The sequence below is a fragment of the Chthoniobacterales bacterium genome (assembly GCA_039930045.1).
GTDB lineage: Bacteria > Verrucomicrobiota > Verrucomicrobiia > Chthoniobacterales > DASVRZ01 > DASVRZ01.
Map to the genome: position 1 here is coordinate 115,344 of JBDSQB010000005.1, position 107,549 is coordinate 222,892.

Genomic DNA, 107,549 nt, shown 5'->3' on the forward strand with positions numbered 1-107,549 from the left:
CGGTAGTGCGAATCGTAACGGAAGCGGTGGAGGCGGAAAACGTATAGCAGCCGAGAAGATTCCAAGCAGAGCCGTTGAGTTGCTGGTTGACCGTGACGGTAGAGGTCCCGGAGGCGGTAACGATGTCGATCGGCACGTTAGTTGCGCGATTAGGCGCAGCTACCCAGTGTGCATAGACGTAGTAATCACCATCCGACGGAAGTGTCGGAGTGAATGTGGCACCCTTTGTCCCCTTGCCGGTATTATTGTCGTGGATATAGCTGTTTAGGTAGGCGTCAGGGTTGGTGCTCGAGTTCCAAGCTCCCGTGAATGTGACGCCGCTCGCGTCTGCGTTGTCCTTGATCAGCGTCAGGTCGGAAGCGGTTACCAGCTCCGTGGAATTCCACGAGGAGCCGGTGTCGTTCTTAGCCGTAATGAGATAATAATAAATCGTGCCAGCGACGACGGTCGAGTCGGTGTAGCTGCATGTCACCGGGCTGGCCAAGGTCGTGTAAGGGCCGCCGCTTCGGGTGGCGCGTTTTACCTCAAACCGGGTCGTGCCCACGGGGAAGTTCCAGGTCAGTGAGACCAGCCCGGGAGTGGGCGTGGCACTCAGGGCGAAATTAACAGGGCCCAAGACCGGCGGCTCCATTCGGAAGGGCAGGACGGGCAGCGGTTGGCTCTCGGCATTAAAGAGATTGCCGGTGAATAGATTGCTCATTGCATAGCGCACATAGAGCGGGGCAGGCACCGATGTGCTGGCCACTCGGATCGAGGACGACGACTCCAGCACCGTTGTAGTGGCTGGGTAATACACTCCATCGCTACCGGCGACTTCGAGCCCGGTGGGAGCGGCGTTGCCGGTGGTAGTCAGGGCGGCGGAGCCCTTCATATCGAAGGAGACGCGAAGCACTCCGGGCGAAGCCAACTCGACGCCGAGCGGCGCGGGGCCTTCGGAGACCAGACCTGTTGCGCCGTCGAACTTCGCCCGGACAAGCGTGGCAAGACGCCGACCCAGCTCGACCTTCGTGCGCGGGTGCAATTCCCGATCGGCGTCGCCGAGATCCGTCAGACTGGAACCCAAGTCGATGGAGCCGAGGACGGCGGTGGAGGGCTCTTGCAGAGTAGTAGTCTGGGCATCGCGCAGCCACGGCCAGTAGATCGGTTCGCCAGTATGAGCGAAGCCGGGCAATTGCACAGTAACCCACGGGCGGGCGGTACCACCCCAGAGTGTGCGCCAGCTCTGGATAAGGAGTCGCTGGGTGATCGGATAAGTGAGCACACCGGCCGCGTTGGCGTTGCTCTCGCCTTGATACCAAAGGAAGCCGCGGAGAGCGAAACGACGCAGCGGATAGATCATGCCGTTGTAGCAGACAGCGGGCTGACGCTGGCGTGTGCCCTGCACGTCGGGAGCGTTGGCGGGATCAGCCGCGATGACGGCAGCGCGCGCGGCGAGGTCGGGGCGCGAGGCCTGCGTTTCGGCGCTTAACCACGATTCGATCAGAGTCGAGCCCCAGGCGGCCTTGATGATGCCGATCGGCACGCCCGGGTTGGCGGCGCGATAGCTTCGCGCGAAGAAAAACCCAGATGCTGTGAATCCATCTACGGCGGGGACGGCGGTGCTTTGCCACTGGTTGCCCGTTTCGTCTGCGCGGTCGCCGAGCGTCTCCTGTGGCGCGGCGTTGTAGAGATGCTCGACGGAAAAATGCCGGATGAGGTCGTCGGTGGCGGGGTTAAGAGCAGTGAAGGCCGTGTTCGCGTTATTTTCCTTCACTGTCAGATCCATGTTGGACTGGCCACTGCACAGCCAGACATCGCCTACGAGCACGTTGTCATGGGTAATCGTTTGCGTGCCGCTCGCGATGGAGAGCACAAAGGGACCTCCAAAGGTGTTGACCGCCGGCAAGGTGACGATCCATTGGCCGGTGCCGTTGACTTGCCCGGTGCCGGAGGTGAGCGTGGTCGCTCCATTGCGGAGAGCCACTGTCACGGTCGCTCCCGGGGCACCGGTGCCCCAGACATTAATCGGCTGCGAGCGCTGCAAAACCATGTTTGGGCCGAAAATTTTGTCGACCGTAAACGAAAACGCCGGACCGAGCAGGGACTGGATGGCGGCGAAATATACGGTCGCGAGATGCTCCTCGCCCACCAGATTAGGATGGATGCCGTCGTAGCGCGCGTTGGTCGGCAGGTTGGTGTTGATGTCCGCCAACACGATGGGCGATGCGGCTGTGCTGAGTGAAGGTGCGAGTTGCGCGAGCGCCGCGTTGAAATCGATGCACGCTGTCTCGTGGTTGAGGAACACCATGATGTTCGAAAGGACGATTTTCACGGACGGGTTGGCGGCCCGTAGTTTGGCGATGACGCTGGTCAGCTGCGAGATAAAGGTGGAAGTAGGGATGTTGTTGGCGTCGTTGGTGCCGATGTTCAGAACGACTAAATCCGGTTTGTCGGCGGCGGGCAGGCCAGCCAGCCAGGTGGTGATGTTTGAATTCGGGTTCGAATTCAAATAGGCGGTGGTTTTGCCGAAATGTCCCTCGTGGTCGCGGTCGAAACTGGTGGCGTAGAGCGGATAATTCGTCGCGCTTGGCGTCGGGGTGGTCGGGCTGGTGACGTTGAGGGAACCGACCATGTTCACGGCGTAGCCGGCGCTCTGGAGTTTGAAATAAAGCGCGTAGCGGTAGGACGCGTAATAGACACTGCCGATGCCGCTTTTTCCACCTTGGGTAATTGAGTCGCCCAACGGCATAATATTGATAGCTGCCTGCGCTGGCGCTGGGACGAGAACGGCTAAAAGGAGGCCAAACAGAGCCGCTAGAGATCGAATGAACGCGGGCGTCAGGGGGCGCAACATAAAAGGGGTTTAATGGAAAGAATGTCCTTTGGCGGAAACTAGGCCTTTTTTCTCCTAAAGTAGAAAGATGCGGCAATGCCCGAACAAAAAATGCCCATGATCACAGTGGATGGCTCGGGAACCACAGCCACATAAATATCTCCCGCTTGGGCTCCAAAACTTACCCCATCGCCCACAAAGAGGGTGCCGGTCAATCCAGCGCCGAGGTTCGTCACAGTGAGTCCGCTAGTAATTTCTCGCCCGGATGCTCCACCCAAGACCAGACCCTGCCAAGTGTCTGCAGCTTCGGTAGAAGTCGCTAACCCATCGAAGAGCCGATAGACACCCGCAGCACCGGTGCCTAGGAAGTTAATCGCATTACCGTTGAAGGCCACATCATCAACCGCAGAGTTGCTAATCACCAAAAGATCGCTGGCTCCGGGTATCAGGAACGTTCCGGCCGCACCGAGGGCGAACAGAAAGTCTGAGCCGGAAGCCATTGAGAGAATGTTAGCAGCCGTGCTCCCTCCACTATCTAGCGTCAGAGTGCCGATGCCAGCCCCCGGAGTGCCTGCGACAACTCCCGGAGCGAGGTGACCGCCGCTGGATACTGAGACAAATTGCTGGGTAGATCCGAGAACAGTCGGCCGAATTTGACCGGTGCCGCCGAGCGTCGCTCCGACCGTAATACTCCCGGTGCCTGTCGCTGAATTGGTACCACTTACCGCAGTGTTAGCCTCCAACGTGCCTGCGTTGATGAAGGTTCCGCCGGAGTAGGTATTGACGCCGCTTAATTTAACCACGCCGTTACCGACTTTCTTAATGAACTGATTGGTGTTCCCCGCTGAGCTGGAGATCACGTTGGTGAACGACACAGTGCCTCCAGAGGCGGAGGTGAGATTTAGACCGTTGTTCGCAGCCCCAATATTCGCGAGGTTAACGGTGCCGGAGTAAATCGAGGTCCCGGTCGTTTGTGAGCCTCCCACGGTGTATGAGCTGTTTGCACCAGCGTTGAAAGCGATGTTGGCAGGGGTCGAGAAGGCTCCGGTGGTGAACAGGCTTGCCTGAGTACTCACAGCACTACTACCCAAAGTTATATTCTGGCCACCCAAGGCTCCATTGTTGGCAATCTCAAGCGTTCCACCCCTCCAAACTGTAGTCGCTGAAAATGCATTGCTCCCCTCGAGTCTCAAAGTGCCGGTGTAAGGCGTAGTTGATGATTCAAGTTTGACGACAGCGAACCCGGACCCTGAGGCAATGCTGCCCGTGACAGTCATGCTACCGGTGCCCTGAATGGAAAGCACATCCGTAGTGGCACCAGTTCCGTTGGTCGTGTTTACACTACTGACGACAACAGGGGTGCTATTGGTAAGCGTCAACAAAGGACCCGTGGCATTAAGACTAATGCCTCCATTTAAATTCAAAACAGTCGTGCCGTTGTTAATGGTGCGCGCACTACTTGAAGAAAAAACAATTCGGGGAGCGATGTTGGTTGTCCCGCCGCCCGTCGTGATGATCGAAGTATCAATGGTAAAGACGGAAGAGGTCGCTGTGGTTATATTATAGTCGGCTTGGCTGTTGTCGATGTTAAGCGTCGCGATCTGAATATTGACATCTAGATTGGGATTCACGGCGGTGGCGACCGCCGCGAGGGTCGCATTGTCACCACCTGCGGATCCTGGATAGGGGGAAGCGCTCCAATTAGCATTGGTGTTCCAGTCAGAACCGGTGTTTAGCCAAGTGCCGGTAGCTGCCTGGGCCAGCGGAGAAAATGCGGTGATGAAAAGCCCGAGGCTGAGGGCGACGCATTTGGCGAGGGACGAGGTGGAATATTTGTTTTTCATAGGGAGGGAAGACAAAGCGGATAAGTATTGAGGCTTGGGTTCAGATGAAACTGAGCCAGTTTCCATCGACGCTGCGGCAGAAGTTGATCTAGGGAACGAATGTGTAACGACCATAGCAACCGCTTGGTTGGCAACCAAGAGATGGAGGTATCCCTATTTCGACATTGTATGATCTGTTTTTAAACATCCAGGAAGCTCAACGGAGTGAAGTAAACCTAAAATCCAAGAAGGACTTTCGACTTTGGAGAACTTGTTAACATTCCTGGGACGAAGAGGATAAACACAGTCTGCGCGGATTAGAGCGCGCGCATTGTGTCGTCAGAATCCAACCGTAGCTTACGGTGCCAAAAGACTTCCCTTCATCACTGCTAAAGCGACAGTTATAACAACCGCTACAATTCCATAGTTCCAGTTGGTTAGTAGCCGTCTAAAGAAAAGCGCCTCCCCACGCGAATGGAGAAGCGTTTTCGATTTAGCCTTTATGTTTTAGAGGCTGCGACGGCGGGCGCGCTGCACGCCGATTAAAATCCCGAATCCGCCGATTATCATCGCATAGGTGGATGGCTCGGGGACCGCAACGACATTGAGATAAATATCTCCAGCTTGAGTTCCAAAACTTCCCCCATCGCCCACAAAGAGGGTGCCGGTCAATCCCGCAGCGAGATTCGTCACAGTAAGTCCGCTAGTGATTTGACGAGTGGATACTCCACCCAGAGTCAAACCCGCCCAAGTATCTGAAGCTTCAGTAGAAGTCGCTAGCCCATCGAAGAGCCGATAGACACCCACCGCTCCAGTGCCTAGGAAATCAATCGCGTTCCCATTGAAAGCCACATCGCTAGCCGCAGAGTTGCTAATCACTAGAAGATCGTTGGTTCCATCTACTGCAAACGTTCCGGCAACACCGAGGGCAAACTGAAAGTCTGAGCCGGAAGCCATTGAGAGAATGTTAGTAGCCGTGCTCCCTCCACTATCTAGCGTCAGAGTGCCGATGCCAGCCCCCGGAGTGCCCGCGACAACTCCAGGAGCGAGATGACCGCCGTTCGATACCGAGACAAATTGCTGATTCACGCCTAGAACACCTGGCCGAATCTGGCCAGTGCCGCCGAGCGTCCCCCCAATGAAAACCGTTACATTCCCCGTGCCTGTCGACGAGTTAGTGCCGCCTACTACAGTATTAGCCTCCAACGTGCCTGCATTGATGAGGGTCCCGCCGCCGTAGGTATTTACGCCGCTTAACTTGACCACGCCGTTACCAATTTTCGTGATGAAGTGAGCGGAATTTGCCAGGCTGGATATCACGTTGGTGAACGATACTGTGCCTCCAGTGGCGGCGGTGACATTTAGACCGTTGTTCACAGCTTGAAGAGCCGTGAGGTTAACGGTGCCGGAGTAAGTCGATGTCCCGCTTGTCTGCGAACCTCCAAGAGTAAATGAAGTGTTTGCACCGCTGAAAGTGATGTTGGCAGGGGTCGAGAAGGCTCCAGTTGTGAGCAGGCTTGCCTGAGTACTTACAGCGCTACTACCCACAGTTATATTTTGGCCACCCAAGGCTCCATTGTTGGCAACCTCGATCGTTCCACCCCTCCACAATGTAGTCGTCGAAAATGTATTGCTCCCCTCGAGTCTCAGAGTGCCGGTGTAACCCGCAATTGGTACAGCAAGACTGATGGTATTGAACCCAGCCCCTGGGGCAATGCTGCCCGTGACCGTCATGCTGCCGGTGCCCTGAATGGAAAGGACATCGTCCGCTCCGGGGCCGTTGCCCGTGGTTATACTACTCACGACAATAGGCGTGCTATTGGTGAGCGTCACCACAGGCCCTTGGCCAATAAGACTAATGCCACCATTCAAGTTTAGAGTAGTCGTACCGTTGTTAATTGTACGTGCACCAGATCCAAAAAGGATTTGGGGAGCGATGTTGGTCGTCCCGCCGCCAGTCGTGACGATCGAAGTGGCAATGGTAAAGACGGAGGAGGTCGCCGTGGTAATATCATAATCGGCCTGGGTGTTATCGATGTTAAGTGTATTGATCAAAATACTAACATCGAGATTGGGATTCACGGCGGTGGCGGCCGAAGGGAGCGTAGCAGTCTCACCACCAGCGGTTCCAGGATAGCTGGCACCACTCCAATTCGCATTGGTGTTCCAGTCAGAACCTATATTGAGCCAATTGCCGGTAGCTGCCTGCGCCAGCGGAGAAAATGCTGTGATGGAAAGCCCGAGGCTGATGGCGACGCATTTGGCAAGGTCCAAGGTGGAATTATTTTTCATAAGGGGGAAACGGGGGGAAGTGGTTAATGTGTACGATCAATAGCGACCTTTTGTTTGAAAACAAGGTATGGAGGTTTCCTATCTTCGACATTGTATGATCTCTTTTTCTACATTCTCGAAACTCAAGGGCGGCAAATCACTAGATCCGATGGGCAATTGGGCCTAAAAGAACTGCAAAGGAGTGCGCACCTAATGGACGCCAAATTTCCAAAAATTCTCCAAAGCCGCACGCAATCCAGTTTGCGGATTATGTCGACATCAGATAACCAAAAGGGTAAGTTTGTCGCACCCCCCCCATGAATTCGTTTCGCCCCCCCGATTATTCTACCCCTGCTCTGCGTTGGAGCTGCCTCCGCACAGATATACTCTGGATCTACGACGGCCCTGTGGCGGCAGAGTCATTATACGTAGCAGCAGATCATCGTTTTGCGGAATGGGTCTGGCTCATTAGAGCTGGCAGCGTGAGTTTGAAGATGGGCAACCAGACCACTGTCGCTCACGCCAATCAATGGCTGGTGTCTCCCCATGGCTCGACGCTTCAAGAATTTTCTTCCGATGCCCACATCCTCTCTGTTCATTTCCGATGCCAATGGCCTTCCGGAGAGAATTTGTTCACGGAAAACAATGCGGTCGTCCTTGATGCCGAGAAGTTTCCTCGTCTGGAGAGAAGCGCTTACCGATTGGAAAGGCTGGTTCGCAAACACTTTCCCGGGGTACGCCTGGAGTTTCTTCAGCAGACGACGGAATATCCGGTGTTTCTGAAAATCCAGCAAAGATTCCTGCAATGGATGATCGATTATTACGATGCCATGTCACACGAAGGGAAGATTCTTTCTCGTGCGGGTGGGGGAGATGAACGTCTTTGGCGCGCTGCAGAATGCCTGCACACCGTGCCTCTCGACAGCTCGTTTCCCGCCGCTCATCTCCAGCGCGAGACCTCGTTGGGAAGAGCCCAACTGGATCGTCTATTCCTCAAGGAATTCAACACCACACCCTACGAATACTGGGAACAATTGAGGCACGAATCAGCGGTCAGGAGCCTCGAGGCAACGACCATGTCCATTAAGGAAATCGGCTATCGGCTGGGATTCAAACAACCCTCCCACTTTACCAAATGGTTTTCCCGACGCATGGGGTCCGCACCGCAAGATTATCGCCTGCACGCAGCAAAATCGCCTCACCATAAAATAGAGACCAGACCTCCAGCCTTTCTCGTCGAGAAATTTCCAAAAATACCTGTTTAGCCATTGTCTGCCCTTTAGCCCCTGTTCTTGGACCCTCCAAGGATCTGGGATGGCTTTATTCTTGAGTGCATATTTGGGTGCACGAGGCTGAAGATGCTACCCGCCGCTTGAAGGAGTCACTGACAGACTGACTCTCATCTAGAGACCGTAACGGCTTGATTGCATCGGAAGATGTTAGCTTTGAGTGTCACGGCCATTCAAGCTATCCGGTCTTCGCACCAGAAATCTTTCGGCTCGACTGGTCCGGAAGGACAGGAGGAGGCTACGGGCACTGGTGCTGAAACAGGCCGAGGCGCTGGCAGACTCGTGGACCCTTGGCTTGAGCCATAGAACACCGCTGCCCGAAAATCGATTATGGTAGCGCGGCTCATCGAGCAGTCACGAGATACAAGCTGGCTTGAGGTTTCAAGAAAACATGACATGCTCCGATTCATTGAAGGACAAAATTAAGACTGATCCTACCCGCAATATGTCTGCGCACATGGCCGAACGTCAGTGAATATGCCTTAACTATTGCCTTAAGATAAGCATTCAAAACGCTGATAATCGACGCAGGTCGTTCAAATCACTGTCTCCATAGTTCAACGGATAGAACGAGGGTTTCCTAAACTCTAGATCTGGGTTCGATTCCCGGTGGAGACACTCTTTTGGATTGTTTTCCACTCATTCGTGAGAAAGATCAGCCATTTTTCCAAAAAAACATTTGTCACAAACGAGAATCGGTGGTTTATAGCTCGAACTCCCCAGTTACTTCATATTCTCCCCGACTATGTTCATCATGTTTTCCCTCATCGGAGCTGTCTTTTTGACCGGCTCCCTAATGCTCTTGTGGGCCAATTTCAATGCTGTCGAAGGCTACGAAGACGAAGAGGGTTTTCATACTGGCCGCCGTTCCAAGCGCTAGGCACTTTTTCTCGCCTGATAAAGGCTAACGATGCCGCCCGCCAGTTGCCGTGATTCGGATGCAACTCCGCCCACTTGCTCCATGAGACCGGTCATTTGCCTGCCGCTCGGAAAAGCCTCGATGGATTCGCCCAGATAATCGTAGGCGCACTTTTCTCCAGTTAGCAGGCCAGCGAGACGCGGGAGAAAATGCCGCAGATAGAGGCGATAGGGGAGCCTGAGAAAATTGCACGGCATCGAGAAATCCAGAACGAGTAAGAGTCCGTTGGGCTGGAGGACGCGCAGGAATTCACGCAGCGCCGTCTCGTAGGACGCCATGTTGCGGAGCCCAAAGGCCACGGTGAGCACGTCGAATGTGTCATTGGCAAAAGGCAGCCGCGTGCCATCGGCACCTGTGAGATTCGGCACGTTTTTCAACTTGGCTTCGGCGAGCATGGGCAGGCAAAAATCGGCCGCGACGACTTCCGCTTCCGGGCAATATTTTGCCAGGGTCAATGCCAGATCGCCGCTGCCTGTGGCCAGATCGAGGATCAGACGGGGCCGGTGGGCCGCTGCGATTTTGCCAATCCGCCGACGCCAGCCGTAGTCGAGGCCGAGACTAAGAACATGATTCGCCAGGTCGTAGCGCCGGGCGATTTTCCCGAACATCGTCTGAATGAAGACCGGATTCTGCGGGTGGGCTTCCATTCAATTCGAGGGCTGGGAAAGAAGCGTGTCGGCTTGCGGCGTGCGCCAGTCGGCGAGACCGAAGACGCGCACGCGCTGGTTTTTGCCTTTGAGTTGACGCTCCCCGAGGTCGTTCAGGGCGGGTTGCGGACGAAGTTCATTCGCAAAATCTTCGGAGAGAACGATGTCCTGGTTTAGCTCCTTCATCACCGATTCGAGCCGGAAAGCCGTGTTCACCGCATCGCCGATAATCGTGGCATCGCGCTGGGCCACGAGTCCGATATTTCCACAAGTGACCGGGCCAAAGTGCAATGCGACTCCCACGCGAAACCGTGCATCCGTCTCCAGCCAGGTGCGCTTCTCGGTTGCCGCGAGAAACTTCTGCCCCACAGCCAGCGCGGCGGCGCATTCGACCCCTGAGATCGTGCCCTGACTCGGCTTCGGCCAGTAGGCGAGAATGGCGTCGCCGATAAATTTATCAATCGTGCCGCCGGAGAGATTGACGATATTTCCCGCCTCCGCAAACCAGCTCCCGAGGCCGCGCGCCAGCAGATCGGGAGTCGTCGTTTCCGCCACGGTGCTGAACCCCCGGATGTCGCAGACGAGGATCGCCACGTGCTGGATCGACGAATCCGTGCCCGCTCCAGTCGTGCCAATGGTCACATCGACGACGCCATCGCCATCTGAGTCGCCTTCTTCAAAGGTCTCGAAACGCAGCTCGTGATTGGAAATGCGGATCACGGCATTTTGCTCGAGCGTCACCGGAGTAACAACGCGATGGCCGTTGACATAGGTCCCGTTGCGACTGCCGAGATCCATCAATTGATATTGAACTCCGTTGAAGCAGCGAATGAGCGAATGCTGCCGCGAGACGCGCGGATCGGACGACAGACAGACCGTGTTGTCCGGCGTGCGGCCGATGGTGGCGGTGTTGCCGATAATGATTTCAAAAGGTTCCCCGGAAGGCGGCGAAACGTGGACGCGGGCTGGCATGGGGCAGACATTGCACGATTTCGCCAGTGGTGTCCATCGGTGCGACTTGCGAAGCGACGTTGCATTTCTCCCCGTGAGCGGATTACATCACGGGCACCAATGGCCGAGGCGCAGCGATTCCAGCATTACGAAGTCGAGATGAAGCCCGATGGCGCTCCCTTCGAGTTGGGTCGGGGCGCGATGGGGATCACTTACAAAGCCTTCGACACCAACTTGCGCTGTCCCGTCGCGTTGAAAGTCATCACGCATAGCTACCTCGGCAGCGAGGTGGCGCAGCAACGTTTCTTTCGCGAGGCACGGGCAGCGGCGGCGTTGCGGCACCCAAATGTCGCGTCGGTCTTCCACCTCGGGCAGGAGGGCGAAAATTTCTTCTACGCGATGGAGTTCGTCGAGGGCGAAACCGTGGACGCGCTCCTGCGGCGCGAAGGTCCGATCCCGGTAGCGAAAGCTCTGCAGATCGCACTGCAAGTCAACCGCGCGCTGGGCGCCGCCGACAAACAAGGCCTCGTCCATCGCGACCTCAAGCCAGCCAACATCATGATCCAGGCCGACTCGGAGAACGAGCTGCTGGTGAAATTGATCGACTTCGGCCTGGCCAAATCCGCCGTGCGCGACGCCAGCGAAGCGACGATCACGATGCAGGGTTTCCTCGGCACGCCGCACTTTGCCAGCCCGGAGCAACTCGAGGAAAAAGACGTCGATATTCGGTCCGACATTTACTCTTTGGGCGTCACGCTCTGGTGCATGTTGCTGGGGAAAACGCCCTACTCCGGCTCGCTCGCGCAAGTCATGAGCCAGCATCTTTACAAGCCGGTGCCGCTCGATCAACTCGTGGGTTTCAGCCCGAGCGTCGCCGCCTTGTTGCGTCACATGCTGGAAAAAGACCCGGCCCGGCGTCCGCAGAATCCCATGGAACTCCGCCGGGAAATCGAGGACTGCCTGGAGACGCCGCAACTGCAAGCTCCGTTGGCGGCCGCGAGCATGGAAAACTTCGAGACACTCGCAGAAACCATCGCCGAACCACTTCAAACACCCGCCGGAGCACTTCAAACACCTGCCGGAGTGGTTCAAACGCCTGCCGGAGCGGTTCAAACACCTGTCGGAGCGGTTCAAACACCTGTCGGAGCACTTCAAACACCTGCCGGAGTGGTTCAAACATCCGCCGGAGTGCGCCAAACGGGAAAAGGAGTCGTCTTGATCCTCCTCGCGTTGCTCTTTTTCGGGGCTCTCGGTGGTGGAGCCTGGTTGGTCTTGCAGAAAATCCTCCAGCCACATTCGACTCCGACTCCCATCGCGGAGGCGACGCCCACGGCGACTCCCGTAGTTGCCAGCCCGACGGCGACTCCGATCGTTGCCACGCCTCTGCCGACGCCGGACCCGGAGGCGGTGTTTCAGGAGGCATTCGCTCGGGCGCAATCGCTCAATTCCGATGGAACTCAAGCGGCGGCCCAGATGCAGGCTTATCTCGATTTGCTCCAAAAATACCCCGGTCGGAGTGAGATTCGCACGCGGCTCGAAGGCATGACGGCGCGTCTCATTCGCGACGAATCGCCCTTGGCGCCCGGCGAGTTTGAGAAACTCCACAGTGCATTGGAACTCGCCGCCAAGTCGGGCATCGTTCGCGCCGAATTGTTGCTCGCGCAAAACATCCGCGCCAACGAACCGGATCGTGCGCTGGATTTATACGAAGCCGTCGCCCGCACCGGCGATGTCTCGGCCATGCGCCAAGGCGGGCTGCTTTACTCCAATCGCAATCGACCCGGCGACATGCTGCGAGCCGTGGGGTTGTTTGAGCAAGGGGCCGCGCTGGGCGATGCCGGTTGCAAACTGGCCGCCGGCGAGACGTATCTGCTGGGCAAAGGCGTGCCGCGCGACGTCTCCAAGGGACTCGCCTACCTGCAGGAAGCCGCTGCCAGCGACGAGCCGCGCGCCTGGGATAAATTGGGCGATTACTACAATCGCGAGAAGGATTTCCCGAAGGCGCTGGAGGCATTTACGCGGGCTCGCGCCCTCGGCTGGACTCCGGCGCTGGCGAATCTCGGTGCGCTTTATATCAATGGCAGCGGGGTGCCGTCCGATCCAAAGCAGGCCGACGCGCTCTTCGCCGAAGGGGCCGCGAAAGGCGATGCGCGGGCGATGTTTTTTCATGCCCAATGTCTGCAATCGGGCTTGGGCACGACGAAAAATCTGGAGGACGCCCGCTCTTGGTATCGCAAGGCGGCGGCTGCCGGAGACAAGCGCGCGGCGGATTGGCTGGAGAAAAACGGCGGATAAGGTTCTCACTCGACTGACGTTTTTTCGCTGGCAAACCGGTCTTTTTCCCGCCTAATCTGCGCTCAACTATGAAAAACCCCACCATCAAGGCTTCTGCCTGCGTCGCCACACTCGCCCTCTTCGTCACCGGTTGCGAAAATCTCTCGCCCGGTGCCAATGCCGCCCTGTTCGGGGGTTTGAGCGGAGTCGGAGCCGGGACCATCGCCCGCAGCGCCGGAGCCAGCACGAACGAATCCCTCGCCATCGGAGCCGCCACCGGCATCGCGACGGCCATCGTCGTTTACATCGTCGCCAAGCATCAGGCCACGGAGCGTCAGCATCAGATCGCCGAGGAGCGCGCCCGCATCGCGGCAGCTCGTTTGGAACGTCAAAGAGCCGCGCAGGCTTCCGCCAAAAAGAAACGCAAGAGCCGTTACATCGCGGTGGATACGGAGCGCAATTCCGAGAGCACCGGCAAAAAATCGGTGATGATTTTCGACACAGAATCGAAGGAAATCGTGGGCAACAATGTCTATGACGTGCAATCGACTCCGGCCAAGGGCGAGGTGGCGAAGTTTGATACGTATTCCGCCGAATACGTCGGCACGGGTGCTTAGAATCGACTCAAACTGAAACGAAAACACCGGCTGTGAGCGAACTCATGCAGCCGGTGTTTTTGCGTTTGGGAGTGATCCGAGTGGGATCGGAATATTACTCGAATGCCGTCGCGACGAGCGTGGCGTTGTGACCGCCGAAGCCGAAGGAATTGTTGACGACGACTTTGACTTTGGCCTCGCGGGCTACATTAGGAACGTAGTCGAGATCGCAGGCAGGATCCTGGTTTTCCAGATTGATCGTCGGCGGGAGAATGCCGTCGCGCATGGCCATGATGCAGGCAGCCATTTCGATGGCACCGGCGGCACCGAGGGTGTGGCCGGTCATGGATTTGGTGCTGCTGACGGCGATTTTTCCACCGTTTGCAGGGATGGCTGCGTCGCCAAATGCGAGCTTGATCGCCTGAGTTTCCGCAATGTCGCCGAGTCCGGTGGAAGTCGCGTGGGCGTTGATGTAATCGACCTCGTCGGGATTCACCCCGGCGTGTTTCAGCGCCAGAGTCATGCAACGTGCGACGGATGATCCATCGGGGCGCGGACTGCTCATGTGGTAGGCGTCGGCGGTGACGCCGTAGCCGGCGAGTTCGCAATAAATCCGGGCTCCGCGAGCCTTGGCGTGTTCCATTTCCTCGAGGACGAGAACGCCCGCGCCTTCGCTGAGAACGAAGCCATCGCGCCCCAAGTCAAATGGACGGCTGGCGCGCTCTGGGTCGTCGTTGCGCGTGCTCATCGCCTTCATGTTGTCGAAACCGGAGATGCCGAGCGGAACGCAAGCCGCCTCGCTGCCACCGGCGAGAAAACCGTCGGCGTCGCCAAACTTGATGATGCGCCAGGCTTCGCCGAGTGCGTTGTTTGCGGTCGCGCAAGCCGAGACGACGCTGAGGTTCGGGCCCTGGAAATTGAACTCCATGGAAATGATGCCGCTCGCCATGTTGGAGATCATCATCGGGATCATGAACGGACTGACGCGACCCGGACCTTTTAGAATGAGGTTGGTGTGCTGCGCCTCCAGCGTGCCGAGGCCGCCGATGCCGCTGCCGACGATCACTCCGAAACGGGTGACATCGATTTTTTCGAGATCGAGCCCGCTGTCAGCGACTGCCATCTTGCTCGCCGCCATGCCAAGCTGGGTGAAACGATCCGCGCGCCGCGAGTCCTTCGGGTTGGCGAAGAAGGGAACTGGATCGAAGTTTTTAACCTCGCCCGCGATCTTGCAGCCGTAGCCCGTGGTGTCGAAAGCCTGGATGAGACCGACGCCGCTGCGGCCGTGTTTCAAGCTGTCCCAAAACGTGGGAAGATCATTTCCAACGGGGGAAATGACGCCGATGCCAGTGATGACGACTCTGCGAGTATTCATGGGAGTGTGGGCGAGATGAGGGATTAGCGGGTGCCCATTCCGACGCTTTGGACGGTCTGGAAGAGCTTGCCCTCGGTCTTGATCGACGGGGCAATGATGATTTCGGTTTCCTGAAACTCGCGAATGCTGGCCGCGCCGACGTTGCCCATGCAAGTCGTGATGGCACCAACGAGATTTTGTGAGCCGTCATCGACTTCCGCCGGGCCGAAGAGGATTTGTTTGAGCGAGCCGGTGGTGCCGACTTTGATACGGGTGCCGCGAGGCAGATTCGCGTGCGGCGTGGCCATGCCCCAGTGGTTGCCTTTGCCGGGAGCTTCCTGCGCTTTGGCGAAGGCGCTGCCGACCATGACGGCGTCGGAACCGCAGGCGAGCGCCTTGCAAACGTCGCCGCCCTTGCTCATGCCGCCGTCGGTGATGATCGGGACGTAGCGTCCGGTTTGCTTGAAATATTGGTCGCGAGCCGCTGCGCAATCGACGGTGGCGGTGACCTGTGGCACGCCGAGTCCGAGGACGCCACGCGAGGTGCAGGCCGCTCCGGGTCCGACTCCGATGAGGACGCCAGCGACGCCGCATTGCATGATTTCGAGAGTCACGTCGTAGCCGACAGTGTTGCCGATGATGACGGGGATTTTCAGTCCTGCGCAGAATTTCGCCAGTTCTAGCGACTGGTATTCGGTGGAAATGTGGCGAACCGTCGAGACGGTGCTTTGGACGACGAAAAGATCGGCTCCCGCTTCCTGGGCGATGGCGGCGTAACGGTCCGCTTTTTGCGGAATGGAACTAACCGCTGCAAAACCACCACCTGCCTTGATTTCCTGCACGCGCTTCGCAATGAGGTCTTCGCGGATGGGTTCGAGATAAATCTTTTGGAGCAGTCCGGTGACGTGATCTTTGTCGGCCTCGACCACTTGCTGAAGGACTTCGTCGGGGTTTTCGTAGCGAGTTTGGACGCCTTCGAGGTTCAGAACAGCGAGACCGCCAAGCTTGCCCATGGCGATGGCGAAACGCACGTCGACGACGCCGTCCATGGCGCTGGCGAGAATGGGAATGCTGAGTTTGAGGGGTTCCGAATCGCGCCGCGGGACTTGGAATGAGATGTCCACCTCATTGGGGTTGATGGTGATGGCACCGGGGACGAGGGCGATCTCGTCGAAGCCATAAGTGACCCGTGCCTTGCGATTACGTCCGATCCACATTCCCATAAATAATTGGTTTTGAAAAAGTTAAGTTGCGTTGTTTTAGCTGTTGCCTCGTTCATTGAGGCTGCCACATTTCGGACAGCGCGGCAGGGGGTTGTCGCTCCGGTCTTCAAAGGGGAGTGCGCAAATTATACATTGCAGCCGGTAACGCAAGACTTCGCTTTCTCTTCTTTTGCGGATCCAATTGGCCCAAAGCCAGAGCGTCATGATAAAAATCAGGCCGAAAACGACATAGGCTGGCAGGAGCAAATGCAGCGGGATGCGAATCATGGCGCGGCTTTTTTCCAGATTTCACCGCCCCAATGGATTTGAACCCAGCCGCTGGTCTGGCTGTTTTTCAGCGCGACTTGCGAAGCCATCAGCCACTGGCGCGCATAACTATCCAACTCGTCGTGCCCCGATGACTGGAGCAGGAAAAAGGCTTTTTCGCCATATGGCCCGGCACTGGTGATGAGAAATTGCGCAGGCGTGGGGAGTTCGCCGTTGATCGCGGGTGGGGAAAATGGCCTTGAAAAATCGAGTTCGATGGAGGGTGACGGGACGACTTTGGAAGTGAGGATCGCCACTTTTTTCGTCACGGTTCCCACATTCGACTGGAAGTCCGGCACCGGTCCCGGCGGAAAAAACGACTGGTGATGCAGCGAATTGGTTTCTCGAAGGACAGGCAGCGGCTCGGGCAGGACTTTTTCGTAACTTGGCTGATAAGGCGGGGTGTCGAAAAGGTGCGGCGGCTGCGGCGACTCGCTTTGAAAAGCGATGGCGGCGGGATCGTGGTTTTCGATCCACTCGAGCACAGGCAGATCGCGAGAGTTATTGGGATCGAGAACGGTCAGCCGCGCACTGGCAATGAGCTTTTTTTCCGGCTCGGGGACGGAGGCTTGGACGAGGTAGAAAGCCATTCCGTGGATAAAAACCGCACCCAGAATCATGCTGGGCAGCACCCAGTCTTGCGCGCGCAGCCGGGGAGTGGAAAAAATGGGCTGCCACTTCATGGCGTTGCGTCGATCAATGCGTGGCTGGCTTCATCATTCCACCAGCCATGACGACGCGATAGCCGCGCTCCAGAGCCAGATTGGTGACGGTCATGACTCGTTCGTAGGGCACCGCGCGATCCGCTTTCACGATCAGGGTGGCGGAGGGAGTGTCTTTTTTGTTGCTGAGCAAGGTGTCCAATTGAGCTTGGGAAACGAGTTGATCGCGGAAGAAGATGTTGTTTCCGACGATGCTGATGATCTGGTTGTGGAGGGCCGGTTCGACCGTGAAATTCGAGGTCGGGAGTTCCACAGTTATCCCGGGTTGCGAGACGAAGGTGGCCGTGAGGACGAAAAAAACGAGGACCGCAAACAAGATGTCGAGCAGCGGAATGATCTGGAAGAGGAACGGCGAAGTCCTGTGGGTGCGAGTGAGGCGCATAAACTAAGGCCCGGCAGCGGAGTTTAGAGACCGAGTTTTTTTGTCTGCTCTTCGAAGCTGATAATGTCCGTTTTCAGATGCGTCGGGTCGGTGAGCAGATTCACGATTTCGATGCCAGCGCGTTCCATGTCGTGCATCAGACGGTCCACTCGAGCGGACAAATATTGGTGTCCGACAAAGGCCGGGATGGCGACGGCGATTCCGGCTGCCGTGGTGAGCAGGCTTTGATAAATCGCTCCCGAAATATCGATCGCGGAGGCGTAGCCGTTGTTCGAAGAAATCGTGGAAAAAGCTTGGAGCAATCCGGTGACTGTTCCCAAAAAACCGATCATTGGCGTGATGAAGGTGATCGTGGAAAGCGCGGGCAGATGTTTCTCCAGCAGAGGCACTTCCAACTGGCCTGCTTCCTGGACGATCTCCTTGAGGTCGGCGCGCGAACTGTTGTGACGCAGGATGGCGGCATGCAGGACACGCGCGACGGGGACGTGAGTCACGGCGCATTCATGACGCGCTTCGGCGAAGTTTTTGCGTCGGATCAGGCTGGCGAGGCCATTAAGAAATTCCGAGACTTCAATGAAACTCCGATGGAAAAAAAAGAAGCGCTCCAGAAAAATGCCTGTGGCCAGAACACTGCAAAATACGATCACCCACATCAACACGCCACCTCTTTGCATCAACTCGATCATGGCTCTTTAATTACGCCAAGTCAGATGCGGTGTAAAAACAAAAAAGGCACCGGATTTCTCCGGTGCCTTGTTGAGAATATTATCAGTTAGGGTGCCAGCGGATTAACTGGTAATTGAGTGGCCGATAGCCAAGTCGATGATGTGGCGAAAATGTCGCCTGTCGCTCCGCCTGCTGTTCCTACCGGACCATACACCTTGAAATCGGTAGAGCGCACGGTTTCTACTTTGCCGCTTTGGTCGACACGAATAACAATCGCCTTTTTGCCTTCCCATACGCCGCCTTTTTCAGTTTGTTGAGCAGAATATATTCCAACAGCATCAGAAAAACCGTCTGCCACTAAAGGAAAAGAACCGTTGGATGTATCTGTCAGATTTGTGACGTAAGCCATGCTGTTTTCGCCCTTTGCCAGGCGGGCTGCGTCACCGGGAGTCGTGCCAATATTTTCATCAGGACTATTGGGTGACCAAGCTGATTTCTTGACTGCAAAAATCTTTTCAGACGGCACATACTGCGGGATCAATTGCTTAAAGGCAGCATTTGAATCAATGATTTCGCCTGTATCAAAGGCACCACTCGTGGCCGTGTAGGTGCTAAATTTGGGAAAAGTTCCATCAAAGTCACCGGCATACAGCTTTAAGCCGAGACCGATTTGCTTGGCATTGGAAAGCACTTTGGTTTGTTCAGCATTGACCTGAACTTTCTGGAAAACGGGCAGGGCGATGCCGGCAAGAATTCCAATGATGGTGATAACAACAAGCAATTCCACGAGGGTAAATGCGTTTCTGGATAGGGTCTTTTTCATGGTTGGTAGATAGGGAACAGGGTGACGCTATTATTCTGCGGTCCAGATGTCAAAGAAAGATTGGCCGTAAACTGTTCTTGGCTACTGCTTTGGCACTTACTTCTTCAGCCGGAAGCCAACAGTGGCGAGCGGCGGCAGGTTGATTTGCAAGCTGTGTTCCCGGCCCTGCCATGGCCAGAGATGGCTCGGGACTCCGCCGTAGTTGCCGATGTTGCTGCCGCCGTAAGTCTCGGCGTCGGTATTGAGAATTTCCTCATAGAAGCCAGCTTGGGGCACGCCTACTCGGTAGCCCTCGCGGGGAACCGGTGTTGCATTGATCACGAAAATGAGCAGCCCGCCAGTGCGATCGCGGCGGAGGAAAGCGATGACACTGTTGTCAGCGTCATGGAAGTCGATCCAGTCGAAGCCCTCGTAGCTGTCGTCGATTTCTGACAGCGCGGGCTCGGTTTTGTAGAGATGATTCAGATGCTGCACGAGCCGCTTCAAGCCGTCGTGCAATGGGAACTCGCAAAGATGCCAGTCGAGGCTTTTTGCGTAATTCCATTCACCCCACTGTCCGAATTCCTGGCCTTGGAAGAGCAGTTTCTTTCCCGGATGCGCATACATCCAGCCGTAAAAGAGGCGCAGGTTGGCAAATTTCTGCCACATGTCGCCCGGCATTTTTTGAATGAGCGATCCTTTCCCGTGCACCACTTCGTCATGGCTCAGCACCAGCACGAAATGCTCGTGAAACGCATAGATCATCGAGAATGTGATGTCGCCCTGATGATGCCGCCGATAAACGGGTTCCTTTTCCATGTAGGAGAGGAAATCGTGCATCCAGCCCATGTTCCATTTGAAGCCGAAACCGAGGCCGCCGAGGTAAGTCGGACGCGACACACCGGGCCAGGAAGTCGATTCCTCGGCCATGGTCATGATGCCGGGATGCTGCGCGTAGCAGACCTCGTTGAAGCGCTTCAGAAAATGGATTGCCTCCAGATTTTCGCGACCGCCGTGGACATTCGGCACCCATTCGTTAGCTTCTCGGGAGTAATCCAGATACAGCATCGACGCCACGGCATCGACTCGCAGGCCATCGATATGGTACTCCTCCAGCAGGAATAACGCGTTGCCGATGAGGAAATTTCTCACCTCATTGCGTCCGTAGTTAAAAATCAAAGTCCCCCAGTCGCGGTGCTCGCCCTGGCGCGGATCGGAGTGCTCGAAGAGCGCAGTTCCATCGAAATTGGCCAGTCCATGCGCATCTTTCGGGAAATGCCCTGGCACCCAGTCGAGGATGATGCCCACGCCGGCTTGGTGGCAGCGATCCACGAAATAACGGAACTCATCCGGGTTCCCAAAGCGGCTGGTGATCGCGTAATAACCCGTGACCTGATACCCCCACGATCCGTCGAAGGGATGTTCCGCCACGGGCATGAGCTCGATATGAGTGTAACCCATTTCGAGCACGTAACCGAGCAGGCGATCCGCCAGTTCGCGATAGCTCAGAGGCCGGTTGTCCTCCTCCCAGACGCGCTGCCAGGAGCCGAGATGCACCTCGTAAATGCTTACCGGCTTGTTCTGCCAATTCGTCTGCGCACGAGCGGTCATCCAATCCGCATCGGCCCAAGTGTAACGATTGAGATCGAACACCATCGACGCCGTTTTTTCACTGTGCTGGCCATAAAAGGCAAACGGATCGCTCTTCAACTGGATGGTGCCGTGGGCGCCGCGCACCTCAAATTTGTAATGACAGCCCTCGCCAACATTCGGGATGAAAATTTCCCAGATTCCGGCCTCGAGCAATTTCCGCATCGGATGCACGCGCCCGTCCCAGCCGTTAAATTCCCCGACGACGCTCACGCGCTGCGCGTTGGGTGCCCAGACGGCGAAGGCGACGCCCTCGACGCCGTCGATGGTGCGAAGATGCGCCCCGAGTTTTTTGTAGATCTGATAATGATTCCCCTCGGCGAAGAGATGCGTATCCAACTCGCCCAGGACGCGACCGAAGGAAAATGGATCGTCGATTACGAAAACGTCGCCGTGCCAGGGAGTGATTTGCAGCCGGTAGCGAACTGGTTTCGCGCCCACGCTGGCCTCGAAGAAGCCCTGATCGTTCACCTGCGGAGCCTCGGCAATGACTGCACCCGTTACGTCGAGAATTGAGACGGCTTTTGCATCGGGCCGGAAGACGCGGATCACATTCTGACTCCCGACTTTTTGCGGCCCCAGCGCCGAAAACGGGTCTTGGTGGGTAGCGGAGAGGAGCAAACGAAGGTCGTGATCAGCGAGTGTGGAATTCATGGGGTTTGGGGACGATGCAATAGTGGTAGAATGTGCTTTTGATGGATGGCCTGCCAATCGAAATCGCGCCGGATGAGCTGCCGGACGTGCGAACTTGGGGAGCTGGAGAAAAAATGGCTGATTTTCCGCGTAATTTCAATGGGCGATGTAGCGAGATCGAAGACAATGCCGTTTTCTGTGGCGAGATGCGCCAGCGGCTGGGTGGCGGAGGCGAAAATGGGGAGCCCGCGCAAGCCCGCCTCCAGCATGGGCAGGCCGAAACCCTCCTGTTCGCTGGGGAAAAACAAGGCGTCGGCGATGGCATAGAGCGGAGTGAGATCGGACTCAGCGACGGGCCTTTCGTCGGCAAGAAAGTGGATTTCCTCATTCAAATCTAACTCGGCCACGAGCGCGTCGAGTTCTTTGCGATACGCCGCCTGATCCCCGGAAAATGACTCCGCCGCGCCGGAAATGAGCAGGCGGGGGGTGAATCCGAGCCGCTTCAATTCGGATGCAACTTGAATGCCGAGCCCGATGTTTTTGCGGCGCAGCAATCGCGTCGGATGAAACAAAACTGGGAACGCGCCCGGCAATGCAGCCCGCAGTTTTGGTCGATTCTCCAGAAGCGCGCCCGCGAGTTCGCCGACGTTGTCGATGCCGTTGGGAACCACCGTTACGGACGCGTGGCCGGTGAGTTTCTGGTAAGCGATGGCGCGTTCCGGGGAAATGGCGACGACGTGGGCTCCCGTCGGATGCTGGCGCAGGAGGTCGTTTTCCGGGACGACGTAATAAGGATTCACCGCCGCCAGATCGTGAACCCAGGAAATGACGGGCAACGCGCTCGCGGCCAGCACGTGACACGCCGCTGTCGCCGCCGGGCAGAACGGCATGGTGAGGACGTTGTGGACGATGAGAAAACCGAGTTTTTGGAGTTGAATGAAACTCACAAAAGCGTCCCGATTCGAATGGAACTCGCCTGTGTTTTGAAACCCCGGCACCGCGAGCCACGGGAACTCGGCTGCCATTTCGCCCTGACTCCCATCGCAAAGCAGGATGACCTCGTGTCCGTCAATGCGGAAGAGTCTCGTGTGCGCCGCAACGATGCGCTCGACGCCGCCAATCGCCGGGGGCATCGAATAATGCAGCAGGCCAATTTTCATCCGTCCATCGAGTCTGGCACAAATCACCGTGCGCCGACAACCCACTTGATTCTGCGGAATCTTTGGTTATTATCGCACTCCGCTTTTCAGCCCAACGCCAGGGTAGCTCAGTGGTAGAGCAGGGGACTCATAAGCCCTTGGTCGGGAGTTCAATTCTCCCCCCTGGCACCAGCGGGTTTTCGGCAGTCGCGGTCGCGTAATTCTGCTAACCTGCCGCGACTATTGAGCTTTGTAATGGACGCTGACGTTGCGAAAGACATCCGCGCCGCGCTCGGCTGAGAAATAGAAGAGCTGCATCGAGCCGCTGTCGAGTTTCCATTGGTAGCCAACGACCGTCTCCGTGACGTCGCCCGTGGGGGCTTTCTGGCGCGCGATGAGCGTGCCAGGACCGTAGAGCTGCTCGATCTTCGTCCGCACCTCGCCGAGAAATGTATCGTAATGGGCCACGTCCCAAGTGGCGTCCTCGTATTGCAATTCCACCTCCGCGAGCGTGGCCGACTGGAAATAAAACAGCGTCCGCTTCAGTCGTGGCTGGAGCAAGCCCTCCACCGTCCAGACATCGCGCTCGCCGGATTTGCCCTTGCTCACAATCTTCGCGCCGGCACCCTGGAGCAGCGTCGAGAGATGATCGGGCGTCTCGCCCCAGGCGAGTCCAAAGGGAGGACGCACCTCCGCAGCCGGGAGATTTACGATCCCGCCCAGCATTGCCAGCCAACAAAAAAACAGGACCCGTCGCCACATCGATGTTCGCAGTAAAGAGGAGAAGACTGGCGGCGTCAATCGGTGGATTCCTTCTTAAAAGGATTTGGTCGAGCCTCTCGCTTCCGGTGCGAAAATGGATTAGCCGGGCCAGTTTTTACACTAGCCCGACCGGCTTGAATTCGTGTCCAGGAAGAACCGTCTTCAAGCGGGCATTGCCGAGATGTGCGGTGACCACTTCGCCGAGCACATCGCGGAAATCCGTCGTGTGCAAAAGGTCCCGCCCTTGGTGGAGCTGGTCCTTCGCGAGCCCCGGCCATTGGGAAAGAACCGGGCTGGATTTGCCTGCTCGATTGGAGAGATCGCCACCCACGGCCAACATGCAATTGGCCCAGCCGTGGTCGGTGCCGGCAGTGCCGTTTTCAGCGGCGGTGCGGCCAAAGTCGCTGATCGTGAGGAGCAATGTGTCGTTCATTTTCGAGCCGAGATCCTTCGTAAATGCCGCGATGGCGTCGGACAATCCGCCGACGAGATTGCCAAACGCGCCCTCGACGTTTCCCTGATTTTGATGCGTGTCCCAGCCGCCGTAATCGATCTCGACGACTTCGACTCCGAGTCCGCATTTGATCAGCCGCGCGGCTTCTGCGAGACGTTTGCCAATGGTCGTTTTCGGGTATTCAGCGCCTGGCGTATAAACGCCAGCAGTGGCGCGCTGGATCTGATGCATCCCGTCGAGCGTCGTCTGCGCGGTCTCGGCGAGAAGGTCGCGGGCGGCGTTTTTTTCCTGGCGCGGCTCGACGCAATACGCGTGTTCCAAGGCGGCGGAAATAGAGGCGTCGTCACTCTGTTTCGAGGACGGAAACGATAGATCAGAAATCCCTTCCAGCGCAAACGCCGGAGCTTTGCCGCGAAGAATCCTTGGGAGATTATCGCCGATGGAAACCGCCCGCACCGGGCCATGTCCCGTCGAGGTGAGCAAGTGGCGATTCAGCCAGCCATCGGAACTGACTGTGTTGCCGATGACCCCCGTTTCCCAGACGTCCTGCTCCTCGAAATGCGAGCGCGTATTCAGCGCATAACCGACCGCGTGGAGTCCCATCGCCGTGCCGTCTTTGAAGAATGGCAGCAGCGCCGCCGCCTTCGGATGCAGCCCAAAAAATCCGTCGATGTCGAGCGCGCCACCCTCGGTTCCGGGAGCTTTGATCCCGATGCTTTTGCGAATGGCGGCGTAACCAGGATCGGCAAACGGCACGAGAAAATTCAGCCCGTCCATGCCGCCGCGCAGAAAAATGACGACCAAAGTTTTTCCCTGGGTCACGATAGCTGGCGCGTTGCTGCCGAGAATGTTGCCCGGTGAAATGCCGCAGTAAAGGGCGAGAGCACCAGTGGATTTCAGGAAAAAACGGCGTGAGATATTCATGGTAGTTAGCGGAGTCCGGCTTCGGGGGTTTGGCAGAGAAAATTAACGATCAAGCGGGAACGCGCGTCGCCGGTCGGTTCGGTTTTGGCGAGCAGCTCTATGGCGGCTTGGTTGGAGGTTTCGCTGAGGCAGGCACCGAGAAGCCGGGTGGCGGTGAAATCGAGCATTCGCTGGGTTTGCTCGGGGGTGAGTTTCTTTTCATCGCGCCACGTTTTTGGAATCACGGAAAGGAGTGGACCCTCGATTTTTTGACCCAATCTCCAACGCTGCATCAATGCATTGGAACTCACGTAATCCGAGTCGGCCGCCGAATAGCCGTCCGGTGTCGAGTGATCGAAAAGCCCCATCCCGCTGCGGCGCAAAAAGTCAGCAATCGGGCTCGTTTCCTCCAGCCGAACGGCTCGGGCCATGCGCAATGAAAAATCCAGCGGAGTTGCAATCCGCCGGGGCGCAGCGGCAAATTCCGGGCTCTGCACCATCGCAGTCATCAGCGCCTTCATGTCGCCGCCGGTCTTCAAATAGACCAGTCCCATTTTCTGAACGAGTGAGGCGGGAGCCGGATCGGAAACATAATGCTCGGCCAGTTTGCGCGAGATAAATTCACCGGTGCTCGGATACGAAGCCAGCATGTCGAGCGCCATCTCGACGCGGGCAAAACGCTCCTCGGGCGCGGCCTTGGGAAACTCTAGACCGAGAATCTGCGTGGGAGCCCCGGCATTCAAATCCGGGTCGTATCGAAACTCACCGACGAGGTCGCCGCCGGTGCCTTCGAGGTCGCCTTGCTCGGCCATGCTCCAGCCGGTGAGCAGGCCCGCAAGCGCCGTGACATCGGATTGGGTGTAGCCACCTTTAACCCCGAGCGTGTGAAGTTCCATGATTTCGCGGGCATAATTTTCATTGAGCCGACCGGCAAAACTCCGCTGCTGATCGAGATAGAGCAGCATCGCCGGGCTCATCGCCGAAGTGAGCAGCAAATCAGAAAACGATGCGACTCCGATGCGAGCAAAGGCCTCGTGCTCGCGACGTTTTTTCTCACGCCCAGTCTTCTCGATCCAGGTGGAAAAATGGTTCTCCGTCCAGAGAACGAATCGGTCGCGGACCGGATTTGGATCGACCACTGCTTCGTAGAGAACCTGGCGCACGAGATTGTTGCTGGCGTCTTCACCCGCGAAACGTTGATTGATCGCGGAACGCACGATGGCGCGCTGATTGGCGTCGGGAGCGAGGGCGGAAGCGAGCCATTGGGCCGGACCTTGAGTGAGCAACGGCAGCAGATCGGCAGGCGATGCTCCGAAGCCCAGACGATCCAAGAGCGCGACGGCTTTGGCATAATTTCCAGTGGCGGGTTCGCGTTTGGCGCTGACGAAAATTTCCTTCGTTGTGGAGGCCGTCTTTTTGCCATCCGCATCGAAGGCGACGACCTGCAAACGATGGCTCCCCGGCTTCAGCGAACGCGTCAGTAAAGGGAGTAAGACCGGATTCAGGCCATCGGAAATATCGGTCGCCAGATTCTGCGGAATGTCGTCGATCACGAGGTCCGCCGTGGCCAATCCATCGGGCGCGGAGAACTGCGCGACGACCGCGTCGGAGAGGCCGGCAGCCTGATTTTGCGGCCAGTATTTGAGGGCGACGCTGGCTTTTTGCGGAGTGGTTGACTCTGTGAGTTTGATGGCGCGCAGCCAGAAATTGCGGTCATTTTTGCGGCCATCGGATTCGTCGTTTATGAAGCGCACGACGAGTTCCTTGGGACCGGTAGGCAGCGAGAAATTGCCCGCGCGCACCTCGCTCCATTCGGGTTTGATTTCACTCTGGAGGACGGCGGTTTCCTTTCCATTGACTCGCAGCGCGACCTCGGCCATCGGCAGAACTTTGTAAAACTGGCCCTTCGCCAGCAACGAGAGTTGGAAATTTCCCGTCAGCGTTTCCGGCAGGCGCAGGACGGATTCGCCATTCGTAAACCATGCCGCCGAATCGGCGAGACGCTTGCCCTCTTTCTCGTAGCGTTTCGCCATTTCGCCATCCCAACCAGGATCGAACATCGTAAAATATTCCACCCGCCGCGTGGTCGGCGGTTTTGGGCCATCGAGAACGAGAGTCTGCGGGGCCGATTCGACCCAGGCTCCGACGGCGTCCTGTGAGCGGAGTTGCACTGTATTCTGGCCCGGATTCAGCATTCCGGGATCGATTGTGTAAACCAGCGACGGCCCACTTTCCGAGGCGACTTTCGTTTTATTCACCCAAAGCCCAATCTCCGGGAAACGCGTGGCTGCGGGATCGTCCATGCGGCATTGCGCCTTCAACGTCACCGGACCCGCCACGCTGCGTCCGTCGAAAATACTTGAGAAATTCACCTTGAATCCACTCGCGCCCACGCGAACTGGCGTCGCTGCATCGGACATCATTGGGGCCATCATCATCATTGGCGCATCGCCTTCCCCGGCAACGGCGGGACCTGCGCTGACTTTGGCAAATTCGTAGCGATCCAGATACAGGTTGCGATCCACTTTGCCGTTGCTGAAATCATTCTGAAAACGCACGCCGACGATGTGCGAACCCACGTCCAGATGCACCGGCAATCCGAGCGGCGCACGACGCCAGATGTGATCGCTCACGCGTCCGTTGGTGACCGGTTTCGGGAGGTCGTCGAGTCGCAACGTCATCGTCGGATATGCACCGACCGCCGCATCGCCACGGGCAACGACCATCATCTGATATTCGCCCGCTTCCTTGATATCGATGGAAGTCAGCCAGACTGGCTCGGGACTGGTATTGCGCACACACGCGCCACTGGAAGCGGAGTCGTCCTTGCCGACGACAGGAGTTTTCAAACCGTATTTTTCCGTGCGCGGTGTGTTGATCGTATCCTCGCATTCGCCGGCGATTAGTTCCTCGACTTTGGGTGCAATCACCCGCACGCGCACCGGCTCCGCAGCGATGGGAGCGGAACCTTTCACCACCACTTCGAGATTCAGATCGGTCTCGCCGGAACTCATGCGAGTGGTATCGACTGAGAAAACAAAATGCCGCCCCGGTCCTTTCGGCACGGCGGCCAGTGGCTCGGGAAATACCTCCGTGCCATTTGCCAGCCGCAACACGGCGGTCGCTTCCGTTCCATCGGGCACGAAACAATCCGCCGTCACCGCGACCTGACCCCACACGGCCGCTCCCGCGAGCGGCGCGACGATCCGGGGTTCCAGGACGAGTTTGGGCGTGGTCTCCGGGGTGATTTCCAAGGCCAGCGATGCGCCGCCCATTTTCAGGGTGGCGCGGCCCGGCTTGAGCGCGCGAATGCGGAGATAGCCGACGGGCTGTTGATCGAGAATTTTCCCTGGCAGGACGACTTCAACCTGATCGGCGGGCGTGACAATCGGTTGCAACTCGGCTGGGGCGAGGTCGGTGCCGGAGCGTTGAAAGGCGATCATCTTGGTCCGCCCGGCCTCGACTTGAATCGTGGGTGAGGGGAATCGAACTCGCATGGCCGGAGCCACCGCGCGCGCTTCGCTGGCCAGCAAAAGCAGCAGAAGAAAATGGCAAAAGCCTTTCATGACGGGCGAGAGGAGGGGAAGGAAACAGGGCAATTTACAATGTTAGCAATCCGCGTCCAACCTGTAAAAACACGACCGCGCCGGAAGCCGGGGTCTGGCTGAAATATGCACGCAATTTGCCCCGTCTTTCCGAAAAATATAAAATCATTCCCACTCTTTTAGCCGCATCAAATCCATGCCTGCATCATCGACTGAAGTCAAAAATGCCAACGTCTGCTCCACCGGAATCGAGGGGCTCGACCAAATCCTCCGGGGCGGACTGCCGCTCCACCGCTTTTACCTCGTGCAGGGCGATCCCGGTGTGGGCAAAACCACGCTCGGGCTCAACTTCCTTCTGGAGGGCGTCAAGGGCGGGGACAAGGGACTCTACATCACGCTTTCCGAGACGCACGACGAACTGGTCGAAGTCGCCAAATCGCATGAATGGGATCTAACTCAAATCTCGATTTTGGAGTTGTCGGCACTTGAGGAAACGCTCTTCGCGGAGGCGCAGAACACGCTTTTTTATCCGGCGGAAGTCGAGTTGAACCAGCTAGCGCAGATCCTCATGGAGCGCGTGGTGGAGGTCAATCCGGGGCGCGTGATCTTCGACTCGCTCTCCGAGTTGCGGCTGCTCGCGCAAAATCCGTTGCGCTACCGCCGGCAGTTGCTGGCCTTGAAGCAATTCTTTAGTGGCCGCAAATGCACCGTGCTCGTGATGGACGACCGCACCAGCGAAACCTCCGATCGCGAGGTGCAAAGCATCGCCCACGGTGTGATCAAACTCGAGCAGATGGCCCCCGAATACGGCGAGTCGCGCCGGCGCATTTCCGTCGTGAAAGTGCGCGGGGCCGTCTTCAGCGGCGGCTACCACGATTACGTCATCAGGCAGGGCGGACTTGTGGTCTATCCTCGGCTCACAGCGGCGGAAAAACAGGGAGTCTTCCCCAGCGGCGCAGCCTCGGGCGGCATCCCGGAGCTCGATCAGCTCCTCGGCGGCGGCCTCGATCGCGGCACGAGCACCCTCTTTATGGGACCGCCCGGAACCGGCAAATCGACCCTCGGCGCGCAGTTTGCCGTGGCGGCTGCGGAGCGCGGGGAAAACTCCATCGTCTTCACTTTCGACGAAAAAGTGGAGACCTACATCCACCGGGGCGACTCCATCGGACTTGGGGTTAGCCGTCAGATCGACGCTGGCCGGATCAACGCCATACAGATCAACCCCGCCGAGCTGTCTCCGGGGGAATTTGCCAACTGCATTCGCGCCGCCGTCGAGGAAAAGCAGGCCCGCGTAGTCATCATCGACAGCCTCAACGGCTACCTCAATTCCATGCCCGAGGAATCTTTCCTCGCCGTGCAGATGCACGAGTTGCTCAGTTATCTGGCGCAGCGGGGGATCGTCACCATTCTCATCCTCGCGCAAAACGGCCTCATCGGCGCCGCCATGCAATCGCCCGTGGACATCACCTACCTGGCCGACACCGTTGTCATCCTGCGCTACTTCGAGGCCGAGGGCACGGTGAAAAAAGCCATTTCCGTGATCAAGAAACGCAGCGGCGACCACGAGCGAACGATCCGCGAGTTTGCGATCACCCCCGACGGCATTCAGGTCGGCGCACCGCTCAATGCATTCCATGGCGTCCTCTCCGGCATCCCCACTTTCCAGGGGCAGGGCGATGCCCCGACGCCAAGCCAGCACCCGCATGGACCTCTCTAACGCGAGCGACCGTGGCGGGCATCTGTCCCCAGATGCCTCGGCCGGGCCACCCGGCGACGAATGCATCTTCGTCCTCGCCCCGCTGGGACGCGATGCGGAGCTGGCCAGCGCCGCACTGGCTCAAGCCGGGTTCAGCACCCGCATCTGCCGCGATCTGCCCGACATCATCGACCGCCTGTCGAACGCCGGCGACGACTGCGGCGCGGTGCTCATTGCCGAGGAATCGCTCCTCACCAGCGAGGTTGCGCGCTTCACCGGGTATCTCGAAAGCCAGCCCGCGTGGTCCGATCTGCCCGTCGTCATTCTCACCCAGGGCCGCATCACCAGTGAGTTGAGTCCGAGCCTGCTCCAGCGGTTCGCCCCGCATGGAAATATCACCCTGCTCGAGCGCCCCCTGCGCGTCATCACCCTGCGCAGCATTATGGAAGTCGCCTTGCGCGCCCGCCGCCGCCAATACGAAGTGCGCGACCTCATTCGCGAGCGCGAGGCCGTCCTTTCCAGCGAACGCGCCGCGCGCACCGAGGCCGAAAAGGCCAATCGCATGAAGGACGAGTTTCTCGCCACCCTCAGCCACGAATTGCGCACCCCGCTCAACGCCATCCTCGGCTGGACCTCCATCCTGCGCGGCGTCCCCGAGGATCGCATGGAACTCGAGCAGGGCCTGGAAATCATCGAGCGCAACGCCCGCGCGCAAGCCGTCATCATCGACGACCTGCTCGACATGAGCCGGATCATTTCGGGCAAGATCAACCTCGAAGTCGTCGGCATCCACCTCGGCGCGCTCATCGAGTCGGCGGTGAAAACCGTGCGACCCGGAGCCGACGCCCGCGAGATTGCACTCGAAGTCGCCATTGATCCCTCGCTCGGCGCATTCTGCGGCGACCCGAATCGATTGCAGCAGGTCTTTTACAACCTGCTCACCAACGCCATCAAATTCACCCCGCCCGGCGGCTCCGTCCGCGTGAACCTGCGGCAACTCGAGGCTGCGGTGGAAGTCAGCATCCGCGACTCCGGCATGGGAATCGAACCCGAGTTTTTGCCCCTCGTCTTCGACCGCTTCCGCCAGGCCAACGCCAGCAGCACCCGCAAACACGGCGGCCTCGGCCTCGGCCTCGCCATTGTCAAAAACCTCATCGAACTCCACGGCGGCCAGGTGCGGGCCGAGAGCGCCGGCCTCGGCTGCGGCTCCACCTTCATCGTCACCCTGCCCGTCAGCCACAAGTCGAGTCAGACCCCGCTCACCACGCCCGAACTCCTGCCCACCCTCGATCCCGCCGGCGTCCCACCCGACGCCCGGGAGCCATGGAAGTCCGCCCCGCGCCTCGACGGCATCCACGTTTTGGTCGTCGATGATGAACCCGACACACTCTCTATGATGCGCCGGTTCCTCCAGGAAAGCGGCGCGCAAGTCACCACCGCCTCCTCAGCGGCGGATGCCTTTGCCGCGTTTCAATCCGGCCCGCCCGACATCCTCGTCAGCGACATCGGCATGCCTGGGGAAAACGGCTACTCGCTCATCCGCCGGGTGCGCGCCCTGCCCGTCGAACACGGCGGCGTCGTCCCGGCGGTGGCCGTCACCGCCTACGCCCGCGCCGAGGACCGGGAGCAAGCCGAGCAAGCCGGTTTCAACGACCACCTCACCAAACCCATCGACGCCGCCCGCCTCCTCGACCTCCTCGCCAGCCTCACCTGTGCTGCGGATTAACGGGTGATATGGCAGTCCCGTCCCGAGTTACGGCGGAACGTATGCCCGGCAGCGCAAAGTGGTTTAGCGCGAGCAAAAAGATGTTTCCCCGAGCCGGAGACATGGTTCCTGAGGGCGAATCCACGGTGCTCCAGCTCCCGGACACGTTACCCGGCGGCCAAGACAGGTTTCCCGAGCCGATGGACACGGTGCTCAAGCCCGTAGACACGTTGCGCATGGGCAAAGACACAGTCCCTGATGGCACGGACACGTTTTTCCGGCCCCTCCACACGTTCCCCGACCCCGCAGACACGTTCCTCACCCCCCAAAACACGTTTTCCGTTCGGATGACCAATTTGGCGCAAGTGCTTGGGAAGAGGGGAGTTGCAACGAAATCACCGTCCGGGGTGCACTCGCCTAGCGCATCGACCACCGGTGAGCCAGCGGCCCAGCACCCAGGCGGCCCAGCCGATGGGGAAAAGGGTTCCCCATTGTTGAAAAAAGGTCGGGGCCGGGTGGGCGCGGAAGGCGATTTTGCCGGTGAGGATGCCGGGGTGGCCGGGCTCGAGTTGTTGCAGGACGCGGCCCTGGCGGTCGATGAAGGCGGTGACTCCGGTGTGCGCGCAACGGATGAGGGGCAGGCCGGTCTCGGGGGCGCGAAAGAGGGCGTTCTGGAAGTGCTGGCGCTCGACCACGGGGTCGGCGAAGAGGCTGTCGTCGGTGAGATTGAGCAGGATGTTGGCTCCGGCGGCTGCGTTGTCGCGGGCGAGCGAGGGGAGGGTGTCCTCGACGCAAATGAGCGAGCCGAGCCGGGTGTCGCTGCCGATCAGCCAGAGCGGCGCGGAGGAGGTTCCTCGGGAGAAATCGCTCTCGTAGAAGGGGAGCAAGTGGCGTTTCCGATAGGTCTGCATCCCCCGCCAGCCGGGCGGGAAGGCAAAGGCGCTGTTGTAGGAGCCGTCGGGCGAATGTTCCTGACTGCCGGTGATGAACCACACAGGGACGTTTTCCAGATCGAGATCGAACTCGACTGCGAGCTTTTTCAGGACCGGGAGCGAGTCGAGGAGGGGAGCGCCGGGGGCGGATTCGGGCCAGACGATGAGGTCGGGATTTTGCAGAAGCGCGAGGGTGCTGAGGTGCATGTATTCGCGGAGTGGGTCCTTGGCCGTCGCCGCCTGGACGAGGGAAACTTTGATCTCGCGGTCGTTGGTGTGATCGAAGGAAAGGCTCACGCCATAGCCAAACGACCCGAGGACGAGCGCGAGGCCGAAGGTGAAATCAGAGCGCGAGGCGAAGGTCAGCCGGCCCGCCTCGGCGATGAGGCGCGAGATGGTGGTGACGACGATGACGTTGCTAAAAACGATGAGCCACGAGAGGAATGGAACTCCGCCCACGGAGGCGAGCTGGAGAAACGGGATATTGGTATGGAGCGCGACTCCGAGGCCGTTCCAGGTCATGCCGCCAAAGAGGCAGCCGCGCAGCCATTCCAACAAAGCCCAAGCCGAGGCGAGGGTGATCGCGACGGCGAGACTGGTGATAGATCGACGCCACGGGGATTGGCCGGGCACGAGCTTCGAGAGCGGAATGCGGCACGCTGGCAACCCCGCCAGCCAGGTCCAGATCGCGGGGTAGATGGCAAGGTAAACGGTGAGGCCGAACCAGCCCGCTGCGGTGACTTTTCCCAGCCAGAAGAAGGTCATGCCGAAGAAGAAGACGCCGCCGAGCCAGCCGACCAGGAAGCGTTTGGAGCCAGATAATTTCCCAAACCACGCCGCGCAAAGCAGGGGAATGAGTGCCAGCCATACCAGCCAGTCCTGCTCATACGGCGCGAAGCTGAAGGTGAGCATGATCCCGCTGAAAATCGCCGCCAGCCACGGCCAGGAGTTGCGGAGGAAAAGTTTCATGGGAGTTCGATGCTAATGGCCGCTTCCCAATTTGCAATTGCCGGTCATTCGCCGGAAGATCGGCTCCCCATGCTGCCCATTTACGAAATCTCCGCCGCCATCGCCGCTGCTGCCCGGCGGCCCAAGGCGCGCTTGCTCGTGCAGGCTCCGACAGGCTCGGGAAAATCGACCCAGATTCCGCAGATTCTGCACCAGTCGGGTCTCACTCAAACCGGTCAGATCGTGCTCCTGCAACCGCGCCGTCTCGCCGCCCGGATGCTGGCGGATCGTGTCGCGCACGAGATGGGCGAAAAAACCGGCGGGCTGGTGGGTTATCAAATCCGGCTGGAAAATCGCACGTCCGCCGCGACGAAGATCCGTTTCGTGACGGAGGGGATTCTTCTGCGGCAAATGATCCATGATCCGAGTTTGAGCGGAGTGCAGGTGGTGGTTTTCGACGAATTTCACGAGCGCCATCTTTACGGCGACATCACGCTGGCGCGCGCGCTCGATTTGCAGGACACGACGCGGCCCGACCTCGTCATCGTCGTGATGTCGGCGACTTTGGACACAGTTAAGTTAGAGGATTATCTGGCTCCCTGCACCGTGCTAACATCGGAGGGTAGAATGCATCCGGTGGAGATCGAATACCTCGACAAACCGGTCGGCCCCGAATACCCGATCTGGGATCTGGCCGCCGATGAGCTGGATCGATTGTTAGGAAAAACACCGGGCGATGCGCTCGTTTTCATGCCCGGTGCTTACGAGATTCAGCGCACGATCGAGGCGATCCGGCGGACGAGCCGGGGAGTGTTAGTCTTGCCGCTGCATGGCGAGCTGCCCGCGGCGGATCAGGACGCGGCGGTGAGCAAGCACGATGTTAGGAAAGTCGTCGTCTCTACTAACGTCGCGGAGACTTCCCTAACCATCGACGGCATCACCATCGTGGTGGATTCGGGTCTGGCTCGTGTCGCGAAATTCGATCCGCAGCGTGGGATCAACACGTTGTTAGTCGAAAAAATTTCCCGCTCCTCCGCCGACCAGCGCGCCGGTCGTGCTGGTCGCACCGCCCCCGGACGCTGCCTGCGTTTGTGGACGGCGCACGAGCACTCGCTGCGCGCGCCGCAAGATTTGCCAGAGGTGAAAAGGCTTGATCTCAGCGAGGTCGTTCTAACACTCAAGGCGGGCGATGTTAGAAATGTCCACGACTTCCGCTGGCTGGAAAAACCCGAGGCGAAAGGGTTGCAGCGCGCGGAGAATTTGCTGGTCGATCTCGGCGCGGTGGACCACGAAATGATCACGCCACTCGGCCGCCGGATGCTGGCGTTTCCGGTGCATCCGCGTTACGCCCGGATGTTTTTGATGGCGCAGGAACTCGGCTGTGTGCGCGGTTGCGCGTTGTTAGCAGCAATGACGCAGGGCAGGGGAATCTTGCTGCGCAGCCAGGGCCGCAAGATGGATGATTTGCGCGATGACATTCTCGGCTCTGAGGCGGAGTCGGATTTCTTTCTAGCCATTCGCGCCTGGCGTTACGCGGTGAAGGCAGGGCCGGATCGCAGCAAGCAGCTCGGCATTCATTACGCGACTGCGCGTCAGATTCAGCAACTCTTCGATCAGTTTCTGCGCATCGCAGCGGATGAGAAGTTAGATATTACTGAAACTCCGATGAACGGCGAGGCACTGGCGAAATGTTTGTTAGCAGGCTTCTCCGATCAAGTCGCGCGGCGGATGGATAGCGGCACACTCCAGTGCGAACTGGTTCACGCGCGTCGCGGAGTACTAGCACGAGACAGCGTGGTGCAAAAACATCCGTTGTTAGTCATCGGCGAAATTCGCGAAATCGAAGGCCGCGACAAGGAGTTGAACACGCTCCTAACCTTGGCGACGGCAATTCAGGAAGACTGGTTGCGCGAGATGTTTCCTGCGGATTTTTCAGAATCGACTTCGGTTCGATTCGACCCTACTCAACGCCGCGTGATCGCCGAGACGAGCCGCCGTTTTCGCGATCTCACCTTGGAAAAACCCAAGGCCAGTCCACCGCCTCCGGGTGAGGCTGCGCGGGTGCTGGCCGAGGAAGTCGTCGCTGGCCGGCTCGTGCTGGAAAACTGGGATCACACCGTCGAGCAATGGATCATTCGCCTGAATCGCCTTGCCGAATGGGCTCCGGAATTGGCTTTGCCGGCGCTGACTTTGGAAGATCGCACGACGTTGATCGAGCAACTCTGCCTCGGCGCGGTGGGTTACAAGGAGATCAAGGAAAAGTCGGTTTGGCCGACGGTGAAAAGCTGGCTGAGTCGAGTTCAACTCGACTGGCTCGACACCCACGCGCCGGAAAAAATTGAGCTACCGGGTCTGGCCAAGCCACGTGCGATCAAGCTGGTGTATGCAGAAACAGGGCCGCCGACTTTGGCAGCGCGCATCCAGGATTTGTTTGGTGTGGAGCGCGATCTAACCATTTGCATGGGACGCGTTCCGGTGTTGATCCAGGTGTTGGCTCCGAACCATCGACCGGTGCAGGTGACACAGAGCCTGACGACGTTTTGGAAGGAAAGTTATCCTCTGCTGAAGCAGCAGTTGCAGCGGAAATATCCACGTCACGAATGGCGCTAGAGCGGAGTTAGATAGCTATCCAACTCCGAGTGAAAATAAAAAAAGCCGGGTCTGCATGGAAGCAGCCCGGCTTTTTTATTGAACTTAACTAGCGGAAGTTAGAATGCGAAACGAACGCCCGTGCGAACCGACGGGAAGTTGTTTTTGCCACCGTCAACCACAGTCCAGCGACCGTCGGTGAAAACACCGAAGTTGCGGGTGATGCGATATTCGACTCCAGCGCCAGCGTGACCTTCGATGAGAGTGTCATCGTTGTTGTTGCCGTTGTCGTTGTTGTCGAGGACATCATCAATCACGTCGCCAGCGTCGTTGTGAGAGGTGAAATCACCGTTGCTGCCGTCTGCGTTGAAGATGGCGCCGCCACCAACGTAAACGTAAGGAGCCCAACCGGACTCACCGATTGGCATGCGATAGAACACATTCAAGGCTGCGGAGCCCACAGTGTCGTTATCGTTGCGCTGGGTGCGAAGAGCCTGGCCTTCGAGTCCGATGCCGATGTTCTTGGTGAAGAAGCGGTTTACTGCGAGACCACCGCCAAAAGCGTGATCGCCGAGGATGCGCTCGTTGGTGGATTCGGTGAATGCGTAGGTGCCGAACAGATCGATGGTCCATTCAGGGCCATAGAGAGACACTGCTGTCTGTTGTTCGACTACGTTTTTGCTGCTAGGAGCAACATAGGTGCTGCCCGCGATAGCGGAAGCGCCCATAGCTGCAACGGCTGCCAGAGTAAGGAGGTTTGTTTTCATTGGTTTCTTTTTTTGGGTTAATGTAGGGATCGCATTGGGGGATGCGAGTGGTTACACTAAGCCAAACGATTCAGAGCAGCAAGCGGCCTTATTTTTTTGGACTTTAATCAGGCGGCTACCTGACCCCCGGTCTGGAGCGTGCCGATGAATGTCTCCATGCGGTCCATGGCGATCTTGATTTGATCGAGATTGGTCGCAAAACAGCAGCGCACAAAACCCTCGCCGCTGGGGCCGAAAGCCGGGCCGGGAACGACGGCGACATTCTGCGTTTGCAGGAGGCCGAGCGAGAAATCCTTGCTGCTGATCCCGAGATGGTCGATGCGCGGGAAAATATAGAAGCTGCCCTTCGGAGAATGACATGGAAGTCCGAGGTCGTGGCAGCGGCTGACGATGAAATTGCGGCGCAACTCGTATTGGTCGCGCATCATTTTCACCGATGCCGCGCCGTTTTCCAGGGCCTCGATGGCCGCTTCCTGGGCGATAATGCTGGCGCACATGATGGCGTATTGGTGGACCTTCATCATGGCTTCGATCAAGGCCGCCGGGGCGCAGGCGTAGCCGATGCGGAAGCCGGTCATGGCGAAGGATTTCGAGCAGCCGTGAATGAAAATCGTCCGTTCGCGCATCCCGGGCAGGCTGACGATGGAGTGATGCTGCGCGCCGTCGAAGGTGAGTTCGCTGTAAATCTCGTCCGTGATGACGACCAGATTGTGCTGCTCACAAAGGGCGGCGATTTTCACGAGTTCCTCGCGAGTCTGGGTCGCGCCAGTCGGATTAGTCGGGAAATTGAGCATCAGCACCTTCGAGCGCGGGGTGATTTTCTCCGCGAGCGATGCAGCGGTGAGGCTGAAATTATCCTCGGGCTTGGTCGAAACCGCCACCGGCACGCCGTAAGCCAGCGCGATGCTCGGGCTGTAGGAAACGTAGCAGGGCTCGTGATAAATGACCTCGTCGCCGGGGTTGAGCAAAGCGCGGAGAGCAAGATCGATCGCCTCGGATGCTCCCACAGAAATGAGCACCTCGGTGATCGGGCTGTATTCGACTCCGAACCGCTCGGAGGTCCATTTGCTGACGGCCTGGCGTAGCTTGGGCAACCCGAGATTCGATGTGTAAGTCGTGCGGCCTTTTTCCAAGGCAAAAATGGCGGCCTCGCGGATGTGCCAGGGCGTGACGAAATCCGGCTCGCCGACTCCCAGCGAGATGACGTCTTTCATGGATTGCACTAACTCGAAGAAGTCACGGATGCCGGACTTCGGAATGTCGCGGACGTGGTCGGCGATATGTGAGGAAATGGACATAGATGCGAGTTAGGGCGCAACGGAGAGTCGGCCATTGGCCACCTCTGCGTGGGCCAGAATGCCATTCGACTTGTAGGTTTTGAGGCGGAAACTTGTGGCCGTGCTCAGCACGCCCTCGATGGTAGCCAGTTTCTCGGTGACGAACATCGCGATCTCGCGCAAGTCGGTGCCCTCGACCACCACGGCCAGATCGTAGCCGCCGCTCATCAAATAGCAGCTTTTCACCTGGTCAAATTGCGAGATGCGTCCCGCCAATCGATTGAAACCGCCGCCGCGCTCGGGCGTAATGCGGACCTCGATCATCGCGGTCACATTCTTCGAGTTGGCGCGCTCCTCGTCGAGAATCGCCTGGTAGCCCAGAATAATGCCGTCCGCTTCGAGCGCGGCGATGCGTTCTGAGACGACTTCCACAGTGGTCTGGAGTTGGCGCGCGATGTCCTCTTTCGAGGCATGAGCGTCGGTGGAGAGGATGGAGAGTAGTTTGGAGTCCATAAAGTGCGTTCTAATCGCCAAAGGCAATGTCCACGGAGCGGGCGGTTTCGACCATCTGATGATCGGGTGGCACGGTGCGCAGCCGATGCACGGCGTCGGCGATCGGCACATCCATCACGATGTAATTCTGGTAGCTGACCATCCGGCCAAACTTCTCTTCCTCGATCATTTTCACCGCGTGAACGCCGAAACGCGTCCCCAGGATGCGGTCGAGGCAGGTCGGCGCACCGCCACGCTGGAGGTGACCCAGCACGCAGGTGCGCGTCTCCTTACCCGTGCGGGCCACGATTTCATGAGTCACCTGCTCGCCAATGCCGCCCAAGCGATATTCCCCGGCGCGTTGCTCGGCAACGACCAGCGAGCCGTCCCGTGGACACGCCCCTTCCGCAACGACGACCATGGTGCTCTTGTAGCCCTCGGCCTCGCGGCGGCGGACGACCTCGGCCACTTTCTCATAATCAAACGGAATCTCTGGCAGCAAAATAATGTCCGCCCCGCCGGCGAGTCCGCCGTAGAGCGCGATCCAACCCGCATGGCGGCCCATTACTTCGAGCACCATCACGCGTTTGTGGCTGGAGGCCGTCGTGTGCAAACGATCCAGAGCATCGGCCACGCAGGCCACAGCGGAATCAAATCCAAACGTCATCGCCGTCGCCTCGAGGTCGTTGTCGATCGTCTTCGGCACGCCGATCATCGGGAAACCCTCCTCGTAAAGTTGCAGCGCGGTCGTCAGCGAACCGTCCCCGCCGATGGCGATCACGGCGTCCAGCTTCAAATCTTCAATCGTCTTCCGCGCCTTCGCCACTACCTCGGGCGGCGCGGCCATCTTCTTCCCGTCGCCGACCTTGGCGATGAAGTTTCCCTTGTTCGTCGTGCCGATCATCGTGCCGCCCAGCTGCATGATGCCCGCCGTGTTCGCACGGGTGAGTTGCATCGTTCTCACGGGAGGCAGGATGCCCTCGTATCCGTCAATAAACCCGAGCACTTCCCAGTCGAGATGCTCCGAGGCCCGGACGACACCGCGCAAGACTGCATTCAATCCGGGACAATCCCCGCCGCTGGTTAAAACTCCGATTTTCTTGCTCATGATGATTCTATTTCAGCTTGCGACCGCCGGCAGCCCATTGCTCCTCCAAGGCCCAGCCCCGGTTGAGCAGCGTCACCCCGGCGGAAAAACGATCCTGCGCACCCAACAACACCACCGTCACCCGGCGCGGAGTCACATACGTCTTGCCACCCTCCTCGCGCGTCTCCGGATCTTTCACCGCCGACACGATTAGGCATTCGCCCGCCGCCGTCGTCTTGCCCGTCTTCACCCCGTCGATGCCATCCTGGCCGAGGAGTTCATTGGTATTCTTCAGCAGATAACTCTCCGGCTTGAGCGCGCGCATGATCGAGATTTTGCGCTCCTTTTGCGAAACGTAGAACCGAAATCCCTTGTCCTGCATCGCGTAACGGGCCAGCACCGCCATGTCAGCCGAAGTCGAGTAGGGGAGCACCCCGCGAGCCGGCTCCAGCCCGTGCGGATTCAGAAACAACGTCCGCTCCAGACCCAGCGAACGCGACAGGGCATTCATCTGCGCCACAAACGTATCCACCGGGCCCAGATCACTCGGCTTCTCCGCCTTTAACGAACGCCCCACATGCGCGGCCAGCGTGTAAGCGGCGGCATTGTCGGATTGCAGCAACGCGCAATAAAGCAGATCGCGCACCGAGACGAAATCCCCGGGCGTCAACCCCACCGGATTCGACCCCTCCATGCGGGCGATCTCCTCGGGCACCGGCACGAGTTCCGCCACATCGTGCTTCGTGGCCCGGCACCAATCCAGCACCACCATCGCCGTGCAAATCTTCGTCAGACTGGCCACCTGACGCTTCTTCGAGCCATTCGAGGACTCCAGGACGTGCCCCGTTTCATTGTCGAGAATCGTGTAAGCCTCCACGCCATAAGGATTGGAAGCCGCGCGGGAAACAGTGGGCAGAGCCGAGAGAAAAAGGGATGCCAGAACGATGGAACAGAGACGGGAAAGCATGGACCGCACAGTCTATGGAAGAAGCCCCGCTTGGCAATAACGAACCGCGCCCCGTGCGTTATTCTGGCGCAATCACGCAGGCCCCGCATCGGCAGCGATGCGCAGCCTTGGCCACGGAGGGAATCGGGACCTTACTGCGCTCTTCCAAACTCCGTTTATCGGCGCGAGGAAACAGAGTTTCCTAGGCAAGTTCATTTCCAAACAGGAGTTTGGAAATGAGGGAAAGAGCAGACTGCAGCCTCTCTTCGCTGAAGCGCATTGTTAGCTGCGCCTAACCCTTGGGATTGATTCCAATGCAGCGTGCAGCCGGGCGGTCAGTGCTGACGAGCGATCGGTGTTGTTTTTGGAAATACGCGGTTGCACTGGCACTCGAATTGTTCGTTAGTTCTCGAATGAGTTGGGCGGGTGATTCGTTCGGCACAACCTCTTTCCCGCTGTGAATTCTTACCAACCCAAGACCGTTCTCTCCGAGCGGATGCTGCTCATTCTGCTGGCCGGGGTGCAGTTTACCCACATCATGGATTTCATGATCATGATGCCGCTCGGGCCGCAGCTCATGCGCCAGCTCTCGATCTCGGCGGCGCAATTTAGCGGGTTGATCTCGGCTTACACGATCACGGCGGGCGTGATCGGACTGCTGGCCGCGCCGTTCATGGATCGCTTTGACCGGCGGCGCGTGCTGGTGGTGAGTTACATCGGATTCATCCTCGGCACCTACGCCTGTGCGACGGCGCATACGGTCGGCGGTTTGCTCATGGCGCGTGCGGTTTGCGGGGCCTTTGGCGGTGTGTCGAACGCCACGATCATGGCCATCGTCGGCGACATCGTGCCGCCGCAACGACGCGGGACCGCCATGGGAATCATTATGACCTCGTTTTCGGCGGCGGCCGCGCTGGGAGTTCCATTTGGCTTGTACCTGGCGCAAAATTACCGGTGGGAAACCCCGTTCATGCTCCTCGTGGGCCTCTCCACGGTAGTCGAAGTCTTGCTCCTGGTTTTCCTGCCGAGTGTGCGCGAACACCTCGTGGGCGGAACCCCGGCTTCGCTGAAAAACTTCTTTGCGCTGCTCGGCAACGCCAACGCCTGGCGCGCGCTGATCTTCATGGCCGCGCTGGTTTTCGGCCACTTCTCGATCATCCCATTTCTCTCGCCGCACCTCGTTTTCAATGTCGGCCTGCCCGAGAACGATCTGATTTATGTCTATCTCGTCGGCGGTTTGCTGACGATTGTCACGTCGCCCATCGTGGGAAAAATGACGGATCACTATGGTCGCCACGAGGTTTTTACCGTGCTGATCGTCGTGGCCTCGTGCGTTATTTACCTCATCGCCAACGCGCATCATCAGTCGGTCGCGACGATTCTGGTGCTGGCGGGGTTGTTCTTTGTCTTCGCCAGCGGACGCTTCGTGCCGGGTCAGGCAACGATGACGCTGGCCGTGGAATCGAAGCAGCGCGGGGCGTTTATGAGTCTCAGCTCATGCACGCGGGACTTGTGCTCGGGATTTTCCGCGATGATCGGCGGAGTGATCGTGACGCGTTCGGCGGACGGGGGCCTGCTCCATTTCAATTGGCTGGGCTGGATCGCCATCGCGATGAGCGTCGTCAGCGTCGGGCTGATCCGCTGGGTGAAAGTGGTCGATCACACCCCGCACGTCGCCGATTCGGTGAACGAGCCGGAGTTTATCGAAGTCGGCTGACGGTTTGGGAGCGCACGCGCCTCGCGAAGGGCGCTTTTCCGGAAGAGACTTTGAGGCGGGACACCTCAAAGAACACGCGAGACGCGTGCGCTCCCGAAGCAACTTCTAGTGCGCGCCTGATTTCTGGCCGTAGTAGGCGGTCGGGCCGTGTTTGCGCAGGTAATGTTTGTCGAGCACGTGCTGCGGCAAACCGTTGGCCTGTGGAAAAATGGAGAGTGTTTTCAGCGCCATCTCGGCGACGATTTCGAGGGCTTGGGCGACTTCGACCGCGTGCAGCCCACTCGTGCTCCAGGCGAAAGGACCGTGGCCCTGGACGAGCACGGCGCGAATGGCGAGCGGATCGAGCCCGGCAAAACGCTCGATGATGACGTTCGCCGTTTCCAACTCGTAAGCGCGGCTCACTTCCTCGGGCGTCATGATGCGGGTGACCGGCACCGGGCCGTGAAAATAGTCCGCGTGAGTTGTTCCAAAACAGGGAATGGGCCGTCCCGCCTGCGCGAAGGCGACCGCTGTGCGCGAGTGCGTGTGGACGACCGAGCGAATGCCGTCAAACGCCTGGATCAGCCGCAAATGTGTCGGCGTGTCGGACGACGGACGCAGCGTTCCCGAGACGGTGGTGCCTTCAAAATCGAGGACCACGATGTCGTGCGCAGTGAGTTTTTTGTAATCCACCCCGCTGGGTTTGATCGCAAACAAACCCGCCTGACGGTCGGCGACGCTGACGTTTCCAAAGGTGAGATCGACCAGGCCCGTGGTGGGCAAAAGCAGATTGGCTTCGAGGCATTCCTCGCGGAGATCGGCGTGGTCCATGGGAGTTAGAACCGGCTCGGGGCGGTCTTCAGTTGGTGGTAAACCTCATTGTTCCGCAAGTCCTGCTGGAAGCTGCGGATCGTGGTGTCGGCGTCAATCGGCACAAACTCGATTCCAGCGATCTTCGCGAAATCTTCCAAATGCTCGCTCGTAACGGCGTAGCTGTAGCCGGTGTGATGCGCTCCGCCAGCATAAATCCAAGCGGCGCAGGCAGTTTTGAAATCGGGCAGGCATTTCCAGACGGCGCGGGCGACGGGCAGTTTCGGGAGCGGCTTGGGTGGCTTGATCGCGGTGACTTCGTTGACGATGAGCCGGAAACGGTTGCCGAGATCGACCAGGCTGGCGTTGAGCGCTGGACCCGCCGGAGCGTCGAAAACCATGCGGACGGGGTCTTCTTTTCCACCGATGCCGAGCGGATGAATCTCCAGAGTCGGCTTGGTGGCGGCGATGGTCGGGCAGACTTCGAGCATGTGCGAGCCGAGGACGAGATGGTTTTTCGGATCGAGATGATAGGTGTAATCCTCCATGAACGACGTGCCGCCGGGCAGATCCTCGCCCATGACTTTCATGGCGCGGAGCAGCGCGGCGGTCTTCCAGTCGCCCTCGGCGCCAAAGCCGTAGCCGTCGGCCATGAGGCGTTGCACGGCGAGCCCGGGAAGCTGGGTGAGCCCGTGCAAATCCTCGAAGGTGGTGGTAAAGCCCTTGAAATTTCCCGCGGTCAAAAAGGCGCGGAGTCCGAGTTCGATCTTGGCCGCGTCGCGCAGTGAGTCGTGTCTGGCTCCGCCCTTTTTCAAGGCCGCCGAGAGCGTGTAAAACTTGGAATATTGCGCGCAAAGATCGGTGACGTCCGCTCCGGGAATGGCGTTGATGCTGGCCGCGAGATCGCCGATACCGTAGCCGTTGACGGAGAAACCGAAGTTGGCCTCAGCCGCGACTTTATCGCCTTCCGTGACGGCGACGTAGCGCATGTTGTCGCCGAAACGGGCAAATTTTGCGCCCTGCCAGTCGTGCCAGGCGCGGGTGGCGCGCATCCAGGCAGCGATGCGATCCTGCACCTCGCGGTCCGACCAATGGCCGACGACGACTTTGCGCTGCAACCGGAGTCGCGTGTGAATGAACCCCGCCTCGCGGTCACCGTGCGCCGACTGGTTGAGGTTCATGAAATCCATGTCGATTGTGCCCCAAGGCAGATCGCGATTGAACTGCGTATGCAAATGCAGGAACGGCTTGTCGAGTTTGGTGAGTCCGCCGATCCACATTTTCGAGGGCGAAAAGGTGTGCATCCAGAGAACGAGACCCGCGCAATTCGCCGTGCTGTTGGCGTCGAGACAGAGCTGCCGGATTTCCTCGGGCGTCTTCAGGACGGGCTTGAAAACGAGGTTGAGCGGGAGCTTTTTGCTGAGGATCAGTTTCTCGACGATAGACTGCGAGTTCTCGGCGACTTGCGCGAGAACGGCCTCGCCGTAGAGGTGCTGACTGCCGGTGACGAACCAAATTTCTGGAGCGGACATAATGTGTTAGTGGGTGCGGAGTTGGATGAGAGTGGACATGACCTCGCTGAGGTCGGCGTGTTTGTTGGTGCCGCCAAAGGCATCGTGAATCTGGCGGTAAAGAACGTAAAGCTGATCGTAGATTTTCTGGTTGGCGGGAATCGGCTCGTAACTGACGGATTTGAGCGAGGTCATTTTCGCCTGGGCAGTGGGGAAATCGGGTTGCGCCCCGGCCAGCACCGCGGCGACCACGGCCGAGCCGAGCGCGCAGGCTTGCGACGAGCCTGCGACCTGCAACGTGCAGCCGGTAATGTCGGCGTAGATCTGCATGAGAAAGGCATTTTTCTCCGCGATGCCGCCGCAGCAAACGACGCGCTCCACGGGCACGCCGTATTCGCGAATCCGCTCGATAATCGCCCGTGCGCCAAACGCCGTCGCCTCGATGTAAGCCCGGTAAAGTTCCGCCGCCGTCGTGTGCAGCGTCTGGCCGAGGACGAGTCCGGTCAGCATCGGATTCACCAAAATCGTGCGGTTGCCATTGTGCCAATCGAGCGCGAGCAAACCGGAGCGACCGGGCGGCTGCGAAGCGACTTCGGCGATGAGTTCGGCGTGCGATTTTTTGTTTTCGAGGACGTATTCCACCCACCATTTGAAGATGTCGCCGACGGCGGATTGACCCGCCTCGATGCCGTAGAAACCGGGAAGAATCGCCCCGGGGACGATGCCGCAGATGCCGGGGATGTCGGCCACGGTTTTCTCCATGGAAACGACGCAGCAATCGCACGTCGAAGTGCCGATCGCCTTCACCAATGTGCCCTCGCTCACCCCGCTGCCGATCGCGCCGTAGTGAACGTCAAACGCGCCCATCGCGATGGGGATTCCAGCGGGGAGGCCGAGCTTTTTCGCCCATTCCTCGCAAAGCGTTCCGGCGGCGGTGCTGGCGTCGTGGGCTTTGTCGTAGAGCCGGCTGCGCAACGCGGCCAGTTTCGGGTCGAGCATGGCGAGAAATTCCTCGTCGGGCAGGCCATTCCAGTCGTCGGAGTAGAGCGCCTTGTGGCCCGCCGCGCAGATGCCGCGTTTGACTTGCAATGGATTCTGCACCCCGGCCAGAACGGCGGGAATAAAGTCGCAAAGTTCGACCCAACTGTGAGCCGCCTCGAAGACCTCGGGCGCGACGTTCAGACAATGCCAGATCTTCGACCAAAACCACTCCGACGAATAGGTGTTGCCGCATTTCGCGATGTATTGCGGGCGATGCGCGGCGGCGATTTTCGTAATGCTGGCCGCCTCGGCGTGGCTGGTGTGATCCTTCCAAAGCCAGCATTGCGCGGCAAGGGTGTCGGTAAATCGTGAGTCGAGTGCGAGTGGAATGTTCTTCGCATCGACCGGGATCGGACTCGAACCCGTGGTATCGACGCCAATGCCGACGATCCGAGTGGCATCGAAATCTGGGTCTTTCTGCGCGTCGGCAATCGCGCCGAGGACGGATTTTTCCAATCCAAAAAGATAGTCCGCCGGGCTTTGGCGGGCGAGATGGTGATCGTTCGCATCCAACAAAATACCTTCGCGACCGCTGGGATAATGGACAATGCAGGTGGCGATTTCGCGTCCGTTGGCGGTGTCCACGATGAGCGCGCGGACGGAGTTGGTGCCGTAATCGATTCCGAGGGTGAACTTCATGTGGGGCAGGTTAGAGGCTGGCGTCGAATGGTAAAGCCAGAGTTGACTTTACAGTAAAGTTTTTCTCTCCTGACTCATGGCCAAACCCAGCATGTCCGACATCGCGAAGCTCGCCGGAGTCTCGAAGAATGCGGTCTCGCTCGCCTTGCGCAACGACGCGCAAATTTCGGAAAAAACGCGCGAGAAAATCGCCGCCATCGCGGAGAAACTCGGCTACGCCAAAAACCCGGTCGTCTCGCATTTGATGACCCAGCTTCGGCAAAGCCGCAGCCCGCGGTTTCAGGCGTCGCTCGGGCTGATCAACGCCCACTCGGACCCGAAGGCGTTTGCGCAGCACCCCACGATTCCGACCTATGTCGCGGGCTGTCGGCGGCGGGCGGCGCAACTCGGTTATGTGCTCGACGAGTTCTGGCTGCACGACCCTGATTTGGATGGAACTCGACTCAACCGCATCCTCCAGGCGCGCGGCATTCGCGGGCTGGTGATCACCGGCTTGATGAAAGAAAACCGGTTGCCGAAACGATTTGCCAGCACGTGGGAGGCGTTTCCCTGCGTCGTTACCGGAGTGAGAACGCGCCAGCCCGCGCTGTCGTTTGCGGCGACGGATCATCACATGCTGACGATGCGGGCCTTTGAAAAAGCCCTCGAGCTGGGTTACCAACGACCCGCGCTCGTCCTCGATCGCGAGATCGATTTGCTGATCGACGGACGTTTCAGTGCGGGCATTTACACCGCGCAGCTCGCCCTGCCGGAGAAGCAGCGGCTGAAGCCATTTTACGAGGTGAATCGCGCCCGGAACGACCCCGATATTTTCTGGAAATGGTTCGACCGGGAGAAGCCCGACGCGATTCTCACGCTCTACAACGTCGTGCGGCACTGGCTGGAAAAACGCGGCCTCCAGATAGGAATGGAAGTCGGCTTGATCCAGATGGAATGGCGTGCGGACCGCCCCGATTGGGCCGGGATGAACCAGCACAACGACATCGTCGGCGAGGCGGCGGTGGAGATGCTCGTGGGCATGTTGCATAACGGCGAAAAAGGCGTGCCAGTCTTCCCGAGGGCGACGCTCGTCGGCAGTTCCTGGATGGACGGTGCGACGGCGCTGCGGAGTTAGGGCGTGTCCTCACTCGGCGGAAATTCTCCAGTCCAAATTGGACGTTCCCCGCCGCGGACGGTATAATCGCTCATGTCTGAAAACGAAACTCCCGTTCCTCCCGATGGCACCGAGGTCCGCACCTATTTCGTCCGCGAACGCAACGCCATGCTTGCCCGCTCCGATGTCAGCGGACTCTTCGTCGATTACTACCTCCATCTGCACGACGAGGGCCTGCGCCACGAACCCACTGCCGACCGCATGCTCAAGGACGCCCTCGTCGCTCTCCTGCTCCACTCCGCCTCCCGTCCCTGGAGCGAATCCGTCGCCTGGACGATCAATTTCCAGCACCCGCTCCTGAATGTTTTCGTGGCCGCCGACAACCGGCTCGCCACCATTGCGGGCAACGTCTTCACCAAAAACGTGAAGGAAAATCAGAGCAACCTTTTCTACAGCGACCTCGTTCGCAACACCGACCTCCCGCGCCGCAGCGTCGTCACCTTCGAGGGCTCCGAAGTCTTCCCTGCCGTCGAGGAATACTACACCCAAAGCGAGCAACGCCCCGCGCGCTACTTCCTGCTTGACGACGAGGATTACGTCTTCATCACCGCGCAACCCGGCTGCGACCTCGAGTGGTTTGCCGCCCTGGACATCGAGGCCGTCCGCGCGATTGATAAAACCGAGACCCTCAGCCTGCTGGAGACGCGCCATTACAAATGGTTCTGCGGCTGCTCCGAGGAAGTGCTTCTGCCCATGCTCGCCACCGCCATGAAAGTGGACCGCGAAGGCCTCTTCGGCGAAGACGACAGCATCCGCGTGACGTGCCCCCGCTGCGGTGCGGGTTATACCATCACCCGCGAAATGCTGGAGAAAAAACTCGGGGATGCGGCTGGGTAACTGGCGGGCTAGATAGGAATCGAAGTGGCAGTCAAGAGTTAGCTAAGTCGCGAGGTTTGGGTCACAGCTGAGTTAGCAGGTCTTGAAACCCAGCGCTAATAAGCTGGGACTCTATCGTCTTGGATGCATGGATGACGACATACTTGGGATAGTCGGAGATAGTATGCTCAATGCGGACCCCGGTAAAAAACCAACCGCGTCGAATGGTAAGCCGCGTCACTGACGAAATGGGAAAGACTAGTTCGCGGCTGATACAGCTCAGAACCAATTGCCCTAAGGAAATAGTGATTCTGCCAAATGGCCGAGACGCATTGATGGCAAATATCTGATTCCTTCCCACCGTGTAGCCACAAGTCTGCGTGATGATTTCTCCGGGCATATTGTTAGTTGTTTCTTTTCGTTCCCAAACTCCGTTTGGCAACGCACTTGCCGGTCAAACTCTGTTTGAAGGCGAGGAAACGGAGTTTCCAAGGCCAAGGCATTCCCAAACCGGAGTTTGGGAACGAGGGTCGAGGAGAAGCTTCACGCGGCGGCGTTAAAGAGCTTGCGTTCCCGGTCGGCGGCGAAAGCCCGACACGCCTTGGATGTCCTCACGAGTTAGCTCAGAGAAATCGGCCAAAATCTCTTCCTCAGACATGCCCGAAACCAGATACTTCAGCACGTCGTAAACCGTGATCCGCATCCCCGAATACACGGCTTGCCACTGCTCTTGCCCGGCTCAACCGTGATCAGGTGCTCATAGTTCATGTCGGAAACCTATGCGTCCAGCGAAGATTGAGCAAGCGCGCGTCCATGTCTCACTAGAAGGGTAATAGTTATCCATGGAAGCTAGTTTGAATCGAATCCTGGGGATCTGTAAAAAAGAAGAACCGTCAGACCCGTTTCCTGCAAATCTGAGTGCAGTTCGCGAGAAAAATGAGCCCGCTGCCCTTAATTTCATGGAAACGGACGAAAATCAGCATCAGACGGACGGATTTTGGCTACGGGCGGACGAAAAAGCAGGCAGGGCGGACGAATTTGCGACTTCCGCCAACTAAACAGGAACCTCCGCGAACCAATTTTGAGAGCGCGCGACCGAATTACGGCATCGGACAGACCAATTCGCAACCCAGACGGACCAATTTGCACCCCGCGCGGACGAATCCGCAAGGCGGACGGACGAATTACGGAGGCTCGCGAACGAATTCGCAGGCGGGACGGACGAGTTGCCGGTGCGGACGGACCCGTTTGTTGGCCCTTCGCCCTAGTTCCAGAGGAACGACTGATTCAGCGCGACGATTTGGCCGTTTTCGATCAGGATCGCGCGCCAGGCGGTGACGCGGCCGTCGTCCGAGTAATCGTCGCCGATGACGGCGAAGTCGGTCCGGTGCGCGCCTTTCGCCTGCAGGTAGGTGATCTCGCGGGCTTGCACGTAGTTGCCGAGCTTCTCGGTGCGATACTCGAGGCGCAGGGTGAGGTCGGCCTGGCGGTGGGCGCGCCAGTAGAAGGTGAAATAATTTCCCCGGCGCGCGAGCACGTCGGTGTTGTCCACGGCTCCGAAGTTGATCTTTCGCAGGCGGGCGTTGAGCATTTCGTTGCTAGTTCGCTGGCGCACGTCGCTGTTGAGAAAGAGGCTGGTCTTGCGAAACTCGAAGTCGTCGCTCAGGGCGAGCGGCAGGACGTTGACCTTGGCGAGGGACACGGGCCGAAGCTGGGTGGTGGTGGTGCAACCCGCCAGCCAGACAAGCGCAAACAAGAGGGCGATCCGTATCATTTGTGGACGATGAAAGCGATTTCCCCCGACGGTGACAACTGGAATTTCCACCTGCCGGGGGCGCGATTTTCGTGGCATGTTTTTCCCATGACCGGCTGCCCATGATTGATGTGCGTTATCACAACGGGGTCTATCTCCCGGCGCACGACCTCTGGCTCGACCCGCAGCGGGATCAGGATTTTGCGTTCGTCAGCCACGCTCATGCCGACCATATCGGGCGTCATCGGGAGGTGATTTTTTCCGCGAACACAGCCCGACTGATGCGCGCGCGGCTGCCGGGGGAACGCATCGAGCACGTCCTGGAGTACGACACGCCGGTGGAGTTTCGCGGGGGCACGGTGCGCCTGCTTCCGGCGGGTCACATCTACGGCTCGGCGCAATTCCACTACGAGACCGAAGCCGGGTCGCTCCTTTACACAGGCGACTTTAAGCTGCGTCAGGGCAAATCCGCCGAGCCCGCAGAGTGGCGTTCGGCGGACATCCTCATCATGGAGACGACATTTGGCCTGCCGCGCTACGTGTTTCCGCCTGCGGAGGGGATATTGGAGGACATCCGGAAGTTTTGCATCGAGGCGCTGGAGGAGGGCTACGTGCCCATTTTGCTGGGCTATTCGCTGGGCAAGGCGCAGGAAATCCTCGCCGCGCTCCAGCCGCTCGGCGTGCCGGTAATGCTCCACGGCGCGGTCTGGCGAATGACGAAGCTCTACGGCGAAATGACGGTCCGGTTCCCGGAGTTGGAGCTCTATCAAGCTGGTGCGGTGCAGGGGAAAATCCTCATTTGCCCGCCGAGCGCGAACCGCTCGATCATGCTGAAGAAGATCAAAAACCGGCGCGTCGCCATGCTCTCGGGCTGGGCGCTCACGCCGGGGGCGATCCATCGCTACCAATGCGACGCGGTGTTTCCGCTTTCCGACCACGCCGATTACCCGGATTTGTTGCGCTACGTGGAACTCGTCCGACCGAAACGCGTGCTGACGTTGCACGGCTTCGCCGAGGAATTTGCCGCCGATCTGCGGGCGAGGGGAGTGGAAGCGTGGTCGCTCACGGGTCACAATCAATTGGAACTCAGTATCGCCCTCGGCGGCATCGCGGAGATTCCAATGGAACTCGAATCGAAAAAAAGTGAGGGGAGTTTCAGTCGATTCTGCGCTGTCTGCGACCGCATCGCCGCCGTCACGGGCAAAAAGGAAAAAATCCGGCTGCTCGCGGAATTGCTGCAAAGCCTGCCGCCGGGGGAAGCTCCGCTCGCTGCCGTGTTTCTCACCGGACGCGCCTTTGCCCAGAGCGATCCGCGCGTCCTGCAAGTCGGCTGGGCGCTGATCCGCCGCGCCGTGATGCTGGCCGCGGGCGTGTCCGAAGGGGAATTTCGCGCGAAAACCAGCGGGCTGGGGGACATCGGCAAGGCCGTTCTCATCGCGCTCGCCGGTCGCGCGGGCACGGGTGATTTCTCCCTGACTCAAGTCGCCGACGCCTTTGCTCGGCTGGAACAAACCCGCGGCCCGACTGCGAAATCCGCCGTGCTGCGCGAGATATTGATGGAACTCGACGCCACCGAGGCCGCGTATTTCGTTCGCATCCTCACGAGCGACTTGCGCATCGGACTCAAGGAAGGCCTCGTCGAGGAAAGCATCGCGGAGGCATTTGGAGTCGCGGCGGACGACGTTCGCGAGGCGAATATGCTCACCGGAGATTTGAGTCAGGTCGTTATCTTGACCCAAGAAAACCGCCTTGCCGACGCGGGCATCCAGCTTTTTCACCCGGTAAAAGTGATGCTCGCCTCGCCCGAACCGACTGCCGAGGCGATCTGGGAACGCTTCGGTCCCGCCGCTGCCGACGGCGTGCTGGTCGAGGATAAATACGACGGCATCCGCGCCCAGATTCATCTCGATGGCACTCGCACGGAGCTGTTTTCGCGCGATCTGCGCCCGATCACGAATCAGTTTCCCGAGCTGGCGGTGGCGTTTGCGACGTCAGCGATTTTCGATGGGGAAATTCTGGCGTTTGCCGAGGGCAAGGCGCTGACGTTTTTCGATTTGCAGAAACGGCTCGGGCGCAAAAGCCACGCCGATCTGTTTATCGACTCGGATATTCCGGTCGTTTTCACCGCGTTCGACTTGCTCTATCTGGACGGAAATTCCTTGCTGAAGACGCCGCTTGCCGAACGTCGTTCCCTCCTGAAAACACTGCAACTCCCGTCACCTTTTCGGCTGGCCGAAGCGACGCTGGTGCGTTCTGCCGATGAAATGGAGGCCGCCTTCATAGCCGCCCGCGCCCGCAGAAACGAGGGCTTGATCGTGAAGGACGCGACAAGTTTTTATCTCCCGGGACGGCGCGGCGGAGCCTGGTATAAATTGAAAAAGGAGCTCGCGACCCTCGATGTCGTGGTCACTGCCGTCGAGCAAGGCCACGGGAAACGCAGCCATGTTTTGAGCGATTACACGTTCGCCGTTCGCCGCGACGGGACGGAGGAATTGCTCACCATCGGCAAGGCGTATTCGGGCCTCACCGACGTTGAAATCGAGGAACTGACGGCGCACTTTGAGTCGAATGTGATCGGTCACTGGGGTCACGCGCGCCTCGTGCAGCCGGACATTATATTGGAAGTCGCCTTTGACTCGATCCAGCCGAGCAAGCGCCACCCAAGCGGACTCGCCATGCGTTTCCCCCGGATCAAGGCCATCCGCCGCGACAAAACCCTGCGGGACATCGACACCCTGAGCTTTGCAAAAAGCTTGGTGGGATAAAGAAAAGGCTTGTGGAGTATGGCAACGATGCCATACTCCTAACATGAAAATGACCATGCACATCGATGAAGAGCTTCTCGACAGAGTCATCAAAGTCACCGGCGCCGCCAGCAAGACCGAAGCTGTTAACATCGCCCTCCGGGAGATGGACCGGAAAATCCGGCTCGCGGAGTTTGGCAAAAAAGGACTCGGCCTCACCAAGGCAGAGATCCGGGCCGCGGTCGCCGAGGACGACACGATGTTTTTGCGGGTGGCGGAAGAGCCTGCGACGCCTTCTCCCATCAGAAGAGCCAAGAAATCCTAACATTGTGATCCTGGTCGATTCGTGTGTTTACATCCGGTTGCTGCGGGCCGATCTGGACCCGGCACGCGAATTGGCCGGGCTCGCGATGGAGGACGAACTGGCGACTTGCGGCGTGATTCGCTGTGAAGTCCTGCGAGGCATGCGCACGGCGAAAGCGCGCAAGGCTTTGGCGGCTTATCTCGATTGCATGCTCTACATTCCGACTTTGAACACAATCTGGGAAAAGGCGGAAGACCTGCTCTGGGAGATCGATCGCACCGGGTTTCACATCCCGCTGCCGGATGCGGTCATCGCCGCGAGCGCGCTGCATGTGGGAGCCACGGTGCTAACATTCGACGGCCACTTTCAGCACGTGCCGAAACTGGCAGTTCGCAGCGACTACGAGACTTAGGACTAACTTAAACCAGATTCTCCGGGTTTAGCGGGAGCAACGTCGGCTCGACAAAAATGCCGTCCTTGCGAATGAGTTTGCCGTCAAACCAAACCTCGCCGCCGCCGTAATCCTCGCGCTGGATATTCACCAAATCCCAGTGAACTTGCGAGCGATTGCCGTTGTCGGCCTGCTCGTAGGCCTGGCCCGGCGTGAAATGGAAGCTGCCGCTGATTTTCTCGTCGAAAAGAATGTCGCGCATCGGCTCGAGAATGTGTGGATTGAAGGCCAGCGAAAACTCCCCGATGTAGCGCGCACCCTCGTCGGAATCGAGGATTTGGTTGATCTTTTTCGTGTTGTTGCCCGTGGCGTTGACGATTTTTCCCTTGGAAAACTCCAGGCGCACGTCGTCAAAACCGCCGCCTTGATAAACCGTCGGCGCGTTGAAATGCACGTAGCCCTCGACGGAATCGCGGATCGGACAGGAAAAAACCTCGCCGTCGGGAATGTTGTGCGTGCCGCCGCAAATGATCGCGCCGATGCCGCGAATGCTGAAACGCAGATCGGTTTTTGGACCCTTGATGTGGACCGCATCCGTCTTGTCCATGAGGACTTTGAGCGCATTCATGCTCGCCGCCATTTTTCCGTAATCCAGTGTGCAGACGCGGAAATAAAAATCCTCAAACGCCTCTGTGCTCATGCTCGCTTGCTGCGCCATCGAGGCGGTCGGCCAGCGCAGAACGCACCATTTCGTCTTCTGCACACGATGATCGAGCACGGGCTTGAGCAGCTTCATGGCGAGTTTCATTCGATCCGTCGGAACGTCGGAAAGCTCATTGATGTTGTGGCTGCCACGGAGCGCAATGTAGGCATCCATCTTGCGCATCCGGGCGAGTTCCAAAGTGGAGAGAATCTCATATTGCGCCTCGTTCGCCTCGCGCATCAGCTCACGCGTGACCGACGCCCGGTGAATCTGCACAAACGGCAGCGCGCCCACACTGCGAACCGCACGAACTAGGGCGACCAGCATTTCCTCGGGAATGTCGAAGGCGTCGAGCAGGACTTTTTCTCCAGGCTGCAATCTCGTAGAGTGCCGGACGAGAATATCGGAAAGTCGCGCGTAACGAGGATCTTGCATGTTGCGTGGGAAATTATAGACGAACCGAACGGCGGGAAAGTGCAAATTCTAGGGCCGCACCCGCAAGACGACTACGAGCGGGCGGTGGTCGCTGGCCTCATACCAATTTGCCGGGCGGGGAATGTGTGATTTTTCAGCGATCACATCCTGAGTCGCGGCCCGGCTAGTGAGGACGTAGTCGATGCGGGAATAAATGTCGGCTGTCTTCCAGTAATGCGTCCATTTGTCGCCGTTTACGTCGCGCAGATCGACGGGCCGGAGGGCGTCGTCGGAGTTTTTGCGGCCCATGATTTCGCGGATCGACGCCTCATTGATCGTATCATTGAAATCGCCATAAACTAACATTCGCGCGTCAGGCGTTTTTTCCAGAATCGACTTGCAGTGCAATCGCAGCAAATGCGCCTCGCCGCGTCGCACCAGCGACTCGTCCTCCGGCACATCGCGCTTACTTTTCAGGTGAGTTCCAATGAAATGGAGCTGGCATGTGGCCGTGACGTCGATGGTGACGTCGAGAATACCGCGTTTGTAATACTGCTTTTTGCCTATGAGATCGAAGGAGAGATTCGTCTGCGAATGACGGGCGGAAATCGGAAACCGGCTGGCCAGTGCGACATGGCGCTCCAAGTCCGCCGCCTGGACGTATTCGGTGTGGGGGAAATCGAGCCCGGCGGCTTTGAGCCGAGTTAGAAAGTCCTCAAACTCGGCCGGTGCGCCCATTTCGCAGACGCCGATAATGTCGGGTTTTTCCGAGGCAATGACGGCGATAAGCGCGGCAATGCTTTTCTCCGACTTCGGTTCGACTGGCCGGCTGCCTTCCGGGACGGAGCGGATGTAGTTTTCGAGGTTGTAGGCGAGAAAACGAACCTCCGCCGGACCTTCCGCCAAGACGCTCAGGCTGCAGGTGAGAAGAAAAAAAAGAAGAACTCGGATCATAAAAAAAGGCCCGTTGGATTAACGGGCCTTTTCAAAAATTGAATCGGAAGGTTAGGAAGGCTTGACCGCAGTTTCCTGATCCTTGGCGGGCTGGACGGCGACCGGCTCGGCGGGGTTGTGCAGTTCGCGATGAAATTCATCCTTGGCCTTTTTGAATTCGTGCATGCTCTGGCCGAGGCTGCGGGCGAGTTCGGGAAGTTTCTTGGCTCCAAAGAAAATGAGAACGAAGAACATGATGACCATGATTTCTGGCCAGCCGGGAGCGGAAAGGGCGAGGAGTGAGTTCATAGTCGAAGTTATCATGGGGTTGGCACTTGGAAAGGGGCTTTTCTGCAAAGGTGGTTCGGAGAAAGCAGGCGATTGGATGTGCCGCTGATGTGATCTGTAAAAAGAATTGCGGTTTTTCGTCAAAATCCACTTGCACGCTTCCCCTTTGCACCTATTATTTCGGCCCCCGCGCTTGGCGGGCAGAGCAAATGTGAGCCGCCAAGGCGGTCTTTTTGTCTCTGGATTCCAAGACAGGAAACAATTTTCAGCCTCATTTAGTCACAACACATACAAGAATAACAGATGCCAACGATCAACCAGCTCGTCAGAAAAGGCCGTTCCAAGGTTACGGTGAAATCCAAGTCACCCGCCCTCGTGAATTGCCCGCAGCGTCGTGGAGTCTGTATTCAAGTGATGACTCGCACGCCAAAGAAACCCAACTCCGCTCTTCGCAAAGTGGCCAAGGTGCGTCTGACGAATGGCCAGGAAGTCATCGCTTACATTCCCGGTGAAGGTCACAATCTGCAAGAGCACTCGATCGTCCTCGTTCGCGGTGGCAAGGTGAAGGATCTTCCCGGTGTTCGTTATCATATCGTTCGTGGAACCCTCGACGCCCTCGGAGTCGATGGCCGCCGCCGCAGCCGTTCCAAATACGGTGCCAAGCGTCCAAAGCCGGGCCAAGTGGAAGCCGTTAAAGGCAAGGGCGGCAAAGGTAAGAAATAATTCGCGTCCCAGATTCTAAACTCCCAACTTTTCCAACATGTCTCGTCGCCGCAAAACCATTCACAAAGAAGTCAAGGCAGATGGCCGTTATGGTTCCTCTGAAGTCGCTGCTCTCATCAGCACGATCATGATCGGTGGAAAGAAATCCACCGCCGAGCGCATCGTTTACGGTGCCATCGACAAGAGCCGCGAAGGTTCCGACATCGTTGATCCTCTCGAAACTCTTCACAAGGCTCTCGAAAACGTGAAGCCTCGTCTGGAAGTCAAATCCCGCCGCGTCGGTGGTGCCACTTATCAGGTTCCGATGGAAGTCCCGCAGGCCCGTCAAGTCGCTCTCGCGATGCGCTGGATTGTTGGTTTTGCCCAGAAACGTCGTGGCATTCCCATGATCGATGCGCTTTCCAATGAATTGAAAGACGCTGCTGCTGGTCAGGGCAACGCGATCAAGAAACGCGACGACACTCATAAGATGGCTCAAGCAAACCGCGCTTTCGCCCACTTCCGCTTCTAAATTTTTATGTCCGCCACACTCGAAGCCAAACCTGCTGCCAATCCGAACTCTCCGGATCGTGCGTTTCCTCTGGAACGCACCCGCAACATCGGAATTGCCGCGCACATCGATGCGGGCAAGACGACTTTGACTGAGCGTATTCTTTTCTACACCGGCATGATCCACAAGATCGGCGAGGTGCATGAAGGCAACACGGCGACAGACTGGATGGAGCAGGAGCGCGAGCGTGGCATCACGATCACCTCGGCGGCAACGACCTGTTCCTGGTTACAGAAAAAAGAAGAAGGCGTTTACAAGGTTTTCGAGAACATCAAGCAGCGCGTCAACATTATCGACACTCCTGGCCACGTGGATTTCACGGCCGAGGTCGAGCGTTCCCTGCGAGTTCTAGACGGCGCGATTGCCGTGTTCTGCGGCGTGGCTGGAGTTCAACCCCAATCTGAAACCGTCTGGCGTCAGGCGACCAAGTACAACGTCCCTCGTATCGCCTTCGTGAACAAAATGGACCGCACCGGTGCCAATTTTGATAACGCGATCAAAGACATGCGCACCAAGCTCGGTGCCAATGCGTGGCCGGTTTTGATTCCTTACGGCAGAGAGGACTACCTCAAGGGTCAGTTCGATGTCATCAACAAGAAAGCCGTCATATACGTCGATGACGACTCGACGGGTTCCAGATATTTGATCGAGGAAATTCCTGCTGAGTTCAAAGACATGGTCGATAGCGCGTATGACGATCTCGTCACCGCAATGTCCGATCTCGACGACGAAATCGGCATGGCTTATCTCGAAGAGCAGCCGATCACCATTCAGATGTTGAAGGCTGCGATCCGCCGCCAGACCATCGCTAATAAATTTGTTCCGGTTGTTGGCGGTTCCGCCTTCAAAAACAAGGGCGTCCAGTTCCTCGTCGATGCAGTGGTCGATTACCTTCCAAGTCCGTTGGACATTGAGGCAACCAAGGGTCTCAACCCGGACGATCTCACTCCGATGGAGGCTCCCACGAGCGACTTTGGCAAGTTCTGCTCCCTCGCTTTCAAACTCTGGAGCGATCCATTTGTTGGCAAGCTCGTTTTCTTCCGTGTTTACAGCGGCAAACTTTCCAAGGGCGACACCGTTTACAATCCTCGCACCAACAAGCGCGAGCGCATCAGCCGTCTGATTCAGATCCAAGCCGACAAGCGCGAGGACATCGACACTTGTTACGCTGGCGACATCGCGGCCATCGTTGGCATCAAAAACATCACCACGGGTGACACGCTTTGCGACGAGGATTACCCAATTCTCCTTGAGCCGCCGACCTTCCCAGATCCGGTTATCTCGATGGCCATTGAGCCAAAGACCAAGGTTGACCAGGAAAAAATGGGCAACGCACTCCAGCGTTTGTCTGAGGAAGATCCGACTTTCAAGGTTTTCACCAACGAAGACACGGGTCAGACCATTATCGCCGGCATGGGCGAGCTCCATTTGGAAATTATTCGCGACCGCATGTTGCGTGAGTTCAAGGTTGAGGCCAACTCCGGCAAACCGCAGATCGCTTACCGCGAAACCATCACCAAAAAGGCGCATGGCGTTGGCAAGTTGATCAAGCAATCCGGTGGTCGCGGTCAATACGGCCACGTCGAAGTCGATGTTCGCCCCGGCGAGCGCGGCAAGGGTCTCGTCATCGAAAACAAAGTGGTTGGTGGCTCCATTCCCAAGGAATACATCGCCCCGACCAAGAAGGGCATCGAGGAAGCTGTTCTTAACGGCATCATCGGCGGCTATCCCGTCATCGACGTGGAAGTCGACATCGTTTTCGGCAGTTACCACGACGTGGATTCCAATGAAATGGCATTCAAACTCGCGGCCATCTTCGCCATGAAAGACGCTTTCAAGAACGCCGCTTCGGTGCTTCTGGAGCCGATCATGAAGGTCGAAAACAGCACTCCAGACGAGTTCCAAGGCGACATCATGGGCGATCTCAACCGCCGCCGTGGCCAAATCGTCAGCATCGAAAGCAAAGTCAACCTCAGCATTATCAATGCGACGGTGCCTCTCGCGGAAATGTTTGGCTACGCCACTGCGATCCGCTCCCTTTCCAAGGGCCGTTCCTCTTACTCGATGGAGCCTTCTCACTTCGAGCAAGTTCCCGCCCAAGTCCTGGCTGCCGTCATCGACTCCAAGGAAAAATAATCGCGGCATTCGCATCTAACTCCACTCCCTTTTTATGACCACTGGCCAACGCATACGCATCCGACTCAAAGGTTTCGACTACCGGATGCTCGATCAATCCTCTATTGAAATCGTGGAAACCGCCAAGCGCACCGGCGCTCGTGTGGCCGGCCCGATCCCGCTGCCCACCCGCATCGAGAAATTCACCGTTAACCGTTCTGCCCACGTGGATAAAAAATCCATGGAGCAGTTTGAAGTTCGCACCCACAAGCGCCTGCTCGACATCATCGAGCCGACCGCCAAGACCGTCGATGAGCTCCGCAAACTGAACCTCCCGGCTGGTGTGGACATCACTATCAAGATCTGACGTTTCAGACCCCAACATTTTTATGAGAATCGGACTTTTAGGTAAAAAAATCGGTATGACCCGCGTCTATGACGAGAAGGGCCGTGCCACGCCAGTGACCGTGATTTCGGCCGGTGGAAATGCTCTTCTTCAGGTGAAAACCCTTGAGAACGACGGGTATTCCGCCGTGCAAGTGGGCTTCGACACCCAGAAAGAATCCCGCGTTCCCAAGGCGGAACTCGGCCACTTCGCCAAGACTTCCTCGGAGCCAAAAAAACGGCTCGCTGAATTCCGCCTGGAAGAAACCGACACCATTTCTGGCGATGTGAACCTGAAGGTTTCCCGTTTTCAGCCTGGCCAGTTGGTCGATGTCATCGGTCAATCCAAGGGCAAAGGTTTCCAAGGCGTTATGAAACGTCACAACTTCGCCGGCCAGCCGATGACCCACGGTCATACGACTCACCGCCGCAACGGCTCGATCGGCAACCGTTCGACTCCGGGTCGTGTCTGGAAAAACATGGGCATGCCCGGTCACATGGGTGACGAGCGTGTCACCGTGCAAAATCTCCGCGTTGTCCAAGTTCGTGAAGAAGAAAACGTCATCCTCGTCGCCGGGGCAGTTCCCGGAGCCAACGGCGGTTACGTGATGATTCGTCCCGCGATCAAAAGCCCAACTCCAACTGAGGTGGCCATCTAATTATGAGTGCAACAGTTTTTACCATTGAAGCCGCCAAGGCTGCCAATATCGCCGTGATCGAAAACGGTCGTGGCACTCAGGCAGTTCATGAAGCCATCGTTGCGATGCGCGCTGCTCGTCGCAGTGGCACCGCAAGCACCAAGACCAAAGCCGAAGTCAGCGGTTCTGGTTCCAAGCCATGGCGTCAAAAAGGCACGGGCCGCGCTCGTGCCGGTTACAAATCGTCCCCGGTCTGGAGCGGTGGCGGTGTCGCATTTGGCCCCAAGCCTCGTGATTACACGAAGAATGTGCCGAAGTCGGTTCGCCGTCTCGCTTTCCTGAAAGCCCTCAGCTCCAAGATCGCCCTCGGCGATGTGCTCGTGGTCGATTCGTTTTCCGTTTCCGAGCCGAAGACCAAGCAATTTGTTTCCCTCCTCGGTGAACAAACTCCCGAGACCAAAACCCTCGTGATTGCTCTCGCTTTCGACGAAAACACTTACAAGGCGGCCCGCAACGTTTCCTCCGCCCTGCTCAACACCGCGACCGACGTCAACACCGAGCAACTTCTCGCCTTCCGCAAGATTGTTATCGTGAAGGACGCCCTCGCCAAACTCGCAGAAAGAGTCGCCTAATATGAACGAGATCTACGATTTCATCCAAACGGTCCGCCTGACTGAAAAGGCGACCTTGCTCGCCGAAAAGGAAAACAAATACGTTTTCAGCGTCAGCCCTTCCGCGAACAAGATTCAGATCAAAACCGCCATCGAAAAGCTCTTCGGCAAGAAAGTTCTCAGTGTGAACACAATGAACTATGCCGGTAAGAAAAAGCGTGAGCGCCGGGCCGACTTCGGTCGCAAGAACCACTGGAAAAAAGCAATCGTCACGCTGAAGGAGGGCGACAAAATTGAGCTGGCTTAATCGCTAATCTCAATCGCACAAGACTTATGGCACTTAAAACTTTCCGACCGCTCACTCCGGTCCAGCGCTTTCAGGCGCTTCCCACTTTCGACGAAATCACGACGAGCAAGCCCGAGAAAAGCCTGCTCACCACCAAGAAAAAAACCGGTGGTCGCAATAACAACGGACGCATCACCACCCGTCACATTGGCGGTGGTCACAAAAAGAAACTGCGCCTGATCGACTTCAAGCGCACCCTGCGCGGAGTTTCTGCAGATGTTGTTTCAATTGAGTACGATCCGAATCGTTCGGCTCGGATCGCTTTGCTTTCCTACACGGACGGCACCAAGGCTTACATTTTGGCTCCGATTGGACTCACCGTCGGCACCAAGGTTTCCGCAGGTGAAGCCGCTGCGCCTGAAATTGGCAATGCACTTCCTTTGAAGAGCATCCCGCTCGGCACCACCATTCACAACATCGAACTCGTCCCCGGTCGCGGCGGTCAAATCGCCCGCAGCGCTGGCCAGGCGGCTATTCTCAGCAACCGCGAGGGTGGTTACGCCCTGATTCGCATGCCTTCCGGTGAAGTGCGCCAGATTATTGAAACCTGCTACGCCACCATCGGCCAGGTCGGAAACATTGAGCACATGAACGTCTCCAGCGGCAAGGCCGGACGTTCCCGCTGGCTCGGAGTTCGTCCCACCGTTCGCGGTATGGTGATGAACCCGGTCGATCACCCAAATGGTGGTGGACAAGGCAAGAGCAAGGGCGGTGGCGGACGTCACCATCCGATGTCTCCATGGGGTCAATTGGCGAAGGGCTTCAAGACTCGTCGCAAACACAAGCCAAGCAACCGCTTCATCGTGGAGCGCCGCAAATCCTCCAAGAAGAAATAATTTATGGGCAGATCACTCAAAAAAGGGCCGTTCGTTGACGTTAAGCTCCTTGAAAAAATTGATAAGATGGCAGACGCCTCGGTCAAAAAACCAATTAAAACCTGGTCCCGGCGTTCCATGATTACCCCCGACTTCGTTGGTCACACCTTCCTGGTGCACAACGGCAAAATTTTCGCCTCCGTTTTCGTTACTGAAAACATGGTGGGCCACAAACTTGGTGAGTTTTCCCCGACTCGTGTCTTTAAGAAACACGGATCGCATACCGCCAAGGTGTCCAAATAGTTTAGGGTGGCTCATGATGCCACTGCCCAAAATCCTCCGGTGTTCGTTGATTCGAATGCAAGTCGGATCAGTGGCGGTCATCATAGGGTTGCTCGCCGAGTGTGGGTCGAATGCCATTGCGCAGACGGTCAATACTCAAAGTTCTTTCTCAGATACAATTGAATTAGCAGATCCCAAGTCGGCAGCCAGCGCCATTACGGCGGCGGTTTCTGATACGGAAGATTTGCTCAAGCAGAACCTGATTCTGCAAGAGCAGGTGCGCTCGATTTCCGAGGCCTTGGTGCAAGCCAAGACTGAGGCGGACGCTGCGGTGACCGAAAACCGGGAGTTAAAAACCCGGATCGAAGCCCTCGGATTAAACGCGATTGGAAACGATCGCAGTAAGCTGGAGCAGCGACTCGTCAAAGCCGTCAGCGACCTGAGTGTTTCGCAAGCCGCCCTGGCCGAAAACAAAAAGATTCTCGCTAGTCTGACGGAGGCGATCCTTTCGCTTTTGAAGACTTCCAAGGATGTTTCACCCGAAGCACGCCTGGCTGTTGAAGCCGAGCTAAGGAACGCCAGCCAAAACGCTGGAGTCGAACCTGAGTCCGCTCAAAAAGCGGAACCCATCGGTGCCAGTTTGACCAATGCCCGGGTCATCAGCCTCAAACCGGAACTTGGTCTATTGATCGGCAATATCGGCTCCAATGAATCCGTGAAAATCGGAATGCCTTTCCGGGTCTATGAGGGACAAACTCCCATAGCCTTGGTACGAGTCGTCGATGTCCGCGAGAAGCTTTTCGGAGCGCTAATTCAAGAAACTTTATCTGATAAAACCCCTGTCAAAGTAGGGCATCGACTCAAAGTCGCGGCCAATTAAAGACTCAACAACATGCAAGTTAAATCCATTTACAAATACGCTAAGATCTCGGCCTTCAAGGCCCGGGAAGTGACGCGTGAAATTCAAGGTCTGCCAGTCTCGGCAGCTCTCGACATCGTCACGTTCAGCCCCAAAAAAGCGGCTTTCCTGATTGCCAAGACGCTGAAGAGCGCGGTGGCCAATGCCGAGAACAACAATGATTTGCGTGCTGAGAATCTGGTTGTGAAAGAAGCGATCGTCGGTGAGGGCTCGACCATCAAGCGTTCCCGTCCACGGGCTCGCGGTAGCGCCAGCCCGATCCGCAAGCGCACGGCTCACATCAGCATCACTTTGACCGACGAGATCGTCATTGAGACTCGCGAGTCCCGCAAAGCCAGCAAGCCGAAATCCAAGGCAAAAAAATCTTCCGCCAAAGTTTCTTCCCCGAAAGCCACCAAGCCAACTGTCTCCCCTGAAGCCGCTCCCGCCGCTTCCTCCGAAACCAAAGAATAATCGTTATGGGTCAAAAAGTTAATCCAATTGGGTATCGTCTCGCGCTCAGCCGCGACTGGCGTTCACGCTGGTATGCCAACCGTCAGGAGCTTCCTGGTTTCCTCAAGGCCGACATCGACATCCGTGCTTACGTTAAAAAGAAACTCGCGCTCGCGGCGGTTTCCAAGATCGTCATCGAACGCGCCTGGAACAGCATCCGCACCACGATTTACACGGCTCGCCCTGGTATCGTGATCGGACGCAAAGGTTCTGAGATCGAGAACATGACTCTGGAAATCGCCAAAATGTCCGGCGGCAAACAGGTCAAAATCGACATTCAGGAAATCAAAACTCCGGAACTCGATGCACAACTCGTGGCCGAAAACATCGCCATGCAGATCGAGCGCCGTATTTCTTTCCGCCGTGCCATGAAAAAAACCGTCCAGCAGACGATGGAATTCGGTGCACTGGGAATCAAAGTCCGCTGTGCTGGCCGCCTCGGCGGTGCAGAAATCAGCCGCTCGGAAGCCTATCGTGAAGGCAAAGTGCCACTGCACACCCTGCGCATGCCGATTGACTATGGTTTCGCGGAAGCCAACACGGTTTACGGTAAGATCGGCATCAAATGCTGGATTTGCAAAAAGGACGAAGCGCCTGTTGCGGAGGCTCCCAAAAAGGAAGCCAACGTTTAATTTTTCAATTTTAATTTCTAGGAGACTTTTATGCCATTGATGCCCAAAAGAGTGAAGTATCGCAAGACCCAGCGCGGCAGCCGCAAGGGAACTGCTTCACGCAATATCAAAGTTGATTTCGGTGAATTCGCCCTGCAAACCTTGGAGCGCGCCTGGATCACCAACATTCAAATCGAAGCCGCCCGTGTCGCATTAACTCGCAACATGAAACGCAAAGGAAAACTCTGGGTTCGTATTTTCCCAGACAAATCCGTCACCGCTCGTCCGCCTGAAACCCGAATGGGTAAAGGCAAAGGCCAGCCCGAGTATTGGGTCGCCGTGGTTCGGCCCGGCAACATTATTTTTGAACTCGATGGTGTGCCGGAATCCATTGCTCGCGAATCGCTGCGCCTGGCGGCAACCAAGCTCCCGATCCGCACCCGCTTTATCTCGCGTCACCACGTCGCTACCTAACTCCCATGAAAATTAAAGAAGCACGCGATCTGAGTCCCGAAGAATTGGTGGCTCGCAAGTCCGAACTCCGCAAAGAAGCCTTTCAGCTTCGCATCCAGCAAGGCACCGGCCAGTTGGAAAACCCGAGCCAGCTCACGAAAATCCGAAAAGATGTGGCCCGTATCGAAACAGTCCTTTCGGAACGCAATAAATAGTGTATTCTCACCGCCCCAATTAAAACACGCCAGATGAGCGAATCCCTTTCCACCACTCCAAATCCAGCCGCTGAAGTGCATCACGTCCGCAAGACGCGCGTCGGTCAGGTTGTTTCCACCAAGTCCGCCAAAACGGCTGTGGTCGAGACCACCACCCGCGTTCCGCACCCGAAGTTTGGCAAGATTATCAAGCACTCAAAGAAATTTCACGTTCACGACGAGAATAATACTGCCCAAGTCGGCGACACGGTGGAGATCATCGAGACGCGTCCATTGAGCAAGCTCAAGCGCTGGCGCTTGGTGTCCGTCATCAAACACTAACCAGCAAATTTTATGGTCCAGATTAGATCCAGATTAGATGTTGCCGATAACACAGGCGCCCGCATGGCGACCATGATTGGTGTCATTGGCAAATCCACCATGACTGCCGAAGTGGGCGATGTCATCACCGCCAACGTCAAGGAGGCCGCGCATAACGGCACTGTGAAAAAAGGCGACGTCGTTCGCGCCGTCATCGTTCGCACCCGGCAGCCGATCAAGCGTGAGGATGGATCAGCCCTGCGTTTTGATAACAATGCGATCGTCATTATTGACAAGGATTTGAATCCGCGTGGAACTCGCATCTTCGGCCCAGTGGCCCGTGAGTTGCGCGAAAAGAATTTCATGAAAATCGTTTCCCTAGCCCCGGAGGTCGTATGAGTGCATTGAAGACCCACGTTAAAAAAGGCGACGACGTCGTTGTCATCTCCGGCAACCACCGCGGTTCGACCGGCAAGATTTTGCAAGTTCTTACCCGTAAGAATCAGGTTCTCATCGAGGGCGTGCGAATGATTAAGAAACACGTCAAGAAATCTGCCGAACATCAGAATGGCGCCATTATTGAGCGCGAAGGTCCGTTGCACATTTCAAATGTGAAGCTTTCCACTGTTGCCGAGCCTGCGAAGAAAACTTCTCGCACGAAGAAATAAGTTATTATGGCCGCCACACTTTACACTGAATACAAGGAACGCGTCGTTCCCGCCCTCAAGGCGACACGTGGATACTCGAACATCCACCAGATCCCGAGGATCCAAAAGGTCGTCATCAACACCTGCATCGCGTCTCAATCGGACGTCAAGCAGGCGCTCGAAGACGCCAAAAACGAGTTGGGTATGATCACGGGCCAAAAGCCTGCGGAGACCATTTCCAAAAAGAGTATTTCCAACTTCAAACTCCGCGAAGGCCAGCCCATTGGGGCTAAAGTCACCCTGCGCGGCGACAAGATGTATGAGTTCCTCGAACGTCTCATCCGCACCGCTCTGCCTCGCATCCGCGATTTCCGTGGGATTTCTCCCAAGGCATTCGACGGCAACGGCAACTACACCCTCGGTGTTTCCGATCAATCCATTTTCCCTGAAATCGAACTCGATAAAATTAAACGCAACATTGGTTTTGACGTCACCATCGTGACATCTGCCAAGACCAACGACGAGGCGAAGGCTTTGTTGGTGGAAATGGGCGTTCCCTTCACTGACAAAGCCAAGAAAGCGCCTGCCAAGGCTGCCTAACATTGGCGAACTAATTATGAGCACTGTTACCGATCCCATATCCGACTTTTTGACTCGGATTCGCAACGCCAGCGCCGCCCGCAAGGCCCTGGTAGAAGCTCCTTATTCCCGCATCAAGGCCGACATCGCCAAGATCTTGAAAGAAGAAGGCTACATTTCTGATTACTCCGTTGAAACGGAAATCACCCAGCCGCAAATCAAAGTTACCACTAAATTTGTCAACAAGACCGCCGCCATCACCGGCGTTAAGCGCGTCAGTCGTCCTGGTCTCCGCAAATACGTCGGTGCCACGGAGATTCCCCGGGTTCTCGGTGGTCTCGGTGTGGCCATTCTTTCCACTCCGAAGGGTGTGTTGAGCGGTCAGAAAGCGAAAAAAGAAAACGTCGGCGGCGAAGTACTCGCCTACATCTGGTAAAGGATCACTAAAATGTCACGTATCGGAAAAAAAGCAGTTGTTCTGCCTGAAAAAGTCACTTTCGGAGTGAATGCAGAAGGCTCGGTCAGCATTGAAGGCCCCAAAGGCAAGCTTCAGTGGGTTCTGCCCAAGCAAATCAAGGCCCGCCTCGAAGGCTCCAATGTGGTGATCGATCGCGAAAGCGAGAATCGCCAGGTTCGCGCTTTGCATGGTCTCAGCCGCGCTTTGGTCGCCAACATGGTTACCGGAGTCAGCACGGGATTCAAAAAGGATCTTGAAATTCAAGGCGTTGGTTTTAAAGCCGCCGTGCAGGGAGCCGTGCTCAACTTGAGCCTCGGTTTTTCTCACCCCATCAATTTCTCCATCCCGGCTGGCATCAAAGTCACGGTGACTGAAAACACCAAGATCGCCGTGGAAGGTATCGACCGTCAGCTCGTTGGCCAAGTGGCTGCTGACATCCGCGCTTACTACCCACCTGAGCCTTACAAGGGCAAGGGCGTCCGTTATGCGGGCGAGCAAATTCTCCGCAAGGAAGGCAAAACAGTCCAATAATCTATGTCCGCCCAAACTGCCAAAAGCAACATTCAACTCCGTCATGCCCGTATCCGCAAGCGGATCACCGGGACCGCCGCCCGTCCTCGTCTCGCGGTGCATTTCTCTGGCAAAAACGTTTATGCGCAAATTATCGACGACACTCTCGGCGAGACTTTGGTCGCAGTGCAAACCACCGAGAAAGCATTTCGTTCCGAGAACAAGTCTGTTCACGCCAATCAAGCCATCGCTGAAAAAGTTGGCGCGCTGATCGCGGAGCGCAGTAAATCCAAGAACGTGACAGCAGTGGTTTTCGACCGCGGCGGTTTTATGTATCACGGTAAAGTCAAAGCTCTCGCCGACGCAGCCCGCGCTGGTGGCCTCCAATTTTAATATGGCAAATCCAAATCAAGGTCGCAGAAATGATCGGAATCGTGAGGACAAAGGTCCGAAGTCCGACACCACCGAAAAAGTCGTTTTCATCAATCGTTGCGCCAAGGTCGTCAAAGGTGGACGCCGTTTCAGCTTCAGCGCATTGATCGTTGCTGGCGATCATAAGGGCAAAGTCGGTTGTGGATTTGGCAAGGCCAATGAAGTTTCCGAGGCCATTCGCAAAGCTTCCGATGCCGCTCGCAAATCCATGGTGGCCGTGGCTCTCCGCGAAAACTCCATTCCGCACGAAGTCATCGGTGAATACGGTGGTGGTCGCGTGCTTTTGCGCCCCGCGTCTCCTGGAACTGGCATCATCGCCGGTGGTGGAGTGCGTGCGGTCGTCGAAGCGGCTGGCATCAAGGATGTCTTGGCTAAATCTCTCGGTTCCGACAATCACGCAAACGTGGTTAAGGCCACCATTGCGGCTCTCCTGGCGCTTCGCCAGAAAGACCAAATCTTCACTCTCCGTGGCATCAATCGCTCCACTCCTGAAGTGGCGGCCGCCTAATTTTTTAAGGAATATTTCCCATGCAACTTCATACCATGAAGCCCCGTCCGGGCTCCCGTCATCGCACCAAACGCCTCGGCATCGGTGAAAGCAGCGGCCACGGCAAAACCAGTGGCAAAGGTCACAAGGGCCAGAAGGCTCGTTCCGGTGGCAGCATTCGTCTCGGCTTCGAAGGTGGCCAGATGCCGCTCATTCGTCGTTTGCCCAAGCGCGGATTCAACAACGCCAACTTCAAAAAGAACTACGCCATCGTCAATCTGGATGATCTGAATAGTTTTGCGGACGGTGTCACTATTGACGAAACAGCTTTGCTCGAAACCAACCTAATTCGCGGCAAATATGTCGGCGTTAAAATTTTGGCGCGTGGAGAAATCTCTAAGAAAATCATCATTGAAGCCGACAAAGTGACTGATGCAGCCCGTGCTAAAATCGAGGCTTTAGGTGGTTCTATTATTCTTCGGCCTGCCAAAGAAGGTACTGTCAAAGGCGTAAAAATCGTTAAGGCGAAAGTCTCAAAAACCGAACGAACTTTTAAGGCTCAAAAAGCGGTTGCTACCAAGGTCGCCAAATAATTGCGGTTAAGCTTTTGCGCTTTGAGCTTTAGCCGATGATCTCCGCCTTCGTCAACGTATTTAAGATTCCTGAGCTGAAACAACGGGTGCTTTTCACCCTTTGGATGCTTGTTATCGTCCGCATTGGTGCGGCCATTACCACTCCTGGCGTCAACGCCCATGTCTTGCATGAGTGGTTCCGCACTGCAGTGGATCCACAGGCGGGTGGCAATGTCGCCGCCTTGTTCAGTTTGTTCAGCGGTGGCGCACTCGAAAACTGCGCCATTTTTTCGCTGGGCGTGATGCCCTACATCAGCGCCTCGATCATGATCCAGTTGCTGACAGCGGTTGTTCCGCAACTCAGCAAACTCGCTCGTGAGGACGGTGGTCGTCAGAAAATCACCCAATACACGCGGTATGCGACGCTCATTCTTTGCGTCTTCCAAGGCTACCTGCTTTCGCTTTCTTTCATTCACCCAGAGACAAGTCCGTTTCTTCCGGGCATCGCTGAAACCATCAAGCGCGTCGGACCATTGGTAATTTTCCCGAGCGACTGGGGTTTCTCGGTCATCACCGTCATCACTTTGACGGCGGGCACCATGTTCCTCATGTGGCTGGGTGACCAAATCACCGATCGCGGCATCGGCAATGGCATGTCCATGATCATTACCGTCGGCATTGCCGCACGTCTTCCCGCCGCGATGGTTCAGGCGTGGAAAACCTTCGTTCCGTCCGAGGCTGGGCAGGCCAGTCAGGTCACGCCGTTCCTGTTGGTCGTGATGGTTCTATTTCTCGTGATCGTCATTGCGGGCGTCATTGCCATTACCCAAGCGCAGAGAAAAATTAGCGTGCAATACGCCAAGCGCGTCGTCGGTCGCAAAGTTTACGGTGGTCAGACTCAATACATGCCGCTCAAAGTCAATTATGCCGGCGTCATGCCGATCATCTTTGCCCAGGCAATTCTGCTTTTTCCCAGCTCGATCTTGGGCTTCCTTTTCAAAGGACAAGGCTGGGCACAACAGCTTTCGCAGATGCTCGTCGGCGGCTGGCTGCATTACACTTTGTTCGGTGTGATGATCTTTTTCTTTAGCTACTTTTGGGTCGCCACCCAGTTCCAGCCGAATCAAATCGCAGACGACTTAAAGAAATATGGCGGCTATATCCCGGGCGTTCGTCCGGGCAAGCCGACGGCGGAGTTCCTCGATTTCACCATGAGCCGGCTCACGTTTGCGGGAGCGATTTTCCTGACCCTGATCGCGATCTTCCCTCAGATTTTGATGGAAGCCATGCATGTCCCGAGAGTGGTGGCAGGTTTCTTCGGCGGCACCAGTTTGCTCATTTTGGTCGGCGTCATGCTCGACACGATGCGCCAGGTGGAGACGCATTTGATTCAACGCCATTACGACGGCTTCCTCCGCAAGGGCAAGATCCGTGGTCGTTTCGAGCGTGCGGCCTACAATCGTGGCAACGCCATCAGCGACAGCACCATGGTCTGGCTTTCGACTTCCATGGCGATCTTGATCATTGTGGCCGTGGTTATTTTGCTCTTCGTGCAAAATAAATAGAGGTCTGTGTGAAGCGCCGGATCGTCTTGCTGGGCCCGCCTGCCTCGGGGAAAGGCTCCCAGGCACAGCTTATTTTTCAGAAATACCAGATTCCCGCCGTTTCCACGGGACATCTCTTACGCGACGAAGCGGCGGCTAAAACGGAACTCGGCCAGCTTGCCGCAGCTTACACGTCGAAAGGCCAGTTGGCCCCCGATCCCTTGGTGATGGCAGTTTTGAAGAAATGGCTCGGTGGTGGACGCGAGTCTTACGTTTTCGATGGATTCCCCAGAACTCTGGATCAGGCAATTCAACTCCAGCCGTTGCTGGCAGCCGCTGGCATTCCATTGGAAGTCGTCTTGTTTTTGGAATGCGACTTTCCCACCATCGAAAAACGCGTGCTCGGACGGGTGACCTGTTCTTCCTGCAAAACTATTTTCAACATTGGACTCCATGTCGAATCTGGCACGGCTCCGTGTCCCAAATGTGGTGGCGTTTTGGAGCGGCGCGCGGATGACCAGCCCGAGGTGTTGCAGCATCGCATGGTGCAATATTTCGAAAAAACCGCACCCCTCGTGGAATTTTATCAAAAGCAGGGGCTCCTGCGCAAAATCGACGCCAACCAGTCGATGGATGAGATCTTTTCCAAGATTGAGGAGGCGTTGCTGTCATGATCCCTATCAAGACCGCCAAGGAAATTGACCGGATGCGCGAGGCGGGCCGTCGCGCGGGCGAAATCATTGGTCAGGTGAGCCGCCTGGTTCAACCCGGAGTCACCACCGGCGAGATCGACGTCGCCGCTGCCGAATTGATCGCGCAACATCGCTGCACGAGCGCATTTCTCGGCTATCGCGGGTTTCCCGGAAACATCTGCATCTCGCTTAATGAAGAAGTCGTGCATGGCATCGGTGGCAAACGCCGCATTCAATACGGCGACATCGTGAAGCTGGACATCGGGGTTTTTTACGAGGGCTTCGTCGGCGACACTGCAACTACCGTTGCGGCAGGGGCGATTGATTCGAAAATCCAAAATCTGCTGGAGGCGACCGAGGCATCCCTTTATCTGGCAATCAAACAAGCCGTGGCTGGAAACCGCGTCGGCGATATTAGTTCGGCCGTCGAGGACGAAATCACCGCGCATGGATTCAGCGTTGTCCGGGAATTTGTCGGGCATGGCGTCGGCCGCAAACTTCACGAGGAACCGCAAGTGCCCAACTACGGTCGCCCTCGCTCCGGCGCGAAATTGAAACCCGGAATGACTCTGGCCATCGAGCCGATGGTGAACATGGGCACGTCGGCGGTCAAAATTCTCGCCGATGGCTGGACCGTCGTTACCGCCGACGCGCGTCCGTCTTCGCATTTCGAGCACACTGTTTTGATCACTGACGGAGAACCCGAGATTCTAACTTGGCGCGAAAAATCGCCTGCCACCGCCGTTTCTGCCCAGCCCGTCAGATAACATCTGCTGCAAATCACCGGGAACCCACAAAATTTTACCAAAAAATGCTTTTCACCCGCATTCACATCTTGCCACGGGAAAATCTTGTGGTAGAGATGTCCCCCTGCGACTTGTCAAAGGGCTGGATGACCGTCCTGCCCCAGATGAGAAAGCAGGGCAACAGCACATCAAACGCACCCGGAATTCATCCGCGGATGACCCATCGGGAGCGTTTTTTTGTCCCCAAATAGGATCACCCTTCCGCAGTCGAAGCCGACTAGACTGCTGGAAATAACGATACGCGACGGCAACTTCCGAACCTCAAAAGATTTACCATGAAAGTAAGAGCATCAGTCAAAAGACTCTGCGAGCAATGCCGCATCGTTAAGCGTCAGAACGTCGTCCGAGTTGTCTGCAAAAATCCGCGTCACAAACAGAAGCAAGGTTAATTCTCCGTCCACTTTACTCATTTTCCATTATGCCAAGACTCTTAGGTGTTGAAATTCCCGGCGACAAACGCATCGAAGCCTCCCTCCCGTATATCTACGGAATCGGACCGACGACCGCCAAGCGCATCCTTGAACAAGCCAATATTGACCCCAATATTCGCGCGAAAAACCTCAGCACCGAGCAAATGGGCGAGCTGATTCACGCGATCACGGCCAGCAAACTCGCCATCGAAGGCGACCTTCGCCGCGAGATCCAAGGCAACCTGAAGCGTCTCCAGGCCATTAACTGCTATCGTGGCATTCGTCATCGCCGCAGCCTACCCGTTCGCGGCCAGCGCACCTCCACCAACGCCCGCACTCGCAAAGGTCCGCGCAAAACCGTCGGTGTGCAGAAAGCGAAAGCCTAATTTTCTCCTAACCTATCATGTCCGAAGAAACCAATTCACCCGCTGAAGAACCCGCTGTAACTCCCGTGGAAGCCGCGGCAGCCCCAGCCACCACCGAGACTCCTGCCGCTGCCGAAGCGCCCGTCAAGAAAGCTCCCAAGGCCAAGACTCCGAAAGCCAAGAAGGAAGCCGCTCCCGCCGAAGAGAAGAAAGAAAATCTCTCGCTCGACAACAACGACATCGAAAAAGTCAAAGTCGTCCGCGCCAAGGGTGCCAAGAACATCCTCAGCGGCGTCGCCCACGTCCTCGCCACCTTTAACAACACCATCGTCTCCATCACCGACCAAAACGGCGCGGTGATCGGTTGGTCCAGCGCTGGCAAAGTCGGCTTCAAGGGTTCCCGCAAGAGCACCGCTTACGCCGCCCAGATGGTCGCGCAGGACGCCTGCCGCCAGGCCATGGGCCACGGTCTCAAGGAAGTCGAAGTCCGCGTCAAAGGTCCCGGTTCAGGCCGCGAATCCGCCGTGCGCGCCCTCCAGGCCGTGGGTCTGGAAATCAGCGTCATCAAAGACGTCACCCCGGTGCCGCACAACGGCTGCCGCCCGCCAAAACAACGCCGCGTCTGATCCGAGTTTCATTTTAATCTAAAATTTTATGGCAAGATACACAGGCCCCAAATCGAAGATCAGCCGCCGTTTCGGCGTCGCCATCTTTGGCCCCAGCAAAGCACTCGAACGCAAGAACTATCCGCCCGGCATGCACGGCCCGAAAGGTTCCCGTCGCAAGACTTCCGAATACGCCCTCGCGTTGATGGAGAAACAAAAGCTGCGCTACCAATACGGCGTCCTCGAGCGTCAATTCCGCCGCTACTTTGAGATCGCCCTGACCCGTCGCGGCATCACCGGCGAAATCCTTTTGCAACTCCTCGAGACCCGTCTCGACAACGTCATCTTTCGCCTCGGTTTTGCCAATTCCCGCAACGCCGCCCGCCAGATGGTCGGCCACGGCCACGTCACGGTGAACGGCCGCAAGGTGGATATCTCCTCCTTCACCGTCCGCGCTGGCGACGTCATCGCGATCAAAGACAAGCCTGCTTCTCGCCGTCTCGGTGCCAAGTATGTTGAGTTGACCCAGATCGCCCCGATCCCCGATTGGTTGACCGTCGATAAGGAAAACTTCACCGGCTCCGTCTCCCGCATCCCGAGCCGCGAAGAGATCGCCCCGATCGTCAACGAGCAGCTCATCGTCGAGCTTTACTCCCGCTAAAACTCCGTCGGAGTTTCATCCGAATCACTAAAACCCCGCCTGTTCGCAGCGCGGGGTTTTTTGTTGAGCGGCAACCAGGGACACGACATCGAAACCGGCCTGCCCGGTCGTTGCACCAATAATCAATCGGGTTGGTCGAATGGAGGCATTGTCTTCTCCATTGCTTTTTGGAAGACGTGACCGTTGGCCTATGGCACACTTTCGTCCATGACTCCCTCCTCACGCGATGCCCGCGATCCTTTGCACGGGGTCACGTTGAAAGCGATCCTCATGCAGCTCGTGCAACGTCACGGCTGGGAGGAATTGGGCGACCGCATACCGATCCGATGTTTCCAGTATGAGCCGTCGGTCCAGTCGAGTTTGACCTTTCTGCGCAAGACGCCGTGGGCGCGGAAACGGGTGGAGGACTGGTTTCTGGCCGAGTTTCGGAGCACCCCGACCGAGACCGAGTCGAGTTAGATCGCGACCTGCGCGGTGTCGCGGGCGAGGGATTTTTGGTTCGAGAGCCAGACGATTCCGGCGACGAGCATGACTACGGAGACGGCGAAGAAACTTTGCGACCAGGTGCCGTGGTCCTTGATCCAGCCCATCAGATACGGGGAGGGGACGTCGCCGAGGAGGTGGATGACCAATATATTCGCGGCAAAGGCGGTGGCGCGCATGTTGGCCGGTGTGACGTTGGCGATGGCGGTGTTCGACGGGCCGATGTTGAGGAAAAGGAAGAACATGGCCAGCGCGATGAAGATCCAGGCGAATGGCATGGGCACGTAAAGCATGGCGATGGTGCAGGGGAAGGCCAGGAGCATGCCGCAGCCCGAGACGAGGAAATACGCGCCGGAGAAACGACTCCGCAGCCGGTCAGCCAGCCAGCCACCGAGCAGGGTGGAGATCAATCCCGTGACCGCGAGGATCGCGCCAAAGATAAGGCTGGCGGTGGCGATGGGCACGCCGCGATCCTCGTGAATGTAGGTCGGCGCCCAGACGGAGAGGCCTCCGATGGCGAAGGTCATGGCGGCCTGCGCGAGGATGTTGGTGACGAGCGAGGGGATGCGCAGGAGTTTTTTGTAGTCGCTCCATCCGGGTTTGAGCGCATTGGAACTCGATTCGCGCCGGGGTTCGCGCATGAAGAAGCAGAAGGCCGCGAGAAGCAGTCCCGGTGGCACCACGAGATAAAAAGCCCAGCGCCAGTCGAGCCATTTCGTCATCAGACCGCCAAACGCGTAGCCGAGCGCGCTGCCGACCGGGATCGCCATAAAGAACCACGCCAGGACTTGCCCGCGTTTTTCCACCGGATAGCAGTCGCTGATGATCGTGGGCGCGGCCGGTCCGTAACCCGCCTCGCCGATGCCGAGGAAAACCCGGGTGAGCAGGAGCATGACGAAGCCCGTCGCCAACCCCGACGCGCCGCTGGCCAGACTCCAGAGGCCGACGCTCAGGCCGATAATCACCCATCGCGAGTAACGATCCGCCAGCCAGCCGAAAATGGGTGCGGTGAGCATGTAACTCAGCAGAAACGCGGTCGTAAGCAGTCCGGCTTTGGCGTTGGCATCGGGCGCTCCGGCGAGAAACGTGGCTTTGATGTCGGGGATGACGGCGGCCAGAATGTAGCGGTCGAGGTAGCAAAAAAGATTGATCGCCAGGAGCAGGGCGAGGGATTTGCGGGCGCCGGGCAGGGTGTCAGTCATTGATTTTTGGTCGTTTCCCCGGAAGTTGAGCAGCATGGAACTCGACTTGGAAGGAAAACACGCCGACCGCGCCTACGCCATTCTCGCCTCGCTGGTAACGCCGCGCCCCATCGCGCTGGTGACGACTCTCGATGGCGACGGAATCGTGAATGCGGCACCCTTCAGTTTCTTCAATGTGATGGGCGCGAACCCGCCGATTCTGGCCTTTGCGCCGGGCGATCGCGACGATGGCACCCCGAAGGACACGGCGGCAAACATCCGGCTGAACCACGAGTTTGTGGTGAATCTGGTGGACGAATCGATCGCCGGGGCGATGAACCGGACCGCCGCCAGCCTGCCGCCGGGTGTGAGTGAAATCGGGCACGCGGGTTTGCATACATTGCCTTCGACGATGGTGAAGCCGCCGCGCATTGCCGAGGCTCCGGCCAGCCTGGAATGCACCGAGTGGGGCACGCTGCAAATTGGTGGCAACCGGATGATCGTGGGCCTGATCCATCGCGTGCATCTGCGCGAGGAGCTGTTCGAGACGGAGACGCAGCGCATTCGGACGGCGGACTATCATCCGGTCGGGCGCATGGCCTCGCCGCACTGGTATTGCCGGACGAATGAGCAATTTGAAATGATTCGCCCGGCGTAGAGTTATCCGGTTGCCATTTCTAACAAAATTTCCCATGAGTAGCGCATGTCGAAACGCCACCGCATGTCCTACGCCCGTGCTCGGCTCTGGCTGGGGATCGCCAACGTCGGATTCTGGGTGGTGCTGGCGGCCGTCGCTCTGAGACTGGATTTACCGGGCCAGTTCTTTCCGGCACAGGCGTTGATAGGAAAGAAACTCGCGATCTCGCTGGCGACGTTTCTGGGTGGTTACATTGCGTTGCAAGCGCCGTTCGATCTGCTCGGCGGCTACATTTTGCCGAAGCTGCACCGGCGTTACTACGGGGACTTTAGCGATTTTGTGACGAACTGGGTGCGCGGCGTGACGGTGCAGGCGGCAATCTTTTTCCTAATCGGACTTACATGGCTATGGAAGTCCGAATGGCTCATCGGTCTGGCTTGGATGTCGTTGTTGCTCGCCTGCCAACCGAGTCTGGCCCGAATCATGGGCGACTTTCAAGCGCGCGGTGAGAATGCCTGGAAGTCGCTTGACGACGCATTCACCGGGGGCATCGCGGGTTTCCCTGGGATGCAGAAGGCGATCTTTGTGACCGGACGCGGCCAGCGCTTGCGGGCGATGGACGAACGCCGACGGCATCATGTGCAGAAATTGTTCATGCCCGTGGCGGGGATCGTGATCGCGACGAGTTTCAATTTACTGGGGCTCCTGATGGCTGTGCAACTCGTGCGTCACCCGCTGCAAAGTGTGGCCGGTCTCGTGGAACTCGCTCTCTGGTTTACGCTCTGGTCGTTCGTCGGGCTGCTGATTTTGCCCAGCCTGAGTCGTCCGTCGGTCTATGCGGGCGACTACGCGCTCTATGTAAAGGGCGTGGAGGCAGCGGAGTTTGAGCATTATCTGCAATACGATTTTTCCCAGGCTGGCGAGGAGGAGCGTTCGAAATGGGTCGAGTGGATTTTCCATCCGGTGCCGAGCGTGGCGAACCGGCTGGCGCGCTGGGGCCAGGCCCCCGGCTGGTCGGGTGGCTGGCACGCGGCGCGTTATGCCATTTATCTGTCGTGGAGCGGACTCTCGCTGCTGAATCGCGCGGTGCATTGCAATGTCGGCAAGCCCAATGTCTGGGTGATGCTGCCCTGCGACTGATTCACTGGATCGGCGCGAGCAAACGAGCCACGCGTACCCGCAGCCGGAACCAGAAACCGGCGTCGGTGATTTCCTCCTGCGTGACCCAATGGCTGTTCCGAAAGTCGTTTTCCAGCATCGCCTCGACTTTCTGGGCCATCACGTGATCCGCGAAACCCATCGTGACCTCGAAGTTCAGGCGAAAGGAGCGGTTGTCGAAATTCGCCGTGCCGATGGCGGTGTAGTCATTGTCCACGAGCATGACTTTTTGATGCATGAACCCGCGCCGATGCCGATACCAACGGATGCCGAGCGGGATGGTTTCTGTGAGGTAAGAGTAGGATGAAAGTCGCACCAGCTCGTTGTCCGGCTTCTCGGGAATGAGGATGCGAACATCGACGCCGCGCAGGGCCGCGAGTTGCAGCGCGGAGATAAATTGCTCGTCGGGCACGAAATACGGGCTGGCGATCCAGAGGCGCTCACGGGCGGAATTGATCGCAAAGAGGAAAAACAACGTCGCCGTTTCCAGAGTGTCCGCCGGGCCGCTGGTGAGGCAAAGCGCGGCGGTATTGCTCTGCGGACTGCGCTGCGGCGACCAGTTGAGCACCGGCGTTTCGTCCGTGGCCCACTTCCAATCCTCCAGCCACGAGACTTGCACGCCCTGCACGACCGGACCCTCGACCTCGACATGCGTGTCGCGCCAGGCCCCGTGACCCGGGTCTTTTCCGAGGTATTCGTCGCCAACATTGTGACCTCCCACGAAGGCGACGCGCCCATCCACGACGACGATTTTGCGGTGGTTGCGGAAGTTGATCTGGAGCCGGTTGGCGAAACCTTTCGTCGTGTCGAAGGGCGCGATCTGCACGCCGCCCGCCCGCAGCGTGTGGCAATAGCTGCGCAAATGCCCGCTGCCGATCTCGTCGAAGAGCACGAAACAGCGCACGCCCGCGGCAGCCTTGGCCAGTAAGGCATCGCGCAGCCGCTGGCCGAGGCCGTCGTCGCGAATGATGTAAAACTGCACGAGCACGTAGTCCTTGGCCTGCGCGATGGCGCGAAAGATTGCACTGAAAGTCGCCTCACCGTCGATCAGCAGCTCGGCGCGGTTATGCGTGGTGAACGGCATTTTTGCGAGACTCTCCAGCAGCAGTGTCTCGTGCTGGCGCGTCTCCAGCCGCAGGCGAAACTCCTCGACGTCGGTCACGAGTTGACGCGCCACCGCGCTGGTCTTGAGCGTTTCCGCTCGGCGCGAATGGATGTAACCGGCAAATTTGCTGCGGCCAAAAACGAAATACGCAGGCACCGCCAGCCACGGGATCGCGTTCAACGCCACCGCCCAGGCAATCGCGCCCTGCGAAGTGCGCGTTTCGAGAATGGCTTTGATCGAGGTGAGAAACCCGGCCAGTTGAAATCCGGCCAGCAGGAGGGTCAGCCACATGGCGCTCAGACTCGGAAGATTCTCGGAAGAAGGAAATCTTTTTTCCTCGGCAGATAACGCAGACGGTGGACATTTTCACAAATCTCCGCAGGGAAATCATCCGTGGCAGGATTTTTGCTAGGTAACGGGAAACAACTTTACCCATTTTGAACAAAGAACTCCTCGACCACATCCTCGCCGCCATGATCGATACCGACGACGGCGTTTCCGATCTCCTTTTCGTCGTGGGCAAGCCGCCGCACATCGAGTTGCATGGTCATCTGCACGCCATGGAGACCGATCCGCCCGATCTCGGCCTGACTCACGCCCAAGTCTCCGCGATGGGAAAAATTCTCATGAACGGCAACAAGCGGCTCGAAGAGGACTGGCTCGTGAATGGCTCGTGCGATTGCAGCTACTCCATCCCCGAGGCGCGTTTTCGGGTAAATTTCTTCCGGCAAAACAGCAACCCGGCCATCGTCATGCGCAAGCTGAACTCCGTCATTCCTAACATGAAGGCGCTCAACCTGCCCGCCGTCTTCAAGAACATCATCAAAGAGAAAAACGGCATCATCTTCGTCACCGGCGGCACCGGCAGCGGCAAGACGACGACGCTCGCCGCCATGCTCAATGAGATCAACGAGCAGCAGTCGTGTCACATCATAACCCTCGAAGACCCGATCGAATTTCTCCATCCGCACAAGAAATCCATCTTCTGCCAGCGCGAACTCGGGAAGGACTTCAACTCTTTCCCCAACGGCCTCCGCGCCGCCCTGCGCCAGGCGCCGAAAGTCATCCTCGTCGGAGAAATTCGCGACCGCGAGACCATGGAGATCGCCATGACCGCCGCCGAGACGGGTCACGTTGTATTCAGCACCCTGCACACGATCAACGCCGGCCAATCCATCAACCGCGTCCTCGGCATGTTCACCCGCGAGGAGGAACCCCTCATCCGCCAGCGCCTCGCCGAGACCCTCCGCTACGTCATCAGCCAGCGGCTCGTTACGAAGATCAGCGGAGGCCGCCACCTCATCACCGAGATCATGGGCAGCAGCCTGAGCACGCGCGAAGCCATGCTCTACGGTGAAAAAGACGGACGCACCTTTCAGGACATCATCGAAGCCGCCGTCCCACAAGGCTGGCACAGCTTCGACCAGGAACTCCTCCAGGCCGTGGAAAAAGGCATCATCACCGAGGAATCCGCCATGCTCTACTGCAACATCAAAAACAAGATGAGCCGCGAACTCGACTCGCTGCGCAACCAGAAAACCTCCAAATCCTCCGGTTTCCAGGAAAGCGGCCTTCGCATCCAGGAAAAACCCGCCGCCGCAGTCCCTCCGGCGTTGCCGGTTTAAATCCTTGGATTCGATGGTTCTTAAAACATTGCCACCTCAAAGCGACGCGGGTTCTAATAAGGACCTGAAGCCTGCTCCAAAACCCGACCCGATACCTTGGGCTTGGCTTTCCCTCTCTCGCTTTCTGCTTGCCTCCATCGTCGCTGCGCAGCATTTGGGGGATTACCTTCCGGGTGCAGTCCAGCAGTTTGTCGCTTCATTCGGCAAAGTCGAAGCCATCTTTGGGTTTCTCCTCATCAGTGGTCTTTCCATCGGCTCATCGATTAACAAGGATGCCGATGGATTTTATGTGCGACGCCTCAAGCGAATATACCCGGTCTATCTCTTTTCCATTGCTTACCTGTTTATCGTGGATAGGTCAGCCGCTTTTGCGTCTACTCCTTACAGATGGCAGATGCAGTTGCTAGCTGCTTTGTTGTTTTTACAAAATGTGATCATCCCGTACTCGCTGGTGATACCGGCCTGGACGCTCGCTACCGAGGTGTGGCTCTATACGCTGGCTCCACTTTTCCAGAAAATCACCACCCGCTGGCTGCAATGGCTCACTCTAGGCTCGCTGCTGTTTTATGCTGGATACACTCTCAGCCGGTCACTTCTCCATCAGCCTTATTTCGCGGGCACGATGTATGGAATCAACCTGCCTTGTCTGGCATTTCCCTGGTTGATCGGGTTTCTAATCGCTCGAAAATGGGAGACTCGCCGACAGGTATTGAGCTTGTGTGTGACTTGCCTGGTGTTTCACATCAGCCTGGTCGCAGTCATTCAAATAGGATCGATGTGGCGGCGGCATACGCTCTCCAACTTCCTGCCAGAATACGGATACACCACCCTGGCCAACGCCTTCACTCTTGCGTGTGTCGTCTTCATACTCTTTTGGCCACACCTCAAGTCCCCGCAGAGAGGCTCGACGTTGGACCGAATATTCACCTTTTTGGGAAACATTTCCTACCCGCTCTATCTCACTCATATGACGTCTTACAGCCTCTCTCAGAAACTTAAGCTGCCCGGTTCGCTCGCCTATTGTGGCACTGCCGCCATCATGGCCTGCGTTTGCTACATCCTCGTCGATTTCTACAGTCGCAAGAGAAGGAGCTGACCCGTGATAAAAGTTCGGACAGCGGTTATTTGCGGTGTCGCCTTGCTGGCATGGTCCTACTTTGCCCGACCCATCTATGATTCGGCCTGGATCGCGTCCCAGCGCGGACGGGACAAAGTGGAGGCCAAAATCTCACACAATGCCCAGATGCCTTTCGATGATGTCGTCGCGCTCAACACCCGGCTCGTTGCGGAAACGGATGGCTACATTAAGAGCACACGCGAGTTGGATGCCCATCTGCCGCAGTTGCAAAACATCCTGTATTCCTCGCTGCCGGATTATGCCGCCAGCACCGAATTTCTGCGGGCGACCCTGCGGCAGTCGATCCAGTATCCCATCGCTAATGCGCTGCACGGAAACGATTTTTCCAGCGTGCAGGAGACTTCCATCGGAGCGGACGAACTGGCCAGCTACTCGTTGTTAGTCATCCCCGCCTTGGGCGATGCTAGTATCGCTCTGGTGAACGCGGTCGGCATCCTGATCGTTCCGAAAAAACACGACGCGAAGATGCCACTGATCATCGCCGCCCATGGGCGCGGCGGAATGCCCGATCATTCGGCCAATGGGAAAATCACGCTGATGGAATCTAACCATCGCGATCTGGCTCGTGGCGCCATCGAGCGGGGCTGGGCCGTCTTCGAGCCGATCTATGTTTTCTATGGCCGGGGCTATCCGGAAAACATCCGCGACCTTCTAACCATTCGCGCCGAGGAGGCGGGCACCAGTCTGCTGGCGATGGAATTTACCAAGACGGAACGCGCGATTGATTACCTGCTTACACGCCCTGAATTCGATGCCAGCCGGCTTGCCATGGTGGGCATGTCCTACGGTGGCTTCAACACGCTCTACACCGCCGCGCTCGATCCACGGATTCGTGTTGCGGTAGTCGCCGCTTACTTCAACGACCGCCCCGACGTTCTGGACAGCAACGAACCTGACGGCTTCCTCGACTGGCGCTTCAGTCGCAGTGCGGGCGCTCTGCGCGACCCGCAAATCGCGGCCTTGGTCTGCCCGCGTCCGCTGCAAATCCAAGCTGGCACGCAGGACCAGCTATTCCCCGTGGAGGGCGCTCGCAAAGCCGCGCCGGAAGCCCGCGAATACTACCGTAAACTTGGATTGGAAGACCGGTTCGACTACCACGAATTTACTGGCCGTCACGACTTCGATGGCGACGCCGCGTGGACCTTCATCGAACGCGGATTTACCGAACGCTGATCACGGCTGGCCCACGGAGAGGCGCATAAAACGCGGGCCAGCGCCCGCAGGCAGCACGTCGCGGACGATGATCGTTTCCAAACCCTTGGCAGGCACGTCTAACAAATCACTAATGCGATAGGTGAGGTCATCTGGATCGATCCACACCCAGCTCGACGGGTTGGTTAGATCGGAGCTGGCACCCACTCGCATCGTGACGTCGTGAACAGAATAATCGCGCGTAAACTGCAAGGTGAGATAGTCGGTGCCCAGCCAGTTCAGGATGTTAGTCAAAATAGCGGATCGCGAGGCGCGCACGGGCGATGTGCCCAGGGCGTATTCCAGCAAGTTGGATTGTCCATCGCGATCAAAGTCGGCCAGCATTCCAGTGAGACTCGCATTGGCTAGATCTGTGCTGCTGAAGTTCTGCTGCTGCCAAAGCTGGAAGCCGGTGGTTTCCTGTGGAATGAGCCCTGCTTCATCTAGAAATACAGCCTGCACAGCCGCAATGCCGCTGATGGATTCAATCGTCAGTGTGACCGGACCTTGAAAGCGAAACTGATAGATGTGGCTGATGCCTACAGTATCCGTCGTGTCATAACCGACACTCGGCAAAGTCTGGTCTTTGGGACTAATCCGAACTTTGTAGGTGGCCGCATCGTGGAACCGTGCTGGCATGACAACCGTGAGATAATAAACGCCGGCATGTTGGGGGGTGATGTCAATCGTGCCCTTCCTTGTTCCTGTGTTAACCACGTATAGGCCACTAATGGAACCGGGCACATTGTTTACGGAAAACTGGTAGTTCAGAAAGCCATCCGTCCTCCACCCAGATTTGGGTTCGATGGTGTTTCCGGGCAACAGATTTATGGAATCGGTGAGATTGCTGGCACTCCAACTAAAGATGCGATAACCAGCCGAGCCAATGTCGCGCAAGGTTAGATTTCCTAACAGTGGACTAAGCTTGGTCAACACAGGTTTGCCAACCGCTATCTGATTACCATTCACCTGTAACTTGGATGGCTCCGCGCCAGCTTGATCATAACGTCCGGCGACTTCCACGAGGGAGGTTAGACTCGCCGGGGTGGCGGCGACGGGGGTGGAGTCAACGGACTCGCTATGGTTAGTCACGGCGGAGACGGAGAAGTAATAGGTCTGGCCGTTGGTGAGATTGGCGATGGTTTTTCCGGTGCTCTCCACGCCGCCCGCGATGAGAGTGGCGATGCCTCCGCGCGAGGTGGCCAGCTTGACGTTATAGCTCTTCGCGTCGGCCACCGGATTCCAGGTGAAGGAGACGCGGCCATCGCCAGATTGCACTGCAACTCCCGTGGGAAACGGGTTGGGCGCGACGGGGATGACTAACATCTGAGTCTGGCCCAGAGTGCCGGTGGCGGTGGTTTCGCGGATGGTCTGCGCTCCGTCGAGCAGCCAGCGTTGCGGGCCGTGCTGGCTCTCGTCGTTCGCCCAGAGATAAATCTTCCCATTAACCTCAGTGACGAAGGAGAACGCGCTGTTGCCGGCGAGCCCGGGGATCACGCCCTCGAAGCTTTCGTGGCCCAGACTCGATTCGCCAAATTGCCCGACGAACAATCCGTCGTCGTAGAAATGCATGAACTGGCACGCCTGATGATCCGCCCAGAACTCGCCGTGGTAGCCGAAGATGACATTCCGTCCGCTGGTGAAAACGGTGTTGCCCGGATAGTTAACATTGTCGCCGATGTCGAACGAACCCAGGCCATCTAGTGGAACGCTAGTACTAACGGTCGGGCTCGCCTTCCAGAGCCAGTCGCTGCCGCCTTTCCTCACGCCGCCGAGATGCCAACCGTTGTTCTTTGTCGCGTCGAAGGAGATGAGAATGTCAGTCGTAGTGCTGGGCATTCGGAAGTCGCCCAAGCTGCAGCAGCGGGTGAGTGGGTCCTTGCTCGTCGCGGGCGCGGTGGCGAGCGTGGTGTAGCTGCCCCAGAGCGGATTGTTTTGGTCGTCGAAACCCAGCAGTGGCTTCTCCTCGAAGGTGGCCGTCGTGCCGGAGTCGCCATAGATGTGGCCGCGACGGAGCGCGCCGGTCGGGGTGAGCGTTTCAAAGGTTCCCGGATCGGCCTTCGTGGGTGTGAATGGAATGTTAGTCAGCCGTGTGCCCTGCGCGGTGAGTTCGACCAGTTCCTCGCCGGGAACATCCTTTTTGGCGACAGCACCGTAAGTCCGGCCATTCGACAACGTCGTGACCTGGCGCACGCCGCAGCCGAAGTCGAAATACTCCACCGGCAGATTCGCGCCCCAGTTTCGTACTAGCTTCCAGCCCTGCGCGAGCGGCTTCGAGTAATCGACCGAGAACTCCAGGAAATCGGAGAAGACACGAGTGGGATTGTTAGCATCCACACTGGTCGAGTAGGAGACGTTTTGAAACATGATCTCCTCGAGATAGGTGCGGTCGGCGGCGAAATGGAGCAGGCGGCGATTGCCGACATCGCTCAGCCAGAAGGAGCCGTCCGGTCCAATGGCGATGGAGCCGCCCGGCTTGCCCTCGCGGTCGAGGAAAAGAAATTTATCGTGGGTCACGTCGGGTCCATTGGCAGCGTAACCGCCGGCTTGTCCGAAGGTTAGGATGGGACTGCCGGTCGTGCTAAACGCCTTCACCTGCTGGCTGCTGCCCGCGTCCACCACGACCACGAATGCCCCATTTGGATCGACGGCCAGATCGAGGGGCTCCTGCAAATTGCTAACAGGCGTGCTAACATTCGGAGTCGTCGCCGGCGTGGTGATCCGGCAGAGCGACGTGCCGCTGATCGTCCAGAGATCGCCATTGGGGCTAAAGGATAATGCGCCGGGCGAGGGGACGCTGATCGTGCGGATCGCCGCGCCGGTGCGCTTGTGGACGAGATAGATTTTATTCTCGGGACGCACACTCACGGCCAGGGTGCTGCCCGTTTTCTCGACCGCGATTCCAGAGACGCCCTTGACCGATCCGACTTTGATTCCATTGGCGAAAGGGAGGAAATTGGCCGGGCCGTTCTCGATCGGTGCGCCGTTGGTAAAGCTCACGCTCTGGTGCGTGCTAACATCGGAGGCCACGATGAAACCCGGCCCGCTATGGTCCACGCGCGTCACCGGGTTAGTACTATCTGGAGCTGCGAAATAGACCCAAGTTCCATCCGTATCGGTTGCCACCCATTCGGGGGTGAAGATGTTGCCCGTCTGGCTCACCAGCGTGCCATCGGTGTTGCGATACCAGCACCAATGATCGTTCACCCGCTGGATGTCGTTGGTTAGAAATTGGCGGAAATCGTAGTCGCCCTCGACGTAGCCGGTGATGTAGAAGGCGTTCGTGCCGCTAATGGTTAGATCGCGCAACGGGCGAAAGCCGCGATGTACCGTGGGACCGTATTGCGCGGTGGAAGTGTTGCCGATTGCGCCCTGCCAGATGTAGTCGAGGTGATGCGACAAGACGCGCACCGAGTAGGAGCCGGCGGGAGCGGCAGCCTGCTCGTCGGTGAGTCCATCCCAAGTCGAAGTGTGGTCGCCACGGGTGAAATCCACCTTTCTCCAGAGCGTGCGGACGAGCGTGCCATCGGGAGTAAAAACGCCCGCGCTGGTCGTGGCGTCCTCGTCGAGGGTGAATTGGAAAGGAAGCGTCGCCGCCGTGAGCTGCCCGATCAGCAACAGAAATAATGCTATGGAACGCCAGAGAGTCATCGTGCAAAAGCCCGCGGAAACTAGCAGGGAAAGGCTACCGGCGAAAGCGCGAGTTGACTGCTTCGGGAGCGCACGCGTCTCGCGTGTTCCCTTTTGCGTCCCGCGAAAGGGCCCGTCCCAGCCATCGGACGAGACGTCCGCTGGAACACGCGGGACGCGTGCTCCCGAAAGATCAGAGCTTCCTCAGCGGCACTTCGACTTCACCCAGGGCGCGGTAAATAGCCTGCCGCACCTGCTGGATCGCGCGGCGCAAGGTCGGGCTGTCGGCGGCGAGGAGCTTGATCGCCCACGCGCCGGGTTGCAACGGACTCAGGCCGATCCAGAGCGAGTCGCTTTGCAGGGAAAGCAGGTCGTCCAGCGCTCCATCACCACCGACGAGCGGCGTCGGCGTCACGAGATAGACCGTCCCATAATAGGCATGGGGGAAAACGTGGCGGAGTGCCGTGAGGTTCGGCGCGTCGGGAACGATCCGGGAGCGCTCGCGGACCACCGGTTCGCCGCCGATGAGCAGATCGGTGCGCCAGTCGAGCGCGGTGTATTGGAAGCTCTCGCCCGAGGCCACGCGGCCCGGTGCGAGCGTGTCGATGTAGAGAAGCGACGCGCCAGATTCCAGTTCGATCCGGGTGTGCTGATGGCACGTCGTTCCCGCCTGCGGAATGAACAACTCGGGGAACACCTCCAGCCAGCCGCCCGCCGCCACGCGGAAGTGCTGGCGCAGAAAGATCTCCCCGGAATCCGTCCGATGCGCCCGGCTCGCACTTGGCGTCGTCACCAGGAGGCGTGCGCCGGATTCGACTTCGATCCGACTTTCAATGCAATCCCCCGCCAGCAATCCAGCGGTCTGATTCACGATATGCACGATCAACGTCGCGCCCTCGCGCCACGGTTTGCTGAGATGCATCGGAGCCCGAAACGATTGCCGCGTGATCGTGCTCACACCCCGGTCGTCCAACCCGCAGACCAGCTCCAGATGACCCGCAATGCCCTGGCTCATGGGCGGGGAAAAGGGTTAATATCCCACCGCCTCGTTCCCAAACTCCTGTTTGGGAATGTCTTGTCCCGCAAACTCCGTTTGCCAGGCGGGAGGGAAACAGAGTTTCCCAGACAAGTGCGTTCCCAAACGGGAGTTTGGGAACGAGAGGACTGCACTCTTCGGCCCGTTAACATCCAGTCTTCCATCACGCAAACAGCACCTCGCGCCGCAGCCAGGCCAGCAAGTCGTCCTTCCCCTTCTCCGAGCGCAAATCCGCAAACAGAAACGGCCTGTCCCCGCGCATCAGCTTCGCATCCCGCGCCATCACCCCCAGATCGGCGCCGACATAGGGAGCCAGCTCCGTCTTGTTAATGAGCAGCAGATCGCTGTGCCGGATCGCCGGACCGCCCTTGCGCGGGATCTTGTCGCCCTGCGCCACATCGATCACATAGATAAACGACTCCACCAGCTCCGGCGAAAACGTGGCGGACAAATTATCGCCGCCGCTCTCCACCAGGATGAGTTGCACGTCCGGGTGCCGCCGCTCCAGCTCCGCGATCGCCGCCAGATTCATCGACGTATCATCGCGGATCGCCGTGTGCGGGCACCCCCCCGTCTCCACCCCAAGCACGCGATCCGCGGGCAGCGCGTTGTTGCGCACGAGAAACTCCGCATCCTCCCGCGTGTAAATATCGTTCGTCACCACCGCCAGCGAGATTTCCCCGGCCAGCCATTGGCAGAGGCGCAGCACGAGCATGGTTTTTCCCGACCCGACAGGGCCGCCGATACCGATACGAACAGCGTGTTTCATGGGGGAGAAATTAATCACGAAGACTCGAAGGCACGAAGCAGAAAAAGGGTTCAAAGCCAGCCGTCTTGACCACTCCCGTTCCATTTTGATAAACCTGCGGTCGTTGGCCACGTGGCCCACATCTCAACGTAGTAACCAATAGAAAATCGAAATATGTCTGACCTCAACGATCCATTGAAAGAAAGCTACATCGGCAAAGTCGCCGACGCCCTCGGCCCTTACACCGCCGACCTCACCGCCAAAGGGTTCGACCCAGCCAGCCGCATCACCCAACTGAGCGGAGCGGGCGGCCTCATCGAATCCGCCGGACGCGCCCGTAAAACGGCCGAGAAAGCCGCCATCGACGCCGTGAAACACGAGAAAGACTTGCGCGAGCAATTCTACAAACTCTCCACCGACACCGTCAGCCTCGTCGAGGGCCTGCTCAGCAAAGACCACGAACTCACCGTCAAACTCCGAGGCCTCCGCTCCGGCCTGATCGGTGCCCAGACTCCGTCCGCCCCGTCCGCCCCGGCCACGCCGCAGACCCCGTAAACCCAATCCGAGGCATTCCCGAGCGGGAAAATGCCTGTCCGTCGCCGTAACGACCGGGGTCGCATCCAAAAACGACCCCGGTTCCCGCTTCGACGACCTCGTCCGACATCGCGACGACCTGTTCCACTTTCAAAACGACCCAGGTCCCCGGCTCGACGACCTCGGTCGTCACGCCAACGACCCCGGTAGTTTGCCAAACGACCCAGGTCGTCACCCCGACGACCAAGGTATTTAGCCCGACGACCGAGGTCGTTTGGCCGACGACCAGCCTTTTCCCCAGTAACCGGGCGTTTCCCGTTTCAAAGCTCCGGTAAAATCCCTAAAAAACACAGCCATGGCCAAGAAGAAATCCAACCAAACGCCCGAAGACATCGCCCGCCAACGCATCGCCGAAGCCCGCGCCAGCGGAGACACCACCTTGGATTTGAGTGGACTGGGCCTCACGACGCTGCCCGCAGAAATTGGCCAACTCACCGCTCTCACGGAGCTTAATCTTTACCGCAATAAACTGACAACGCTGCCCGCCGAGATCGGCAAACTTTCTGCTCTAATAGATCTCGATGTCTCCTCTAACTTTCTGGTGACGCTACCCGCCGAGATTGGCGACCTCACCGCGTTGAGTGCATTTGCTCTCTTCGACAACAAGCTGACAAAGCTGCCTGCTGAATTCACCCAACTCTCCGTCCTCAAGTATCTTAACCTAGCTAACAACCAACTGACGGACTTGTTGGCGGAGATTTCCCGCCTGAGTTCTCTCGTGTTATTTATTCTTCACGACAACCAACTCACGAAGTTGCCTGATAGTCTAACTGATCTTGCATCCAGCCACGCGCTCACTGGATTGTATCTGCACACCAATCCGGCTTTGGGACTGCCGGTGGAAATATTGGGCCCAACTTGGCTTCAGGTTTATACACCGGATAATCGAAAGCTGCCTGAGGAACAGCAAATCAAGCCCCAAGCGCCGGTACGTATCGCTCGGTATCTGCGCCAGTTGCAGGCGGGTTCCTCTTATCCCTTGAGCGAGGCCAAAATACTGGTGGTTGGCCCTGGCGGCCACGGTAAAAGCTCGCTGATTGAGTATCTCCGGGATGGCACATTCCAGAAGGGAAAGAAAACAACCGAAGGCATCAAAGTAGCACCGTGGATGGTGCCGCAAGACAATGGCGACGGAGACCTGCGACTAAATGTGTGGGATTTCGGCGGACAGGAAATTCAACATTCCACGCACGAGTTTTTCCTCAGCCAACGGGCAGTGTATGTACTGGTCTTCCAACCGAGGGACGACCAGGCGGCGGCGCAAGGGTTGTATTACTGGATCGACCTCATTCATTTGATTGCCCCAAATGCGCCAGTCATCGTGGCATTGAGCAAGCAGGATGAATACGAGGGAACGGTGAACGACGCGGGCGATCTCAAGAAGCTGCATACCAAGATTATCGACTTCATTCCCGTCTCCTGCGATCAAACGCACCCGGCTTCTAAGAATATGAACCGCTTGCGGCAAGCTGTGTTAGACGCTGTCCGCAGCGAACTCGGCCATATCCACTACAAGCTTCCGGCTTCCTGGATGGCGGTAAAAGATGGCTTGGAGCAACCCGGTATCGATTTCCTCGGTTACGGCGACTACCAACAGCGATGCCTAGCAGCGGGGATCGCAGACGCCGAGGATCAGCAATTGCTTGCCATTTTCCTAAACGACCTCGGCACGATGCTGAACTACGCCGACCGGATGCCGCTTGAGAATACTCATATCCTTAACCCCAAGTGGGTGACAGAGGGTGTGTATGCGGTGGTGCTGGCGAAAGAACTGGCTACTAACGAAGGCGTCTTCGACGATGCCCTGCTTGGTAAGCTGCTGAGCGATGCCAAACTGCAAAACCACTACCCTCCAGAGGCGCAGAAGTTCATTAAGGAGATGATGCTCACCTTCAAGCTCTGCTATCAATTAACGCAGGGTGGGAAGAGCCGACGGTATCTGGTTCCCAACGCGTTGCCCGCAGCCGCTCCGGAAGGGGTCGGGGAAGGGATGGATGACTCGCTTCAGTTCGAAATTCGGTTTCCTCGTATTCTGCCGAGTAGTGTAATTTCGCGCTTCATCGTGGCCATGCACAGCCATCGCAAGACCGACAAGCGTTGGCGGCTGGGCCTGCGGTCAAGGATTGGGGAGCATGATTTCCTAGTGACAGCGCATCCGAAGGAGAAGCGAATCCGCATCGCGGTGGCTGGCAGTGGCCCCAGTCGGGCGCGCGCATTGGAAGTCATACGCCAGCACTTCATCGAAATCTGTCGGGAGAAAGAGGGCTTGGGCAATAAGGAATATACCTTTCCCCCCGGTTTTCCGAATGCCGAAGCCTACCCCTTCGACAACCTGCTCGAAGCGGAACGTAACGAGCAGCCGTCAATCTGGCTACCTGGTGGGGTTGGGAACGTCGAGGTGGTTACGTGGCTGAATGGAGTGACTGATCCGAAAGCTCGCGCCAAAATCCAGAAAGCCATTGCAGAGCTACCAAATGCTGGCAACCCTCACGCAAACATCACCTACAACATCGAAAAGGTGGAGCAAATGACAGGAGCCGATATGAGCAAACAGGAAAACAAAACCGTTACTATAACCGCCCATGATATGACGAACGTTGCGGTAGGTATTGATCAGCAATTGCAGGATTGTCTGAAAATGATCCAAGCAACAACGAACGCCGAGATGAAGTCGGCGTTGGAAGCTTTGCATGGTCAGGTTACTAAGCTCGCATCAAGTCCAGAACTCGCCGACAAACAGACGGTGAAAGACGACTTGGAGAGTTTTACTAAGGAGGCATTAAAGCCCCAACCACGTCGTAAACTTTTGGAGGTGACCGGCGATGGATTAGTCGATGCCGCCAAGACAGTTGCGGCAATGGGTCCTCTCGTGATCGAGTCCGTGCGGCAAGTAATGGCTCTCCTGGCCCCTTAATTCCTCACGAGATAAACAGCCGTTCGGTGGCGTGGGCGTGGCGCATGGAGGCGATCTCTAACATCGGGTTGAAGCTGCCGGCGTCGGCACGGGCGACTTCCATGGAACTGGCGACGGCACCGGGGATGGCGGCGGAGGCGTTTCGCAAGACGCGCTGGCAGCCGTCCTGGCCGATGCGGATGAGTTTGAGGGCGGCTCCGCAGCAGGCGGCGAGGCTTTGGTAGGCGTAAACGGTGAGCGCGGCGGGCAGCGGCACGGCTTCGATGCGGGCTTGCAGGGCGCAGACGATGAGGTGATGCCCGAGGACGTGTCCGCTGCGGATGGCGTGGGCGAAGTCGGCGAGGAGCGGGGAGGGGTGGATGGATTGGAGGGCTTTCAGCCGTCGGGTGCCGAGCTGGGCGCTGGCTTCTCGGGTCTCGCGGGCGAGTTTCCACGCGCTGATCTCGCGGTCGAGGAGCAGGAGGTCGTCAGTCGAGTCGCAGTCGTATGCGAAGCGGAGGGTGGGGAGTTCGAGCCCGGCGAGGGCGGGGAGGAGCTGCTGGTGGAGAAAGTGGCCGAGGCTGGTTTCGTCGCTGACGACGCGCAACCGGACGATTTCCTCAAACCCGAGGGAATGCGCGTAAGCCCCGGTGGGAAAGAGCGCGTCGGAGGTCTGGAGGAGGAACGGGAGCCAGGGGAGGGAGTCTGCGGGGAGGTCCGGGGAGCGCACGCGACTCGCGTGCTCATCTGGGCGACTCGCCCCGATGTCTGGAACTGGAAATGTGGCTGTGCCATTGAAGGGGGCGGTTTCCGGCGAGTCGCCAGAAACAGCACGCGAGTCGCGTGCGCTCCCCGGAGTTGCGGACTCCGCGCTCAATGGTGGTGTCCGCCGGAGAGCGGATGAAAGACGCGGTGATCGGCCTGGTAGGCGATGTGCTCCCGCTCGAAGAGCTGGCGCAGGGCGGGGTCGTCGGGGACGAGGACGGCGTTGGGAGCGAGGCCGAGCTGGAAATGGAGGTTGCCGATCATCCAGCCGAGGCGCGCCGCAGCGGTGGAATCCGGGTCGAGCACGACAGAGAGGACGGGCTCCGGGGTTTGCTGGATGCGATAGATGTGGATGCCCTCTTGGTGGAAGGTGTCGCCATCGTGGAGGTGGTGTTCGAGGTCGAAGCCAAACTCGGTGCCGTCTGCGGCTTTGCCCCGCCAGCGTCGTTTGGCGAGGGTGAGCCGGTCCACCGGAAGGGGGATGACGGGCAAATCGCCGTGAGAGTGGATGTGGTCGCGGATGAGTTGCATGGCATCCTTTGCCTAGAACAAGAAGTAGCGCTGGGCCATGGGGAGGACGGTGGCGGGTTCGCAGCGGAGTTCGCGTCCGTCGGCTTTGACGGTGTAGGTCTCGGGATCGACTTCGATGTGGGGCAGGTAGTTGTTCCAGATCATGTCGCGCTTGCCGATGTGCCGGGTGTTGCTGACGGCGGAGAGGCGTTTGTTGAGCTTCGGCAGGTCGCCCGATTCCAATGCAACTCGACTGACGAAGGTGACCGACGTGGAAAACTTGGCGCGTCCGTGCGCGGCGAATTGCGGGCGATAAAACGTGGGCTGCGGTGTGGGAATGGAGGCGTTTGGGTCGCCCATGTTCGCCATGGCGATGAGGCCGCCCTTCAGGATGACCTCGGGTTTGACGCCGAAGAACGCCGGTTTCCAAACGACGAGGTCGGCGAGTTTCCCGATTTCGATGGAACCCACCTCATGCGCGATGCCCGAGGCGATGGCGGGGTTGATGGTGTATTTCGCGATGTAGCGCAGGGCACGGAAGTTGTCGGCATTCGGATGCAACTCGGATGTTAGCGGGCCGAATTGGGTCTTCATCTTATGCGCCGTCTGCCAGGTGCGCGTGATGACTTCCCCGATGCGGCCCATGGCTTGCGAGTCGCTGGACATGATGGAAAACGCGCCGAGATCCTGCAGCAAGTCCTCCGCCGCGATGGTCTCGGGTCGGATGCGCGATTCGGCGAAAGCCACGTCCTCGGGGATCTTCGAATCGAGGTGATGGCAGACCATCAGCATGTCGAGATGCTCGTCGATGGTGTTGACGGTGAATGGGCGCGTCGGGTTGGTCGATGCCGGCAAAACATTAGGTTCGCCGCAAACTCGAATGATGTCCGGCGCGTGTCCGCCGCCCGCGCCTTCGCTGTGGAAGGTGTGGATGGTGCGTCCCTTAAACGCCGCGATAGAGTCTTCGACGAAGCCGGATTCGTTCAGGGTATCGGTATGAATCGCGACCTGCACATCGAGTTCGTCCGCGACGCCGAGGCAGCAATCGATCGCGGCGGGAGTCGTGCCCCAGTCTTCGTGGAGTTTGAGTCCAATCACGCCGGCCAGCACTTGCTCGCGGAGTGGCTCGGGCGTGGAGCAGTTTCCTTTGCCGAGGAAGCCGAGGTTCATCGGGTATTCGTCGGCGGCTTCCAGCATTCGGTGAATGTTCCATTTTCCCGGTGTGCAGGTCGTCGCGTAAGTCCCGTGCGCTGGGCCGGTGCCACCTCCGATCATCGTCGTGATGCCGCTGGCGAGGGCGTGCTCGATCTGTTGCGGGCAGATGAAATGAATGTGCGTGTCGATGCCGCCCGCTGTGATGATGCAACCCTCGCCCGCAATGACTTCCGTGGCCGCGCCGATGATCATGTTCGGAGAAATGCCCTGCTGGATGCCGGGGTTGCCGGCGTGTCCGATGCCGACGATGCGACCCGCTTTGATGCCGATGTCGGCTTTGATGACGCCCTGGATGGCATCGAGAATGAGAGCGTTGGTGATGACGAGGTCGAGACAATCAGCGTCGAGCGCGGTGGAGGATTGGCCCATGCCGTCGCGGATGACTTTGCCGCCGCCGAATTTCACTTCGTCACCATAAGCCCCGGCCTCTGCGATGAGGTCGCGTTCGACTTGGATGAAAAGCTCGGTGTCAGCGAGCCGGACTTGGTCGCCCACGGTCGGGCCGAACATTTCAGCATATTGGCGGCGGGAAAGAGAAAGACTCATAGTTTGCCGTTGATTTTTGCGTTGAGTCCGAAGACTTCGCGGGTGCCGCCGAGGACTACTAACTCGACTTCGCGCGTGTCGCCGGGCTCGAACCGGACGGCCGTGCCAGCGGGAATGTTCAGACGGAATCCTCGAGCTAGATTGCGATCAAACTCGAGTGCGGAATTGGTCTCAAAGAAATGATAGTGGCTGCCGACCTGGATAGGCCGGTCGCCGGTGTTGGAAACAGTGAGCGGTTTGGTTAGAAGCCCGACATTCGCGGGAATGTTAGGAGCAACGGCGACGATGATTTCTCCAGGGATCATGTTAGCGAATGGGATTATGGACGGTGACCAGTTTCGTTCCATCGGGGAAGGTCGCCTCGGCCTGGACTTCGTGGATCATTTCCGGCACGCCTTCCATGACGTCGGCACGTTTCAAAATGGTGGTGCCGTAACTCATGAGTTCGGCCACGGATTTTCCATCGCGCGCGCCTTCGAGAATCTCGTAGGTGATGATGGCGATGGACTCGGGGTAGTTCAGTTTCACTCCGCGGGCCTGACGGCGTCGGGCGAGGTCGGCGGCGACTACGATGAGGAGTTTTTCCTGTTCGCGGGGCGAGAGATGCATGGAACTCGAATCTTAAAGTGTCCGCTCTAACTCAGACGAGCCAAAAAATCAGACGGTGAGGTGCTCTTTGATGACTTTCTCCGTGAGGTCGGCGACCGGACCGGCAACGACGACCGCCCCGCGATTCATGATTGCAAAGGTATCCGCGAGTTCCTTGCAGAAATCGAGGTATTGCTCGACGAGCAGGATGCTCATCTGGCCCTCGGCGCGCAGCATTTTGATCGTCTCGCCGATCTGGTCGATAATGTTAGGTTGAATGCCTTCAGTGGGTTCGTCGAGGATGAGAATCTTTGGTTCCGTGAGCAGTGCGCGTCCAATCGCGAGCTGCTGCTGCTGGCCGCCGCTGAGCATTCCGCCCTTGCGCGGCAGGAAGTCTTTTAAAATCGGGAAGAGCGAAAAAACACGGTCGAGTTTGGCTTTTTTGTTGCCATTCAACCCCTGCGCCTTCATGCCGATCTCCAGGTTTTCCTCGACAGTTAGATGCGGAAAAATCTCGCGTCCTTGCGGAACGAATCCGATGCCGGCACGGGCGCGTTCCTCGGGCAGCATCTTGTTGAGTTCACGGCCGCCGAGATGGATTTTTCCAGCGTCGGTTTTCATCAGGCCGACGATGCTGCGGAGCGAACTGGTTTTGCCCACGCCATTGCGGCCCATCAGGCAGAATACGGACTTCGGAGGCACCTCGAAATTCACTCCGCGCAAAATGCGGCTGCCTCCGATGGAAGCCTCCACTCCGCTCACAGTCAGGCTGGTAGGATCGATATTCATGTTAGTGGGCTTTGCTGCGGCCGAGATAGACCTCGATGACTTTTTCGTTGTTTTGCACTTCATCGACCGGTCCCTCGCAGAGCACGTGGCCCTGGTGGAGCACGGTGACTTTGCGACCCTGCGAAATCTGGCGGACGAAGACCATGTCGTGCTCGATGACGATGATGCTGTGCTTGCCCGCGAGCGAGAGCAGCAGGTCGCCGGTCTTGTGCGTTTCCTCGTCGGTCATGCCGGCTGCGGGTTCATCGACTAACAACAGCCGCGCGTTTTGGGCGAGTAACATGCCTATCTCCAGCCATTGCTTCTGACCATGCGCGAGCGAACCCGCCTTCCAATCGCGCTGCCGGATGAGGTTGATCGTCTTCAGGATTTCCTCCATGCGATCGGTTTGCGTGGAGTTGAGTTTGAAGAAAAGCGATGGGAAAACGCTGCGGGAACCTTCCAATGAAAGCAGCAGATTTTCCCAAACCGTGTGGTCGGTGTAAACTGTGGGCGTCTGAAATTTGCGCCCGATGCCGAGACGATAAATCTCGTACTCGTTCATCTTGCTGAGGTCGTGCTTGCCCTCAAACTCCAGGGTGCCGCTGTCGGGTTTGGAACGTCCAGTGATGAGATCGAGGAACGACGTTTTACCCGCGCCATTCGGACCGATGACGGTGCGGAGTTCGCCTTCATCGAGATAGAAGTTGAGGTCGTTGATCGCCTTGAAGCCGGAGAAACTTTTGTTAACTCCGCCGGCGGCGAGTAGAAATGGACGCTGGCTCATGGTTTTGCCTCCTCGACTGGGGTGATGGTAACGACTGGTTCATCCTCCTCCTCTTTTCTGCGCGTGAGCAGCGCCTTAATTTGCGCTGGCAAACCGACGATTCCCTTCGGCATGAAGAGCACGACGACGATGAAAAGTCCGCCGAGAATGATCAGCCAATAATCGGGATAAGCCCGCGTGGCCCAGCTCTTCAGGGCATTCACAAAAATGGCGCCGATGATCGGCCCGAAAAGCGTGGCGCGCCCGCCGACCGCGACCCAGACAATGACTTCCAATGATTTCTCGGGGGCCATTTCGCCGGGGTTGATGATGCCGACTTGCGGAACATAGAGCGCACCGGCGAGACCGGCGATCATTGCGCTGATCACGAAGACGAAAAGCTTGTAGTTGGCCGCTGCGTAACCAGAGAAGAGCACGCGCGTTTCGCTGTCGCGAATGGCGCGCTGCACTTTGCCAAACTTTGTGGAGATCAACCACCGGCAACCCATGTAGGTGAGTAGGAGTAGGATGGCACTCGCTATGTAAAGTCCGCGCTGTGTCTCACCTAGGCGGATGTCATGGCCGAGAACAAACTTGTAGTCGGTAAGGCCGTTATTCCCGCCGAAGCCGACGTCGTTGGTTAAGAAAAGAATGTAAGCCGCGTAGGTGACAGCCTGGGTGAGAATGGAAAAATAGACGCCCTTGATGCGAGACCGGAAGGTTAGAAAGCCCAGGCACAGCGCCACCAGACCGGGTGCCCACATGGCCGCAGCGCTGGCGAACCAGAAGTTGTAGAAAGGCTCCCACAAGGCGGGCAGTTTCTGGTAGCCGAGGAAGACCATGAAGTCTGGCAGGTTGCTCTTGTACTGGCCGAGTTTGCCAATCAGAAGCATGAGGTGCATGCCAAAGGCATAGCCGCCCAGCGAGAAGAATAGACTCTGACCCAGACTTAGCAGACCAGTGTAACCCCAGAGTAGATCGACGCTCACGGCGAGCGTGGCTAGAGTGAGATATTTCCCCCAAAGATTGATTGAGAAATTACTAACATGCAGAAGGCTGCCTTCCGATGTGTAGGCGTTTAATCCGGGCAGAACTAGAATCGCAAGGACGGCGAAAATGATGAGCCCAACGAATTCGTTTTTAGAGTAGATGCGCATGTGGTTAACCCTCCAGGCTGCGGCTTTTGGTGACGAAGATTCCAGCCGGACGCCATTGCAGGAACAGGATGATGCCAGCCAGTACGATAATTTTTCCCATGACGGGATTTAGCAGGAGTTGCTGCAAACTTTGATCGACCACACCAATGCCGACGGCGGAACAGACGGTGCCGAAAATACTGCCGACGCCTCCTAACACGACGGTCATGAAGCAATCGACGATGTAGCTTTGCCCGAGTGACGGCCCGACGTTTCCGATCTGCGACAGAAACGCTCCGGCGAGTCCGGCGAGTCCGCTGCCAAAGCCGAACGTGAGCATGTTGACACGTTCGGTTCTAACTCCCATACAGGCGGCCATGTTGCGGTTTTGCATGACTGCCCGAATGAGCAATCCGAGTGGAGTTTTGGAAAGCAGGAGCCACGTTCCGATGACGATGAGGATGGCGAAACCAATGACGAAAACGCGGTTGTAACCAAAGATCACGTCGCTGATCGTGAAGTTGCCGCTCAGCCAGCTGGGGGAGTTTACCTGAACATTAGCCGCGCCGAAGATGAGGCGATAAAGTTGTTGCAGAACTTGGGAAACCCCCCAAGTCGCGAGGAGCGATTCGAGTGGCCGCTTGTAGAGAAAGCGAATGACCGTACGTTCCAGTGCGATACCAACGATAGCCGCAGTTAGAAACGCCACTGGCAGCGCGACGATGAAGTAACACTCGAATGCAGGTCCGGTGAGATGCAAGCCCGGGAGTTTGATCGGAATGCGAAACGGGGAAAGTTCCAGCCCGGCTCCAAAGATACATTGCACGATATAAACAGTGTAGGCACCGACGACCATGATCTCGCCGTGCGCCATGTTAATCACACCCATTAGTCCAAAGGTGATGGAGAGTCCGAGCGCGACAACTAACAAGATGGAGCCGAGACTGAGTCCGCGAAAAATGGTGCCGAAAAAGTTGACGCCCTGGATGTAGGCTTTGATGGAACTCGTGGCCGCCTGGGCAGCTTTCAAAACTGTGGGATCCGTCTGCGGATCAGTCGTGAGTTTGGTAATCAAATCCAAGCTGCTGATGGAGTTGACGGAAGCCAGCTTTTTGATGGAGGCCACCTGCACCGCAGACGAGGGATCCTTGAGCTGCATCAGCGCGATGGCTTCCTCCAAGGCTTTGTGAACTTTCTTGTCGGTTTCCTTGCCGAGACGTGCCTGGAGAGTACCGAGATTAGCCGTCTTCTGGGCGAGACCCAGCTTCATGACAGCAGAGATGCGCTGGGCCGGATCTGGGTTAGCCAAGGCTAGTAGATCGAGTGTGTTCTTGATGGTCTTTCGCAGCTTGGAAGTGGTGTCCACGGGCTTGAGTTCGGAAGCTGCAAACTTGATTGGAGTATTAGTCGAATCTTTTAGGAATTCCCCGGTATCAATGCGAGTTGCTTTGGCTTTGTCGGTAGAATCTTTTTCTGAGTCGAGTAAGACTGGAATGACGGTGCCTTGTGGATCGGTGTAGAGAAATACTCCGTCGCGCGGCCAGGCATTAAAGACATCTCTAACTAGAGCGGAACCGCTGTCGGCCAGAGTGGTAATAATCGTAGCCTGCTCGTCACCGGTGGACGTGATGGCCTTGGCAAGTTGCTGCCTGACTTGCGGGGATTCGGCGGCGTCGGCTGCGGAAGCCAGCACGACGAATAAGATAGATAAAATAAGTGTGCGCATGTTCAACGAAGTCCTGAGCGGATTGGAACTCGACTGTGAGCTGTAGCCGAGTGGAGTTAGATAACCATGTTAGAAATTTCTCTCATAAAAAAGGAGAGGCAGAAACGAATCTGCCTCTCCTGATTTAAGAAGACTAAGCCACCATTATTTCTTGGTGAAAGTGCCTTTCAAGAAAGGCTCGCCGTAAACGTCGGGGAAGGTCTTGACGATCTTGAACTGGCCGTCCGCCTTGGTCTCGCCGATGAACACCGTCTTGGTGACGTGGTGATTCTTCTGCATGGTGACCTTGCCACCGGGGCCGTCGAAAGAGACGCCGGACTCGAGGGCTGCGGTGACTTTTTCCACGTCGAAGCTGCCTGCTTTTTCAACAGCGGCTTTCCAGAGGTAAACACCGTCGTAGCTCAGAACCATTGGACTGCAAGTCACGCGTTTTTCTTTCACGATGCCAGGAACCTTGGTGGTCTGGAGCCATTTTTCCCAGCTGGCGATGAAGGCTTTGTTAGCAGGGCTGTCGATGGACATGAAGTAGGTCCAGCAACCGAGGTGCCCGACCAAATCCTTGGTGGGAAGACCGCGGAACTCGTCTTCAGACAAGCTGAAGGAAACAACCGGGCAATCTTCGGAAGTGAGTCCAGTGGCAGCGAACTCTTTGAAGAATGGAACGTTCGAGTCGCCGTTGATGGTGTTCACCACGCAAGCGTCGCCGCTGGCTGCGAATTGTTTGATCTCGGAAACGATTTGCTGGTAGTCAGTGTGGCCGAATGGAGTGTATTTGCCAGCAGAGATGACCTTGCCAGTGTCGTCCTTGCGAAGACCGCCGCCGATGTTTTCAATCGGGATGCCTTTGCTGAGAAGATACTCGAGGAGCACGAGGTTAGTCGTCTGTGGATAGACGTAGTCGGTGCCGATGAGATAGAACTTCTTCTTGCCTTGGTCGAGTAGGTAGTCAACGGCTGGAATAGCTTGCTGACCGACGGCTTCGGCGGTGTAGAAGATGTTTTTGGAAAGTTCCTCGCCCTCGTATTGCACAGGGTAGAAGAGCAGGCCGTTGTCTTTTTCAAATACTGGGAGAACCGACTTGCGGCTCACGCTGGTCCAGCAACCGAAGGTGACAGCAACTTTGTCCTGCTCGAGGAGTTGCTTGGCTTTCTCGGCGAAGAGAGGCCAGTTGGAAGCGCCATCAACAACGACTGGCTCGATTTTTTTACCGAGCACGCCACCCTTGGCGTTGATTTCGTCGAAGGTGAAGAGCAGCACGTCGCGCAGCGAGGTTTCGCTGATGGCCATGGTACCGCTGAGGGAGTGAAGGACACCGACTTTGACGGTGTCTTCGGCGTGAACGCCGCTCGCGAGAAGTGCGAGTGCCATGCAGGCAAGAGAGAGAATTCTTTTCATAAATAAATGTTAGCTAGTGAGTTGTTTGCAAGGTGAGCCGGATGCCGCCTAGGAGAGCGACATCCGGCATTACTTAACCAGTTGTTTGACGGCAGTTAGAACGCGAGTCCAACCGATCCGCCGAAGACGAAGTCGTCGCTTTTGCCGACGTTCACCGCAGTGGTGTGATCACCGAGGTTCAAGTAGGTGGCAGAGGCGCTCGCCGTCCAGGTGCCGTAGCAGGCTGGAACGAACGACAGAGGCGTGGAAACGGTGACACCACCCGAGGCGTAACCATAGGTCTCGCCAGCGTAGAAGTTGTCATCGCCGAGACCGACGTTGATTGGGAAGGTAAACGTCACAGGACCAGCCGCGAAGCTGGGAGCGATGCCGATTTCGTAGTACCAGCCACCAGGAGCCAGACCAGCGACGGTGTCGCCGATTTCAGCGAGGACGGCCACGTGCGGGTGCAAGGCAAATTTGCCAAGCATCGCGGTATCGTCATAAGCGAGGTTCAGGTTGATGCTGCGGGCCGGGCTGAAGTTGTCAGCAGGGCTGTCGAACTCGAAGTAGCTCAGAGTCGCGGTGAGGTTCTTGGCCATCACAACGGAGATGCCCGGAGTGTAGTCGAACTCATACCAGCTCTGGAGATTCGTGCCGCCGCCGATGCTAGGCTGATCGTGCGAATGCAAGCTGCTCCAGATGCCGAGGTTCAGAGTGACTTTGCTGATGAAACCTTCGCCTTCATAAAGTTTGAAGTAGAGGTCGGCGTAAGGCTGGGCAATGACACCCTGGTTTTCGAGTTGGATACCACGAGAGAAGTATTTGCTGACCACGGCCACGCCCAAATCGCCGCTGATGCAGGATTTTAGCTCTGGAGTTTCAACGGCTTTGACTTCTTTGGAGGCAGTTACTTCACCGGCATGTGCGGTGGTGGACAGTAAACCGCCAAGAATGGCAGCACTGAAGATGTTTTTTGTTTTACTGATTGTTAGCATATCCTTTGGTTTGGTTTTGTTAAGTGCCGAATACTCGGCGAGCGTCCCTTAGCAAAGAGGATGCCACAGGTGGTAAATGAGCCGTTTTTTGTCAAATCTCCTGCGCTTCAGAGGCGGGGGCCCGGCAAGCGGGTTGGGAAATGCTCTATCCAAAACTTGAGATTATATCTTTGAATGAAAGATAAATAACAGTGGTGGCGATTATTGCCCACGTCCGACAAGAGTGCCGCCCTAATGCCTGGCCTATGCTGGGCAATCGAAATACTGCAGGGCGTATTTACCTCTCGCAATTCGTTTAATTAGGACCAATATGGGGCAGGAATTCGATTATTTAGGGATTCGCAAGTTGTTCATTGTGACCTATATGAAACTCCCCCCTCCCGTCCCGTCGTCCAAGGCCCAAACCGGCATCGAAGGTTTCGATGAAATAACCCAAGGCGGTCTGCCGCGAGGGCGCACCACTCTCATCGAGGGGGGCCCCGGTTCGGGCAAGTCGATCATGGCCATGCAAACCTTGGTCAATGGTGCGCGACTCGAGAATGAGCCGGGGATTTTTGTGGCCTTCGAGGAGAGTGCGCAGCGGCTGGTGGCCAATGCCTCGAAGTTTGGCTGGGACTTGGAGACTTTGCAGAAGAAGAAGCTCTTCTTTCTGGATGCGCAACCCACGCCAGACTTTTATCAGGCGGGGACTTTTGATCTGGGCGGAATGCTGGCGGCTCTGGAGGCCAAGGCCAAAGAGATCGGCGCGCGGAGGATTGTGTTCGACGCGATCGATGTGGTGCTGGCTCTCCTGAATGATCCGGCGGCGGAAAGACGGGAAGCTTATCGGCTGCACGCATGGCTGCTAGAGCACAACTTTACGGCGATCATAACGGCCAAGGTGGACCACGAGGATCGGCGGGCGACGAATCAACCCCAACTCAGTTTCATGCAGTATATGGTGGATTGCGCAGTGCTGCTGAACCATGTGGTGATCGAGGGAATCTCCCAGCGCAATCTGCGGGTGGCCAAGTATCGCGGCAGCACTTTTTCGGAGAATGAAGCACCCTTCCTGATCGGACCCGAGGGTCTGGTGGTGGCCGGTGGGAGCGGGATGTCTTATGAGAAAATGCCCAAGAGTCTGGCGGTGACGGAGCGTCTCTCCAGCGGGGTGGAGCGGCTGGATGCCATGCTCGGGGGAGGCTATTATCGGGGCGCGAGCATTCTAGTGACGGGCTTTCCCGGCACGGCGAAATCGACTCTCAGCGGGGCCTTTGCCGAGGCGGCCTGTCTGCGGGGCGAGCGTACGTTGATGATTAACTTCGACTCCGATGCGGCCGAGGTGATTCGTAATCTGGCCTCGGTAAACATCCAGTTGGAGCGTTTTGTAACGAATGGGCTGCTGCGCATCGTTTCCGCCCGGGCCATCTCTGGCAGTGCGGAGATTCACTTCATGCAGATCAAACTCCTCGCCAAGGAACATGGGGCCCGTTGTCTGGTGATCGACCCGTTGTCGGCGTTGTCCAAATCTGGAAACGAAAACACGGCCTACGGTGTAGCGGAGCGCCTGGTGGATTGGACGAAAAACGCCGGGATCACCATGCTTTGCACCAGTCTCTTGCAAGAAGCGGGAATGCAGGTGGAAAGCTCGCCCTCGCAAATCTCCACTCTGGCCGACACTTGGATTCATCTGAATTATCACGTCCATGCCGGGGAGCGAAATCGCGGGCTCTCCATCGTCAAGTCGCGCGGCACGGCGCATTCCAACCAAGTGCGCGAACTTCTCCTGAGTGATAAGGGAGTGACCCTGGCCGACGCCTACACTGCTGGCGGAGAGGTCCTAATGGGCACCTTGCGCTGGGAAAAGGAACGCGCCGTACAATCGACCACCGCCGAGGCCGAGGCAACGAAGAAACTCAAGCAAGCCACCATCGAAGCCGAGGAAGCCCTCCTCGAAGTAAAGCTGAAAGCCGTGCAACTCGACTTAAACGCCAAGCGCGCCGAGAAGGAAATCTTGACCCGCCTCGGAGTGGACCGTGCCGAAAAACTCGCCAGCGGAGTGACTCATCTGGATGAACTCCGTGGGACGGATGAGAAATGAGCGTTCCTCCCACATTCAAGTTCCGTCTCTATGTAGCCGGCGACGGGCCAAATTCCATTCAAGCCATCGACAATCTGCGCATCCTTTGCCGCGAATATCTGGCCGAACGGCACGAGATCGAAATCGTGGATGTGCTCACCGACCAAGCCCGGGCGTTGCAGGACGGGGTGATGATGACTCCATTATTGGTAAAACTTTCTCCCCAGCCCGTCCGTAAAGTCATTGGCAACCTCAGCCATCGCGAGAACCTGCTGCAAGGGTTGGGGTTACCCGCTAGTTCCCCCCAATGAAAAAGAAGAGCCAAAACGTCGAGGCGGCCAAGGAAACTTTCGATGAGATCTCGGTTCTGGTGCGTCAGCTCGACCAGATCCATCGCCGGCTTCAAGAGTTGGCCGGGGGGGAGCTCGACTCTGTGCTCCTGCCGGGTGGGCATTCTTATCTTCTGCATCAGGCGCAGGAAAAACTCCGGCAAAACGATGCCGTGCAGTCCTCCATTCTCAATGCCCTGCCCGCGCATATCGCGCTGATCGATTCCGAGGGGACGATCCTTTCGGTGAACAATCGCTGGAAACAGTTTGCCCAGAACAATGGCTTGCAGCCCTCTCGCTGCGGAGTGGGGCAAAATTATCTACAAATCTGCGAGGCGGCGACCGGCGATTGTTCGGAGGAGGCGTTTGAGGCGGCCGTGGGCATTCGCGCCGTTTTAAGAGGGGAGTTAAATAATTATGCGCTGGAGTATCCCTGCCATTCGCCCGATGAGCAGCGCTGGTTTCAGTTGATGGTCACGAAGCTCGACGACACCGCCGTCTCGGGTGCGGTGGTCATGCATGTGGACGTGACCGAGCGCAAGCTGGCGGAGGAAACATTGCAGGAAAGCGAGACGCTGTTTCACTCGTTGTTCGAGAACATGCTGGAAGGCTGTGCATATTGCCAATTGATCTATGAAGGGGATCGCGCGGTGGATTTCGTTTATCTGCGAGTCAATCCCGCATTTGAAAAGCACACCGGACTGAAGGATGTCGCCGGCAAAAAAGTCAGCGAACTGGTGCCGGGCCTGCTCGAGGCAAGTCCCGAAATTCTGGAGACTTACCACCGGGTGGCAAAAACGGGCCGCACGGAGCAGTTCGAGGTTTATGCAGAGCATCTGGACATCTGGTTTTCCGTCTCGGCTTACAGCAATGAGCCGGGGTATTTCACTGCGGTTCTGGCGAACATTACCGAGCGCAAAAAAGCGGAAGGAGAGATTCGATTTAACGAGCAACGTTTTCGTTCCTTGGTGGAAGCGACGTCGGATATCGTCTGGGACACGCCCGCTTCAGGGAAATTTGAGAGCGAGCAACCGGGCTGGAGCGCTTTCACGGGGCAGACCTTCGAGGAATATGGAGGAGCAGGCTGGCTCAGTGCCATTCATCCCGACGATCAGGAGGAAACTTTCCGCGTCTGGAATGCGGCTGTCGCCACCCGCTCGATTTATAAAGTGGAACACCGGATTCGTGCACGGGATCAGACCTATCGTTACATGAACGTTCGCGCCGTGCCGGTGCTCGGCGAAGAGGGCGAGATCCGGCAGTGGATCGGCATTCACACCAATATTTCCGAGCGTAAGCTGGCCGAGGAGACATTGCGGGAGAGCGAGGAGCGTTTTAGCGGAGCCTTTGAGCACGCTCCCATCGGCATCGCGCTAGTGGCCCCCGATGGACATTGGCTGAAGGTGAACCGCGCGGTGTGTAAGATGCTCGGCTACACGGAGGAAGAGTTGCTGGCGCGGACTTTCCAAGAGATCACGCATCCTGAGGATCTCGACGCCGACCTGTCATTGGTCCGCGAGGTTCTGGAGGGGAAACGCCTCTTTTATCAGCTCAATAAACGCTACATTCACAAGGACGGGCATTCTGTTCCCGCCTCTCTCAGCGTCTCGCTGGTTCGCGACACTAGAAACGAGCCTCTCTATTTCGTCTCCCACCTGCTGGACATCTCGGCACGCGTGCAAACCGAGAACGAGTTGCTCCGAATCCAGCAACGACTCGCTCTGGCCACCCAATCCGCTCATATCGGCGTCTGGGATTGGGATGTGGCCGGTGACAAAATGATCTGGGACGCGCAGATGTATGCGCTCTACGGCATTCGCGAGCGCGATTTCTCGGGAGCCGTGGATGCGTGGCAAAAAGGGTTGCATCCCCAGGATCGCGAGCGCGCCGTGGCGGATATTACAGATGCGCTCAAAGGCCGCCGACAGTTTCATTCCGAGTTCCGCGTCGTCTGGCCCAGTGGTGCGGTCCGCGACATCGAGGCCCATGGCATCGTCCAGCGGTCGAGTGACGGTCAACCGCAACGCATGATTGGAGTCAACTGGGACGTGACGGATCGCAAAAAGTCCGAGCGGCAAATGGCGGAACAGGCCGCTCTCCTCGACATGGCCCCCGACGCCATCATGGTGCGCGACCTGAAGCACCGCATTATTTATTGGAATAAGAGCGCCGAGCGCCTCTACGGCTGGACCTCCGAAGAAGCGCGCGGCCAGATCTTCGTGGAAATGTTGAAGGTGGACCACGAACGTTTCTACGAGGCCGAAGCCATCGCTTTTGAAACAGGCGAATGGGCCGGTGAAATGCAGAAAACGAACCGCTTCGGCACCGTTCTCACTCTCAACAGCCGCTGGACGCTCGTCCGCAACTCCGATGGCACGCCCCACGCCATCCTGGTCATCGACACCGACATCAGCGAACGCAAAAAGCTCGAGCAGCAATTCCTCCGCTCCCAGCGCATGGAAAGCATCGGCACCCTCGCCGGCGGCATCGCCCACGACCTCAACAACTCCCTCGCTCCGATCCTGATGTCGATCGAACTCCTGAAAATGAAATACCCGGAGTCCGAGAATCAGGAGCTCTTCGCCAACATCAGCGCCAGCGCCGAGCGCGGAGCCGACATGGTGCGCCAGCTCCTTTCCTTTGCCCGTGGCGTTACCGGCAAGCGCATCGAGGTCGACATTCGCCACATCGTCGGCGACATCGAGAAGATTGCCCGCGACACCTTCCTCAAACACATCCAGATCCGCACCGTCCTTCCTGACGATGTCTGGCCTGTGATCGGCGACGCCACCCAGCTTCATCAGGTGATCCTTAATCTCTGCGTCAACGCCCGCGACGCCATGCCTGGAGGCGGAGGCATCCTCACCCTCTCGGCGGAAAACGTCACCCTCTCGCAGGATTACATCGGGCTGAACACCGAGGCCAAGGCAGGCCCCTACGTCGTCGTCCGCGTCGAGGACACCGGCACCGGAATGCCGGCGGATGTCATCAATAAAATTTTCGATCCCTTCTTCACCACCAAGGAAATCGGCAAAGGCACCGGCCTTGGCCTCTCGATCACCTACGGCATCGTCCAGGAGCACGGCGGGAACATCTCGTGTGAGAGCAACGCGGGGCAGGGCACGCGCTTCACTTTGACGCTGCCACTGGCCACCGCCCGCGCGTCCGAACGCGCACAGACAGCAAACAGGCAGGCTTGAAATGCGCAGGACCGCCATCAACAACGACCCGCAGGCGCCGACCACCACACGCAAGGGGACGATCCTCGTCATCGACGACGAGGAGATCATGCGCGAGATCCTCGAGACGCTGCTGAGCCGGGAAGGCTACGAAGTTAGAGTCGCCCCGAATGCCGCCACAGGCCTCGAGCT

General features: G+C 57.7%; 98 protein-coding genes, 2 tRNA genes and 2 pseudogenes (1 of these 102 only partly in view). 56 read left to right on the plus strand and 46 right to left on the minus strand.

Annotation, left to right across the window (positions count from 1 at the left end):
- From ABIT76_05035 to ABIT76_05045, 3 genes are all read right to left on the minus strand, one after another.
- A protein-coding gene (locus tag ABIT76_05035) for a sialate O-acetylesterase (GenBank protein ID MEO7932506.1) crosses the window boundary here: on the minus strand, positions 1 to 2,833 show its 5' portion. It extends 911 nt beyond the left edge of the window; the window shows 2,833 of its 3,744 coding nt (coding positions 1–2,833); the start codon lies at positions 2,831 to 2,833; its stop codon lies off the left edge, out of view.
- A 38-nt stretch (positions 2,834 to 2,871) separates the two neighbouring features.
- On the minus strand, positions 2,872 to 4,656 hold the full coding sequence (locus ABIT76_05040) for an autotransporter-associated beta strand repeat-containing protein (GenBank protein MEO7932507.1): 1,785 nt from the start codon (positions 4,654 to 4,656) through the stop codon (positions 2,872 to 2,874).
- Between the two features lie 486 nt (positions 4,657 to 5,142).
- Positions 5,143 to 6,927 carry an autotransporter-associated beta strand repeat-containing protein gene (locus ABIT76_05045; GenBank protein ID MEO7932508.1) on the minus strand — a complete coding sequence of 595 codons (1,785 nt, stop codon included), beginning with the start codon at positions 6,925 to 6,927 and terminating at the stop codon, positions 5,143 to 5,145.
- A 296-nt stretch (positions 6,928 to 7,223) separates the two neighbouring features.
- Here ABIT76_05045 and ABIT76_05050 point away from each other — a divergent pair, with 296 nt between their 5' ends.
- Entirely contained in the window at positions 7,224 to 8,171 is a 948-nt protein-coding gene (locus ABIT76_05050) for a helix-turn-helix domain-containing protein (protein ID MEO7932509.1), read from the plus strand.
- A gap of 570 nt (positions 8,172 to 8,741) precedes the next feature.
- A tRNA-Arg gene (locus tag ABIT76_05055) sits at positions 8,742 to 8,813 on the plus strand.
- A 258-nt stretch (positions 8,814 to 9,071) separates the two neighbouring features.
- Here ABIT76_05055 and ABIT76_05060 read toward each other — a convergent pair.
- Together ABIT76_05060 and ABIT76_05065 are read right to left on the minus strand one after the other, a co-directional pair.
- Positions 9,072 to 9,761, minus strand: a complete 690-nt coding sequence (locus ABIT76_05060; GenBank protein ID MEO7932510.1) for a ubiquinone/menaquinone biosynthesis methyltransferase — start codon at positions 9,759 to 9,761, stop codon at positions 9,072 to 9,074.
- Entirely contained in the window at positions 9,762 to 10,733 is a 972-nt protein-coding gene (locus ABIT76_05065) for an adenylate/guanylate cyclase domain-containing protein (protein MEO7932511.1), read from the minus strand.
- Between the two features lie 99 nt (positions 10,734 to 10,832).
- Here ABIT76_05065 and ABIT76_05070 point away from each other — a divergent pair, with 99 nt between their 5' ends.
- Together ABIT76_05070 and ABIT76_05075 are read left to right on the plus strand one after the other, a co-directional pair.
- Entirely contained in the window at positions 10,833 to 13,007 is a 2,175-nt protein-coding gene (locus ABIT76_05070; protein ID MEO7932512.1) for a serine/threonine-protein kinase, read from the plus strand.
- Positions 13,008 to 13,075: 68 nt separating this feature from the next.
- On the plus strand, positions 13,076 to 13,603 hold the full coding sequence (locus ABIT76_05075; protein MEO7932513.1) for a hypothetical protein: 528 nt from the start codon (positions 13,076 to 13,078) through the stop codon (positions 13,601 to 13,603).
- A gap of 94 nt (positions 13,604 to 13,697) precedes the next feature.
- Here the strand turns inward: ABIT76_05075 and fabF are convergent, their stop codons facing one another.
- The 8 genes from fabF to ABIT76_05115 form a co-directional block, all read right to left on the minus strand.
- Entirely contained in the window at positions 13,698 to 14,957 is a 1,260-nt protein-coding gene (gene fabF / locus ABIT76_05080) for a beta-ketoacyl-ACP synthase II (protein ID MEO7932514.1), read from the minus strand.
- A gap of 23 nt (positions 14,958 to 14,980) precedes the next feature.
- Entirely contained in the window at positions 14,981 to 16,159 is a 1,179-nt protein-coding gene (locus tag ABIT76_05085) for a GuaB3 family IMP dehydrogenase-related protein (protein MEO7932515.1), read from the minus strand.
- Positions 16,160 to 16,422: 263 nt separating this feature from the next.
- The gene (locus ABIT76_05090; GenBank protein ID MEO7932516.1) at positions 16,423 to 17,148 is read right to left on the minus strand and encodes a hypothetical protein; all 726 of its coding nucleotides are present in this window, start codon (positions 17,146 to 17,148) and stop codon (positions 16,423 to 16,425) included.
- Positions 17,149 to 17,161: 13 nt separating this feature from the next.
- Positions 17,162 to 17,569 carry a biopolymer transporter ExbD gene (locus ABIT76_05095; protein ID MEO7932517.1) on the minus strand — a complete coding sequence of 136 codons (408 nt, stop codon included), beginning with the start codon at positions 17,567 to 17,569 and terminating at the stop codon, positions 17,162 to 17,164.
- 23 nt (positions 17,570 to 17,592) lie between these two features.
- Positions 17,593 to 18,255 (minus strand): MotA/TolQ/ExbB proton channel family protein, encoded by a 663-nt coding sequence (locus tag ABIT76_05100; protein MEO7932518.1) that lies wholly within the window; start codon positions 18,253 to 18,255, stop codon positions 17,593 to 17,595.
- 86 nt (positions 18,256 to 18,341) lie between these two features.
- A complete protein-coding gene (locus ABIT76_05105; GenBank protein ID MEO7932519.1) occupies positions 18,342 to 19,058 on the minus strand; it encodes a type II secretion system protein in 717 nt (238 codons plus the stop codon).
- Between the two features lie 96 nt (positions 19,059 to 19,154).
- Positions 19,155 to 21,341 (minus strand): 1,4-alpha-glucan branching protein GlgB, encoded by a 2,187-nt coding sequence (glgB, locus tag ABIT76_05110; protein ID MEO7932520.1) that lies wholly within the window; start codon positions 21,339 to 21,341, stop codon positions 19,155 to 19,157.
- Positions 21,338 to 22,480 (minus strand): glycosyltransferase family 4 protein, encoded by a 1,143-nt coding sequence (locus tag ABIT76_05115; GenBank protein MEO7932521.1) that lies wholly within the window; start codon positions 22,478 to 22,480, stop codon positions 21,338 to 21,340. Before ABIT76_05115 ends, glgB begins: the two co-directional genes overlap by 4 nt.
- 96 nt (positions 22,481 to 22,576) lie before the next feature.
- Between ABIT76_05115 and ABIT76_05120 the strand changes: the two genes are divergently transcribed.
- Positions 22,577 to 22,651: transfer RNA gene (locus tag ABIT76_05120), tRNA-Met, on the plus strand.
- A gap of 48 nt (positions 22,652 to 22,699) precedes the next feature.
- On the opposite strand, the gene ABIT76_05125 is transcribed toward ABIT76_05120, so the two are convergent.
- The 3 genes from ABIT76_05125 to ABIT76_05135 all read right to left on the minus strand — a co-directional run bounded on the left by ABIT76_05125 (position 22,700) and on the right by ABIT76_05135 (position 28,144).
- Positions 22,700 to 23,149 (minus strand): hypothetical protein, encoded by a 450-nt coding sequence (locus ABIT76_05125; GenBank protein MEO7932522.1) that lies wholly within the window; start codon positions 23,147 to 23,149, stop codon positions 22,700 to 22,702.
- Between the two features lie 187 nt (positions 23,150 to 23,336).
- Positions 23,337 to 24,599, minus strand: coding sequence for a DUF1501 domain-containing protein (locus tag ABIT76_05130; GenBank protein MEO7932523.1), 1,263 nt, complete (start codon positions 24,597 to 24,599; stop codon positions 23,337 to 23,339).
- Between the two features lie 5 nt (positions 24,600 to 24,604).
- A complete protein-coding gene (locus tag ABIT76_05135; GenBank protein MEO7932524.1) occupies positions 24,605 to 28,144 on the minus strand; it encodes a DUF1800 family protein in 3,540 nt (1,179 codons plus the stop codon).
- Between the two features lie 175 nt (positions 28,145 to 28,319).
- Between ABIT76_05135 and ABIT76_05140 the strand changes: the two genes are divergently transcribed.
- Together ABIT76_05140 and ABIT76_05145 are read left to right on the plus strand one after the other, a co-directional pair.
- A complete protein-coding gene (locus tag ABIT76_05140) occupies positions 28,320 to 29,840 on the plus strand; it encodes an ATPase domain-containing protein (GenBank protein ID MEO7932525.1) in 1,521 nt (506 codons plus the stop codon).
- Positions 29,827 to 31,545, plus strand: a complete 1,719-nt coding sequence (locus ABIT76_05145) for an ATP-binding protein (protein MEO7932526.1) — start codon at positions 29,827 to 29,829, stop codon at positions 31,543 to 31,545. Before ABIT76_05140 ends, ABIT76_05145 begins: the two co-directional genes overlap by 14 nt.
- 374 nt (positions 31,546 to 31,919) lie before the next feature.
- On the opposite strand, the gene ABIT76_05150 is transcribed toward ABIT76_05145, so the two are convergent.
- Positions 31,920 to 33,425, minus strand: coding sequence for a nitrilase-related carbon-nitrogen hydrolase (locus ABIT76_05150; GenBank protein MEO7932527.1), 1,506 nt, complete (start codon positions 33,423 to 33,425; stop codon positions 31,920 to 31,922).
- A 69-nt stretch (positions 33,426 to 33,494) separates the two neighbouring features.
- Here ABIT76_05150 and hrpB point away from each other — a divergent pair, with 69 nt between their 5' ends.
- Entirely contained in the window at positions 33,495 to 36,014 is a 2,520-nt protein-coding gene (gene hrpB / locus ABIT76_05155; GenBank protein MEO7932528.1) for an ATP-dependent helicase HrpB, read from the plus strand.
- 98 nt (positions 36,015 to 36,112) lie between these two features.
- Here hrpB and ABIT76_05160 read toward each other — a convergent pair whose 3' ends face one another.
- The 5 genes from ABIT76_05160 to ABIT76_05180 form a co-directional block, all read right to left on the minus strand.
- Positions 36,113 to 36,760, minus strand: a complete 648-nt coding sequence (locus ABIT76_05160) for a hypothetical protein (GenBank protein ID MEO7932529.1) — start codon at positions 36,758 to 36,760, stop codon at positions 36,113 to 36,115.
- A 107-nt stretch (positions 36,761 to 36,867) separates the two neighbouring features.
- Positions 36,868 to 38,058: an aminotransferase class I/II-fold pyridoxal phosphate-dependent enzyme gene (locus ABIT76_05165; GenBank protein MEO7932530.1), complete on the minus strand. Its 1,191-nt coding sequence runs from the start codon at positions 38,056 to 38,058 to the stop codon at positions 36,868 to 36,870.
- Positions 38,059 to 38,067: 9 nt separating this feature from the next.
- Positions 38,068 to 38,550, minus strand: a complete 483-nt coding sequence (locus ABIT76_05170; protein ID MEO7932531.1) for an Lrp/AsnC family transcriptional regulator — start codon at positions 38,548 to 38,550, stop codon at positions 38,068 to 38,070.
- Positions 38,551 to 38,560: 10 nt separating this feature from the next.
- Complete coding sequence (locus ABIT76_05175; GenBank protein ID MEO7932532.1) at positions 38,561 to 39,637, minus strand: ATP-dependent 6-phosphofructokinase; 1,077 nt, start codon at positions 39,635 to 39,637, stop codon at positions 38,561 to 38,563.
- A 7-nt stretch (positions 39,638 to 39,644) separates the two neighbouring features.
- A complete protein-coding gene (locus ABIT76_05180; protein ID MEO7932533.1) occupies positions 39,645 to 40,583 on the minus strand; it encodes a serine hydrolase in 939 nt (312 codons plus the stop codon).
- A gap of 436 nt (positions 40,584 to 41,019) precedes the next feature.
- Between ABIT76_05180 and ABIT76_05185 the strand changes: the two genes are divergently transcribed.
- A complete protein-coding gene (locus ABIT76_05185) occupies positions 41,020 to 42,279 on the plus strand; it encodes an MFS transporter (GenBank protein MEO7932534.1) in 1,260 nt (419 codons plus the stop codon).
- A 105-nt stretch (positions 42,280 to 42,384) separates the two neighbouring features.
- Here ABIT76_05185 and araD read toward each other — a convergent pair whose 3' ends face one another.
- Genes araD through ABIT76_05200 form a run of 3 tightly spaced genes read right to left on the minus strand, consistent with a single transcriptional unit; the run spans position 42,385 to position 46,259 of the window.
- Positions 42,385 to 43,089, minus strand: a complete 705-nt coding sequence (gene araD / locus ABIT76_05190) for an L-ribulose-5-phosphate 4-epimerase AraD (GenBank protein ID MEO7932535.1) — start codon at positions 43,087 to 43,089, stop codon at positions 42,385 to 42,387.
- A gap of 5 nt (positions 43,090 to 43,094) precedes the next feature.
- Entirely contained in the window at positions 43,095 to 44,600 is a 1,506-nt protein-coding gene (gene araA / locus ABIT76_05195) for an L-arabinose isomerase (protein MEO7932536.1), read from the minus strand.
- 6 nt (positions 44,601 to 44,606) lie between these two features.
- Positions 44,607 to 46,259 (minus strand): ribulokinase, encoded by a 1,653-nt coding sequence (locus tag ABIT76_05200; GenBank protein MEO7932537.1) that lies wholly within the window; start codon positions 46,257 to 46,259, stop codon positions 44,607 to 44,609.
- 76 nt (positions 46,260 to 46,335) lie between these two features.
- Here ABIT76_05200 and ABIT76_05205 point away from each other — a divergent pair, with 76 nt between their 5' ends.
- Both ABIT76_05205 and ABIT76_05210 read left to right on the plus strand, forming a co-directional pair.
- Entirely contained in the window at positions 46,336 to 47,373 is a 1,038-nt protein-coding gene (locus ABIT76_05205) for a LacI family DNA-binding transcriptional regulator (protein ID MEO7932538.1), read from the plus strand.
- A 72-nt stretch (positions 47,374 to 47,445) separates the two neighbouring features.
- Positions 47,446 to 48,249, plus strand: coding sequence for an Hsp33 family molecular chaperone HslO (locus tag ABIT76_05210; protein ID MEO7932539.1), 804 nt, complete (start codon positions 47,446 to 47,448; stop codon positions 48,247 to 48,249).
- Positions 48,250 to 48,771: 522 nt separating this feature from the next.
- On the opposite strand, the pseudogene ABIT76_05215 reads toward ABIT76_05210, so the two are convergent.
- Positions 48,772 to 48,996, minus strand: a pseudogene (locus ABIT76_05215) (DUF433 domain-containing protein).
- A gap of 74 nt (positions 48,997 to 49,070) precedes the next feature.
- Between ABIT76_05215 and ABIT76_05220 the strand changes: the two are divergent.
- Entirely contained in the window at positions 49,071 to 49,286 is a 216-nt protein-coding gene (locus tag ABIT76_05220) for a hypothetical protein (GenBank protein ID MEO7932540.1), read from the plus strand.
- A gap of 206 nt (positions 49,287 to 49,492) precedes the next feature.
- Here ABIT76_05220 and ABIT76_05225 read toward each other — a convergent pair whose 3' ends face one another.
- On the minus strand, positions 49,493 to 50,080 hold the full coding sequence (locus ABIT76_05225) for a hypothetical protein (GenBank protein MEO7932541.1): 588 nt from the start codon (positions 50,078 to 50,080) through the stop codon (positions 49,493 to 49,495).
- On the opposite strand from ABIT76_05225, the gene ABIT76_05230 reads away from it, so the two are divergent.
- The 3 genes from ABIT76_05230 to ABIT76_05240 are packed head-to-tail and all read left to right on the plus strand — an operon-like array spanning position 50,074 to position 53,441.
- Positions 50,074 to 52,746, plus strand: coding sequence for an ATP-dependent DNA ligase (locus ABIT76_05230; GenBank protein ID MEO7932542.1), 2,673 nt, complete (start codon positions 50,074 to 50,076; stop codon positions 52,744 to 52,746). The genes ABIT76_05225 and ABIT76_05230 overlap by 7 nt on opposite strands.
- A gap of 43 nt (positions 52,747 to 52,789) precedes the next feature.
- Complete coding sequence (locus tag ABIT76_05235; GenBank protein ID MEO7932543.1) at positions 52,790 to 53,050, plus strand: type II toxin-antitoxin system VapB family antitoxin; 261 nt, start codon at positions 52,790 to 52,792, stop codon at positions 53,048 to 53,050.
- Positions 53,051 to 53,054: 4 nt separating this feature from the next.
- Positions 53,055 to 53,441 carry a PIN domain-containing protein gene (locus ABIT76_05240; protein ID MEO7932544.1) on the plus strand — a complete coding sequence of 129 codons (387 nt, stop codon included), beginning with the start codon at positions 53,055 to 53,057 and terminating at the stop codon, positions 53,439 to 53,441.
- A gap of 7 nt (positions 53,442 to 53,448) precedes the next feature.
- Here the strand turns inward: ABIT76_05240 and ABIT76_05245 are convergent, their stop codons facing one another.
- The 3 genes from ABIT76_05245 to ABIT76_05255 are packed head-to-tail and all read right to left on the minus strand — an operon-like array spanning position 53,449 to position 55,779.
- A complete protein-coding gene (locus ABIT76_05245; GenBank protein MEO7932545.1) occupies positions 53,449 to 54,558 on the minus strand; it encodes an aminopeptidase in 1,110 nt (369 codons plus the stop codon).
- A gap of 48 nt (positions 54,559 to 54,606) precedes the next feature.
- A complete protein-coding gene (locus ABIT76_05250; GenBank protein MEO7932546.1) occupies positions 54,607 to 55,491 on the minus strand; it encodes an endonuclease/exonuclease/phosphatase family protein in 885 nt (294 codons plus the stop codon).
- 51 nt (positions 55,492 to 55,542) lie between these two features.
- Complete coding sequence (locus ABIT76_05255) at positions 55,543 to 55,779, minus strand: twin-arginine translocase TatA/TatE family subunit (GenBank protein MEO7932547.1); 237 nt, start codon at positions 55,777 to 55,779, stop codon at positions 55,543 to 55,545.
- A 282-nt stretch (positions 55,780 to 56,061) separates the two neighbouring features.
- Here ABIT76_05255 and rpsL point away from each other — a divergent pair, with 282 nt between their 5' ends.
- The 31 genes and pseudogenes from rpsL (at position 56,062) to ABIT76_05410 (ending at position 74,438) form a co-directional block, all read left to right on the plus strand.
- Positions 56,062 to 56,481 carry a 30S ribosomal protein S12 gene (gene rpsL / locus ABIT76_05260; protein ID MEO7932548.1) on the plus strand — a complete coding sequence of 140 codons (420 nt, stop codon included), beginning with the start codon at positions 56,062 to 56,064 and terminating at the stop codon, positions 56,479 to 56,481.
- A gap of 37 nt (positions 56,482 to 56,518) precedes the next feature.
- Positions 56,519 to 56,992 (plus strand): 30S ribosomal protein S7, encoded by a 474-nt coding sequence (gene rpsG / locus ABIT76_05265; GenBank protein MEO7932549.1) that lies wholly within the window; start codon positions 56,519 to 56,521, stop codon positions 56,990 to 56,992.
- A gap of 6 nt (positions 56,993 to 56,998) precedes the next feature.
- Positions 56,999 to 59,167 carry an elongation factor G gene (gene fusA, locus ABIT76_05270; GenBank protein ID MEO7932550.1) on the plus strand — a complete coding sequence of 723 codons (2,169 nt, stop codon included), beginning with the start codon at positions 56,999 to 57,001 and terminating at the stop codon, positions 59,165 to 59,167.
- A gap of 34 nt (positions 59,168 to 59,201) precedes the next feature.
- On the plus strand, positions 59,202 to 59,513 hold the full coding sequence (gene rpsJ / locus ABIT76_05275; protein MEO7932551.1) for a 30S ribosomal protein S10: 312 nt from the start codon (positions 59,202 to 59,204) through the stop codon (positions 59,511 to 59,513).
- 22 nt (positions 59,514 to 59,535) lie between these two features.
- Positions 59,536 to 60,189 carry a 50S ribosomal protein L3 gene (rplC, locus tag ABIT76_05280; GenBank protein MEO7932552.1) on the plus strand — a complete coding sequence of 218 codons (654 nt, stop codon included), beginning with the start codon at positions 59,536 to 59,538 and terminating at the stop codon, positions 60,187 to 60,189.
- A 2-nt stretch (positions 60,190 to 60,191) separates the two neighbouring features.
- A complete protein-coding gene (gene rplD / locus ABIT76_05285) occupies positions 60,192 to 60,800 on the plus strand; it encodes a 50S ribosomal protein L4 (GenBank protein MEO7932553.1) in 609 nt (202 codons plus the stop codon).
- Between the two features lies 1 nt (position 60,801).
- Positions 60,802 to 61,086 carry a 50S ribosomal protein L23 gene (gene rplW / locus ABIT76_05290; GenBank protein MEO7932554.1) on the plus strand — a complete coding sequence of 95 codons (285 nt, stop codon included), beginning with the start codon at positions 60,802 to 60,804 and terminating at the stop codon, positions 61,084 to 61,086.
- Positions 61,087 to 61,112: 26 nt separating this feature from the next.
- The gene (gene rplB, locus ABIT76_05295) at positions 61,113 to 61,961 is read left to right on the plus strand and encodes a 50S ribosomal protein L2 (GenBank protein MEO7932555.1); all 849 of its coding nucleotides are present in this window, start codon (positions 61,113 to 61,115) and stop codon (positions 61,959 to 61,961) included.
- Positions 61,962 to 61,964: 3 nt separating this feature from the next.
- On the plus strand, positions 61,965 to 62,243 hold the full coding sequence (rpsS, locus tag ABIT76_05300) for a 30S ribosomal protein S19 (protein MEO7932556.1): 279 nt from the start codon (positions 61,965 to 61,967) through the stop codon (positions 62,241 to 62,243).
- Positions 62,244 to 62,256: 13 nt separating this feature from the next.
- Positions 62,257 to 63,102: a hypothetical protein gene (locus ABIT76_05305; protein ID MEO7932557.1), complete on the plus strand. Its 846-nt coding sequence runs from the start codon at positions 62,257 to 62,259 to the stop codon at positions 63,100 to 63,102.
- A 12-nt stretch (positions 63,103 to 63,114) separates the two neighbouring features.
- Positions 63,115 to 63,594 carry a 50S ribosomal protein L22 gene (rplV, locus tag ABIT76_05310; GenBank protein ID MEO7932558.1) on the plus strand — a complete coding sequence of 160 codons (480 nt, stop codon included), beginning with the start codon at positions 63,115 to 63,117 and terminating at the stop codon, positions 63,592 to 63,594.
- Between the two features lie 5 nt (positions 63,595 to 63,599).
- Positions 63,600 to 64,265 (plus strand): 30S ribosomal protein S3, encoded by a 666-nt coding sequence (gene rpsC, locus ABIT76_05315; GenBank protein ID MEO7932559.1) that lies wholly within the window; start codon positions 63,600 to 63,602, stop codon positions 64,263 to 64,265.
- Between the two features lie 30 nt (positions 64,266 to 64,295).
- Positions 64,296 to 64,718 carry a 50S ribosomal protein L16 gene (rplP, locus tag ABIT76_05320; protein MEO7932560.1) on the plus strand — a complete coding sequence of 141 codons (423 nt, stop codon included), beginning with the start codon at positions 64,296 to 64,298 and terminating at the stop codon, positions 64,716 to 64,718.
- A gap of 5 nt (positions 64,719 to 64,723) precedes the next feature.
- Complete coding sequence (gene rpmC / locus ABIT76_05325) at positions 64,724 to 64,912, plus strand: 50S ribosomal protein L29 (protein ID MEO7932561.1); 189 nt, start codon at positions 64,724 to 64,726, stop codon at positions 64,910 to 64,912.
- Between the two features lie 33 nt (positions 64,913 to 64,945).
- Positions 64,946 to 65,233: a 30S ribosomal protein S17 gene (rpsQ, locus tag ABIT76_05330; GenBank protein ID MEO7932562.1), complete on the plus strand. Its 288-nt coding sequence runs from the start codon at positions 64,946 to 64,948 to the stop codon at positions 65,231 to 65,233.
- Positions 65,234 to 65,245: 12 nt separating this feature from the next.
- Positions 65,246 to 65,611, plus strand: a complete 366-nt coding sequence (rplN, locus tag ABIT76_05335; protein ID MEO7932563.1) for a 50S ribosomal protein L14 — start codon at positions 65,246 to 65,248, stop codon at positions 65,609 to 65,611.
- The gene (rplX, locus tag ABIT76_05340; protein MEO7932564.1) at positions 65,608 to 65,880 is read left to right on the plus strand and encodes a 50S ribosomal protein L24; all 273 of its coding nucleotides are present in this window, start codon (positions 65,608 to 65,610) and stop codon (positions 65,878 to 65,880) included. Before rplN ends, rplX begins: the two co-directional genes overlap by 4 nt.
- A gap of 6 nt (positions 65,881 to 65,886) precedes the next feature.
- Positions 65,887 to 66,459, plus strand: coding sequence for a 50S ribosomal protein L5 (gene rplE, locus ABIT76_05345; protein MEO7932565.1), 573 nt, complete (start codon positions 65,887 to 65,889; stop codon positions 66,457 to 66,459).
- Positions 66,460 to 66,475: 16 nt separating this feature from the next.
- Positions 66,476 to 66,874: a 30S ribosomal protein S8 gene (rpsH, locus tag ABIT76_05350; GenBank protein MEO7932566.1), complete on the plus strand. Its 399-nt coding sequence runs from the start codon at positions 66,476 to 66,478 to the stop codon at positions 66,872 to 66,874.
- A 12-nt stretch (positions 66,875 to 66,886) separates the two neighbouring features.
- The gene (rplF, locus tag ABIT76_05355; GenBank protein MEO7932567.1) at positions 66,887 to 67,426 is read left to right on the plus strand and encodes a 50S ribosomal protein L6; all 540 of its coding nucleotides are present in this window, start codon (positions 66,887 to 66,889) and stop codon (positions 67,424 to 67,426) included.
- Positions 67,427 to 67,429: 3 nt separating this feature from the next.
- Positions 67,430 to 67,798: a 50S ribosomal protein L18 gene (gene rplR / locus ABIT76_05360; protein ID MEO7932568.1), complete on the plus strand. Its 369-nt coding sequence runs from the start codon at positions 67,430 to 67,432 to the stop codon at positions 67,796 to 67,798.
- A 1-nt stretch (position 67,799) separates the two neighbouring features.
- A complete protein-coding gene (gene rpsE, locus ABIT76_05365) occupies positions 67,800 to 68,345 on the plus strand; it encodes a 30S ribosomal protein S5 (protein MEO7932569.1) in 546 nt (181 codons plus the stop codon).
- Between the two features lie 20 nt (positions 68,346 to 68,365).
- Positions 68,366 to 68,797 (plus strand): annotated as a pseudogene (gene rplO, locus ABIT76_05370) (50S ribosomal protein L15).
- Between the two features lie 155 nt (positions 68,798 to 68,952).
- On the plus strand, positions 68,953 to 70,461 hold the full coding sequence (gene secY, locus ABIT76_05375) for a preprotein translocase subunit SecY (GenBank protein ID MEO7932570.1): 1,509 nt from the start codon (positions 68,953 to 68,955) through the stop codon (positions 70,459 to 70,461).
- Between the two features lie 8 nt (positions 70,462 to 70,469).
- Entirely contained in the window at positions 70,470 to 71,114 is a 645-nt protein-coding gene (locus tag ABIT76_05380) for a nucleoside monophosphate kinase (protein ID MEO7932571.1), read from the plus strand.
- Entirely contained in the window at positions 71,111 to 71,899 is a 789-nt protein-coding gene (gene map / locus ABIT76_05385) for a type I methionyl aminopeptidase (protein MEO7932572.1), read from the plus strand. Before ABIT76_05380 ends, map begins: the two co-directional genes overlap by 4 nt.
- A 314-nt stretch (positions 71,900 to 72,213) precedes the next feature.
- Positions 72,214 to 72,327: a 50S ribosomal protein L36 gene (gene rpmJ / locus ABIT76_05390; protein MEO7932573.1), complete on the plus strand. Its 114-nt coding sequence runs from the start codon at positions 72,214 to 72,216 to the stop codon at positions 72,325 to 72,327.
- Positions 72,328 to 72,356: 29 nt separating this feature from the next.
- Complete coding sequence (gene rpsM, locus ABIT76_05395; GenBank protein ID MEO7932574.1) at positions 72,357 to 72,734, plus strand: 30S ribosomal protein S13; 378 nt, start codon at positions 72,357 to 72,359, stop codon at positions 72,732 to 72,734.
- Positions 72,735 to 72,751: 17 nt separating this feature from the next.
- Positions 72,752 to 73,339 carry a 30S ribosomal protein S11 gene (gene rpsK / locus ABIT76_05400; protein MEO7932575.1) on the plus strand — a complete coding sequence of 196 codons (588 nt, stop codon included), beginning with the start codon at positions 72,752 to 72,754 and terminating at the stop codon, positions 73,337 to 73,339.
- A 28-nt stretch (positions 73,340 to 73,367) separates the two neighbouring features.
- Positions 73,368 to 73,979 (plus strand): 30S ribosomal protein S4, encoded by a 612-nt coding sequence (rpsD, locus tag ABIT76_05405; GenBank protein ID MEO7932576.1) that lies wholly within the window; start codon positions 73,368 to 73,370, stop codon positions 73,977 to 73,979.
- A 207-nt stretch (positions 73,980 to 74,186) separates the two neighbouring features.
- Positions 74,187 to 74,438: a VF530 family protein gene (locus tag ABIT76_05410; protein MEO7932577.1), complete on the plus strand. Its 252-nt coding sequence runs from the start codon at positions 74,187 to 74,189 to the stop codon at positions 74,436 to 74,438.
- On the opposite strand, the gene ABIT76_05415 is transcribed toward ABIT76_05410, so the two are convergent.
- Positions 74,435 to 75,664, minus strand: coding sequence for an MFS transporter (locus ABIT76_05415; GenBank protein MEO7932578.1), 1,230 nt, complete (start codon positions 75,662 to 75,664; stop codon positions 74,435 to 74,437). The two genes, ABIT76_05410 and ABIT76_05415, sit on opposite strands and share 4 nt — an antisense overlap.
- A gap of 34 nt (positions 75,665 to 75,698) precedes the next feature.
- Here ABIT76_05415 and ABIT76_05420 point away from each other — a divergent pair, with 34 nt between their 5' ends.
- The gene (locus tag ABIT76_05420; protein ID MEO7932579.1) at positions 75,699 to 76,301 is read left to right on the plus strand and encodes a flavin reductase family protein; all 603 of its coding nucleotides are present in this window, start codon (positions 75,699 to 75,701) and stop codon (positions 76,299 to 76,301) included.
- Positions 76,302 to 76,346: 45 nt separating this feature from the next.
- Positions 76,347 to 77,420, plus strand: a complete 1,074-nt coding sequence (locus tag ABIT76_05425) for a hypothetical protein (GenBank protein MEO7932580.1) — start codon at positions 76,347 to 76,349, stop codon at positions 77,418 to 77,420.
- Between the two features lies 1 nt (position 77,421).
- Here ABIT76_05425 and cls read toward each other — a convergent pair whose 3' ends face one another.
- Entirely contained in the window at positions 77,422 to 78,834 is a 1,413-nt protein-coding gene (gene cls, locus ABIT76_05430; GenBank protein MEO7932581.1) for a cardiolipin synthase, read from the minus strand.
- 146 nt (positions 78,835 to 78,980) lie between these two features.
- Between cls and ABIT76_05435 the strand changes: the two genes are divergently transcribed.
- The 3 genes from ABIT76_05435 to ABIT76_05445 all read left to right on the plus strand — a co-directional run bounded on the left by ABIT76_05435 (position 78,981) and on the right by ABIT76_05445 (position 82,479).
- On the plus strand, positions 78,981 to 80,168 hold the full coding sequence (locus ABIT76_05435) for a PilT/PilU family type 4a pilus ATPase (protein MEO7932582.1): 1,188 nt from the start codon (positions 78,981 to 78,983) through the stop codon (positions 80,166 to 80,168).
- 13 nt (positions 80,169 to 80,181) lie between these two features.
- Positions 80,182 to 81,264: an acyltransferase gene (locus tag ABIT76_05440; protein MEO7932583.1), complete on the plus strand. Its 1,083-nt coding sequence runs from the start codon at positions 80,182 to 80,184 to the stop codon at positions 81,262 to 81,264.
- Positions 81,265 to 81,411: 147 nt separating this feature from the next.
- Positions 81,412 to 82,479 carry a dienelactone hydrolase family protein gene (locus ABIT76_05445; GenBank protein ID MEO7932584.1) on the plus strand — a complete coding sequence of 356 codons (1,068 nt, stop codon included), beginning with the start codon at positions 81,412 to 81,414 and terminating at the stop codon, positions 82,477 to 82,479.
- Here ABIT76_05445 and ABIT76_05450 read toward each other — a convergent pair whose 3' ends face one another.
- The 3 genes from ABIT76_05450 to ureG all read right to left on the minus strand — a co-directional run bounded on the left by ABIT76_05450 (position 82,480) and on the right by ureG (position 87,932).
- On the minus strand, positions 82,480 to 86,148 hold the full coding sequence (locus ABIT76_05450; protein ID MEO7932585.1) for a FlgD immunoglobulin-like domain containing protein: 3,669 nt from the start codon (positions 86,146 to 86,148) through the stop codon (positions 82,480 to 82,482).
- Positions 86,149 to 86,320: 172 nt separating this feature from the next.
- A complete protein-coding gene (locus ABIT76_05455; GenBank protein ID MEO7932586.1) occupies positions 86,321 to 87,142 on the minus strand; it encodes an urease accessory protein UreD in 822 nt (273 codons plus the stop codon).
- 184 nt (positions 87,143 to 87,326) lie between these two features.
- Complete coding sequence (gene ureG / locus ABIT76_05460; protein MEO7932587.1) at positions 87,327 to 87,932, minus strand: urease accessory protein UreG; 606 nt, start codon at positions 87,930 to 87,932, stop codon at positions 87,327 to 87,329.
- A gap of 153 nt (positions 87,933 to 88,085) precedes the next feature.
- Between ureG and ABIT76_05465 the strand changes: the two genes are divergently transcribed.
- On the plus strand, positions 88,086 to 88,466 hold the full coding sequence (locus ABIT76_05465) for a hypothetical protein (GenBank protein MEO7932588.1): 381 nt from the start codon (positions 88,086 to 88,088) through the stop codon (positions 88,464 to 88,466).
- Between the two features lie 334 nt (positions 88,467 to 88,800).
- Positions 88,801 to 91,419: a COR domain-containing protein gene (locus tag ABIT76_05470; protein ID MEO7932589.1), complete on the plus strand. Its 2,619-nt coding sequence runs from the start codon at positions 88,801 to 88,803 to the stop codon at positions 91,417 to 91,419.
- Positions 91,420 to 91,423: 4 nt separating this feature from the next.
- Here ABIT76_05470 and ABIT76_05475 read toward each other — a convergent pair whose 3' ends face one another.
- The 11 genes from ABIT76_05475 to ABIT76_05525 form a co-directional block, all read right to left on the minus strand.
- Positions 91,424 to 92,128: an urease accessory UreF family protein gene (locus ABIT76_05475; protein ID MEO7932590.1), complete on the minus strand. Its 705-nt coding sequence runs from the start codon at positions 92,126 to 92,128 to the stop codon at positions 91,424 to 91,426.
- Between the two features lie 143 nt (positions 92,129 to 92,271).
- Positions 92,272 to 92,694, minus strand: a complete 423-nt coding sequence (locus tag ABIT76_05480; protein ID MEO7932591.1) for an urease accessory protein UreE — start codon at positions 92,692 to 92,694, stop codon at positions 92,272 to 92,274.
- 12 nt (positions 92,695 to 92,706) lie between these two features.
- The gene (gene ureC / locus ABIT76_05485; GenBank protein MEO7932592.1) at positions 92,707 to 94,434 is read right to left on the minus strand and encodes an urease subunit alpha; all 1,728 of its coding nucleotides are present in this window, start codon (positions 94,432 to 94,434) and stop codon (positions 92,707 to 92,709) included.
- Positions 94,431 to 94,739, minus strand: a complete 309-nt coding sequence (locus ABIT76_05490) for an urease subunit beta (protein ID MEO7932593.1) — start codon at positions 94,737 to 94,739, stop codon at positions 94,431 to 94,433. The genes ureC and ABIT76_05490 overlap by 4 nt, the downstream gene beginning before the upstream one ends.
- 1 nt (position 94,740) lies before the next feature.
- On the minus strand, positions 94,741 to 95,043 hold the full coding sequence (locus tag ABIT76_05495; GenBank protein MEO7932594.1) for an urease subunit gamma: 303 nt from the start codon (positions 95,041 to 95,043) through the stop codon (positions 94,741 to 94,743).
- 48 nt (positions 95,044 to 95,091) lie between these two features.
- Positions 95,092 to 95,811 carry an urea ABC transporter ATP-binding subunit UrtE gene (gene urtE / locus ABIT76_05500; protein MEO7932595.1) on the minus strand — a complete coding sequence of 240 codons (720 nt, stop codon included), beginning with the start codon at positions 95,809 to 95,811 and terminating at the stop codon, positions 95,092 to 95,094.
- 1 nt (position 95,812) lies between these two features.
- On the minus strand, positions 95,813 to 96,577 hold the full coding sequence (gene urtD / locus ABIT76_05505) for an urea ABC transporter ATP-binding protein UrtD (protein ID MEO7932596.1): 765 nt from the start codon (positions 96,575 to 96,577) through the stop codon (positions 95,813 to 95,815).
- Positions 96,574 to 97,713, minus strand: coding sequence for an urea ABC transporter permease subunit UrtC (gene urtC, locus ABIT76_05510; protein ID MEO7932597.1), 1,140 nt, complete (start codon positions 97,711 to 97,713; stop codon positions 96,574 to 96,576). The genes urtD and urtC overlap by 4 nt, the downstream gene beginning before the upstream one ends.
- 4 nt (positions 97,714 to 97,717) lie before the next feature.
- Positions 97,718 to 99,418, minus strand: coding sequence for an urea ABC transporter permease subunit UrtB (urtB, locus tag ABIT76_05515; GenBank protein ID MEO7932598.1), 1,701 nt, complete (start codon positions 99,416 to 99,418; stop codon positions 97,718 to 97,720).
- A gap of 144 nt (positions 99,419 to 99,562) precedes the next feature.
- Positions 99,563 to 100,813 carry an urea ABC transporter substrate-binding protein gene (gene urtA / locus ABIT76_05520; protein ID MEO7932599.1) on the minus strand — a complete coding sequence of 417 codons (1,251 nt, stop codon included), beginning with the start codon at positions 100,811 to 100,813 and terminating at the stop codon, positions 99,563 to 99,565.
- A gap of 95 nt (positions 100,814 to 100,908) precedes the next feature.
- Positions 100,909 to 101,790: a hypothetical protein gene (locus ABIT76_05525; protein MEO7932600.1), complete on the minus strand. Its 882-nt coding sequence runs from the start codon at positions 101,788 to 101,790 to the stop codon at positions 100,909 to 100,911.
- A 364-nt stretch (positions 101,791 to 102,154) separates the two neighbouring features.
- Here ABIT76_05525 and kaiC point away from each other — a divergent pair, with 364 nt between their 5' ends.
- Genes kaiC through ABIT76_05540 form a run of 3 tightly spaced genes read left to right on the plus strand, consistent with a single transcriptional unit; the run spans position 102,155 to position 107,378 of the window.
- Entirely contained in the window at positions 102,155 to 103,870 is a 1,716-nt protein-coding gene (kaiC, locus tag ABIT76_05530) for a circadian clock protein KaiC (GenBank protein MEO7932601.1), read from the plus strand.
- The gene (locus tag ABIT76_05535) at positions 103,867 to 104,160 is read left to right on the plus strand and encodes a circadian clock KaiB family protein (protein MEO7932602.1); all 294 of its coding nucleotides are present in this window, start codon (positions 103,867 to 103,869) and stop codon (positions 104,158 to 104,160) included. Before kaiC ends, ABIT76_05535 begins: the two co-directional genes overlap by 4 nt.
- On the plus strand, positions 104,157 to 107,378 hold the full coding sequence (locus tag ABIT76_05540; protein ID MEO7932603.1) for a PAS domain S-box protein: 3,222 nt from the start codon (positions 104,157 to 104,159) through the stop codon (positions 107,376 to 107,378). The genes ABIT76_05535 and ABIT76_05540 overlap by 4 nt, the downstream gene beginning before the upstream one ends.
- Positions 107,379 to 107,549 lie beyond the last annotated feature (171 nt).

Bases quoted from the DNA above. Each gene is read 5' to 3' on its own strand.
- urtC (MEO7932597.1), bottom strand. From the start codon at position 97,713: ATGCGCATCTACTCTAAAAACGAATTCGTTGGGCTCATCATTTTCGCC.
- ABIT76_05105 (MEO7932519.1), bottom strand. From the start codon at position 19,058: ATGAAAAAGACCCTATCCAGAAACGCATTTACCCTCGTGGAATTGCTT.
- rpsE (MEO7932569.1), top strand. From the start codon at position 67,800: ATGGCAAATCCAAATCAAGGTCGCAGAAATGATCGGAATCGTGAGGAC.
- cls (MEO7932581.1), bottom strand. From the start codon at position 78,834: ATGTGGCTGACCCTCCTGCTGGCCGGATTTCAACTGGCCGGGTTTCTC.
- ureC (MEO7932592.1), bottom strand. From the start codon at position 94,434: ATGAGTCTTTCTCTTTCCCGCCGCCAATATGCTGAAATGTTCGGCCCG.
- ABIT76_05235 (MEO7932543.1), top strand. From the start codon at position 52,790: ATGAAAATGACCATGCACATCGATGAAGAGCTTCTCGACAGAGTCATC.
- map (MEO7932572.1), top strand. From the start codon at position 71,111: ATGATCCCTATCAAGACCGCCAAGGAAATTGACCGGATGCGCGAGGCG.
- ABIT76_05145 (MEO7932526.1), top strand. From the start codon at position 29,827: ATGGACCTCTCTAACGCGAGCGACCGTGGCGGGCATCTGTCCCCAGAT.
- rpsQ (MEO7932562.1), top strand. From the start codon at position 64,946: ATGAGCGAATCCCTTTCCACCACTCCAAATCCAGCCGCTGAAGTGCAT.
- ABIT76_05115 (MEO7932521.1), bottom strand. From the start codon at position 22,480: ATGAAAATTGGCCTGCTGCATTATTCGATGCCCCCGGCGATTGGCGGC.
- ABIT76_05410 (MEO7932577.1), top strand. From the start codon at position 74,187: ATGACTCCCTCCTCACGCGATGCCCGCGATCCTTTGCACGGGGTCACG.
- ABIT76_05130 (MEO7932523.1), bottom strand. From the start codon at position 24,599: ATGAATATCTCACGCCGTTTTTTCCTGAAATCCACTGGTGCTCTCGCC.
- urtA (MEO7932599.1), bottom strand. From the start codon at position 100,813: ATGAAAAGAATTCTCTCTCTTGCCTGCATGGCACTCGCACTTCTCGCG.
- ABIT76_05165 (MEO7932530.1), bottom strand. From the start codon at position 38,058: ATGTCCATTTCCTCACATATCGCCGACCACGTCCGCGACATTCCGAAG.
- secY (MEO7932570.1), top strand. From the start codon at position 68,953: ATGATCTCCGCCTTCGTCAACGTATTTAAGATTCCTGAGCTGAAACAA.
- ABIT76_05525 (MEO7932600.1), bottom strand. From the start codon at position 101,790: ATGCTAACAATCAGTAAAACAAAAAACATCTTCAGTGCTGCCATTCTT.
- araA (MEO7932536.1), bottom strand. From the start codon at position 44,600: ATGTCCGCTCCAGAAATTTGGTTCGTCACCGGCAGTCAGCACCTCTAC.
- ABIT76_05440 (MEO7932583.1), top strand. From the start codon at position 80,182: ATGGTTCTTAAAACATTGCCACCTCAAAGCGACGCGGGTTCTAATAAG.
- rplD (MEO7932553.1), top strand. From the start codon at position 60,192: ATGAGTGCAACAGTTTTTACCATTGAAGCCGCCAAGGCTGCCAATATC.
- ABIT76_05040 (MEO7932507.1), bottom strand. From the start codon at position 4,656: ATGAAAAACAAATATTCCACCTCGTCCCTCGCCAAATGCGTCGCCCTC.
- hrpB (MEO7932528.1), top strand. From the start codon at position 33,495: ATGCTGCCCATTTACGAAATCTCCGCCGCCATCGCCGCTGCTGCCCGG.
- rplF (MEO7932567.1), top strand. From the start codon at position 66,887: ATGTCACGTATCGGAAAAAAAGCAGTTGTTCTGCCTGAAAAAGTCACT.
- ABIT76_05210 (MEO7932539.1), top strand. From the start codon at position 47,446: ATGTCTGAAAACGAAACTCCCGTTCCTCCCGATGGCACCGAGGTCCGC.
- ABIT76_05060 (MEO7932510.1), bottom strand. From the start codon at position 9,761: ATGGAAGCCCACCCGCAGAATCCGGTCTTCATTCAGACGATGTTCGGG.
- rpsK (MEO7932575.1), top strand. From the start codon at position 72,752: ATGTCCGAAGAAACCAATTCACCCGCTGAAGAACCCGCTGTAACTCCC.
- rpsD (MEO7932576.1), top strand. From the start codon at position 73,368: ATGGCAAGATACACAGGCCCCAAATCGAAGATCAGCCGCCGTTTCGGC.
- rplV (MEO7932558.1), top strand. From the start codon at position 63,115: ATGCAAGTTAAATCCATTTACAAATACGCTAAGATCTCGGCCTTCAAG.
- rplC (MEO7932552.1), top strand. From the start codon at position 59,536: ATGAGAATCGGACTTTTAGGTAAAAAAATCGGTATGACCCGCGTCTAT.
- fabF (MEO7932514.1), bottom strand. From the start codon at position 14,957: ATGAATACTCGCAGAGTCGTCATCACTGGCATCGGCGTCATTTCCCCC.
- rpmJ (MEO7932573.1), top strand. From the start codon at position 72,214: ATGAAAGTAAGAGCATCAGTCAAAAGACTCTGCGAGCAATGCCGCATC.
- ABIT76_05160 (MEO7932529.1), bottom strand. From the start codon at position 36,760: ATGAAAACAAACCTCCTTACTCTGGCAGCCGTTGCAGCTATGGGCGCT.
- ABIT76_05455 (MEO7932586.1), bottom strand. From the start codon at position 87,142: ATGAGCCAGGGCATTGCGGGTCATCTGGAGCTGGTCTGCGGGTTGGAC.
- ABIT76_05070 (MEO7932512.1), top strand. From the start codon at position 10,833: ATGGCCGAGGCGCAGCGATTCCAGCATTACGAAGTCGAGATGAAGCCC.
- ABIT76_05445 (MEO7932584.1), top strand. From the start codon at position 81,412: ATGCCTTTCGATGATGTCGTCGCGCTCAACACCCGGCTCGTTGCGGAA.
- fusA (MEO7932550.1), top strand. From the start codon at position 56,999: ATGTCCGCCACACTCGAAGCCAAACCTGCTGCCAATCCGAACTCTCCG.
- ABIT76_05180 (MEO7932533.1), bottom strand. From the start codon at position 40,583: ATGCTTTCCCGTCTCTGTTCCATCGTTCTGGCATCCCTTTTTCTCTCG.
- rplB (MEO7932555.1), top strand. From the start codon at position 61,113: ATGGCACTTAAAACTTTCCGACCGCTCACTCCGGTCCAGCGCTTTCAG.
- urtB (MEO7932598.1), bottom strand. From the start codon at position 99,418: ATGCGCACACTTATTTTATCTATCTTATTCGTCGTGCTGGCTTCCGCA.
- ABIT76_05420 (MEO7932579.1), top strand. From the start codon at position 75,699: ATGGAACTCGACTTGGAAGGAAAACACGCCGACCGCGCCTACGCCATT.
- rplX (MEO7932564.1), top strand. From the start codon at position 65,608: ATGAGTGCATTGAAGACCCACGTTAAAAAAGGCGACGACGTCGTTGTC.
- urtE (MEO7932595.1), bottom strand. From the start codon at position 95,811: ATGAATATCGATCCTACCAGCCTGACTGTGAGCGGAGTGGAGGCTTCC.
- glgB (MEO7932520.1), bottom strand. From the start codon at position 21,341: ATGAATTCCACACTCGCTGATCACGACCTTCGTTTGCTCCTCTCCGCT.
- araD (MEO7932535.1), bottom strand. From the start codon at position 43,089: ATGGACCACGCCGATCTCCGCGAGGAATGCCTCGAAGCCAATCTGCTT.
- ABIT76_05540 (MEO7932603.1), top strand. From the start codon at position 104,157: ATGAAAAAGAAGAGCCAAAACGTCGAGGCGGCCAAGGAAACTTTCGAT.
- ABIT76_05065 (MEO7932511.1), bottom strand. From the start codon at position 10,733: ATGCCAGCCCGCGTCCACGTTTCGCCGCCTTCCGGGGAACCTTTTGAA.
- rpsC (MEO7932559.1), top strand. From the start codon at position 63,600: ATGGGTCAAAAAGTTAATCCAATTGGGTATCGTCTCGCGCTCAGCCGC.
- ABIT76_05220 (MEO7932540.1), top strand. From the start codon at position 49,071: ATGGAAGCTAGTTTGAATCGAATCCTGGGGATCTGTAAAAAAGAAGAA.
- ABIT76_05465 (MEO7932588.1), top strand. From the start codon at position 88,086: ATGTCTGACCTCAACGATCCATTGAAAGAAAGCTACATCGGCAAAGTC.
- ABIT76_05075 (MEO7932513.1), top strand. From the start codon at position 13,076: ATGAAAAACCCCACCATCAAGGCTTCTGCCTGCGTCGCCACACTCGCC.
- ABIT76_05495 (MEO7932594.1), bottom strand. From the start codon at position 95,043: ATGCATCTCTCGCCCCGCGAACAGGAAAAACTCCTCATCGTAGTCGCC.
- rpsJ (MEO7932551.1), top strand. From the start codon at position 59,202: ATGACCACTGGCCAACGCATACGCATCCGACTCAAAGGTTTCGACTAC.
- ABIT76_05200 (MEO7932537.1), bottom strand. From the start codon at position 46,259: ATGAAGTTCACCCTCGGAATCGATTACGGCACCAACTCCGTCCGCGCG.
- kaiC (MEO7932601.1), top strand. From the start codon at position 102,155: ATGAAACTCCCCCCTCCCGTCCCGTCGTCCAAGGCCCAAACCGGCATC.
- rpsL (MEO7932548.1), top strand. From the start codon at position 56,062: ATGCCAACGATCAACCAGCTCGTCAGAAAAGGCCGTTCCAAGGTTACG.
- ABIT76_05415 (MEO7932578.1), bottom strand. From the start codon at position 75,664: ATGACTGACACCCTGCCCGGCGCCCGCAAATCCCTCGCCCTGCTCCTG.
- ABIT76_05250 (MEO7932546.1), bottom strand. From the start codon at position 55,491: ATGATCCGAGTTCTTCTTTTTTTTCTTCTCACCTGCAGCCTGAGCGTC.
- rplW (MEO7932554.1), top strand. From the start codon at position 60,802: ATGAACGAGATCTACGATTTCATCCAAACGGTCCGCCTGACTGAAAAG.
- ABIT76_05095 (MEO7932517.1), bottom strand. From the start codon at position 17,569: ATGCGCCTCACTCGCACCCACAGGACTTCGCCGTTCCTCTTCCAGATC.
- ABIT76_05225 (MEO7932541.1), bottom strand. From the start codon at position 50,080: ATGCCACGAAAATCGCGCCCCCGGCAGGTGGAAATTCCAGTTGTCACC.
- ABIT76_05425 (MEO7932580.1), top strand. From the start codon at position 76,347: ATGTCGAAACGCCACCGCATGTCCTACGCCCGTGCTCGGCTCTGGCTG.
- urtD (MEO7932596.1), bottom strand. From the start codon at position 96,577: ATGAGCCAGCGTCCATTTCTACTCGCCGCCGGCGGAGTTAACAAAAGT.
- ABIT76_05245 (MEO7932545.1), bottom strand. From the start codon at position 54,558: ATGCAAGATCCTCGTTACGCGCGACTTTCCGATATTCTCGTCCGGCAC.
- ABIT76_05305 (MEO7932557.1), top strand. From the start codon at position 62,257: ATGATGCCACTGCCCAAAATCCTCCGGTGTTCGTTGATTCGAATGCAA.
- ABIT76_05085 (MEO7932515.1), bottom strand. From the start codon at position 16,159: ATGGGAATGTGGATCGGACGTAATCGCAAGGCACGGGTCACTTATGGC.
- rpsM (MEO7932574.1), top strand. From the start codon at position 72,357: ATGCCAAGACTCTTAGGTGTTGAAATTCCCGGCGACAAACGCATCGAA.
- ABIT76_05205 (MEO7932538.1), top strand. From the start codon at position 46,336: ATGGCCAAACCCAGCATGTCCGACATCGCGAAGCTCGCCGGAGTCTCG.
- ABIT76_05255 (MEO7932547.1), bottom strand. From the start codon at position 55,779: ATGAACTCACTCCTCGCCCTTTCCGCTCCCGGCTGGCCAGAAATCATG.
- ABIT76_05490 (MEO7932593.1), bottom strand. From the start codon at position 94,739: ATGATCCCTGGAGAAATCATCGTCGCCGTTGCTCCTAACATTCCCGCG.
- ABIT76_05480 (MEO7932591.1), bottom strand. From the start codon at position 92,694: ATGCAACTCATCCGCGACCACATCCACTCTCACGGCGATTTGCCCGTC.
- ureG (MEO7932587.1), bottom strand. From the start codon at position 87,932: ATGAAACACGCTGTTCGTATCGGTATCGGCGGCCCTGTCGGGTCGGGA.
- ABIT76_05090 (MEO7932516.1), bottom strand. From the start codon at position 17,148: ATGAAGTGGCAGCCCATTTTTTCCACTCCCCGGCTGCGCGCGCAAGAC.
- ABIT76_05535 (MEO7932602.1), top strand. From the start codon at position 103,867: ATGAGCGTTCCTCCCACATTCAAGTTCCGTCTCTATGTAGCCGGCGAC.
- rpsH (MEO7932566.1), top strand. From the start codon at position 66,476: ATGAGCACTGTTACCGATCCCATATCCGACTTTTTGACTCGGATTCGC.
- ABIT76_05135 (MEO7932524.1), bottom strand. From the start codon at position 28,144: ATGAAAGGCTTTTGCCATTTTCTTCTGCTGCTTTTGCTGGCCAGCGAA.
- ABIT76_05470 (MEO7932589.1), top strand. From the start codon at position 88,801: ATGGCCAAGAAGAAATCCAACCAAACGCCCGAAGACATCGCCCGCCAA.
- ABIT76_05140 (MEO7932525.1), top strand. From the start codon at position 28,320: ATGCCTGCATCATCGACTGAAGTCAAAAATGCCAACGTCTGCTCCACC.
- ABIT76_05100 (MEO7932518.1), bottom strand. From the start codon at position 18,255: ATGATCGAGTTGATGCAAAGAGGTGGCGTGTTGATGTGGGTGATCGTA.
- ABIT76_05050 (MEO7932509.1), top strand. From the start codon at position 7,224: ATGAATTCGTTTCGCCCCCCCGATTATTCTACCCCTGCTCTGCGTTGG.
- rpsS (MEO7932556.1), top strand. From the start codon at position 61,965: ATGGGCAGATCACTCAAAAAAGGGCCGTTCGTTGACGTTAAGCTCCTT.
- rpmC (MEO7932561.1), top strand. From the start codon at position 64,724: ATGAAAATTAAAGAAGCACGCGATCTGAGTCCCGAAGAATTGGTGGCT.
- rplN (MEO7932563.1), top strand. From the start codon at position 65,246: ATGGTCCAGATTAGATCCAGATTAGATGTTGCCGATAACACAGGCGCC.
- rplR (MEO7932568.1), top strand. From the start codon at position 67,430: ATGTCCGCCCAAACTGCCAAAAGCAACATTCAACTCCGTCATGCCCGT.
- ABIT76_05045 (MEO7932508.1), bottom strand. From the start codon at position 6,927: ATGAAAAATAATTCCACCTTGGACCTTGCCAAATGCGTCGCCATCAGC.
- ABIT76_05170 (MEO7932531.1), bottom strand. From the start codon at position 38,550: ATGGACTCCAAACTACTCTCCATCCTCTCCACCGACGCTCATGCCTCG.
- ABIT76_05450 (MEO7932585.1), bottom strand. From the start codon at position 86,148: ATGACTCTCTGGCGTTCCATAGCATTATTTCTGTTGCTGATCGGGCAG.
- rplE (MEO7932565.1), top strand. From the start codon at position 65,887: ATGGCCGCCACACTTTACACTGAATACAAGGAACGCGTCGTTCCCGCC.
- rpsG (MEO7932549.1), top strand. From the start codon at position 56,519: ATGTCTCGTCGCCGCAAAACCATTCACAAAGAAGTCAAGGCAGATGGC.
- ABIT76_05150 (MEO7932527.1), bottom strand. From the start codon at position 33,425: ATGAAACTTTTCCTCCGCAACTCCTGGCCGTGGCTGGCGGCGATTTTC.
- rplP (MEO7932560.1), top strand. From the start codon at position 64,296: ATGCCATTGATGCCCAAAAGAGTGAAGTATCGCAAGACCCAGCGCGGC.
- ABIT76_05175 (MEO7932532.1), bottom strand. From the start codon at position 39,637: ATGAGCAAGAAAATCGGAGTTTTAACCAGCGGCGGGGATTGTCCCGGA.